The sequence below is a fragment of the Bacillus sp. LJBV19 genome, assembly GCF_017797845.1.
Lineage (GTDB): Bacteria > Bacillota > Bacilli > Bacillales > Bacillaceae > Bacillus > Bacillus velezensis.
The window spans coordinates 1,695,737-1,811,079 of sequence record NZ_CP072563.1 but is presented as its reverse complement, the minus strand read 5'-3'; the positions used below and the strand labels follow the sequence as shown (position 1 = coordinate 1,811,079).

Below are 115,343 nucleotides of genomic sequence, written 5' to 3'. Positions count from 1 at the left end.
GCCTTTATAACCGTGCACTGCGATAACATAATGGTGCTGCTTAATACTTTCGACTGCTGAAGGCTCATCGAACTTGGTGCTCGTAATATGAAGAGTCTGGTTATCATGCGCTTTTAATCCCTCAAACAGGTAGGTTGAATAATCATCCCTGAAAGAGCGGACGATCTCGCTCACCCCGCCCTCAATTCTCCCTCCGTGCGGCGACATGATCAATACGGGGCTCCCCTTTCGCTTATTGTACGATATATGATAATCATCGGGGTCTTCGTGTTCAGCCAGATCTTTAAAATCTGTGTATGTATCAGAAGAATTCGAGGGATCAGGGTCTGACGCATAATGAGCACATCTTATTAGTAAGACCATTGCTACGATAATGATGACATTAAGTAAAATTCTTTTCATCAGCTCTCCTTCTTTGCTCCTTTCTGAAAAATGACATGTTCATTATATGGATTTTTGTCAATAGGTCTTATCTTAACATTCTATTAACATTATCATCAGTGAAAAACTTCCCGGTTTCGAAAAATCAATGGATTGTCACGGTTCAAGCGCTCAAATGCCGGGCATCAGTGAAAAAAGGTTGAGAGAGGGCAAAAAAAAAGGGAGGAACGCCCGAATTTTCAGGGGCGGGAGATTCACTGCCGGAAACGGACGGCATCAAGAATACGCTTTTAAAAATGAATATCCGCCTCCCGAAGCAAATGCGCAGGACAGAATGGAGCCCGTCAAAAAAGTTCTCATCTGCCTTTTTGTACAGCAAAATGCCGTTACAGCCCGCTCATCCCCTTTTTTTACAATAATGGTCCGTTTTGAAATGGAGCCGTCTTTTTTCATATATATAATATCAATCGGAAGCTGTTTTTCCAAGGAATGTCTCAATATTATGTTCATGTATATACCTCCTTCCGCCGGCTTCATTATAAACGAACAAATGTTCCGTTTCAACTCGATTTCTTCTCCTGAAAAAGCCGCAAGTAACCAGCTCTCCTGAAGGACAAACAAACTGACCGAACATACGGCCTGTTCATATGGTATAGAGAGAATCGCCAGAATGGGAGGAAAAGTATATATGTTTGGTTACTCAATGGTACAAATGGTGCGGTCAAATGCTCATAAGCTGGACTGGCCGCTCAGAGAAAACGTCTTACAGTTATATAAACCTTTCAAATGGACACCTTGCTTTTTGCACAATTTTTTCGAAAAAAAGGTGAAAAACAGAAAGAAAATGTCAGTCATCATTGAATTTGAAGAGGGCTGCCATGAATCCGGTTTTCACAGCACAGGACAGGTCTTATCAAAAGAAAAACGCTGCACCATAAAAAAGCAGTTTCAAACAATCAATTGCTGCAGCGCCGAAGTCACTCCGTCCGCTCTTCACATGCTTCTTTCGCAATGCCGGGATATCCGTAAAATCTATTTAAACCGTGAAGTAAAAGCGCTCCTTGATACGGCAGCTGAATCGTCTCATGCAAAAGAGGTGACCCGTAACGGCACCGTATTAACAGGAAAAGGCGTAACTGTCGCCGTTATTGATACCGGAATCTATCAGCATCCCGATTTAGAAGGCAGAGTTATCGGATTTGCGGACTTCGTCAACCAAAAGACAGAACCGTATGACGACAACGGGCACGGCACCCATTGCGCCGGTGATATTGCAAGCAGCGGCGCTTCATCTTCCGGTAAATATCAGGGGCCGGCGCCGGAAGCCGATCTGATCGGAGTCAAGGTTTTAAACAAATCAGGATCAGGAACCTTGGCTGATATCATTGAAGGTGTGGAATGGTGCATACAATATAATAAAGAACACACGAAGAATCCGATCAGAATCATCAGCATGTCACTGGGCGGAGATGCGCTCAGATATGATAAAGAAACGGACGATCCGCTCGTCAAGGCCGTTGAAGAGGCATGGAATGAAGGAATCGTCGTCTGCGTCGCCGCGGGCAACTCCGGTCCGGAAGCTCAAACGATTTCAAGCCCCGGTGTCAGCGAGAAGGTCATCACGGTAGGCGCCTATGATGACAATAATACGGCCGGCAATGAGGACGATACGGTCGCTTCATTCTCAAGCCGCGGCCCGACGGTGTACGGAAAAGAGAAGCCTGACATTCTTGCGCCCGGGGTCGATATCGTATCTCTCCGTTCTCCGCGTTCATATCTTGACAAATTACAGAAATCAAACCGTGTAGGCTCCTTGTATTTCAGTCTGTCGGGCACGTCCATGGCCACTCCGATCTGTGCTGGCATTGCCGCCTTAATCCTTCAGCAGAACCCGCAGCTTTCGCCTGACGAAGTGAAAACACTGATCAAACAAAGTCCGGATCAATGGACAAATGAAGATCCGAACATTTACGGAGCGGGCGCAGTAAACGCTGAAAACGCCGTGCCGAAAGAGTAACCTTTTTATCATGAGAACGGGGTCGTCTAAACCTGCAGATGACTCCGTTTTTCAGGTGAACAGATGAAACATTTATAATGAAGGAACTCGGAATGCTTCAGAACCGGCTGTCAGAAAAAAAGATCAATCAAGGCAGTGTATTTCTAAAAAAATAGGGAATAAGTATGGTGTAGATAAAAGGAGGAATCACAATGGCACTTACAAACACCGAATTGTCTGAATGGCTGCAAAAACAGATTGGACAAACGCTTGATATCAGAAAAGGAGAGCTGACAGACAGCCGAAACGAGATTTCTGATATGGACCAGATCATGCTTCACCTTGATGATGTTCTCGTCCGCCGGACAAACCATCCCGATGACTATGTAGCGGACGAAGAGCTCGTCTTAAAAGGGCACGGCACAACCTATACGGAGGAAGGAAATGTCCCGCTTCCTCAAGATGCGTATGAAATCCCTCTGCTCGGCGATATTACCATCCAAAAGGAGCAAGACGGATTAAAGGTACATACAGATCGGGCCGTGTATACAATCGGGACCCGGAAAGAGCAATAAAAAGAAAAAACGCCCTGAACCAGCGGCGTTTTTTTATTGGTTTTTTTCTTCAGAATATCCGTGGAACATCGTGAATGCGCAAAGCATAATGCCTAAAATAATGATAATCGGAAGCCAGATCACGGCAAACTTATAATCCGGTTCGGCAAAAGCGCCGATGACCGCCCCAAAGCAATACAGAACCAAGGCAAGCGCGCGCAAAACAGCATCTCTCGTAAACTGCTTCCGCTTGTCCGCTTTGTAAAACCTTGCGGTGAGATCTTCAAAAAAATTAGCGAGCGTTCCCGTTAATACGGTCGTGGAAATCCCCGCTACACCAAGTTTTCTCGCGGCTGTCGTCTGCATTCCCATTGCGAAGCTGAGCAGCATAATCAGCACATAAACAGAAATGGCATCTGCAAAAAAGCAGGAGAACAAAGCAAACAGCAGCAAAACAGCTCCTTCAATAGCTAAAGCGGCAGTTACCGCAGGGGGCCAGAATGATTTCTTTTTATTGCCCACAAGCAGAGCCGCGGCAATAACGCCGGCAATAAATCCGATTAACGAGGTTAATGATTTGAGTACGGCAAGGTGCCATGAGTTGCCGATCGCCAGGCCGAACAGAACGATGTTCCCCGTCATATTGGCGGTAAAGATATGTCCCAGGCTTAAATAACCGATCACATCCACAATTCCCGCTGTTAAACAAAGAAGTAAAAGTGCAATATTTCGGTATGTAGTCACTGTCAATGTGATCCAATCCTTTCTCATGCTGATTCCAACATATAAGTTTACTCTTTGCCATTTCATATGTCCAGCCGGCGTGCCGCTTTTTCAGAGCATAAAAAAACTCCGGCGAACCGGAGAAGCTACTGAACGATAAATAGTACTCTCGTGCCGTCGGAGTATCCGCTCATTTGATTTCCAACCCATGAACCGGCCCCGCGGTTATCCGACGGGGTTACATATCTGATATCAGCCCCCGCCCCGCCTTCTGTGCAAACTGCCATGGGCCATTCATCACGGTCAAACCCTGGCTTTGTCGGAATTCCTTTCAATGATTCTTTCCTTCTATTCTCCGCTCCGCCCCGATCAATTGTACAAATCTCAGAATGACCTGCCGAAATGGCGTCTTTTATATGATTTCCCGTCTCCGGATATTTTGACAGCGGGAAATACAGCACCTGATCGTATCGGGATGCGGCACGAGCAGCACTGTCCGAATGGATGCCGGCGCCCGTAAGGCCGATCTGAAGAGAGATCACCAAAAGCAGACTTGCCGCCCATTTCATAAACGCATTCATTCACATCCTCCTTAAGAAGTTGATATGAAGCGTAAATATGTATATTAGCCGGATTTAACACACATGATGAAATGGCAAAAAAAGTTTGCTGTTTTGTTGATAATCAACGAAAATGGCGGCTTTGCGATTTGTCTATTGAACCGGCTTCTGTTTCCTTATATATTTTAGACATACTTATGAGCCGTTGTGATCAGTGTCTTCGGCAGATAAAAGGAGGAATGCCGTCCGGTCGGCAGGCACCGGCTGTTTGTTATGTCTTTTCAAAAACATGAAGGCGGGGAAATCCAGATGGAAAAAACAATGTTTCACCCACACTCACCCGAGTTTCACGAAAACCCTTTTGCGGTTTTAAGCAGATTCAGAGAGCAGGACCCCATACATAAATTCGAACTGCAGCGTTTCGGAGGCACCTTTCCGGCTTGGCTCATCACGCGTTATGATGATTGTATGGCGTTTTTAAAAGACGGCAGAATTACGAGAGATGTAAAACGGGTCATGCCGAAGGAGCTGATCGCGAAGCTGAATGTCAGTGAAGATATCGATTTTGTCTCAGAGCATATGCTGGCAAAAGACCCTCCGGATCATTCACGTCTTCGATCTTTGGTGCATCAGGGGTTCACTCCCCGGATGATTGAGCAGCTTCGCACCGGGATAGAGCAGATCACAGAAGAGCTGCTGGATGAAATGGAAACAAAAGCAGACCCTGATATCATGAGAGATTTCGCCGCACCGCTTCCGTTTATCGTCATTTCCGAACTGCTCGGGATTCCGAAAGAGGACCGCGCCAAATTTCAAGTGTGGACAAACGCAATGGTCGACACGTCAGAAAGCGGACAAGATGCGACCAACCAGGCTCTCAAAGAATTTAAACAATATATGAAAACACTGATCGAAGAAAAAAGAAAACATCCGGCTGAAGATCTGACAAGCAAGCTTATTTACGCTGAAGAGGACGGCCAAAAGCTGAGTGAATCAGAGCTGTATTCCATGCTGTTTTTGTTAGTCGTTGCCGGGCTTGAAACAACGGTTAACCTTCTCGGCTCCGGCACCCTGGCGCTTCTTCTGCACAAAGACCAGATGGAGAAGATAAAGCGGCAGCCGGAAAATATCCAGACGGCGGTCGAAGAGCTTTTGCGTTATACCTCTCCCGTCATCATGATGGCAAATCGATGGGCGATTGAAGATTTCACCTATAAAGATGTTTCTATTAAAAAAGGTGATATGATATTTATCGGCATCGGTTCAGCCAATCGGGACCCGGAATATTTCGATGATCCTGATACATTAAATATAGCGAGAACACCGAACCGTCATATCTCTTTTGGATTCGGCATTCATTTTTGTCTCGGGGCTCCGCTCGCCCGGATGGAAGCATCCATTGCCTTTACCGCGCTTTTAAAACGGTTTCCGAATATAGAGCTGAAAGGCGCGCCCGAGAATGTAACATGGAGAAAAAATGTGTTTTTGAGAGGGCTTGAAACATTGCCTGTCAGATTTTAATATCGCCCCCCCTGTTATCGGGGGTTTTTTTAATGTCTTATAAACAGAAATCAATATGACAATGAAAATTTAGTACATAGTGAATTTAGTTCTATATGGATAAAAAAAGCGGCCGGATTGCTCCGGCCGTTCTCTATTACCGTTTTACCAACTCATTTGTTTCGTCCAGCTTTTTTCTGAAAGATTTAAGGAAATTTGCGCTTATCGTTCCTTTGTTTGCGTACAGTTTTTCGCAGAATGCCTTAATGGCATTTTGCGTCTTTGGTTCCGACAGCATTGTGACATGATTGGAAGAGTGAACGTCCAGCAGGTGAAACTGTTTCATCTGGCGTTCCCATTCTTTCCAATACGCATCATGGTCTAACGGAATTTGTTCTTCCTCTGCTGTCAGATAACGTTCAAGATCTCCGAGGAACAAACCGCTTTTATTACGGAAGTAGTAGCATTGCAGCGCTTCCGGATGAGGCAGCGGCTTCATGTCATACTCTTCCATTCCGTAAGCGAGCTGCGTCTTCATCATTTGCTCCAGCTGCATCCGGATCGCTTCTTCGGATTTTGGCAGACCGCGCTTTTTGGCAAGGCCGATCAATTCTTTCAATACTTCTTCTTCCTCAGCCTGGACGGTAATGTCTTCTCTGCTGATTAATGCCTCTTCAAGGTTTTCAGGCTTAAGATATGCCGTAAGCATCGTATTGATCGTTTGCAGCATGACCGACTTAACAGATGGTTTTCTTTCTTTCCATTTTTCACTGTACGGGGTGTCGATCATGACGGCGCTTTTTACCGTATGACCTTCCTCCTGCAAGAGGCGCGCGGTTTCATATGCAAGCATTCCGCCCAAGGAATATCCGCCGAGGTCATAAGGGCCTTTCGGCTGTACCGCTTGGATGATTCTCATATAAGAAGCGGCCGTCTCTTCGATTCCTTGCAGCGGCTCTTTCCCTGTCAAACCTCTTGCCTGTATGCCGTAAAAAGGTCGCTGACTCTTTTTGGCGAATGGCTGGTATGCTTCAACGCCTCCCGTTCCGCCGTGAAACCAAAAAACAGGACGGCCTTTTTCTCTATCATTCAGCTTGACGAGTTCTGGAAAATTTCGGCCCGCCTCCTGCGATTGGTTCGTTTTTAACAGCATGCTAATCTCCTGAACAGTGCTGCATTTCTGAAGAGCCTCCAGACTGATGCGGCTGTCTCCGTCCTCAAGTTTTTTCAGCAGCTGAATAGAGGAGATTGAATCGAAGCCGTATTCAGTCAGCGGGTTATTTTGATCCATTTCCGCTGGCTCCATCCCCAAAATGTCTGCCACAATGTCAGCCGCGCTCTCGCAGCGGATCTGAGGATTCTGTGATACCGGTGCAAGGCTGATGTCTTCTGACTGACCGCCGTTCCAATACTTATGGTTTTCAAAAGGATATGTCGGAAGCGGCACTCTTTGAACAGATTTGCCTTGGTGGAGTCTGTCCCACGGTATATCCGCACCTTTCACCCAGCAAAATGCAAGTTTTTCCGGATTGTTTTCAGCCAATAGCGTCTCCGTGACGACTGTACCGAGAGTCCCTTCCAGTAAAACGCCGATATCTCCTGATCCAGTCTGCTGACTGCCTGTAAAGAAGCTTTTCATTCCATTGCTTTCTTCGGAAAATGCTCTGTACTCTTTCAGTTTTTCCAGCAATTCATCTTGATTGCGGGCAACGAGTGCCAGGCGGCAGTTCATCGCCTCACGGCCGGTCTGAAGCGTATAAGCAATATCCCGCAATGACGGAGTATCTCCAGTTCGCACAAAATCAGCCAGCTGACCTGCGGCCGCCTTAAGACGTCCTTCGCTCTTAGCAGAAAGCACGATAAGCTGCGGTTCACACGCAGATTCTTTGTCTTTATGGCTCGGGCTGTACTGTTCCAAGACGACATGCGCATTCATGCCGCCGAAGCCATAGCTGTTAATTGCGGCCCGGCGCGGAATCGGTCTGCCTGTATGGTCGGTGAGCTGTGTCCATTCCTGATTGTCTTCGGTGAAACGGAAGCGGCTTTTCTGAATGGCCATTTGCTCATTTGCAGCTGTAAATCCGGGAATGCCCGGGATGGTATGATGCTTCATGGCCATCGCCACTTTTATAAGGGCGGCCAGTCCGGAAGCGAGTTCGCCGTGGCCGATGCAAGGTTTCACGGTGCTGATATAACAAGGCGCGCTTTCCTCTTGATTTGCAGACTCGCCGTAGCCCGCTTTGATTGCATTAAACTCCAGCGCATCTGCCAATTCGGAGGCAATGCCGTGTGCTTCAATATAAGTGACGGTTTGCGGATCAATATCGGTGTCTTCGTACGCTTTTTTCATCGCGGCCTTCATTCCCGCCGGATTCGGTGCGTGAAGCGACATGCCTTTACCGCCGTGAGACGCTCCTGTTCCTTTAATGACCATGTGAATATGATCGCCGTCTTCAATTGCCACCTCAAGCGGTTTGATGATGATCACGCCCGCCCCTTCGCTTCTGACAAAGCCATCGGCATCTTTTTGGAACGATTTCGCCCGGCCGTTTTTGCTTAAATATCCCATTGAATCAAAACCGATAAAGCCCTTCGGCGACTGCAGAATATTGGCGGCCCCCACGACAGCCTGCTCACATTCGTTATGACGGATTGATTGAACCGCCCTGTGCAATGCCACCAGCGTTGACGTGCAGGCAGCCTCGTAATATTCACTCGGTCCTTGTAAATTCAAGGCATATGATATTCTGTTCGGAATGATGGACGGGATGGCTGTTCCATTGTTCGGATCGCTGTTGCCCGCGGCAACGAAAACGCCTGTCGGTCTGCTTGATAACGCCTTATTTGTCAGGCCCGCATCCTCCATTGCCTTCCATGTATGCATCAAAAGCAGAAATTGCTCCGGCCCCATTTGTGATGCCTCTTTAGGGGAAATTCCGAAAAAGAGCGGGTCAAATTCGCCGACACCGTCAATAAAACCGCCCCATCTGAGACTCGTGTCATTCTCATCACCGGCGTAACGGCGCCAGTCCCAGCGGTCCGCCGGAATTTCGGTAATACAGTGATCCCCGTTTACGATGTGCTCCCAAAAAGACTGGATATCCGGGGATTGCGGAAACTGAGCTGACATACCGATAATCGCGATTCCTTGCTTGATATCGGCGTTATCACAAGGCGGATGCTGTTTCTTCGGTAAAGTGCGCTCTTCTGTTTCCGTGACCCTGGCCTCTTCTGAATGCTTATGATCGGCAAGCAGTTGAGAAAACTTGCTCTTATATGCTGACGCGAAGTGGCGGGTCAGCTCCTCCGCGGTCGGATACTCGAAAAACAATGTTGGATTCACATCGATGTCCGCCTCTTGGCCGATCTCTTTTGTCAGCCCGATCAGGCTCGCTGAATCAAGTCCCAATTCCATGATATTCGCGTCAGACGGGAGAGATGGCGCGGGTTCATCCATCATCTTGGCGAGCTTGCCAAGGACGTAGCTGCGGATATCATCTGTCAGACTGCCGGCAGAAATCGGTGCTCCCGCATTCTTAACAGCCGTTCGGGCCGGCTGATTCATCTGTTCGGTTTTCGGGCGGAACCGTTTCAGGGCATAGCCTTCAAAACGCATCACCACTTCCGATCGGCTGCTGATGACATCTGCGTTAATCAGAATCATTTCCCCCGTTTGTTTGGCCAGCTTGATGTGCAGCCAGCAATCGGTAAGATCTTCCGGGCTGCTGAAGGTGACGGAATTAATGCCGAACGGCAGATAGCTTTCCGCCTCCGTTTGGTCCAATAAAGAAAGCGAGGCCAAGTAAGCACTGTTGGCGATTAATGGATTTACGGCATAATGTTGCGCTTGTTGTGAGTCGCTATTGTTCAGGTTCACTTTTGCTAAAACGGCATCAGTGCCTTTGTACAGGCGGGTGATCGTTTTAAATTCTTCTCCCCACACGACGGTTCCCGTTCCGTCTCCGTATAACTCATCTATCCGGCCCACTTCCCGGTAAGAGCGCTGAATGGCCGCCAGATCCGCGTGCTGCTTTTGAAACGGATACGGGCTGCACTCGGCATACGCCGCTATGCTCCAATCAGGAGACGTGCGGCTGCGGTGCATTATGCTCAGTTCAAATCCATCCCCATTTTGTTTCGATTCTGTTTTCAGCTCGATGCGATCGCCTTTTTTTACGGTAATGGGGCTGACGTAATTCAGTTTTTTAATTTGTCCTCCTTCCGATTCAGGAAAAAGATCACAAAAATGATCGACTGCCAGACTGTTATATGTAGCGCCGACGAGTACCGGTTCTCCGCTGAATTGATGCCCTTTCACGTATGGATCGTCATCACTGTATACCGCCTGAACGCCGGCAGCGTTTTCTGATTCACCGAATTGAAAAGAAGTCCCGTGGTCAAAAGCGTAGGCCGGCAGATGAACGGCGTGCTCTTGCTGCAACTGATCAAACGCGATATTCTCTCCTTTTTCCCATTGCCGCGCACGCCGGCCAATATCAGAATCGGAGAAATTGAGATTCCGCTGATCCATGCGGTAAGCGGCCAGCTTTTCCAGCAGTTCCAGAACGGAAGCAGCCGTAAATGCCGCACGATACTCCGAATGATGCGTTCTTTTTTGCAGCGCGGATGCGATGGCGGCCGGATGAAGAGATGGCGTCTTTTCTAAAAAGGCCGCCAGTCTCTCAAGATAGGCTTCAAAACTCCATTTTGTTCTCGCTGACACAGGGAAAATATATTCCTCATCTTCGTGACGGCTCTGATCGGAATTCGGGCTGATATATTCTTCTACGATGAGATTTGCATATGCCCCGCCTGCCCCGAAGGAATTGATCATGCTTCTCCGCGGTATGATGCCCCCTGTCTCGGCATCCTTCAGACGTTCCCAATACTCGGTTTTCTCCTGCAGGTAAAAAGCCGTTTGTTCAAGCGCGATATTCGGATTTTGCGGTTTTGCGTTAATCGTCGGGACTAATGTTTCCCGCTCCATTTGCAGCAGCACTTTCGCGAGCTGGGACATGCCGGAAGCCGCCTCTAAATGGCCGAGATTTGACTTGACGGATCCAAGCGCGCAAAAACGTTTTTTATCAGTATATTGCGCGAACGCGTTTGTCAGGGCAATGACCTCAATCGGATCTCCCAATACAGAGCCGTTTGCCGCTGATTCAACATAACTGATTGTTTCCGGATTGATTCCGGCCTTGTCGATGGAAGCCGCCATGAGCTTCGCCTGCTGTTTAGGATCCGGAGCCGTGTACATCTGCCTTCCGCCGCTATGGCACAACGCGCTGCTTTTAATGACCCCGTAAATATGGTCTTTGTCGGCAACCGCTTTGGAGAGCGGCTTCAAGAGCACCGCCCCGACTCCTTCTCCCGGCATCAGGCCCGTGCCGGTTCCGAAGCTTTTGCTTTCACTTCCCTGTTCAAGCAAATTCGCCCGTTCGAGCGCATCATATTTAGACGGTTCAAGCGTGAGATTGACCCCTCCGGCAATCGCCATGGAACAGCTGTTAAGCTTCAGGCTTTCACAGGCGAGATGAATGGCGCTCAGTGAGCTGGAGCATGCGGTCGTAACGCCCATGCTCGGGCCCGTTAAATTGAAAAAGTGGGAAATGCGGTTGGCGATATGCCAATCCCCTCCGTTAGAGCTGAGCGCAGCTTTTTCCAATGACGGGATATTCCAGAAATATTGATTGTACATACTGCCCATAAATACACCGATGCCGCTGTCTGATTCCTGCCATTCGTTTACTCTTTCTAACGAGTAGCCGCCGTTTTCAAATGTTTCCCATACGGTTTCTAGGCTTAGACGGAGCTCAGGCGTCATCTCCATCACATGGTCTTCCCGGATGTCAAACAAGTGATGGTCAAAAGCGTCAATATGCTGCAGAAATCCGCCGTACCGTGTTTTGCGTTCTTCTTTTCGTGTTTCTTTTGCCATTGTTTTCAGAAGACCGGATTTCCATCTGTTTTCCGGAGCTTCCGTAATACAGCTGTCTCCGGCTTTTAAATGCTCCCACAGCTCATCGAGGGTTTCAGACTCGGGATAGCGGCCGCTGATGCCGATAATGGCAATGTCGTCACGATCAGAACGATTAACGGTGACGGTTTCTGTTTCCGGCTTTGGCGCTTTTGGCTCTTTTTGTTCAGTGATAAACCGCCGCGTTTCCGTGACAAGCGGCACCGGTTCATTCATTACAGGTTCCGGATGCTTTGTTTCAGGAGGCGCTTGTTCGGCTCCGAATGCCTGTTGCAGCTTATCCGGGTAAGTTTCCAGCAAATACTCGGCAAGTTCTTTCGTATTCGTGTGTTCAAATAAGACCGTTTTCGGCAGCTCGCCCGTCAATGTTTCCAGTTCGCGGATAAAATTCACCTGCAAAATGGAGTCGATGCCGTATTTTTCAAAGCTGGTTTCCGGCTGAATGCGCTCGGGAGCAAGCTTTATGGACTTGGCTAACGTTTCTTTTATGAATTGCACAGTCCGGTCTGTGACTGAGAAAGGCGGTTCTGTGAAATCAGCCGGCTCTTCGGAAGCCGCAGTTTCTTCAACCGCCTGCGCGTCCGGCTGCTTTTGCCTGATGACGCCGTCGCTTTCTGCTGCCACGATCTGCTGGCCGAGGTGATGTGACGATTCCGCCATAAATGTAACGTACCGATATCCCTCGCTTTCCAGCGCAGACTGCCACGCTTCAGGATACAGCCCCGGGCATCCGGGAATGCGCAGTTTGGCGTCTTCATACAGCCACCAGCCTTCCAAAAGACCGAATGTCAGATGAGAATAAACCGAATGGCTGCTGATCTCATTTAATAGCAAAATCCCATTCTTTTTAAGCACCGCTTTGGCATTGCGAAGCGTCCGCCGAATATTTTTTGTCGCGTGAAGCACATTTGCCGCAATTACCGCGTCATATGCGCCCGCCTCTATACCCTGCAAAGCCGGGGGCTCTTCCACATTAAACCGCTTATAAGTCAAATACGGATTGTCGGGACCGTATTCTTTTTCAGCATGCATGAAAAAGGCCTTTGACAGATCGGTGTAGCAATATTCTTTCACATGATGTTTGTACTCTTTTAATCTTTTGAAAACGGCTACGCTCGTCCCGCCCGTCCCCGCTCCGATCTCTAATATCCGGATTTCCGCGTTCGGGTCTTCTTTCAGGCGTTCTTCAATGAAAGCTGTCAATGTGTCAGCGAGCACCTCATTAAAGTAGTCTGCCGTTTCATTGTTTTTATAGATTCCTTCCACCAATTCCATTGAGGAATCGGGAAACAGAACATCAGTGGCAGAAACTCTGCCGGATAAAATATCCGGCAAAGCTCTGAGAGCGGTCTCCACTAAGGTGATCATCGCCTGTTTGCTGCTGTCCTTGAGTAAAGGAGCTTTCTTTTCATCCCATTCTTGCCACAGAACGTCCGCACGCTCTATCGGACCCGTTAACACATACGTACTGCCTGACTGTTTCAAAAAGCCTTTTTGCACCAAGATGGAGATGCTTTCTTCCAGCCACCTGCCGTAAAACCCCTGCATGACAGGCTGCGTTTCGTTTTCCGTAAAAAATCCGACAGATTTCAGCTGGCCTGCCAATAGTTTGTAAAGAAGATCTTCAGTGTTTTGCAAAGCCGTCCCCTCCTTAACTCAATTGTTGTACATGTCTTGTTACTTTAGGCTGATAGCTTCGCAGTTTTTGCATCGCCGAGCCGTGATGTTCAGGGTATACTTCTATCATTTCTTCCGGTTTTTCCTCCGGCTCTTCCGCCTGTTTCATCATGACGAACTGATTCAACGGGCCGCCGAGCAATCGTTCAAGCGCCGCCATTGCTTCCGGCGCTTCAATTGATCCGACTCCCGCCTGTTTCATCCGTTCTTGATATTCGGCAGATGATACGATTCCGACACTGCCCCAGTAGCTCCAATTCATCACTGCCGCCGAATACGGCCGAACTTGAGCCAAATGAGCGGCAAAGGCATCTTTGAAACTGCATCCGGCAGCATAATTGCTTTGTCCGGCCGCTCGTGCAAATGATTGAACAGATGAGAAGAACAAAGCAAAGTCCAGCGGCTCATTTTGGAACACGCGGGCCATATTCACGCTGACATTGACTTTTGCAGCGAGCACGCTTTTAAAACGGCTTTCCGGCATATTTTTCAGGCTCTGATCCTCTAAAACAATTGCGGAATGGATGATTCCGTTAATTTGCGGGTGCGTGCGTTTGATCGTTTCATACGCCCGTGTGAGCTCATTCGGATTTGCCGCGTCAGCTTCAATATAAATCGGCGCCGGGCCGAATTGGCTGAGTCTGTCGATTTTTTCCTGGATGGCGCTGTTATGTTTTCGTCTGCCGATCCAAACGACTCGCGCCTGATATGTTTTCACGGCATATTCGCTCCATGCCTCGCCGATGCCCCCCGCGCCGCCGATGACGACATAAACGCCGCCTTGTTGGTAAGCGGGCCGGCTTGACACCGGCTGCTGTACAGGAATAAGGCGCTGTTTGTACCAGTGATTGTTCCGGTACGCCCATGTATTGCCTTGCTCATCAAACGGCGCTGAGAACAGCTCCGCCTTTGAAACATCTTCCGGACATCCGGCATCAATCAGCCTTGTTTGCCAGTTCGGATACTCTTTTGCGAGCGAGCCGACCAAACCGTGAATGCCTGCATGAGCCGGATCAATAATGTCCGCCGGCTGTACGGACTGTGTTTTTATTGTGACTGCAGTCAAGCTGATTCGCTTTCCTCCATATCCTAAAGCAAGCATGGCCTTAATCACTCTGTACATCTGGATGACGCCCGCATCCTGAGCTTTTACCATGTCATCAGCGCTGTGAAAAGGAGCGATCCATACGATATGCCCGAAAGACCCTGTTGCTTTCAGTTCAGCCGCAACAGCCTCTATTTCATCCTCCGGGTTGATATGAAGCCGTTTCGCAGAAGGATGATGCAATTGAAAAGCCGCGCTTTCCTCATCCCCCGCGATAAAGACAACCTCTTCCGTCTTATATGCCGGGCTTTGATCACGGAATTCCGCGAGATCCCACACCGGAGCCAGAAGGTTTGCTCCATTTAATGATGTTTCCGGCGCGGGGCCTTCCATCATTCTGGAAGAAATCCCTTTAATTCTGACACAGACCCGGCCGGTCTCATCGCATAAGTCAATGTCCATACGCTGTATTTTTTCATCCGTTCCCCGGGAGCTGACGTACGCCCACATGCTTGTCGTGCACGGACTGAAAATGTCCAGTTCTTCAAGGGCGAACGGCAGTGACAGCTGGTTATCATCTGCGTGCAGCTTCAGACCGATTGTCGCTTGCAAAGCTGAATCAAGCATACACGGGTGAAGAACGTATTGATCTGCCGTTTCTTCGAGAAAGGAAGGCAGCCGGAGCTCAGCTAATGCTTGATTGCTTCCGATATGAATGTGCTGAATTCCTTGTTGTCCGGGACCGTAGTCAATGCCGATTTTGCTGAATAAGCCGTAACACTGTTCAGAAGTCAGTATACTGAGGCCGCATTGAGCTTTCAGTGCGCCTATATCACGGTGCGGAGCCTCCCCGGCGCTGAGAATGCCGGCAGCACCCTGACAGTGTATCTGCCTGCCGCTTGCTTCTGTTTGTGAATCCGTGTAAATGTCATACACGATTTCACCGTTTTCCCTCGGGTTCAGGCTGATTTGCGCTTCAATCGGGCGGTTTCCCGCTTCGATCGGCCGAACCCAAACGATGTTTTTCAGGCGGGTGACAGACGGACGTTCCTTTTGCCCTTTGACTGCCTGAGCAACCGCCGCCCTAGCCATTTCCAAGTAGGCGACGCCCGGCATAACCGGCTTGCCTTTAATAAGATGATCGGTGAAAATCGTCTCTTGTCCCGTAAATTCGGATCGGTACCGCTGCTCTGTTAAATCTGATACATTTTCGTGAAGCAGCGGGTGCAGCACCCGCGACGTCGGCACAGCTTGCGGTTTCTCTGCTTTCGGCCGATTGTCCGTGATCCAGTACCGCTCTTTCGCAAACGGGTAAGCAGGAAGACTCATCCGTTGGGGCTTGATATCTGAATATAAGCCGTCCCATTTGATATCCGCGCCCTGCACCCATAATTCCGCAAGCTTGACATTTTCTCGGCGGCTTATCAGCTCTTCGATATCCGCTTCGCCGTTTGCGCCTGCCAGAATGGATTTCAGGGAGGTTTTACCCGCTTTTCCTTTATAAATGCCCGCTATATCATAACGTCCTTTCGCACAGCTCTTTAGCTTGTCCCGCAGTTCTTCGGCCGAGGAAGCGATAATGGCCGCTCTTTCTTCCATCGCATCACGTCCCTGCTGAAGCGTGTAAGCAACATCCGCAAGATCCGCATCCGTAAAAGAAGCTTGCGCCAGCTGCTGCGCCTGTTCCTGCAGACGCTCTTCTTCTTTGGCCGACAGCACAAAGATTTGAGGGTGTGTGAAAACAGCTGTTTTTCTTTCTTCCTTCGGGATATATTCTTCAATGACGACATGGGCGTTTACGCCGCCGATGCCGAAAGAACTGATTCCCGCACGGCGCGGCAGATGATTCCCGTTTTCGTCTTTCAATGCCGTCCATTCTCTTTTTTCCTGTACGATGTAAAACGGACTGTCTTTCAGCTTGATATACGGGTTGATGACCTCGCTGTGGAGGCTTTTTGCAAGTGTTTTATGCTTCATCTGCATCAGCACTTTGATCACACCCGCGACACCGGCTGCCAGTGACAGGTGGCCGATATTGGTTTTAGCCGATCCCAGACCGCAGTGACTCGCGTAAACGGCGGAATCGCCTGTTTTTTCGTACAGCTTTTGAAAGGCGGATTTCAGGCCGTTGATTTCGACCGGATCGCCAAGCTCCGTTCCGGTTCCGTGCGCTTCTATATAAGTGACTGTTCTCGGATCAATGCCTGCTTTGTCATAAGCCGTTCTGACGACTTCCGCCTGGGCTTTCGGGTTCGGTGTCGTCAAGGAGTTCGCGCGTCCGCCGTGGTTGACCGCGCTGCCTTTGATGACACCGTAGATATGATCGCCTGCTTTTTCCGCTTCTGACAGCTTTTTCAAAAACAGAATTCCGGCACCTTCACTGACGGCAAATCCGTCCGCCCTGTCGGAGAATGTTTTACATTTCCCTTCTTTGCTCAGCGCACCCGCTTTGTCATAAGCGATGTGGCCTTGCGGTGTGACGACGGTATTCACGCCGCCGGCGATCGCCATATCGCAGTTCCCGTTTTCAATGGCGCATACGGCGTGATGAATCGCGACCAGCGAGCTGGAACAAGCCGTGTCGATCGGTTCACTCGGCCCGTGCAGATTAAGCATATAGCTGACGCGGTTCGGCCCCGCTGACGGACTCATATTTGCGGCTGACGCACCGCCGATATCCAGGTCGGAAAACAGTGAGCCGTATCCGGTATTCCCCGTGCCGATATACAGGCCTGTTTTCGTGCCGGAAAGGCTTTTAGCGGAATATCCCGCATCTTCTATCGCTTTCCACGCATACATCATTAACAAGCGCTGCTGGGGATCCATCTGTTCGGCTTCCAGCGGTGAAATTCCGAAGAACAGCGGATCAAAATCCGCAACTCCGTCAATAAATCCGCCCCACTTTACATTTGTTTTGTTGGCTTCATTAAGCGGGTCACCGTAATACTCACGCCAGTCCCAGCGATCCGCCGGAACCTCTGTTATACAATCTTTTCCCTCTTCTAAGTTGCGCCAATACTCATCAATATTTGCGGCCTTCGGAAACACTCCGCTCATGCCGACAATAGCGATCCGTTCCGGTTTATGTTCAGCCGCAGTCTGAACAGGCTGTACGGCAGTTTTTGCAAATCGTTTGTTCCCTGCCAGTCTGATGCCGCCATCATCAGTTACGCCGCTTTGTTTTTCTTCTTTCGGCTGTGTGCTGCCGGCAAATTGTGTTTGATAGTCTTCTGCTAAATGATGCGCCAGGGCTTGAATCGTCGCATATTCAAAAAATACGGTCGGTGTCAGATCAAGCTGATAAGTGTCATTCAGCTTGTTGGCGAATTCCGTCAGCGTAATGGAATCAAATCCGTATTGATTAAACTCCAATTCGATATCGATTTCTTCAATGTTTATTTTCAGAAGCCCGGAAACCTCTTTTGCCAGCAATTCCTGAAGTTTTGCCGTCAGGTCTTTCGGCGCAGGCGTTTCATCCGTTTTCTTAACCGGTGCAAAAGCGGCTGCAGGAGTCTTTTGAAGCAGCTTTTCCCGCATTACGGCGCGGTTTCCTTCCATGACGAGCACGCTTGTTTTCCCCGTGCTCCATGCTTTGTAAAGAGCTTCTATTCCGGTTTCAGTGCGCATCGGCGTTACGCCGGTTCTTTTTTCGGTGAGCTTCGCCATTTCTTCATTGACTTGCATTCCGCCGTCTTTCCAAAGCGGCCAATTGACCGACAATGTATGTCCGTGGCGGTACATTGCCGTAACCAGCGCGTTGCGGTATGCCGCATAGCTGTCCATAAATGCGTTTGCCGCCGCATAATCCGCCTGTCCCGCATTCCCGGTGACGCTGGAAATGGATGAGAAAACAATGAAAAAGTCCAGCGCTAAATGCTCGGTTGCTTCATCAAGGTTGACAAATCCGTCCGTTTTAGGAGCCAATACACTGTAAAACTCTTCGGTTGTTTTCTTTGCGATATACTGATCTTTCATCACACCCGCGCTATGAATGATGCCGTGAAGGCCGCCATATTCCGTCTCAATTGTTTTGACCAGGTCTGCCGCAGTTTGAGCGTTTGTTACGTCAGCCTGCTTGTATTCCGCTTTTGCTCCGAGTGATTCAAGCGATTGCAGCTGCATCCGCTGATTCTCGCTTAAAGCGGAACGGCCTGTCAAAACCAGTGTCGGCTCTTTGACTTTGCGGGCGATTTCTTTCGCGAAAATAAAGCCTAAGCCCCCGGCTCCTCCGGTAATGAGATAAATGCCTCCGTCGTTCCACGGAATGCGTATTTTGCCGCCGGACACAGCCGTTTCTTTGACATCTGCGCTGTATCGGATGCCGTTTTCATATTTGATATGGCTGTCATCAGCCCGTGTTTTATTTTCTCTGATGATGTCTGTGATTTTTCCGTTTTCCGCCGGTTCTATTTCAATCAGCTGGGTTTTCAGTTTTTTATGTTCCAGGCCGGCTGTTTTTAACAGAGCTGAAATCCCTGAGAGCAGCTGATGCTTATCTGTTTTAGAGAGAACCGTCTGGATGAGGACGTCTCCATCCGTCTCTTCCTTCAGCAGTTTTTGCAGCGTCTCCAATATCCGTCCTGTATAATCACGGAAGCGCGCCGCCGCTTTCCCATGCTGGGAGGTCATTTCAATACATTCAGCTCCCGCGGCTTCAACGGCTTGTTTCAATCCGGCGTCTGTGTCACAAAGCATCACGATATGCCGGGCAAAAACCGGTTCCGTTTGAACGGCGGTTTCATCGCTTCGGGTCCATACCGGCTCAAGCATGAGCGTTCTCGGAGCTTTTTCTTTTTTCTCAGGTTCTTTTTCAGCCGTTCTGAATGACAAACCTTTCAGCCTTACGCAAACCTTGCCGTTTTCATCACAAATATCAAGATCGCGTTTTTCAATCTGGCCGGCTTTGTGGTCTTCAGAAAGTCTGGCGTAAACCCACATCTCGGCAGCGCATGCGCTGAATACTTCAAGCTCCTGAACCGCAAACGGAAGCATCAGTTTTTCATCATTTGTTCCGGTTAATATGCTTGATGCCTGCAATGCAGAGTCCATTAAGCCCGGATGCATGACATACTCCTGTACCGTGTCCGCACAAGCCGCATCAAGTGACAGTCTGCCCAATACGAAATCATCACCTGTATAAATCGCTTTGACACCCCGGAAAGCCGGGCCGTAATCAAAACCGATTTTGCGGTACATATCGTACACTTCATCTGCAGAAAACGGTGTCTCGGCGGATTGTGATCTCAGCTTTTGGAGATCAATGACCGGAGCCTCGGCGTCAGGGCGGACTGATACTGCCCCTTGGCTGTAAACGGACGGCTGATCTGTGTCCCGGCCGCTGTAAATGTCGAATTGAACGTCATTTGCCGTTTCAGGAATGAGACGGATGTTGACATGAACCGGCTCGTCTTCAATGGTGATCGGCCGCACCCAAACCGTATTCTTAAGCTTGACGCTTCCTTGTCCGGCCGGAACTTCAGATGCCTGTTCCATTGCTGCGCGCGCCATTTCAAGATGTGCCACTCCCGGTAAAATCGGCACGCCTTTTACAACATGGTCCGCAAGGTAAAATTCTTCTCCTGTATAGATTGAACTGAACCGCTGTTCTGCAAGGTTTGAAGTATTTCTGTGCAGAAGCGGATGAAGCGCGTCTTGTTTTCCGGCAGATATAGTGCTTGTTTTTTCGTGTTTTCCGGTATGTTTCGCCGCCCAATAGCGGTCTTTTGCAAAAGGATACGACGGCAGGCTCATGCGTTTAGGCGGCCGGTCTCCATACAGCTTCGCCCAATCGACGTTCAGCCCTTTGACCCACAATTCAAGCAGCTTCGCGTATTTGCCGCGGGCCATCCATTTTTCAACGGCTTCTTGAATTTCTTCATCTTCCGTCAGCATTTGCAGCGTGCCTTTGTCTATTCTTCCTCTGTACAAGTCCGCGTGCTTATCTCCAGTGATAAACTGTGACAGTTTTTCCTGCAGTTCTTCTGCGGATCCGGCAATAACCGCCAGGCGTTCTTCCATGGCGTCCCTTCCGATTTGGAGGGTATATGCCATAGAAACGAGGGAGGATTGATCGTACCGTTTTTCAGTAAGCGCACGTTTCAGCTGTTTTGCCTGTTCTTTCAGGCGTTTTTCATTTTTGGCGGACAGAACGAAAAGACATGGATCGATTTGAGAATCATCTGCTTCCTCTCTGTCTTCTGGAATGTATTCTTCGATGACGACGTGGGCATTTACGCCTCCGATGCCGAATGAGCTGATGCCCGCGCGGCGCGGCTGTTCGTTTCCGCGTTCGTCCGTCTGCGTCTTCCATTCCATCGTCTCCCGCACCAGATAAAACGGGCTGTCTTCAAGCTGAATGTACGGATTTACCGTCTCACAGTGGAGACTTTTTACTAGTGTCCGATGCTTCATCTGCAGCAAAATTTTAATAATGCCCGCTGCTCCCGCGGCAAGGGATAAATGGCCGATATTCGTTTTGACCGACCCTAAGCCGCAATAGCCGGCCGTTTTCTCTTTTCCGTCTGCAAACGAGCTGAACGCTTGTTTCAGGCCGTTAATTTCAACGGGATCTCCCAGTTCTGTTCCGGTGCCGTGCGCTTCGATATAAGAGACTGTTTTCGGATCAATGCCCGCTTTTTTGTATGCGGCTTTAATGACTTCCGCCTGTTGTTTCGGGTTAGGCGTTGTTAAAGATGCCGCGCGGCCGCCGTGATTCACCGCGCTTCCTTTAATGACGCCGTAAATGTGGTCCCCATCCGCCTCAGCGGCTTTCAGCTTTTTGAGGAAAAAGAGACCGGCTCCTTCACCATGGGCAAAACCGTCAGCCTGATCAGAGAACGTTTTGCATCTTCCTTCTTTACTCAGCGCGCCCGCTTTATCAAAACTGATATACACATCCGGAAGAACAATCGTATTGATTCCTCCCGCCAAAGCCATGTCGCACGTCCCTTCTTCAATTGAAGAAACGGCATGGTGTATGGCAACGAGCGAGCTTGAGCAGGCGGTATCAATCGGTTCGCTCGGCCCGTGCAGATTGAGCGTATAGCTGACACGGTTCGGTCCGACAGACGGACTTGTATTCGCCGCGGATGACCCTTCAATCTCCGCATCGGCATTGGCTAAAAGAGAACCGTAGCCGGTATTTCCGGTCCCGATAAACACACCTGTTTTTGTGCCCGAGAGACTCTTTGACGCATATCCGGCATCTTCAATCGCTTTCCACGCGTGCGTCAGCAAGAGTCGCTGCTGAGGGTCCATTTGCTCCGCTTCCCGCGGTGAAATCCCGAAAAACAATGGATCAAATTCAGCAATTCCGTCAATAAACCCGCCTTGGTTGACGTTTGTTTTATTGGCTTCTTTTGCGGGATCCCCGTAATAGTCCCGCCAGTCCCAGCGGTCTTTCGGAATCTCGGTCATGCAGTCTTTGCCTTCTTTCAGGTTCTGCCAGTAAGCTTCAATGTCTTCTGCCATCGGGAAAATCCCGCTGATGCCTACGATTGCGATCGGTTCCGGCCCTTGGTCCCGCTGCACTGTCTGCGGAAGTGTCTCAGGCAGAGTGCGGCGTCGCTTAACGGCCGGGCGCGTGATTTGAGTCTCTTTTACCGGTCTTGCCGATTGAACCGTTTTTGTATTTACCGCAAACCGTCCGGCAAATTCCTCTTCGTATTCACTGATTAAATGAACGGCAAATTCATGGATTGTCGGATGATCAAAGAAAATCGTCGGCGTTAATGTAAGCCGGTACGTTTTGTTTAACTGGTTCGTAAACTCAGTCATCGAGATAGAATCCAGCCCGTATTTTGTCATTTCTTCATGAGGATCAATTTTGTCAATGTTTACTTTTAACAGTGAGGCCGTCTGCTGTTTTAACAGATGCTTCACTTTTTCAAGCAGGCTGTCAGCATCAATGTCATGACGTACGCCGGTCTCTGTTTCCGGATGATCATTCTCTTTGCGGAACAGTTTTGCTATCATGTGTTTCACATCTCCTTCAAGAACCGTCATCCGGGCTGTCCCGCTCATCAAGCCTTGATATAAAGCCTTGATGCCGGCATCTGTGCCGAGCGGTGCGATTCCCGCCTCCTGCATCAGCATATCTTCCGTCTGCTTTCCTGCCTGCATTCCGCCTTCTTTCCATAACGGCCAGCTGACAGAAAGCGTCTTTCCGTATCTTTGTCCTGCGGCTTGTAAAGAACGGCGGTACTCGGCATACATCTCCATAAAGACATTTGCAGACGCATAATCAGCCTGGCCGACGCTTCCAAGCACACCTGATAAGGATGAAAAGACAATAAAGACATCTAATTTCTCATGTTGTGACGCTTCATCAAGATACACAAGGCCCTTCACTTTCGGAGCGAGAACGTGTTGGTATTCCTCTGCCGTCTTCTTCACCATGTAGTTGTCTTTTATAATGCCGGCACTGTGAACAATCCCGTCCAGCTTGCCGTGCCGTTTGCGTATATTGCGGATCAATCGGTATACTTCTGCTTCGTCCGTGACATCGGTCTGCTCGTAGAAAACAGAAGCGCCGGCAGCACGTACTGTTTCCAGCATGTCTTTCTGCTTTTCTCTGAGAGCGGACCGGCCGGTTAGTATGATGACGGGGTCTTTTGTACGGTTTGCGATCTCTTTTGCAAAAATCAGGCCTAAACCTCCCGCACCTCCTGTAATGAGATAAACGCCTTCGTCTTTCCATGGAATATCCGGCTCCGCTTGAGGTATATCCATTTCTCCCCAATCAGCGGCAAAGCGCTTGCCGTTTTCATATTTCACATGGACGCTTTCGGCATGCATACGGTTTTCGGACGCTTTTTCCGCTATGCCTTCAGCACTTTCTTCCTCCTCGGCTTCGATCATTTGACAGATCAGCTTGGAATGTTCAAGGCATGCGGTTTTGAAGAGGCCGCTAATGCCTGAGAACACCTGCTGTAAGCCTGCTGACCGCGTAACAGCCTGAAATAGAACGCGGCCCTTCGGCTTGCTTTTCATTATGGTTTTGATATGGTCAAACAGCTGGCCCGCATAAGAATGATACCGCTCTGCAATAGATGCGGGACGAGCGTCCAAGATAATGACGCTTGCATGTTCAAGCTTTGCTTCCACGGCCTGTTTTACAGCTTCATCGTACTCACAAAGGAAAATGATATGCTCTTCATACGAAGGCTCGTGGGCCGCCGGTTCCGGCTGCTCTTTCCAGACCGGTTCAGCGAGCAATGTGTCCGTACGGCTGACCGAAATGCCGGCACCCGCGTTTTCTTCCATGATCCGCGTTGAGAAACCTCTCATCCGCACACAAAGCCCGCCGTTATTGTCATATAGATCAATATCGGCTTTTTGGATAGGATCGCCGGCTTTATTGTTCGCACTGAATGTGACGTGCACCCACATATCATCAGCGCACGGATTCAGAACGTCCAGCTCCTCTAAAGCAAACGGCAATGCGGCTTTGAATGGTTCCCCGCTTTCTGTAAGCAGCGCTCTCGTCACGTTTTGCAAATATTCGGCGGCCTGAAGCGCACCGTCCATCATACTCGGATGAAGGATATAATCAGCTTTTGTATGAGAGACGGATTCAGGAAGCTTCAATTTAGCAAGCAGCCGGTCTTCGCCTTTGTATACAAGCTGCACCCCTTTGTATCCGGGCCCGTAATCAGCACCGATCATTCCTTTGTAAAACGCTTGAGATTCGATTGTTCCCTGTGTGCACCGGCGCTTCAGCTGCTCAATATCCGCCGCTTCCTCCGGTTCCTTCCGGATGATTTCAGCGATGCCCTGATTATAAAGAGGAGCTTCTTCACCGATAGAATCGTTACCCCCGTACATTCTGTATTGAATCTGTCCGTCCTCTTCTTCATAAAGTCCGATATGGACACGGACAGCGTCCTGATCGGCTATCACCGGGCGGACCCATACAATATTCTTTAAGCGCAGGCCCAGAGATTCCTCTGTTGCCCCGCCGATGCTTTTCTCCGCCGCGGCCCGTGCCATCTCAAGAGTAACGGCAGCCGGCACGATCGCCATTCCTTTAATGATATGCTCGGCAATAAAATACTCTTTTCCCGTGAATTCCGAACTGAACCGCTGCTCCTGCAAGACGGATGTATTCTGATGTACCAGCGGATGCAAAAGTTTGGTATCTGTTTGCTTCACAGTTTCCTCCGGCCAGAAGCGCTCCTCTGCGAACGGGTAGGTCGGCGCACTGATTCTTTGCGGCGCGGAATCCTGATACAATAAGCCCCAATCAACACGCGCTCCTTCAACCCAGAGCGCCGCGAGTGCTTTCAGCTTTTCATCCCGTGTCTGACATGACGCAAGCTCTTCCATCTCCTGAGCTGACACTTCTCTGCTTCTCACTTTTTCGCCCCGTAAGATGTTTTGGTCATTGCCGTTGATAAAATCCTGCAGCTGACGCTTCAAATCGTGACGATCATGACTGATAAAAACGGCTCTCTCTTCCATCGCTTCACGTCCGGTCTGATACGTAAATGCCAGATCATGCAAGGAAACATCGTTTTCGGCTTCATCCAGAAAGCCGGATAAACAAGATGCATAGGCAGTAAGACGCTGCTTATTTCTCGCTGACAGCGGAACGATAAAAGGCGGCTGTCCGTCCTTTGATCCGCTGATCGTTTTGTTTTCGTACTGTTCAAAAATGGCGTGTGCGTTTGTTCCTCCGAGTCCGAATGAGCTTAACGCTGCGCGGTGCGGCGTCTCTCTCTCCGGAAGCGGTTTTCGCTTATCCGCCACATAAAACGGCGAACCGCTGAATTTGATATTCGGATTCGGTGACGTGTAATTAATGGTAGGCGCCAGCTCCCGGTGATATAAACTCATGGCGACTTTGATGCACCCGGCCAGACCTGCTGCTGTATCCAAATGTCCGATATTCGTTTTTACGGAGCCGATCCCGCAATACTGCTCCCGGTCCGTGTAACGTTTATACACTTGCTGCAGCGCGGACATTTCAATCGGATCACCCAATGTCGTTCCTGTGCCGTGCGCTTCGATATAGGAAATCGTCTCCGGGTGAATATTCGTGCTGTCTAAAACATGCTGGATGACGTCAGTCTGGCCTTTTACACTCGGTGCGTAAAAACCGACTTTATCCGCTCCGTCATTGTTCAGACCGATGCCTCTGAGCATGGCGTATATGTGATCTCCGTCCTGAACGGCTTGTGACGCCTTTTTCAGCAGAATGACGGCCGCTCCTTCTCCGCCCGCCATACCGTCGGCTGAAGCGTCAAATGCCTTGACATGCCCGTCGCTTGAAAAATTCAATCCGTTTTGGTGCACATAGCCGATGCCGGTCGCTGCATGCAGAGTTGCTCCGCCGACGAGCGCGTATTCCGATTCTCCGCTCGTTATGCTTTTGTAGGCTGAATAAAGACCGACTAATGATGATGAGCAATTGGAATGAACGAAATAGCTTGGCCCTTTTAATCCGAGCTTATGGGAAACCATCGTCGGAATCGTACCGCTCTGTGCTAACACCCATGACACATAGCCGTCGGGAGAATCATGGCCTTCTGTCGTTTTTTCCGGCAAAAGCGACCGATACGAATTATTGCTTGCCGACATATATACGCTTGTCTTCGGAATCTCTTTCGATACATATCCCGCGTCCTCGACGGCTTTCCAAGAATGAAGCAGCAGAAGCCGAAGCTGAGGATCCATAAATTCTGCGTCTTTCGGAGAAATGTGAAAGAACTCAGGGTCAAAGAGATCTTTTCCTTCTATCGTCGATAATGCCGGCACATAGTCGGGATTTTCGATCAAATCCTCAGGCACGCCGGCTTCCCGAAGTTCTTCTTCCGAGTAGAAACGGACGCTTTCCTTTCCTTCTCTTAACTGCTTCCAAAACTCATGATGATTGTTCGCGCCGGGGAACTGGCAGGAAATCCCCACTATCGCCACACTGTCTTCAAAGTAAGACGGCATCCCGTTTTGCGGTGTATGTTCTTTTTCTCTTTCATCTTGGCCGGACACCTCTGATTCAGCTGCCTGTTTTGTTTCAACAATAAATCCGCTGATCGCCTGAATGGTAGAGTGTTCGAATAAATCCGTGACGGTAAAATCGCATTCCAGCTCCTGTTTAATGCGTTCTGCCGCTGCAACAGCCAGAAGCGAGTCGCCTCCCACATCGAAAAAGCCGTCTTCGGTTTTGATGCCCGCCGTATTCAGCAGGTCTTCCCATATTGCGGTCACTTTCGCTTCCGCTTCTGATAACGGCAGTCTGCCTGTCTTTTCAGACCGGTGAACGATTACCTTGCGCTGTTTTAGGTCTTTGCGGTTCACTTTTCCGCTCGGTGTTAACGGCAGCGCATCCAGACGGATAAAATGGGCAGGCGCCATATAATCCGGCAGACTCGATAAAAGATGGTTGCGGAGCGCTTTTTCATCTGCCGTATGACCGGAGCGGGCCGTATAATAAGCAATCAGCTTTTTATGTCCGTTCTTTTCCTGAACAACTACCGCCTGATCAAGGATATCCGGATGTTCGCTCAATTTCGTTTCAATCGCTCCCAATTCGATGCGGAAGCCGCGGATTTTCACCTGACTGTCAATCCGGCCGGCATATTCTATATTTCCGTCAGGCAGCCATCTGGCCAAATCACCTGTCTTGTAAAGTTTTTCTCCTTCACTAAACGGATTATCAATAAATGATGCCGCCGTCAGCTCAGGCTGATTGTAATAGCCTCTGGCCAGACCGGCGCCGGCCACGCAAAGCTCCCCGGCCACACCGTCAGGGACGGGGCTGAGCTTTTCATCGACGATATAAAGCCGCGTATTGTGAATCGGTTTCCCGATCGGCGTATTCCTGCTTGTGATTTCCTTTTGGCCGCAGCTGTAGTAAGCGGCATAAATGGATGTTTCCGTCGGGCCGTATATGTTTTCAATTCTGGCATGTTTGAAGATGGAAACTGACTTTTTGACTAAATCTTTCGGAAACGCCTCACCGGCCACCATCACATATTTCACAGGGCCATCTTCTGTAAATGCCGTATGCCGCTTTACCGTTTCCAGAAATACATTAAACACGGCGGGCGCAAAATTCAGATGCGTGACCTGGTGGGTTTGGATGTATTCCATGCAAAGCTGCGGATTTTTTTCTGCACCAGGCGGCAAAATGACAAGCCGTCCGTTTCCGATAAACCAGCCGAATAATTCAGAAATCGAAACGTCAAATACGTAATTCGTTTTTAACAAATAGGCATCCTCTTGAGCGACCGGGTACTCAGCTTCCAAAAACTGCAGCGTATTCATGATGGCTCTGTGCTCAACCATGACGCCTTTCGGTTTTCCCGTGCTTCCGGACGTATATAGAATATAAGCGAGATGATGCGGTTTTGAACGCGGCGTCAGTTGTGCCCCGCTGACAGAACGTCCGCTGTTTTCAATTTCCACCGTGCTCACACCGCCGATGGCCAACTGTTCAATTATGCCGCGCGTCTTTGCTTGCGTTAATACGATTGACACGCCGCTGTCAGTCAACACGTGGGCCATCCGTTCGTTTGGAAAAGCCGGGTCCAGCGGCACATACGCGCCTCCCGCTTTTAAAATGGCGAGGATGCCGATGACCATCTCAAAAGAACGCTCCGTACAAATGCCGACCGGGCATTCCGGTGTGACGCCCTTTTCTTGCAGGTACACAGCGAGCGCCGTGCTTCGTTCATCTAATTCGCGATATGTAAGACTGTTTTCACCGAATGTGACGGCTTCTCTGTCAGGGTGGCGTCCGGCTTTTTCCGCAAACACTTCATGAATGCAGCGCTCATTCGGCTGATGGGATGAACGGCTTGCTTCACGTTTTTGATTAAGCAGGCCGGAACATGCTTCAAAAGCGATCTCCGGATCAGAAAGCACCTTTTCTGCCAGTTTCATATAATGCTCCGCCATTCGTTCGATGAAAGAAGGGCTGTAGACATCCGGGTTGTACAGAAATTGCAGGACGGTTCCCGTTTCTTTTTTATAGACTTCAAGCGCAAGCTCAAATTCGCCTTCCTGATGAATGTCTTCTATCATTTCAATGCCGAGTGATTGATATAGTTCCGCCAGCTTTTCCGCTCCTTCTGTCCGGAAGAAGTTTTGATAGAAAAACGCGGTCTGAAAAACAGGCGACACCGCAGGCGAGCGTTCCGTCTTCAATTCTTTTACAAGCGCGGGAAACGGATACGCGGCATGGTCCAGCCCTTCTGCCAGTGTCAGCTGCAGCTCCTTCAAAAACGACGTAAAAGATTTGGCGCCCGTCTCCCTGCTTCTGACCGCGATCATATTAATAAAGTATCCGATGACAGACTCAAATTGAGCCTCAGAACGCCCCATCGTCGGCATGCCGACGATGACATCTTCCTGATTCGTATATTGATAGAGCAGTCCTTTGAAAATAGCGAGATACACAACGGATTCATTGACATTATTTTTTTGGGCACAAACTTTAATCTGCCGGTTCAGTTCATCAGGAAGCAAGCGCTGATACGCCTGCCCCCTGCAAGTTTGAACCGATGATCTCGGATAATCCGACGGAAGCTCAAGCACCGGCAGCGGTCCTTTCAGCTGCTTTTTCCAATAAGACAGATGCGTTTTTCCCGCCTCACTTTCAAGCAGCTCTTTTTCCCATTTCACAAAGTCATGATAATCTGCGGCCTGCTGAAGCATGACAGGTTCTTTGCCTTCACTTGCTTTTACATAAGCGTCCAGCAGCGCCGACATAAACGTCATAAGAGAGACGCCGTCAAAAATGATATGGTGAATGGTAATTAACACAATCGGCTCCCGCTTCGCCCGCCGGAATACTTGAACACGCAGGAGCGGCCCGGTTTCAAGCGCGAACGGTTCTTTTGCTTTTTCTTTAATAAACGAAAGAGCGTCACGCCCGCTTAATTCGGAAAGATCCATTTCTTCAATCGGAAAATGCCGATCCGTATCTTCTATCTGATACGGAAGGCCGTTTTCCTCTTTTATCACACTGGTCAAAATAGGGTGCTGGCGCTGCACGGACAAAAGGGCGTTTTTGAATGTCTCGACATCCAGCTTTTGAAAACGAAAGCATAACGGAATGTTATATGCGCTCATCTCCGGAAACATTTTCTGAAGCATCCACAAACCTTTCTGGCCTTCAGAAAGCGGACGTTTTGCAGTTGTCCGCTTGAAAGCCTGAAGCTTTTGTTCTACTTCAGCGATGGTGAGCGTTCCTGATCTGTAGGCATCGAGAAGTTCTTTATGATTCATAGGTCTTACTCCCTTCTATGATGTCTTGCACTCTTTTAAAATCTAATGTCCCCTCAGAGACCTGTTTCATCATGGCGATGATCTCCTGATCCGTATACTCCTTGTTATCCGGAGCGGCGGCTTCTGTTTCGGTTTCTTCCGTTCGGTAAAACGTTTCGATCGCTTCTTTATGTTCTGTCAGGTAATAGCTGATGACGTCTCCGAGCGTGGCATAGCTGTAAAATAACGCCGGAGTGACTTCAATGCCGTAATGACTCGACAAAAGAGCGGCAAATTTGGCTAAATAGATGGAATCAAATCCGAATTCCGCCCAGTTTTTATGCAGGACGAGTTTATCTTTGGATATTTTCAGCAGACTGTGTATCAGCTCTTTCAAATCCGCTTCGAGCCGTTTTTCCGCGCTTTCTTCCGGGATGCGGCGGCTCACGGTTTCCAAAAGCGCATCCGTTTTTAATGAATCGTCCCGCCGTATGCCTAAAAATCGTTCGGCACGGCTTCTTTTGCCGGCAATGACAAGGCACTGGGTGTTGTCTTGAGAAATGATGCGCTCAAAAAGCTCAATGCCTTCATCTGTTTCTAACAGGCGCTGACCGCTTGATTTCAGGTACATGCCCGTCGTCTCTTCACCGCCGACGGCCATTCCGCCGTTTTTCCAGACCGGCCAGTTTATGACAAAAGCGTTTCCGCTTTCGGATTGTTCGTTTTTATAGCGGGCATACGCCATTTGGAACCTGTTCGCGACCGCGTAATCACAGCAGCCGAAATCCCCTAAAACAGCCGATGTGGATGAAAAGTAGCAGATGAAATCAGGCGTTTCGTTTTTCAGCCACTCGTCAAGAAGCAGGCTTCCGTTTATTTTCGGTTCAAGCGTACTGCGGAAATTCCCGATTTCATTTTCAAAGACGGATGTTCTGCTTTCGATGCCCGCCGCATGAATGACGCCGTGAATGGCTCCGAATCGTTCTTTCGCGCGCTTGATGCAGTCGCCCATTCCGATCGGATCACAAACATCGGCTTCGGCGTAAAGAACACCCGCGCCGAGATTTTCCAGGTCTTTCATTTTTTCTTTCTTTTCTTCATTGATCGGCGACCGCCCCGTGAGAATGACATTTGCCTGGTAGTTCCGGGCGAGATGGCGGGCAAATAAGTAGCCGAGCCCTCCTAATCCGCCGGTAATGAGATATGTTCCGCCGGTTCTGATCCTGCCGTTTTCTTTCGTTAGTCCGGTTGGTTCGGTGTGATAGACATATCGTTTTCCCTCTTCCAAGAAAACGGTATGGTCTGTTTCAGCTTTCAGCTCGTCCCAAATCGTTCTCACCCAGTCCGTTATGGCCGCACTGGCTTTTCTGAAGTGGCCGGTAACACTTGTTTTCGGGAGAACAATGCCGAGCGAACGCTCAAAGCCGATCCATGATTCCAAGTAGCACCTTTCCAGACCGGATGCATATTCCCCCGCCAATAACAGCCTTTCCGGCTGCAGACCGGTCTCAGCCATTGCTTTAAGAATATGAACGATACATGAATAATCTTCGATGCAGCTTTTATCTTCAAGCGCCCATAAATACAAAATGGCAGAAGCCTCACCGTACTCTTTTTGAATATCCGCAAAAGCGTTCACATATGATTGCGGATCTTCCCGCACCACTTGGCAGCGGCCGGCGGACAGAGCCTCATACCGGTCTCCCTGAGCGATAAAAATAACGTCAATGTCACTGTCATACGATTTGACCACAGAGACGGCTTCCTGCTGCTTCTTCTGATCAGATAAGAAAGAAATCACCGTTTTGACTTGCTTTGCTCCGGCAGCCGGCAGAGCCTGTTCTTTAAGAACTTCTCTAAAAGCCATTACTTCAAATTGTTCCGCCGGATCACTTTCATCAGCCGGCGCGTTAACGGGTGCGGCCTTGCTTTGTACAGGCTGCTGATGCCAGAAGCGTTCTTTCGCAAACGGATAAGCAGGCAGGCTGATGCGGGCCGGAGGACGGTCTCCGTATAATTTCGCCCAATCGATGTCCAATCCTTTTACCCAAAGCTCAAGCAGCTTAGAATATTTCCGTTTGCTGATCCAAGCGTCTATGATTGTTTCCATATCATCATCCGCCGAAAATACGGCAAGCATCCGTTTGTTTTCTTCCGTGCCGTCACGGTGCAGTCCGGCGCTGTTTTGTCCGGCGATAAATCCATTCAGTTTTTCCTCAAGTTCATGAAGTGAATGGACGATAAAACCGAGACGCTCTTCCATCGGCACCCGGCCAGTCTGGAGAGTAAAGGCTATGCTCATAAGGTCGCTGCCGCTGTATCTTTTTTCACGGATGGCGTCTCTGAGCTGTTTTGCTTTTTCAGTGAGCCGTTCGCTGTTTTTCGCGGACAGGACGATGATGGCGGACTGATCTGCCGGCGTTTCATCAGGCTCTTTGTCTGCCGTATATTCTTCTATGACGAGGTGGGCGTTTGCTCCTCCCGCGCCGAAGCTGCTTAACCCCGCCCTTCTCGGAAGCTCTTTGCCGCCGATGACGGGACGTTTCCACTCACCGAGCTCCTGCTGAACGGCAAACGGCGTATACGCGAAATCAATATTCGGATTCAGCTGTTCCGCGTGCAGGGACGGCGCAATTTGGCGGTCTTTGAGCTGGAATAGTATTTTTGTCAGACCCGCAATGCCCGCGGCGCTTTCACAATGACCGATATTTGATTTTGCGGAGCCGATGGCGCAAAACTGTTTGTCTGTTGTATCCTCTTCAAATGCTTTCGTTAATCCGGCGATTTCAATCGGATCTCCTAATGCGGTGCCCGTACCGTGGGCTTCAATATAACTGACGGTGCGCGCCGGAACGTTTGCCCTTTCGAAAGCTTCTTTTATTAAGGCGGCCTGCGCATTCGGATTCGGAACGGTGTATCCGTTCGTTTTGCCTCCGCTGTTAATGGTGCTTCCTTTAATCACACCGTAAATGTGATCATTATCGGCAATCGCTCGGTCTAACGGCTTTAACACGACCGCGCCTACCCCTTCTCCGTCGACAAAACCATCCGCTCGGTCTCCGAACGATTTGCACGTGTCGCCTGCGGAAAGCATGTTCATGACTGACAGATTCATATAATGGATCGGGTCGGTCACTATGTTTACACCCCCGGCAATCGCGCATTCGCTTGAACCGCTGTATATGCTCTCAAGCGCCAGATGAATGGCCGTCAAAGAAGAAGAGCAGGCTGTATCAACGGCAATGCTCGGCCCTTGGAAATCAAAAAGGTAAGATACCCTGTTGGCAATGGACCAGTAGCCGTAGCCTGTCGGGTAGTTTTTGTTCATCGCGCCGGCAAAAACACCGATTTTTCTGCTTTGGCACAGGTTGTCAGGCGTATAGCCGGCATCCTCGATACTCGCATACGCCGTTTCTAAAAATAATCGCTCCTGCGGGTCCATTCGCTCTGCTTCCAAAGGAGAAATCTGAAAGAACAGCGGATCAAACTTGTCCATATCCTCAATGAAGCCGCCCCATTTCGTATAAATAGAGCCTTCTTTACCTTTCTCTTCATCGTAGTAATCCTGCCAGTTCCAGCGTTCCCGCGGGATTTCTTCTATGCAGTTTTTTCCTTTTTTAATATTAGCCCAAAGCTCAGCCGCTGTTTTTGCCTGCGGGTAGCGTCCTGAAACACCGATGATGGCCACGTCGCGAACCGAACTTTGCCGGACCGTCTCTTTGGCTGCCCGTTTTTCCCTCCGCCGCCAGTCAGTGCGAAGCGGCTTAGCCGGCTGTACAGCCTGCGGTTCTGGTGATGCCTTCCGTTCTTCCTGAACAGGCGTTTGTCCCGTCAGTTTGATCATCGCGTCTTTTTTCGTTTTGATTAAGTGAGCGACGAGCGCCTCAATCGTCTGATATTCAAAAAATAAAGTGCTGCTGACTTGGTCCAATACATTTCGTAACGCGTTTGTCAGCTGTACGACGACGATAGAATCAATTCCGTATTTTTCAAGCGGCGCTTTCGGATCAATTTGAGCCGGCGGAATTTTTAATGTTTCTCCGATTAACGTTTTCAAGTACTCGGTGCTTTTTTCTGTTAAAGACGTGTCGCCTTTTTGCACCGTTGTTTGCGCCTGAAGTTCCGGCGCTTGCGCTGCTTTTGGCGGTGCGGTCCGTTTTCCGGCCCCTGCTTGAAGCGTTTTTTGGCGAACAATGCCGTTGCTTGTTGCCGCTATAATCTGATGGCTTAATTCATGTGCCGCCTCTGCCGGGAAGAAGACAGAATGCCAGCCTTCACTTTCTAACACGCGCTTCCAGCTTTCCGGATACAAGCCCGGGCACCCCGGAATACGAAGGGCGGAATCTTCATGCAGCCACCAGCCTTCAAGCAGTCCGAAAGTAATATGCGGGAACAGGCTGTTTCCCGCCATTTCATTTAAGAGCAGCAAACCGTTGTCTTTTAAAACGGCTTTGGCGTTTCTCAGCGTCTGGCGGATGTCTTTCGTCGCGTGGAGCACATTGGCCGCAACGACGATGTCGTATGCGCCCGGCTCTATGTCCTGGCCGGCAAGCGGCGCTTCTGCGTTAAAAAGCTGATACGTCAGATAAGGATTCCGTTTGCCGTATTCCGTCTCCGCATGCACGAGAAAAGCTTTCGATACATCGGTGTAACAGTATTCTTTTATATGGTTTTGATACGGCCTAAGCTTTTCAAATATGCCTGCGCTTGTGCCGCCTGTGCCCGCTCCGATTTCCAGGATGCGGATCTCGGCTTTTGAATGTTTGCTGATGTTTTCTTTCACATAAGCCATTAATGTCTCTGACAGGGCGCTGTTAAAGTAATCCGCGACTTGATTGTGCTTATAAATTCCTTCAACAAGTTCCATTGAAGAGTGCGGGAACATGATGTCTGTCGCCGGCACTTCTTCCCGCAGAATGTCCGGCAGTGCTTTAAGCATCGTCTCGGCTAAAACAGTCATCGCTTTTGTATCGGCGTTATTGAGCCATTCCTCTTTTTCCCGCTCCCATTTTTGCCATAGCGAGGCGGTTGTGTTTTCGGCTCGCGCCGACAGTTTATATGAATCCGCATTCCCTTCCAGATAGCCATGTTCCAGAAGGAAAGCGATCGTTTGATTGAGCCATTTTTTAAAGTATTCGTGTTCGGGCTCATACGCTTTAAGGCTTTGCGGCGTCAGCAAGTCTGCTTCTTTAAGCTGGGCGATCAAAAGCTGATACAGAAAATCATCGAGCTCCTGATGGTCAGCCTCTCTAACAAGACGTGCGCCGGGCGGAGCGACCTTCGGCTGTTGTGAAAAGACAAGCGGCTGAGGCGGATAAACGGAAATCTTTTCTCTTTCATTCATCCCTTCGACTGCGACCGGTTTGGTCGTATGAATGAAGGCCGCCTGATCAATCGGCAGCGTCATAAGGGTTTCAAGCGCCTCCATTGCAGCGTCCGGTTCGATCAATCCCAATCCGATCTGATCCATCAGCTGAATAAAATCACCGTCTTCAGCCGCTTCGCTGTTGCCCCAATAGCCCCAGTTCATCACTTTGACCGGACAATTCCATGTCTGATCAAGTTCTTTCGCAAATGCGTCACTGAAAGCGCATCCTGCGGCATAATGGCTTTGTTTCACATTATGGATAAATGCCACAAGCGAGGAGAAGAAGAGCGCAAAGTCAAGCGGCTCCCGTCCAAATACCTCCGCCATGGACACACTTACATCGGCTTTTGCCCGCAGCACCGATTTGAACTCTTCTGTCTTCATATTATTTAAGCTTTGCTCAGACAGATCCATTGCCGAGTGGATGATTCCGTTCATTTTTGTGTGGCGCTCTTTTATGAACTGATAAGCCATCTCTAAGGAAGCACTGTCGGCGGCATCGGCGGAAACATATTCAGGCGCCGGGCCGAATGCGCTGAGCCGGTCGAGTTTCGCCTGTATGGAATCATTCAGTGTGCTTCTTCCGATCCAAATGATGCGTGCTTTGTAGCGGCGGATCATGTATTCACTCCATGCCTCGCCAAGATACCCCGCGCCTCCGATCACGGCATAAACCCCGCCTGTTTGGTACAGCGTGCCGTTCTTCGGCATATTGTCAAGCGGTATCAGCTGCCGCTCAAACAGCTGCTGATTGCGGTACGCCCAAATTTGACCGTTTTTTCCGGCAGAAAGACTGAGCGCCTCTTCGATCGGCCAGCTGCCGTCCGTTTCTGTGTCAATCATGCGGATATGCCAATGCGGATATTCTTTCGCCATTGTTCCGGCAAGTCCGCTGACTGCGGCTTGTGACGGGTCGGCGCTGTCTTGATCCGAAAACGGCTGGGCATTTGCTGTGACGATGCACCAGTCCAAACGTTTTTCTCCGTACCCTAAGGCAAGTAATGCTTTCATCAGCTTGAACACATGAAGAACGTTCCTTTCCTGTTCCTTGAGGCTGTCAGCACTCTCAGCCTGCGGAGCAAGCCAAATGATTTGCTCCAGTTCTTTTTGTCCTTCAAGCATGTGCGTAAGAGATGCGATATCATCCGTGCTTCTGATCGGATAATAGGAAGCGTTCGGCAGATGTTCTTTTATGCGCGTATGTCTCGAATCCGTTCCGCTGAATACTGCCGTCTGCCTATCCACCGCTGCTTCCCCGGCTTTTTCAAGCGCAACAGGCTCCCATGCCGGAATCAGCATCGTATGGCCGACAGGCGCCTCCGAGGTTTCTCCGCCCGCTGTTTGGCCTGTGTCAAGGGCCCGAACGGACGCGCCTTTCATCCGGACATAAACCGTACCGGCATCATCACACATATCAATGTCAAATTTTCTTACGTTGTCATCTGCTTTGCTTCCTTCTGTGTACCGGATATATGACCAGATATGTTCAGGACACGGTCTGAACACTTCCACTTCCTGCATCGCAAACGGCAAAGAAAGCTCGTGGCTGTCTGCATCGTCATGTATCGAGCGGACAAGCAGACCGACGGAAGCGTGAAAAGCGGCGTCCATCATACTCGGGTGAAGCGTATACTGTTCTTTTTTGTCATGTACGGCAGCTGGGAGTGAAATACGGGCCAATAATCGGTCTTCTCCAAGCAGCAACTGCTGTACGCCCCTGTATGCCTCTCCGTAATCCAGACCGATCTTCTCAAAAGCACCGTAACATTCTTCCGCAGTCACGATTCCTAAATTGCAGGAAGCTTTGACAGACTCGATATCTATCTGGGCGCTGCCCTGTTCGGTAATGACCGCTTCACCCTGGCTGTGAATAACCGGTTCCTCGCCGTTTTCTGCCTCACTGTATATTTCATAGGTAATCTCACCATTATCTTCTGGGTAAAGGACAATATGTATTTCTTTCGGTTTATCTTCAATCATGACCGGACGGACCCAAACAACCTGTCTGAGTGTGACGCTATGGCCTTTTTCCGTCACGGCAGCGGCCTTTTTGACCGCCTCTGCGGCCATTTCCAAATAGGCGACACCCGGCAGTATTTTTTGTCCGTTGACGACATGGTCAGATAGGAAAAATTCATCTCCCGTAAAAAGAGACGTGAAGCGCTGCTGCGAAAAATCTGACGTATTTTCTTGTAAAAGCGGATGCAGCACTGTGCCTGACGGGCTTTTCTCCTGTTTTTTCTGCTGCGGAATCCAATAGCGTTCTTTTGCAAACGGATAAGTCGGAACGCTTGTTTTACGCGGTTTATATGAACCGTACAGCTTATTCCAATCTACTGTTTTCCCTTCTGCCCATAACTCGGCAAGCCGTATCGGATCATCCGTCTCAGGAGCGGGTTCGCTCAGTTCCGGCAGCTCGGCTTGTCCGCGCCAAAGACCGGGGATGTTTTCGTTTCCTTTTACGAAATCATTCAGCTTTTCTTTCAAGTCGCGGGTGTCATTTACAAGGAAGACAGCTCTCTCCTCCATTGCTTCACGTCCTGTCTGAAGAGTATAAGCCAGTTCAGACAGCACCGTCTTTTCTGAAAGCGATCGGGCTAGTTTTTCCGCATAGGCCAGAAGCCTGTCTTTATTTCTTGCTGACAGCGGGATGAGTTTTGCTGCATCGTTCTCAGGTGCAGGCGCTTTTTGTTCAGGCTGAATGTATTCTTCTAAAATGATATGGGCATTCGAACCTGATGCACCGAAGGAACTGAGTCCGGCCCGGCGCGGATAATGTGTGACTTTACCGTTCTCTTCGGCTGCCGGCTGCTTCCACGGAGCAGTCTGCTGCTGTACGTAAAAAGGAGATCCCTCAAATTTCAGGTAAGGATTTAATTCCGCAGAATGCAGTGATTTGACAAGCGTTTTGTGATGAAGCTGCAGCGCCGCTTTTGTTAACCCGCTGATCCCCGCCGCTGATTCTGCGTGACCGATATTTGATTTGACCGAACCGATGGAACAAAATTGCTGATCCTGCGTCCCTTGGCTGAACGCTTTTGACAGACCTTCAATTTCAATCGGGTCTCCTAACGAGGTACCCGTGCCATGGGCTTCCACATAACTGACGGTCCGCGGGCTGATACCTGCTTTTTTCAGACAGGCCTTAATGACTTCTGCCTGTGCAGCAGGACTCGGGACGGTAATTCCGCTTACTTTCCCTACGTGGTTAACGGCGCTTCCTTTAATGACCGCGTAAATGCGGTCGCCGTCTTGTTCGGCTTTTTCCAGCGGCTTGAGCAATACCGCACCGACTCCTTCTCCGGAAACGTAGCCGTCCCCGCCCTCGCCGAATGTACGGCAGCGGCCGTCACTTGAGTGCATGCCCACGCTTCCGTAGCTGAGATATTTCGCCGGGTGCAGCGACAAGTTCACCCCTCCCGCAAGCGCGGCTTCACATTCGCCGCGGCGGATGCTTTCAATGGCCAGATGGACGGCGGTCAATGATGAGGAACAAACGGTATCCACCGCGATGCTCGGCCCGTGGAAGTCACAATAATAGGACACTCTGTTGGCGATCTGCGCATAATTCAGTGAAACCGGAAAAGGATCAGTTTCAGATAATTGTTCTGCGCCGATTAAGGAATAATCTTTATGCATCACCCCTGCAAATACGCCGATCGGATGCTGTTTCTCCCCTTTATTTCCCAGCGTTTCAGGCGTATACCCCGCATCTTCAATCGTTTCCCAGCATGTTTCTAAAAACAGGCGCTCCTGCGGGTCCATCGTTTCCGCCTCACGCGGTGAGATTCTGAAAAACTGCGGATCAAAGCAGTCGGCATCGTCAATGAAACCGCCCCATTTTGATACTGTTTTTCCTGACGGGGACGTTACGTTTTTATATGTTTGCCAATCCCATCGGGACTTCGGAACTTCAGTGATACAATCCGTGCCTGCCTTCAGGTTTTCCCAAAACTCCTCCACACTTTTCGCTTTCGGATAGCGGCCGGCCATTCCGATAATCGCGATGTCTCCGGTGTTTTTATGATGTTCTGGCGCGTCCGGTGCTTCAGCTTCAGACCGTGATGGTTCGGCTGCACGTTCCGCACATTCAAATGAACCAGTCTTTTTCAAAAAGGCTGCGAGTTCTTTTATATTTGTATATTCAAAGAGAAGAGTGGGCGCGAGGTCCGCACCCGTCTTTTTACTGATATCCTGTACAATCTCAAGCAAAGAAGATGAATCCAGCCCAAGCTCATAGTAGCCTGCAAGAACGTCCAGCGTCTCCCAAGGCTGACCAAGCTTATCAGCCAAAAGCTTCTTTAAAAACAGAATGATGTCTTTTTCATCTGTGCTTTCCGGCTCAGCTGCAGCCTGTTGATTCTGTTCGGCTGTATTCGCGTCTTCTTCGAGCCGAACCGCTTTTCCCGTAATGTTTTTAAGCTCCGCCACCTTTTGTCCGGATCGGCTGAAGTACTCGATCGTCATCGTTGTGAGTTCTTTTTCCTGACGGACGCCGGAAGCGGCGATACGCGCCGTGCACTCTGATTGCAGCCTGTCGGCGGCCGTGAACGATTCATAATATAAAGGCAGGTGAAGCCGGTTTGTTTCAGAAAGCAAACCGCTCGCCCCGATTCCGCTCGCATCCAAAAGGGCCGGATGGAATAAAAAGAAATCTTTTCCTTCTTCGCAAGAAAGCTCAGCCAGCATGCCGCCTTCTGTTTCGTACAATCGTCCGTTCGATTTCATCATGCCGGAATGAACCAAGTCATGATCCAGGCAGCGGTTATACATGTCATCAAGATTCAGAGATCTGCCTGACTGCTTCACATCGCCGAAATCAATGGTTTCGTCAAATGTCACAGCGTCCCTTTTCACCATTTCAGCCGTCGCATATTGTATATTGTCTGACAGCTCGTCACCTTGCTGTTTCTGCCCTGAAAGGGAGATGAGCCACTTTCCATCTCCGCTATCAGAACATTGAATGGTCAGAATGATTGCAGCCGTTTCACTGACGGTTAAAGGCTGATAAATCGTAACGTGCTTCAATTCGAGCTCATTGTATACATAACCGTGTTCCTGAAAAACCTGATAAATCAAATCGATATAAGCAAGACCGGGCAATACCGCTTCACCAAAGACCATATGGCCCTTCATGATGGGATGATCCAGTGAGATATTGATTTTTTCCGATATCATTCCTTCCCACTCCTCTCTCATTTAAATGCTTTCCAGAACATTTTTTTCGCAGGAAGCTCTTGTTTCTCCGCTCGTACGTCAGGTTCTTTTACCAGAGCCTTACGTCTTAATGACGGTACCGGCAGCGGCTTTCTTTTCAATCGGGTATCTTTTTCTTCCCAAGCTTCCAGAATAACGTGGGCGTTCGTTCCGCCGTCGGCAAAGCAGTTGATGGCTGCTGACGGTCTGGCTGCATCCCATTCGCCGGCTGTTTTATGAAAGTGAAAATCTGTCTTTGTTATATCAAAATGCGGCATCGGTTCGTCTCCTGAGAGAAACGGAACCGTTTGTTTATGCTTCAGCATTAATACGACTTTAATGAAGCTTGCGATGCCTTCTGCGCAAAGCGGATGCCCGATGTTCGGCTTGATTGACCCGATGCCGAGCGGAACATGCTGACCTGAGCGGTATACGGATTGAATCGCCTTCAGCTCAAGCAAATCAGTCACCGCGGAACCCGATCCGTTTGCTTCGATATAAGTGATGTCTTCCGGCTTTTTGCCGCTTTTGAAAAGCGCGCTTTGCATGACATCTTTTTGCGCCTGCATATTAGGAGCTGACGGGCCTGCCGTTCTGCCGTCATTGTTCATGGCGGCGGCCTTAATGACTGCGTGTATCGTGTCGCCGTCTTTTTGCGCCTGGCTTACTGTTTTTAACAGAACCATGCCGACGCCTTCACCGAGGACAACTCCGCCTGAACGCTTGTCAAATACGTGAAATGCCGGTTTTTCGTTTAACAGCCCGCGCTCTTGGAACATCCGGTGCGCCGCATCCGTGTTCAGCAGGCTGACGCCGCCAACTACCGCCGCTTTGATATCGCCGCTTCTCAGTGCCTGAACGGCCATGTTCATTCCTGTCAAAGCCGATGAACAAGCCGTATCAAGCACGATGCTCGGCCCGCGCAGATCAAAAAATTGCGAAACGTTTGCCGCTAAATAATTCTGCCCGCCCGCAACGATCGGGTTGCGGGTATTCGCAAGACTTTCAGGATCAGGCTGATGCTGGCTGCGGCCTCCGATATACACACCAGCTTCTATGCCCTTGATTTCTTCACGGGTATAGCCCGCATGGCACCAAAGTTTCAAGCTCTCTTCCAACACCGCCAACGCCTGAGGGTCCATCGCTTTCGCGTCGTTTTCCGGAATGAAAAAGAATTCGGAATCAAAGTGATCCATATTATCAATCAATCCCGCAACGTATTGATTTGCATATCCGAAACGTTCCGCCGGGACGGGGCCGATTGCGGACCTGCCGCTTCTCAGCAAGTCCCAATATTGGTCTAACGATTCCGCCCCCGGAAAACGGCAGCTCATTCCGACGACGGCAATGTCTTCAGTTACGGCATCACGCTTTTGTTCAGTGTGAACCGTTTGTACGGCAGCCGGAACCAAGATTTCTGTATCAGGTTCTTCCCTTTCTGCAAGCAGCGGCTGCCCATTGGATACAAGCCATTCGGCAAACGCGTCAATCGTCGGATGTTCATATAAAACAGACGGATCTAAGTCCTCTTTGAGCGCTTGATTCATTTGCTGTAAAAGCTGCGCTAAAATGATCGAATCAACCCCGTAATCCTGAAACGGTTCGTCTGTTTCCAGTTCTTCCGGAGCGATTTTCAGCTCATCGGAAAACAATTTCACAAGCCACGCCTTCGTATCAAGAAGCAGTTCTCTGTCTGAATGTTTTTCCGCGGCTTTGCCGGTTATTACGGCTTCAGTCTCTTTTTGTGTTTTCTCTTGACAGAGCAGCCTGTCAGGATGCCATTCGCTCCGATCAATGATAGCCGGCAGAACGGACGGGCGGATGTTTTCAGATAAAATGCGGTCCAGCAAGTCAAGGCCTTCCGCGTTGGACAGTCCCAGCAGCCCGGTCTGCTTCAGGCTTTCTGTGCGGACTTCACCCAATCCGGTTTCCTTCCAGTTCGGCCATTGAATGCTGACCAGCGGATATTGATGCTGATGAGCCGCCGCGAAATAATCCATGTACGCATTTGCCATCGCATAATCCGACTGTCCCGCCGCGAGCGCCGGAACGACTGCAGATACTGAAGAAAATAAGACAAAAAATTGCAAAGGGTCATTTGTGAAAAGGCTGCTTAATGTTTGAAGCCCTGCGACTTTCGGTTCCAGCACTTCTTGTATATCGTCGGCAGTCTTTCTGATAAACGCCGGATTTACTGAATTAACCGATCCCGCACAGTGAATGACGCCGCCGATCGGTCCCATCGTGCGCCGGATCGTTTCAATTTCCGCTGCCGCCGCATCATGATCAGACAATTTCAGACTGATCACCGCCACTTGCACTCCTTTTGCTTCAAGCTCTTCAATCCCCCGTATCTTCTCTTTCAGCCTCGTATTAACGGCTGACCGTTCATGGCGGGGAGGAATCGGCTCCCTGCCTGTCAGCACTACTTTTTTCACGCCGTGTTTTTCTGTGAAATGGCGGGCGCATAAGAGACCCAGTCCCCTCGTGCCTCCGGTAATGAAAAGCACATGGTCTTCAGGAAACGGTGCGGGCTTATGTTCTGCTCGCTTCCCGCTTGGAATCTCCCTGAATAAAGCACGGTATCTCTGTCCGTTTCGGCGGCAGATTTCCGGTTCTGTGCTGTCCGCCGAAAATTCATCTGCAATCTGTTTGGCAAGCGTCTGCTGATCCGTATCTGTATCGGCATCCATGTGTCTTGACGTCACGTTTTGATACTCATTTTGAAGCATTCTGTACAGGCCGCTTTTTGCCGCTCCTGCAAGATGAATCGTTTTCTGCTGAAATGGCTCCAATCCTTTTGTTACATATAGCAGCGTCAGCGGCCGCGCTTGCCGGCGGCTTGTATCAATCAGAGTCTGGAGCCGGCTGATCCCTTTCAGTGAAGGGGCTTCGTCTCCGCATCCCGTCAGATCGATTGCGCCATCTATGTGATTCCAATCGCCAGCTGCAGTGTCAGCGGAATCGACCGGGAGAATGAACGAGTCAGTGAAATGCTTCGCAGTCTCTTCGGCTAGCTCCGCTGTTCTTTCATCAGCCAGAATCATGACCGTCCTGCCGCTTTTCTCACCGGCCGAATCGATCTCACACGGAACCCATTGCTTATCTAAAAGCACAGCCTTGCGCCGGTCTTCTGTTTCCTGCGGTACGGCTTTCGGCTCAGGCAGCCAGTACGGCTCCTTCGCAAATGGGTAAGCCGGCAGACTGATTCTGCGGGGTTTTTCGCCTTGATAGAGTCTTTCCCAGTCCATCTGAAGCCCTTTGGCCCACAATTCCGCTATTTTGGCGTATTTTTTCTTATCGAACCATGACCTCACAAGCTGCTTCAGGTCATCGTCCGTTTCAAATGCTTTGATTTCTTTTTTAGCCGTTTTGATATGGGCTTCATATATCCCTTCACCCGTATTTCCGTTTACAAAATCGGTTAAACGGCTGATCAGTTCTTCTCTCGAACCGGCTGTAACCGCAAGACGGTAATCCATCGCATCACGCCCGGTTTGAAGCGTGTACGCCATATCTGAAAGATTGATATTCTGATTGGCTTTTGCAAATTCGATCACAGACTCGGCATAGGTTTTTACCTGCGGCGCTTTTTTCGCCGACAGCACAAAAATGTTTGTCTCATCAGGCTTACGGCTTCCCCGGTCTTTCGGCTGATACTCTTCGATAACGAGATGAGCGTTTGTGCCGCTGTAGCCGAATGAGCTGACACAGGCCCGCCGCGGTGCTCCGCCTGTTTCCCAAGGTTTGAGTTCGGTATTGACAAATAAAGGCGAGTCATTGAAATCAAAATGTTCATTCGGCGTGCTGAAATGAAGGGTCGGCACAAGCTGCTGATGCTTCATCGACAGCAGAACCTTCTGGACGCTTGCTACACCTGCCGCCGCCGACGTATGCCCGATATTCGATTTAACCGAACCGATGGCGCAAAATTGTTTGCGATCCGTTTTTTCCTTGAATACAGAAGACAGGGCTTCTAATTCAATCGGATCCCCCTGCTTTGTGCCGGTGCCGTGCATTTCCGCATAGGTGATGCTCTCAGGGTGGATGTTGTGCGCTTCATACACTTGGCGCTCTAAATCCATTTGGCTTTTCGCGCTTGGTGCGGTAATGCCGTTGGTTTTTCCGTCCTGGTTAATTCCAGATCCGATAATGACTCCGTAAATATGGTCTTGATCGGCTTCCGCATCTTTCAGCCTCTTCAAAACGAGCGCCCCCGCGCCTTCGCCGGGCACAAATCCGTTCGCACTGTTATCAAATGCTTTACATTGGCCGTCAGGAGACAGCATTCCGGCTTCACACATGCTGATGTATGATTCAGGCGTTAAATACAAGGTCACGCCGCCGACAAGCGCCATGTCAATTTCATGATTCAACAGCGCCTGACGCGCCAAATGAGTCCCGACGAGAGATGAAGAGCATGCCGTATCAATCGGAATGGCCGGCCCTTTCAAATTGAGATAATAAGGCAGGCGGGCCGCCGCGATGCTGAAACTGTTGCCCGTCGCGCTTCCTCCTGTCTGATGTTTGTTTAACATCATGCCGTATTCATTGTTCATAATCCCCAAATAAACGCCGCAATTTTTCCCGTTTAATTCTTTTGAACTGTAACCCGCATCTTCAAAGGCTTTAAAACCTTCCTGTAAAAATATCCGGTGCTGCGGGTCCATAAGTTCCGCTTCAGACGGAGAAATATTAAAGAACAGCGGATCAAATTCTTCAATGCCGTCAAGCATACCGATTGATCTGCAGTATACTTTGCCCTTCTTGTTTAAGGCCGGATCATAGTATTTGTCTACATCCCAGCGGGAAAGCGGGATGTCGCGAATGGCATTTTTCGCACGGGCTAAGTTGTCCCAATACGTCTTTAGGTCCGGCGCATCCGGGTACTTGCCCGACATGCCGACGATGGCTATCGCGTCCGCTATCTCGTCTTTAGGCTCCCGTTTGGCCTGCACCGGTTCAGGTTCCTTTTGAACCGTTAATCTCTCAGGCTCGGCAGGTGTTTTCTCCTGCAGGGCGTGTTGCTTAAGCGGCTTTGGACGTACGGGAACCGCCTGTTTTTTTCTGCCGCGGACGGACGGCTGCGCACGCAGAAAATCGGCAAATTGGCGGATTGTCGGATAATCATACACTTTCGTTACGTTACAGTCCGTGCCGTACCGTTTATTGACGGCCTTTATCCATTCAAGACCGGTAATCGAATCCATACCCAAGTCAATAAAGGCCTCATCAATATCTACCTCATGCCGATCCATGTACAATACATCAGCCAGTGCTTTTGATAACTCGTCATGCACCGCTTCAATCGGTTCTTCCGGTTCGGCGGAAGCTGCCGTTTCAGACATCGCCTCCAGAATATCCGCTTCTGCTTGTATCACATGCTGCTTATGAGCGTTTAAAGGCTGCAGCAGTATGTTTGACGGTTTTTTCACGGCCTCTGTTTTCTGCGGTTCGGTTGCTTCCTCAAGGATCGGTTCTGTCCCGAGCTCTTTTTGCAAGAAGGCCGCAAACTGGCGGATTGTCGGATAATCATATACTTTCGTCACCGTAAGGGACGTGCCGTATGCTTTATTAACAGCCTTTATCCATTCAAGACCGGTAATTGAATCCATGCCGATATCAATAAATGTGTCGTCTGCGTCGATATCGTCGGCATCCATATATAAAACGTCTGCCAAACTTTCGGTCAATACGGCACTTACTTTTTCAGCGGAAACCGCCGGACGGGAAACAGACTGTACGGTTCTTTTCGGTTTCGCGCCGCTCAAAGGCTGCAATGAAATGTTTGACGGTTTTTCTTTGGCAGTCTCCTCGTGAAGAGTTGTTACTTCAATGACCGGTTCCGGGACGGCCGCCGATGCGATCGGCGCAGACTGTGTTTCGGCCGGTTTTTTGACAGCTGCATCTGCTGATATGTCGATCCAATAACGGTCTTTTGCAAACGGGTAGGCCGGGAGACTGATTTTTTGCGGTCTGCCCATTTGATACAACTTATCCCAATTCAGCGGAAGGCCCTTCACCCAAAGCTCTAATACCTTTGCGGCTTTGCCTTTTTCAAGCCATGCCTCAATGGTTTTTTCCATGTCCTCATCAGCCGCAAACAGCGCCATCGTGTCTTTATTCTGTTTGACTTGTCCGCGGTAGAGTTGGTCAATTGACTCCTTGCCGCCCGTAAATTCGTCAAGCTTCTCTTCAAGCTCGCGCAAATTGCTGACAATCATTCCGAGACGCTCTTCCATCGGTTCACGGCCGATTTGAAGCGTATATGCGATCCGGCTCAGATCCGCTTCCCGGTAACGCCCGCTCCGCAGCGCATCAAGAAGACGTTCCGCCCGTTTTTGAAGCCGTTTCTCATTTTTCGCGGAAAGGACGATCATCGACGGATGAGGCGCGGCAAAAGCCGTCTCCTTATCCTCATCAGCGGAATATTCTTCGATGACGATATGAACGTTGACGCCGCCGGCTCCGAATGAGGAAAGCCCCGCGGTTCTCGGCAATTCATTATTTATTCCGTTTTCATTTATGACCGGTCTTTTCCACTCTTCAAGCGTCTGCTGCACTTTAAACGGCGTAGCGAGAAAATCAATATTCGGGTTAAGCGTCCGGGAATGCAGTGACGGTGCGAGCTTCTTATGTTTCATTTGCAGGAGCACCTTCGTCAGACCCGCGATGCCCGCCGCGCTTTCACAGTGCCCGATATTGGATTTCGCTGAGCCGATGGCACAAAACTGTTTATCTTGTGTTTGTTCTGAAAAGGCTTTTGTCAGACCCGTGATTTCAATCGGATCGCCGAGTGAAGTTCCGGTGCCGTGGGCTTCGATGTAGCTGACCGCCCTCGGATCGGTTCCCGCGTCTTTTAACGCCTGTTTGATCACCGCGGCTTGGGCGTTCGGATTCGGTACGGAATACCCGTTTGTTTTTCCATCATGGTTCACGGCCGTTCCTTTGATCAGGCCGTAAATATGATCACCGTCCGCTTTCGCTTTAGAAAGCGGCTTAAGGAGTACGGCGCCCACTCCTTCACCGGGCACATAACCGTCCCCGCCTTCTCCGAAACTTTCACATCTGCCTTTGCTTGATAAAAATCTGTTCTGGCCGAGCATCAAATATTTATTCGGATGAACGGATACATTGACGCCCCCGGCAAATGCTGCTTCGCATTCCCCGTTCCGCAAGCTTTGGCATGCCAGATGAATGGCTGTTAAAGAAGAAGAGCACATCGTATCCAGAGCCATGCTCGGACCGTTAAAACCGAATACATAGGAAGCCCTGTTCGCAATTGATGACGGATTTCCGGTCAGCGCAAGCGATTTTCCGCGCGCCTGTTCTTCTGCTCCGTAAAGCTGATATTCCTCATACATGACGCCGACGTAAACACCGACATTGGCGCCAAGCAAATCACCCGATTTTTCCGTGAGCTTTTTGCGCGTGTAACCGGCATCTTCCATCGTTTCGTAGACACACTGCAGGAATAACCGCTCCTGCGGGTCCATCAATTTTGCATCCCGGGGCGAAATAGAGAAGAACTGCGGATCAAATTTGTCCACGTCTTTCAAAAATCCTCCCCATTTTCCGTACGTCTTGCCTTCTTTATCTTTATCAGCGTCGTAATAAAGACTGTGATCCCAGCGATCGTTTGGAATTTCGGTTATGCAGTCAGTGCCTTCACTCAAGTTCTTCCAAAATTCCTGAAGATTTTCGGCCTGCGGATATCGTCCTGACATACCGATAATCGCGATATCTTCACGCTCCGTCAGCTGCTGATTTTTCCGCGTGTCTGGACGGACATGCGCAAAGCCTTTTTTGCCTTCATTCCGTTTGGAAACGGGCTTTACTTTCGCTTTCTCAGACAGCGCCGATTTGGCTGCAGGGGTTTCTTCTGTTTTCATCCCGGTCACTTCCAGCAGCGTGTCCCGGTGTGCTTTCATAAAATACTGCGCCAGCGATTCGATATTCTGATATTCGAAAAACAAAGTTTTTGACAATGAGCCGAAGCTCTTTTCCAGCCGGCCCGTCAAATGCATAATCATAATCGAATCAATACCGTAATCTTCCATAGGCGCCTTGGCGTCAATTTTGCCGACAGGAAGTTTGGTCACTTCCGAAAGCACTTGTTTCAAGAAATGCTCCGTTTTTTCTGCAAGCATGTTCTCTCCGCCCGCTGTAAGACCTGCCGTTTCTTCGGTTTCGCTGCCCTTATCCGGCTGATCCGCTGATTTTTTCAGAAACGCCCGGATTTTTGCGGCGTAGCCTTCCGTCACCATGACTTGGGATGTGTTTGCCGCCCACCCGCGGTACAAAGCCTGAATGCCGTTTTCTGTTTGCATAGGGACCATGCCGCTTTCTTTTGTCAGCATGGCTTCCGTTTCAGCATCAACCGTCATGCCGCCGTCTTTCCAAAGCGGCCAGCAGATTGAAAGGGTGTGTCCATAGCGTTCATTTCGGGCTTTTTTACGGTTTCTTTTTTCACTGAAGACGTTCATAAACGCATTGGCCATCGCATAATCAGCCTGACCCGCGCTTCCGGCGCTTCCGGCTCCGGAAGAGAAAAGAATCAGAAAATCCAGCTCAATGTCCTTTGCCGCTTCATCCAGATGAACCAGTCCGGAGACTTTCGGCGCCAGTACATCACGGATTTCATCTTTGTGCTTTTTCAGAATATAGTTGTCTTTTATCGTTCCGGCGCTGTGTATGATACCGTTTAATCCGCCGTACTGCCGACAGATGTCCGCTGTGAGCGATTGAACTTCTTGTTTTTCCGTCATGTCCGTTTGTTTGTACACGGCTTGCGCGCCGAGATCGGACAGTTCTTGAAGCTGGGCTTTTTTACGGTTATCCAACAGAGAACGCCCCGTTAAAATAAGAACGGCGTCTTTTGCATGCCGGGCGATTTCTTTGGCGAACAAAAATCCGAGACCGCCTGCACCGCCTGTGATCAGATAAACACCTTTATCCTTCCACGGCTTTTCGGCGCCGAACTGTTCCAGCCCTGTTTCCTGCCATTGTGCCGTATAGCGCCTGCCGTTTTCATAGCGAATATGCTTGTCATCAGGATGAGCGCTGCATTCTTTTACATATCGGGACAGCGTGTCTGCCTTGACGTCCGGCTCCGCTTCAATCAGCTGGCCGGTCAGGTTCGGGTTTTCAAGCGCCGCTGTTTTCAAAAGCCCCGTTAAGCCGCAAAGGAGCTGCGTATCCGCTTCTTGAGGCACGACAATCTGAATGAGCTCGCGCCCGCCGGAATTTGAAGCGAGGATTTTCTTCACTTCTTCGAACGCCTGAAGCGCACAAGCTTCAAACCGTTCGTCTTCACTCTTATGCTGATCACGGAGCACATGACAGCTGAAGTCTGTCTGTATGCTGTTCATTTGATCCGTAAACCGGTCAGATATCATCACGTGACGGGCTTTGAAATGGATCGGCGCTTTTTCATGTACAGCGGCCTTCTCTTCCCATACGTGTTCAAAAAATAGTGTATCTGTTTTATCCGTTTCAATTTCCCGTGCGGAATAACCAGTCATTTTCACACATACATTGCCTTGTTCGTCACACAAATCAATATCCAGCTTCTGCACGGCATCTTCAGGCTTGCTTTCGCCGCTGTACGCAATGGATACCCACATATCACTTTTACAGCTTTTCAACACATCAATCTGTTCGAGAGCAAACGGCAGCATCGGCCGTATGTCAGTCCCGTCTCTGTCAAGCATTAACCCGATTGTCGCGTGGAAGGCCGCATCCAAAAAGCTCGGATGGAGGACAAACTGATCTTTTGTATGAGAAATAGATGACGGGAGTGAGAGCTTCGCGAGCACTTTGCTGTCTTTTGCATAGATTTCCGTGACCGCTTTGTGAGCATCCCCGTATTCAATCCCCATCTGTTTGTATGCCTGATAGCAAGCGTCAGGTGTGATCAGACGGCGTGACTCTCTTAATTTGTCAATCTCGATTTTGGCCGGTTCGCCCGCTCGGACAAATGCCGCGCTTCCTTGCGCATAGAGAACGGGCTCTTGTTCCGAGGAAGCCGATTCACTGTAAACCGTAAATCCCATCTCCCCATTTTCTTCGTCATAAAGACGGAGATACAGTTCTGCGGACTCATCCGCCGCTGTAAACGGACGTATCCATACGACATGTTTCAGACGGACTGTTCCTTCTTCCTTCGTTTCTGCCGCATGTTCCACGGCCGCCCGAACCATTTCCAGATAAGCCGCGCCCGGTAACGTCCGCTCGTTTTTGACGACGTGATCTTTCAGGAAAAATTCTCCGCCGCTAAAAGAGGACCGAAAACGGACGCCTGACATGTTTGATACATTTTCATGAAGGAGCGGATGCAGCATGCCTGCATTTTTTTGCGGCAGCGATTCTCTTTTCTCCGCCTTCGGCACCCAATATCGGATTTTTTCAAACGGATATGTCGGCAGGCTGATCCGGTTCGGTTTGTTTTCACCGTACAAGAGATTCCAATCCATCGTTCCTCCGCCGGCCCACTTTTCGGCAATCATCCCCAGACTCCCGGAGGAAAGCCATTTATGTATCAAGTCCGGAGCAAGCTCTGCCTGTTTGCTTTTATCGGCTCGGTTCCGCCAGCACCCGCTGACCGTTTTACCCGCCAGAAAGCCCTCCAGCCGCTCTTTGAGCTGTGTCATATTCTGAGCGGTAAACGCAACCCGCTCCTCCATCTGTTCACGGCCGATCTGAAGTGTATACGCCGCATCCTCAAGCGGCAGGCCGGGATGAATAAATGCAGACAGCTTCGCAACATACTCTTTTAGCCGTTCTTCATTCCGGGCTGAAACCGGAAAAATGAATGTCTGTTCTCCTGCCGGTTCAGCATTTGTTCCGTGTGATTCTTCAGGGATAAATTCCTCCAGAATGAGATGCACGTTTGAACCTGTCGCCCCAAAAGAACTGATGCCCGCACGCCGGGGATATACGGTCTCATTTCCGTTTTCCGTCACTGAAGGCTGATGCCATTCTTCGGTATGATGCTGGACGTAAAACGGTGATTGTTCAAAATCTAAATACGGATTCAGCTCCTCGGAATGAAGAGACGGCACCAAAGTTTTATGGTGAAGCTGCAGGGCAACCTTGCTTAAGCCGCTGATGCCCGCCGCCGATTCCGCATGGCCGATATTGGACTTCACTGATCCGATCGAACAGAACTGTTTGTCCTGTGTGTACTGGCGGAACGCCTTGACAAGGCCTTGAACCTCAATCGGATCGCCGAGAGAAGTTCCCGTCCCGTGCGCCTCAATATAACTGACCGTGCGCGGATCGATGCCCGCTTTGTCCAGGCATTCTTCAATCAAATCGGCCTGCGCGACAGGGCTCGGCACGGAAATTCCGCTCACTGTCCCCACGTGATTGACGGCACTGCCCTTTATCACCGCATAAATCCGGTCTCCGTCTTTTACCGCCTCTCGCAGCGGTTTTAATAAAACGGCACCGATTCCTTCAGCCGGTACATAGCCGTCTCCGTCTTTCCCGAATGTATGACAAACTCCGTCTGTTGAAAACATGTCCCATAAACCGTATGTCAGATATTTATTCGGATGCAGCGACAAGTTGACCCCTCCGGCAACCGCCGATTCACATTCCCCGCGCCGAATGCTTTCCGCAGCAAGGTGAACCGCAGTCAGCGAAGATGAACAGACCGTATCGACCGCCATGCTCGGCCCGTGAAAATTGCAAAAATATGAAACTCTGTTTGCGATTTGCGCATAATTAAGAGAAAGCGGGAATACATGATCTTCGGAAGAAGCTTCAGCCCCGACCAACGTATAATCCTTATGCATCACCCCTGCGAAGACGCCGACGCGCTGTCTCTTATTCCGTCCGCGCGCCTCTGCGAGCGACTTTGGCGTATATCCGGCATCCTCAATCGTTTCCCAGCATGTTTGTAAAAACAGCCGTTCCTGAGGGTCCATTGTTTCAGCTTCCCGCGGCGTAATTCGGAAAAATTGGGGATCAAAGCAATCCGGATCATCAATAAATCCGCCCCATTTTGAAATGCTCTTCCCGGAAGGCGACTTTACATTTTCAAACCGGCGCCAGTCCCAGCGAGACTCCGGAATTTCGGCGACACAGTTTTTTCCTTCTTTCAGGTTTTCCCAGAATTCATGAATATTTTCGGCCTGCGGGTAGCGGCCGGCCATGCCGATAATGGCGATATCTTCATCTTGCGGAACATTGCTTTTCCGTCTTCTCTCTGTTTGCGGCTCAACCGGCTTCTCCATTTTTGCCGGAGGCGCGCTGAAATGGCTCCCGTACTGCTCAGTCAGGAAAGCGGCCAGCTCTGCTGCCGTCGTATATTCAAACAGCAAAGTCGGAGAAAGGGTTTCGCCGATTTTTTCGCTGATCGTTTCGACAACGTCAAGCAGTCCGGACGATGTCAGCCCCATTTCATAGTAGCCGACTTGAGAATCAATCTGTTCAAGCGGCTTGCCGATTTTTTCAGCCATCAGATTCATGACATACCGTTCTGCTTCCTCATGCGGGTGTCCGCCTTCAAGCGATGCCGCAACTTCCGGTAAACCGGCTTTTTCAGGAGACTTCTCAGCAGGCTTACGGTCTGTATTGATCAGCTCGGCATCCCGCACGAGCTTGCTTGTGAAATCTTTCAGCTCGGCTACTTTCCGGCCGGATGCGTTAAAAAACTCCAGTGTAATGTAAATGAGCTCCTTTTCCTGCCGAAGCGACGAACGTTTGATTCTCGTGATGCAGCCGCTCTGCAAAGGTTCGGATGCTGTAAAAGATTCGTAGAAAAGAGGCAGAAACAGCCTCTTTTCCCCATTTAACAGCGATGAGATCAATAGGTTTGCGCCGACGCCGCTTCCGTCAAGAAGAGTCGGATGGAACAAAAACCCCCCGGCCTGTCCCATCGCGTCTTTTCCGAGCGATACATCAAAGGTGACGCCGTCCCGCTCCTCAAACACTTCTCCTTCTGCTTTCATATATCCGCTGTGAACCAATTCCTGGCTTCTGCATTGTGCATACAGCTCATTTAAATCGATGGTGCGTTCCGCCTCGCGTTTGACAGAGTCAAGATCAAGCGTGTCACTGAAAACTGCGGGTCCCGTCTCGTGCATTTCCGCTTTGACGTAAATGCGTTCTTCCGGCTGGACTCGTCCGCCGCTGACCTCAGCCCCTTTTGCGGTAAGTTTCCATCGCCCTTCTTTTACCTTTGTACATTCAACCGTAAGCTTGACGGCGCTGTCTTCTTTCGCAATAAGCGGCTGATATATGGATAAATGGCGCAGCTGAAGCCCGTCGTATGAATAGCCGCGCTCTTTGAAAATCTGATAAAACATATCAATATAAGCCAATCCCGGAAGGACTTTTTGTCCGTAAACGTCATGATGTAAAATAAACGGATTTTTCAGCGATAAAGTGATTTGCTTATTGAAGTTCTTCACGTTAAACCTCCACTTCATAGGTATCCCAGATGTTTGCCGCAGCTTTTTCGTTCGTTTCTTCTTTGCTGTCCGGCGAAATCAGCCGCTTATTTAATGCAGGCGGTGTTAAAGGATGGCGCTTGATTGGGCGCCCTTCGTCTTCCTGCCACGCTTCCACAATAACGTGGGCGTTTGTTCCGCCGTCGGCAAAGCAGTTAATTCCTGCCGCCGGTATTGGTGACGGCCAGTCTGCCAGAGTGCGGCTGAACTGAATATTGGCCTTTTCTCTATCAAAATGTGTATTTTCATGCTCGCCTGATAAAAACGGGATAAAGCTCTTTTCTTTCAGCATGAGAACAACTTTTATGAAACTTGCAATTCCTTCCGCGCAAAGCGGGTGCCCGATGTTCGGTTTCACAGATCCGATTCCGAGCGGGCCGGCGTCTTTTGAACGGTAGACGGATTGAATGGCCTTCAGTTCTAACAGATCCGTCACGACCGTGCCTGAACCGTTCGCTTCAATATGAGTAATGTCTTCCGGCTGTTTTCCGCTTTTTTCAAGAGCCTTCTTCATGACGGATTTTTGCGCTTCCAGACTCGGCGTAGCCGGGCCTGCCGTTCTTCCGTCATTATTGACGGATGCCGCCTTCACTACGGCATAAATAGAATCTCCGTCTTCAATGGCCTGAGACACGGTTTTTAATAGAACCATTCCGACACCCTCGCCCAGCACGACTCCATCGGCGCGTTCGTCAAATACATGGAACGACTGCGCTTTACTTAATATGCCGCGCTGTTCAAATAATTTATGGGTTTCTTCTGATTCAAATAGGCTCACGCCGCCGACGACGGCCGCTTTTATTTCTCCTGTTACAAGAGCCTGCACGGCCATATTCATGCCGACTAAAGCAGAAGAACAAGCCGTATCGAGGACAACACTCGGTCCGCGCATATCAAAATATTGAGAGAGATTTGCGGCCAAATAATTCTGGCCCAGCGCGACGATCGGGTTTTTCGCATCCAGCAGTTTCTCTTCACCCGGTTTGTGACGGCTGCGTCCGCCGAGATACACACCTATTGCTTCTCCCTTTATCTCATCCGGCGTATAGCCAGCGTGATACCACAGGTTAAGGCATTCTTCCAGAGCGGCCAAAGCTTGAGGGTCCATTGCCTTTACATCTTCTTCTGCCAGTAAAAAGAAGTCCGGATCAAATTGATGAATTCCATCAAGCATTCCCGCGTAATAAGGCGTCTTCAAACCCCATCGCTCAGCCGGAACAGGACCGATAGCCGAACGGCCTTCAGCCAAAAGCGACCAGTACGCCTCTAAGGAAGCCGCCCCCGGAAACCGGCAGGACATGCCGACGACCGCGATATCTTCCCGGTGAATCTGTTTTCCGGCCGGCTCTTCTTGCACCTTAACGGCTTGTGTTTCAATCACCGGCTCAGCCGGCTTGTTCATAACAGGCTCCGCCGCCAAATCAAACCGTTCTGACAAAACTTCTGTATATCCTTCGAGAAGCCAATTTGCGAAAGATTGAATCGTCGGATATTCATACAGAATGGACGGGTCAAGCGATGCCGAGAGATTCCGGTTGATCCGCTGCAGAAGCTGAGCAAGGATAATGGAGTCCACTCCGTAATCTTGGAATAATACGTCTGTCTCAAGCTGATCCTGGTCAATCCGCAGCTCTTCAGAAAATAATTCTTTCAGCCATTCTTCTGTTTTCCTTGTTAATTGAGCGTTGTCTGCGGCAGTATAAGCGGTTTTTTCCGCCGGTTTTACCATAGCCGGACTCATTGGCTGATCCTGCCTGCTCCGCCGCAGGAATCGCTCCGGCTTCCACAGCTTAGGATTCAGAACGGCCGGCAGCACCGGGCCCCTTGCTGATTCAAGAAGTATGCCGTCAAGGAGCTGTAATCCTTCTGCATTCGTGATGCTGTATAGCCCGCTCTCTTTATAAGCTTTGTTCGTTACTTCGCCCATTCCGGTTTCTTTCCAGTTCGGCCACTGAATGCTTACGATCGGCAGCTGCTCTTTGTATGAGTTTGCAAAATAGTCCATATACGCATTGGCCATGGCATAGTCGGCCTGTCCTGCCGAAAGCGCCGGTATCGCAGCTGACACGGAAGAGAACAAGACGAAAAACTTCAGCGGCTCTTCGCTGAGCACACTGTATAACGCCTGAAGCCCGTCTACTTTCGGCTCGAGCACGCGCTGTATGTCTTCATCGGTTTTTCTGATGAATGCGAGCGTCTCTTTATCGGTCACACCCGCGCAGTGAATCACGCCGCCGATAGGTCCGAGCGTCTGTTTTATCTGACTCAGTTCCTGTCTCAGCCCGGCTTCATCAGCTAACGGGACTGACAATACCTTCACTTGTACACCTTTGGATTCCAAGTCGAGAACAGCTTCAATTTTCGCTTTTACAGAAGCCGTCACCCCATTCAGTCCGCCCGTCCAATCACTTCGCGGCGGAAGGGTCTCACGGCCTGTGAGCACCAGTTTTTTCACTCCGTAATGTTCGGCAAAATGGCGTGCGCATAAAAGGCCGATCCCCCTCGTACCCCCGGTGATCAGAAGCACATGGTTGTCCGGAAAATCAATTCTCTCGCCTTGCATATTCATATTTTCTGAGCCGCTTAATACAGCGCGGTAACGCAAGCCATCCCTCCGGCAAACTTCCGCGTCATCAGTACGGGCATGAAACTCATCGGCAATCTGCTTCGCCAGTTTGTCAACAGAAAGCCCTCCTTCAAGGTCGAGATGCCTTGAAGACAGATGACCGTACTCGTATGCCAGCATTCTGTACAGACCGGCCCGTTTTGCTCCTGTTGTTTGATTGGCTTCTTTATCTAGTGACTCAAGGTCTTTCGTGACACAAAGCAGTGTCATCCCTTCTTTATGCCCATGCTCAATCAATTGCTGAAGCCATTTGATACCGGCCATGTCTTGAGAATCTTCTTTCGCTGCGCCGAGGAGGTCGATGACTCCGCCAAACGCCTGCCAGTCATATTCACCGGTAAGGTCTGATGCTGTGATGATACGGTGATTCGGCATATGGGCTGCGATCTCTTCTGCGAGATTGATCGTGTCCCCGCCTGTCAAAATCGCAACGGAACGTGCGCACGGTTCACCCAGTTCGAGCGGGCTCGGTTCCCATTGTTTCGTCAGAATACGTTTCATCCGTTCCTCTGTATGGACCTTCTTTTTGTCAGGATTCTCAGGCACCCAATACGTGTCTTTTGCGAACGGATAAGACGGAAGACTGAGTAAACGCGGCGTACCCTTTTCATACAGCCGGTTCCAATTCAATACGCCGCCTTTCACCCATACCTCTGCCAGCTTGGCGAATTTGCCTTTTCTGATCCAGGCGTCAATGACGATGTCCATATCTTCATCTGCCGTGAACAAGGCAAACGTATCTTTATTGCGGTGAGACTGGCCGGTATACAGCCCGGCGATGTTTTTCTCATTTTTCGTAAATGCTTCCAGCTTTGTTTCCAATTCCGCCATCGTCGCTGCAAGAATGGCTAAGCGCTCTTCCATTTCGTCCCTTCCGGTTTGCAGCGTATAAGCGACGCCCGCCAAGTCTTGATCTGTATAAGGCGTTTGACGGATCGCTTTTTGCAGCTGCTGCGCCTGTTCAAACAATTTTTCTTTTGATTTGGCGGACAAAACGATGATTGCCGGATTTTCCGGGCTGTGCTCAGGCTGAGCGGCTGCTTTCGGGACATACTCTTCAATGACGATATGAGCGTTGACCCCGCCGATGCCAAATGAGCTGACCCCGGCCCGGCGCGGAATGGCATTTCCGTTTCTATCTTTTACTGCCGTCCATTCCTGATTTTCCCGCACGATGTAGAAAGGACTGTCATCAAGCTGAATGTACGGATTGATCGTCTCGCAATGCAGGCTTTTCACCAGCGTTTTGTGCTTCATTTGCAAAAGCACTTTCATGACGCCTGATACTCCCGCGGCAAGCTCTAAATGGCCGATATTGCTTTTGACCGAACCGATGCCGCAGCGGTGACCGGAGACTTCAGGCTCTTGATTTGTTTTCGCCAGCTCGTGAAACGCCGCTTTCAAACCGTTTATTTCAATCGGGTCGCCCAATTCCGTTCCTGTACCGTGCGCTTCAATATACGTAACGGTGCTCGGGTCCACTCCCGCTTTCCGGTATGCTTTCACCAATAAATCAGCCTGCAGTTTCGGATTCGGCGAGGTTAACGTATTCGCCCGGCCGCCGTGGTTTTCAGCCGTACCGCGGATCACGCCGTAAATCGGATTGCCGTCACGTTCTGCATCTGTCAGTTTCTTCAGCATCAGAATTCCCGCGCCTTCTCCTCTGACATACCCGTTGGCATCTTTGGAGAAGGTTTTGCATTTTCCGTCTTTGCTGAGCATGCCTGCTTTGCTGTAGCTGATATGCGCTTCTTCCGTCAGAATCGTGTTGATTCCTCCGGCAATCGCCATGTCGCATTCTCCGTTTTCTATAGCGGATACCGCCCGGTGAATCGCCACAAGCGAGCTTGAGCATGCCGTTTCAATCGGCTCACTTGGCCCGTGAAGATTTAACAAATAGCTCAAACGGTTCGGACCTATGGAAGGAATCATGCTGCCTGTCGCCGCATGTCCTTCCGGCGCAAGACCTGCCCTTGTGAACAAATCTTTATAACCGGTATTTCCGGTGCCGATAAAGACGCCCGTATTTGTGCCGGAAAGGCTTTCCGGCTTACAGCCCGCATCTTCTATCGCCCGCCATGCATAAGTCAATAACAGCCGCTGCTGCGGATCTAAATATTGGGCTTCCCGCGGTGAAATCCCAAAGAACAGCGGATCAAATTCAGCTATTCCGTCGATAAAGCCGCCCCACTTGATATTCGTTTTGTTCCCTTCAAGATTCGGGTCGCCATCAAACGCTTGCCAATCCCAGCGTTCTTTCGGAATGGTTGTGATCGAATCCTTTCCTTCTTTCAAATTGCGCCAAAATTCCTCTATATCCTTCGCGCCCGGGAATCGGCCGCTGATTCCGACAATGGCAACCGTATCCAAGCGGCGCGGCTCTTGTGTCGCTGCCGCAGCGTTCATTACCGTTGCGAAGCGCTTTTTCCGCTGCATTTTCGATTTTTGGGCTTTTGGCTGCTCTTTTTTCGGAGACTCTTTCTTCTTTTCGCCGAAACGGCCCGGATGCTCTTTTGCCAAATATCCGGCGAGACCGCTGATCGTTCCGTACTCAAAGAAAATCGTCGGCGCCAGCTCCAGCTGATACGCTTCATTTAATTGATTCGTAAAGACGGTAAAGGATACGGAATCAAAACCGTATTCACTCAATTCCGTATCTGTCTCAATGTCCTCACGGTCTACTTTTAAAATGCCGCTTACCATGTCTGTCAAAGCGGTCTGAAGCGTTTGAAGAGATTCTTCTGCATCGTGTTTTTCTTCCGGCTGAGAAGGAAGGCCGGCTTCTGCCTCATCCGTCAAATACTCTGCTAAACTGCGGATCGTCCCGTGTTCGAAGAAGATCGTCGGCGCCAGTTCCAGCTGATACGCTTCATTTAATTGATTCGTAAAGACGGTAAACGATACGGAATCAAAACCGTATTCACTCAGTTCCGTATCAATATCAATCTCGTCTTGGCCGACTTTTAAAATTGAACTGACCAATCGGATAAGCGCACCGTGCCATTTGTCTCCCGAAACGGCGGATACAGGCTCTATTTTCTCCACCTGCGGCTTTTCAGTTTCAGAAACGGATAGGAACGACTGTTTTAATTTTGCAGCGTGTCCTTCAGCTGCCAAAAGCTGCGGCTTTTCCTGAGCCATTCCTTCATAAAATGCAGCCAGGCCTGACGACTTTTGAAGCGGAACCATGCCGAAAGCTTTTTTCATCATTCTCTCCGTCTCGTCTCCCGCCTGCATACCGCCATCTTTCCACAGCGTCCAGTTAAAGGCGACCGTTTTTCCGTGCCGCAGGCCATTCTCCGTAAGGGATTGCCTGTAAGCGGCGTACGCATCCATAAACGCGTTGCCTGCGGCATAATCAGCCTGCCCGATATTGCCGAGAATGCCGGAAACACTGGAGAACAATACGAAAAAGTCAAGATTGCAGTCTTTGCTGGCTTCATCTAAATAAGCGGTTCCGATCACTTTCGGATCAAGCACTTCCCTGAACTCTTCCTTCGTTTTTTGCAGCAGGAAGCGGTCTTGTATCACTCCCGCAGCGTGAATAATTCCGTTAAGCTTTCCGAAATCCGCCGTAATCTCTTTTATCAGCGCTTCATTTTCCCGCCGGTCTGCCGCATTCAGCTTTTTGTAGACGACATTTGCGCCTGAGTGCTGAAGCATAGCAAGCTCACGCTGTTTGGCTTCTGTCAGATTTGAGCGGCCGGTCAGAATGATTTTCGGGTGTTTAACGCGACCTGCGATTTCTTTTGCGAACATCAACCCCAGGCTTCCTGTCCCTCCGGTAATCAGATATACGCCTTCGTCCTTCCAGACGGCGCCGCCCCCTGCGGGATGCATTTCTTCCCAAGCCTTCACATACCGTTTGTCTCCTTTATAACGGATATGTTTATCATGCGGCCGATGACTGTCGTTTTTCAGTTTTTGAGCGACAGCCGGCATTTCACCAATTGATTCCATTTCGATGAGCTGACAGTCAAGTTTTCCGTATTCCAGCTCGGCTGTTTTTAACAAACCTGTTAACCCCGCAAACAATTGCTGGCTGCCGTCTGCTGAAATAACGGTCTGAATCAGAATGCGGCCCTGCCTTTTTTCGCTGATGATCCGCCGGATGTGTTCGGCGATTGTCTGCGCGTAGCTTTGGAAGCGTTCAGCGGCTGTTTCACCCTCACCTTCTGCAATCAGCAGTTCGGCGTCTTTCAGGCCGGATGCCGCTTCATCTTTTATACGGCAGGCATCTTCACAAAGTATGATCAAATGCTCATCACCATGGACAGAAGCTTTCTCGGATGCGGCGGCTTCTTTCCAGACCGGTGCAAACAAGACCTTTTCCGAGCCTGATAGCCGCTGAGCCGATTCTGCATCGCCTTCAAGCACTCTCGTAGAAAATCCTCTCACCTTCACGCAAAGCGCTCCTGTTTCGTCGAACAGGTCAATGTCGGCTTTCTGCACGGAATCACCGATTTGATATCCTTCACTGAAGCGTGCATGCGCCCGCATAATCGGCGTGCATGCTTTGACGACTTCAAGATATTCCAGCGCAAACGGCAGAATCAGTTTTTGTCCGGAAAACTCCTGCATAATGCAGATCGTCGCCGTCTGAACAGCCGAATCAATGATGCTCGGATGAAGCGTAAATTGTCCGTTCGTATGAGAAACAGAATCCGGAAGCTGTATGTCCGAAAGCACTTCTTTCTCGCCGATAAAGGCGGACTTAATGCCTTGGAAGGCTTTTCCGTGGAACATCCCCCTGCTCCGGCCTTCCCGATAAAAGACCGCCGGATCAAGAATGTCCGCTGTGCATCTGTTTTGTATGGCAGAAAGGTCTGTCTCAGGATCTTGTTCAGCCTTTATGATTTCGGCCCGTCCTTGGCTGTGCAGCACTTCTTCACCGTCAGCGTTTATGCTGTAAATGTCATATGAGATGATGCCGTCCTCTTCAGGGAACAGCGCAATATGGACCTGGCGCTCTTGTTCGTGAACGACGATCGGTTTCATCCAGACGGTATGATGGAGCGTTATTCTGTCTTGGTCTTTTAATAAGCCGCCAAGCGCCCGTTTTACCGCTTCATAAGACATTTCCAAATATGCCGCTCCCGGCAGCACAGCTTTTTCCCTGACCACATGATCCTTCAGGAAAAATTCTGAGCCTGTAAACCGTGAGCTGAACCGCTGAACGGCCAAATCTGACGTATTTTGCTGCACGAGCGGGTGTAAAACTGAGACTCCGGTGTGTGCGGCAGATGTGTTCTTTTCTGCTTTTTTCGGCCAGTACGGCTCCTTTGCAAACGGGTAGACCGGCACGCTGATTCGTTTCGGATGCTTGTCTTTGTAAAGCTTGTGCCAATTAATGGCGACACCTTTACTCCACATTTCACAGAGCTTCGTTCCTTTTCCTTTCGCAAGCCATTTCTCAATGAGTTCAGCGCTGTCATCATCATCAGAAAGCCAGGCAATATCTTTCGCCTGCTGTTTTTCTCCCCTGAAGCAGCCTGTTACAGCCGGCTTATCATTGATAAAATCGGCAAGCTGCCGCTTCAGCTCCGCAATGCCGCTTGTGATAAAGGCCGCGCGCTCTTCCATCGCTTCCCTTCCGACTTGGAACGTGTAGGCAAGATCAGCGAGGTCGGCGTCCGTTTTTCTTTCCAGAAAAGCCAGCAGCTGTTTTGCGTACTCCTTCAGACGATCTTTTTTTCTGGCAGACAACGGAATGATGAACGGACCGGCAGCGTCTGCTGCCTCAGATGCATCCGGATATTGTTCAAAAATCGCGTGTGTGTTTGTTCCGCCAAGACCGAAAGAGCTTAAAGCCATGCGGTGCGCTGTGTTCTCACGGGTTAACTCTTTCTTTTCTTCCGCTACGTAAAACGGAGAGTCTTCTAAATGAAGATTCGGGTTCGGCTCTTTGTAATTGATGCTCGGCGCGATTTCCTGATGATATAAGCTCATGACAACCTTGATGCAGCCCGCCATTCCGGCCGCTGTATCCAAATGCCCGAGATTTGTTTTGACTGAACCGATGCCGCAGTATTGTTTTTTATCTGTATATCGGCCGTACACCGATTGAAGTGCGGACAGTTCGATCGGATCGCCGAGTTTTGTTCCTGTGCCGTGAGCTTCGACGTACGCGATCGTTTCGGGATGGATGCCCGTCTGATCAATGACCTTCTGAATGACCTCAGCCTGTCCTTTGACGCTCGGCGCATAAAATCCGACCTTATCCGCTCCGTCGTTATTGACGCCGATTCCGCGCAGCAGCGCATAAATATGGTCGCCGTCCTTAACGGCATCAGACGCTTTTTTCAAGAGCACGGCGCCGGCCCCTTCACCGCCGATCATTCCGTCAGCAGCCGCGTCAAACGCTTTAATATGCCCGTCGCTCGAAAAATTCAGCCCCGGCTGATGAACATATCCGGCGCTTGATTCCGTATGAAGGGTCGCACCGCCGACAAGGGCGTACTTGGCTTCGCCGGACTGCAGGCTTTGAAAAGCCGAATGCAGGCCGATTAACGAAGATGAGCAGTTGGCATGGACAAAATAGCTCGGCCCTTTCAACCCGAGTTTATGAGAAATCATCGTCGGAATCGTACCGCTTTGGGCAAGCACCCATGACACGTAGCCATCCGGCGTTTCCAGCTGTGCTGTCGTCTCCTCCGGCAGCAGGCTGCGGTAAGAGTTCGTGCTGGCAGACATATACACGCTTGTTTCCGGAATTTCTTTGGAGATATATCCCGCATCCTCGATTGCCTTCCATGAATGGAGCAAAAGCATTCTCAGCTGAGGGTCCATATATTCCGCATCTTTCGGTGAAAAGCCGAAGAAACCGGGATCAAACATTTCTTTCCCCTCTAAAACTGATTTAGCCGGAACGAAGCCGGGATGATCAGCCAGTTCTTCAGAAATACCGGATCGGCGGAGCTCTTCTTTTGAAAAGAAGGTGATGCTTTCTTTGCCTTCTTTGATGTTATTCCAAAATTCATAATGATCTTTCGCTCCCGGAAATTCACAGGATATACCGATAACCGCGACACTGTCCTCGTAATAACCGGGAATTTCTCCCGCTGGATGTTCCCGGTCTTCTGTATTCACTTTCTTTTGCGGCACAGGAGCCAAAACGGTTTCTTTCGGTTTTTGTTCTGTGATGTACCGGCTGATGTCTTTTACCGTCGCGTATTCAAAGAGCTCTGTTACACTGAATTCACAATCCAGTTCCTGCGTCATCCGGTCAGTGACAGTCACGGCAAGAAGCGAATCTCCCCCCGCATCAAAAAAGCGGTCATCAAGCTCTATATCTTTGCTTTTCAATACATCCTGCCAAATCGCCAGCACCGCCTGCTGGATATGAGATGATGAAAATGTTTGTGTGTCCGGCTGCTTTTCCGTCAGATCGCGGGCAGCAAGAAGCTTGCGGTCCACTTTTCCGTTCGGTGTGAGCGGCAGCTCTTCAAGACGGATAAAAGAAGCTGGCGTCATATAGGCCGGCAGCGCTTGTTTCAAATGATTGCGCAATTCCTTTGCAGATGGAAGCGGCTCTCCGTTTTTCAGGATATAAAACGCGCAAAGCTTCTCATTTCCGGAGTGATTGTTCACAACCACTACGCTTTCCTGTACGGCCGGATGGGCATTCAGCCGGCTCTCAATATCTCCGGGTTCAATCCGGTAGCCGCGGATTTTGACTTGGGTGTCCATCCGTCCCATGTATTCAATGCGGCCGCCGGGAAGAAAACGCGCCATATCGCCTGTTTTATAAAGCTTTGATCCCAGTTCGAGCCGGTGGCTGACGAAAGCTTTATCTGTCAGCTCAGGCTTGTTGAAATACCCTCTTGCCAATCCGTCTCCCGCAATACAAAGTTCTCCCGGCACCCCTTCTAAAACAGGGTTGAGACCGGAATCCATAATATACACGCGGGTATTGGCGATAGGGCGTCCGATCGTAAGCGCACTCTCATTTTCCGTTATACGCTGCACCGCGGACCAGATTGTCGTCTCTGTCGGCCCGAACATATTCCAAGCCTCACTTTTCGTATCGAGAAACTGCTGCTTCAATTGTTCGCTGAGCGCCTCTCCGCCGCAAAGGATTTTCACTTTTTCTTCATTTGACCATCCGGAATGAAAGAGCATTTTCCATGTAAACGGCGTCGCCTGCATGATCGTCGGTTTGTACTCTTGAATCAGCTCTTTCAGCTTCCGTGCGTCTTTGGTGACTTCTGTCTTACAGATGTTGCACTCCGCTCCTTTGATTAAAGGAAGGTACAGCTCCAGTGCCGCGATGTCAAAGCAATATGTCGTGACGGCAAGCAGTTTGTCTTCGGACGAAAGCCCCGGTTCATTCGCCATCGAGAGTAAGAAGTTGGTCAGCGCCCGGTGCGGAATCATGACACCTTTTGGTTTGCCCGTGCTGCCCGACGTGTAAATGACATACGCCAGGTCGTCAGGTGTCACTAACCGCTTCAGCGACGTTCTTTCCGCGGCTGTACTTTCAATATGAGACCAATCGCGGTCAATGGCAGTTGTCTGCACGCCTCCCCAGTTCAAAGAGTGCTCTAAATCAGCCGTCGTCAGGCACATTGAAATCCTGCTGTCGGCGATCATATATTCCAATCTGTCAGCGGGATAAGAAGGATCAAGCGGCACATACGCTCCCCCGGCTTTTAAAATGCCGAGAAGGCCGACAGCCATATGCAATGAACGGTCTGTATAAATGCCGATGAGATCATCAGGGCCTGCACCGTGCGCCTGCAAATAGAGCGCCAGCTTCGTGCTTTTTTCATCAAGCTCACGGTACGTCAGCTTTTGCTCTTCATACACGACCGCACAAGCGTCCGGCGTTTCTGCCGCCTGACGTTCGAATAATTCATGGAAGCAGGCATCCGGATATTCACGGCTTGTCTCATTCCAAGTCTTAAGAATCATGTGCTCCTCTCTTTTTGTCATGAGAGGAACGTTCTCAAGCGGCATATCCGGATTCGCCGTCAAAACTTCAGCAGCCTGTACAAATTGGCTGAAAAGCCTGGCCGCCCCTGCTTCGTCGAATAATTCGGTGCTGTATTTAATCGTAAGATCCATGCCTGATGCTTCTTCCCACATTTCAAATACAAGATCATATTCCCCCTCCTGATGAATGTCTTTTACAAACTCACAGGAGAATTCCTTGTATTCATCAAGCATCGATTGATAGCTCGAATGCTGCAGAAAGTTCTGATAGAAAAAGGCATTGCTGAAAACAGGCGAACCGTTCTGCCGGGGTTTCGCATGCACATCACGCACCATTTTCGGGAACGGATAAAATGAGTGATCCAGTCCGTCCAGAACGGCATCCTGCACCTTTTGAACAAAGTCAGCAAATGTTTCTTTTCGTCCGGCTCTGCTCCGTATGGGAAGCATGTTAAGGAAATGGCCGACCACTCCGTCAAAGCGTTCTTCGGGTCTGACCATTGCAGGCATGCCTGTCACAATATCTTCCTTATCCGTATATTTGCTTAAAAGCACCATGTAACAGCTCAGCATGACGGTAGACAAATGAATCGAACGGGATGCGGCAAACGCCGTTATATTATTCAGCAGCCGTTCGGGAAGACGGCGTGTCAGCGTATCTTCTGTAAACTCCGGAACACTGCTGTCCGTGCGCATCGGCGGAAGCTGAAGGTCAGGCAGATCGCCCCCGAGCTGTTTCATCCAGTAAGCGCGGTCAGTTTTGCTTTCTTCCCCCGCTAAATACCGCTTTTCCCAAGTTGCGAAATCGGGATGAATCCCGGGAGCGGCGGCCGTAAACTCTTCTTTTCCCTCCAGCAGCGCCTGATAATGATCCAGCAGACTGTGAATAAATGTAATGGATGAAATGCCGTCAAACACGATGTGGTGAATGACCGTCAAAAGATAATGTTCCTCGGCGGATTTTGAAAGCAGCTGCACGCGCAGCAAAGGCCCGCCTTCTTTGACAAACGGCTCTTTCACTTTTTTCCGTATCAGAGCGGATATTTGTGATTCATTGACGTCAGAAATATCTTCTTCCGAGAATACAAAAGGATCTGCCGCTTCTATGAAATATAACCCGCCGTCTGTTTCATTCACCGCGCTTTTGAGCATCGGATGCTGCTTTAATACGAACTGAAACGCCTGTTTCAGTTTCTCTTTGTCGATTCCGGATGTGAATCGGAAACAGAGCGGGACATGGTATGCAGTCGTTTCAGGCGACAATTTTTGCAATGTCCACAGCCCTTTTTGGACTTCTGAAAGCGCTGGCGCCGTTTGCCGTCTATCCCGTTTTGCCGGCGGTTCGGCTTTTTGGGAATGATGCTCCGCTGACATGTTTGCCGCTTTTTCAGCAGTATAAGCCGCTAAAGCGCCAATCGTCGGGTTTTTGTGCAGCTCTCTTGCCGTCAGCCGGATGTGATACGTTTTTTCAATTGATCTGGCGAGTTTCATCATCTTGATGGAATTGACGCCAAGACTTTGAAACGGCGTATTTGGATCAACGAGCTCATCCGCGATGGAAAGTTCCTCTTTCAGAAAACGGATAAAATCCCGTTCAATTTCTTTCTCTGCAGAAGCCGTGTCTGAATTGCCGCCTTCTTGTCTGTTATTATGTAATGAATCAAATTGCCCTTGTTCAAATGAATGTTTCAGCTGAGTGCGCTGGATTTTCCCGATCGCCGTCTTAGGAATGTCTTCTTTTGCGACCGGAAGCAGATAATCAGGGGTAACGCCGATTCTCTGTGTCACGTGCTGGTGAATGTGATGAAGAAGCTTCGTCATGCGGCTCTTATCCAACGGAACAGATGTCACAAAGAAAATCGCCAGCTCATCTGTCGTGCTTTGATTCGGCCGGACGGCGCATGCCGCTGTATAAGATGTTTCAATTTCCGGCAATTCCTCAACGGCTGATTCAATGGCGTGGCTGTAATAATTCACACCGTTGATAATGATGGCATCTTTCGTGCGCCCCGTTATCGTCAGGCGGCCTTCACGCAGAAATCCGAGATCTCCCGTTTCAAACCAGCCGTCTTCTGTAAAGACACTGTCATTTAAGTCCGGGCGCTCATAATATCCGCTCGTTACAGTCAGACCAGACACTTGGAAGCGGCCGATTTCTCCTTCTTCCACCACTTGATTGCGGTCATCGGTAATTCTCATATTAAATCCCGGAATCGGCAGACCGATCTCGACGAAACGATCGTCGTCACTCGTGTTTTCCAGTGTAAACTCATCTGAGAAAATAACGCCCGAAGACGTTTCGGACATTCCCCATGCGGGACGGATGGCATTAGCCGGCAGACCGTGCGGCTCTAAAAGCTCCATAATTCTGCGTCCGACTTTCGCAACCGCGGCCTCCCCGCCGTTCAGCATGTAACGCATGGAAGATAAGTCCCATTTCCGCGTTTGAATCTCTTCTGCAAAATCGGCAAGCAGTCCAAAGGCAAAATTGGGGGCCCACGTGACCGAAGCGCGGTAATGATCAATCAGGTCGAGCCATTTTAAAGGGTCCATCAAAATGGATTCGCTCGGTATGTTGATTTCCTCACATCCGAGATAAACATCACGCAGATGAAGCATTCCGATGCCGCCGACATGGTCAAAAGGCATCCAGTTAAACGTGACATCCTCACTTGTATAGCCCTGCATCTGAATATTTCCTTTGACCATGCAGACGATGTTTTCATGGCTGAGCATCACGGCTTTCGGCATGCCCGTGCTTCCCGAGGTCAAAAGCAGCATCGCCAAATCTTCCGGACGGGGATGATGACAGTCCGTGTCCATTTCATGCGCACTGAGATCTTCTGCCGCCAAAGCGCAAAACCCGGAAAGCTCCTGCTCCTCCGCCCATTCAGTCATCTCCGGCAGCACGTCACGGCTTGTGATGACATACGGCTGATTCAACAGCATCCAGGCGTCTTTTAGTTTTTGCGTCCCGCTGTTCATTTCTGTATAAGCCGGAGCGGCCGCAAGCGGAACCGGGATCGCTCCTAAAAAAACACAGCCCCAAAAAGCAGGAATCAGCTGGGAATTGTCACTGAGCTGTAATATGACTTCATCCTGAGCCTTCACTCCTGACTGGCGGAGCCCTTTCACAATCGAAAGAGCGATCTTTTTCAGGCCGCTGTAAGTCTGGTACACTTTGGTGCCGTCAGGCTGTATATATGTGATGCCCTTTTGATCTCCCGCTGCCGCGGCGGTTTTGTGCAGGACTTCAGGAATCGTCATCGGCTGATCCGCTGAAAGCCGCAATGATTTTCCATAGCTGACAGATGGCTTGAGTAACCCGCTTGCCTTCATATCACTTTTCATAGAGCTGCCTCCATTTCATCTGTATGTAAGATGTATGTCTTATACTCCGTACATCGTCGTGATTCGTTTTTTCACTTCATCATCATGAAACGTCTCATCGTGCATGATTAACTCCTTCTCAATGACGGCCGGAAGCTGCTCGCGAAACGGCGTCACCAAGTGCCTTTTCAATGTAATTAAAGAGTTTCTCGGTTTTTCCGCAAGCTCACGGGCCAATTCCTGCGCATAGTCTAGTACTTCCTGCCGCGGAAGCACCGGAAAAGGCACCCCTCTTTTCTCCAGGTCACCGCCGCGGTAGTGGCCGCCGTTTAACAGCATTTCATGGCCGAGGCTTGCCCCAAGCTTCTCCGGAACGATAAAGGTAGCGCCCATTCCGGGGGTGAAACCGTATTTCATAAAGTTTGCGGTATACACGCTTTCTTTGCTTAAAATGACAAAATCACTGAAAAGCCCCATGACAAACCCGCCTCCGATTCCGTGGCCCTGCATGGCGGAAATGACGGGGATATCACATTCCAGCGCCAAAGAGTACATGCGGTCTTCCGTAAACTTCGTGATGCCCTGCTGAATCCTGAGCAGGCCTTCCTGTGTGCCTCCGGAAGCAAAGTAATGGCCATATCCTGTTAAAATCACAGCTTTATAGACTGACGATTTTTTTATACGGGTGAATGCTTCCATCAATCCATCCGTCAGTTCTTTGGAGAAGGCGTTTTTATGGGCTTTATCCTGCATTGTCACTTGGATAATATCCGGTTCAATTTCGAGCAGTTCAACTGCGGCGTTCGGCATGATATCCTCCTAACTGTTCTCCGTTTCCCAAGGAAGCCGTCCCGTTTCTGCATAACGGGTGATGGCTGATTGGTTATCCGGATCTGAAAACATCGCTTGATTTTCGGCTAAAGCAATGGATTTCGAACGATGAACAAGGTCGTTTAAGGAATCCATGTATTTTTTATAGCGGATGACTGCTTTTTTCGACAGCGGGCGAAGACGCAGCAAATGCTTTCTCAGCTCTGTTGCTGAGTCCGGGACGCATACGTCACAAAGTCCCCATTCAAGCGCCTGGCGTGCCGGCACGGGCTTTGTCATGATCGTCATATAATGCGCCTTTTGAAATCCGATTCTTTGAATTAAAAACGGCAGAACGCAGGCCGGATAAAGTCCGAATAACAGTTCAGATAAACTGAACGAAGCACTCTCCTCTGCAATGACGATATCGCACGCGGCGGCAAAACCGACACCTCCCGCATTTACTTTTCCGCGGACGCGGGCGATTGTGATGTACGGCCCGGATTTTAATGCCAGCCACAAACGGTAAAGCGGCTCCTGCGATTCCGCATGCTGCATTCCCTGCCTCATTTTCCGGTACATCTCATCAAAATCCGCCCCGAAACAAAATACCTCCGGCTGCCCTTCAAGCACTACGGAGGTCACGGAGTCTTCACATTCAGAAAGAACGTGCAGGCATTCCTCCACTAAACGCTCATTAATCGTATTGTTGGCTTCAGGCCGATCAAAGGTGATGAAGCAGACATTTTGCTGAAAACGGACGTTTATCGTTTCATAGGTCACGATATCCACCTGTATTTCCGATGAAATTCCGTGATTTCTTCCAAATACAAACGAGGGCTTCCTGTATGATGGTCTAAAATGTTCGGCACCATATTCATATCCAATTTGACATTCCTGGTTCCGAACTTCACCAGACCGCTGCCTTTAAACAGTTCTTCATACTCTTCCATGGACAGCCTGTATCTGTTGTTCAGGTGCTCTTCTATTTTGAAAGAGTGCTGCCGCGTTTGTCCTTCAGGCGTCACAACGCCGCTGTAAAATTCTGAACAGCACCCGGAGCCGTACGAAAAACAGCCGATCCGCTTAGAAGTGTCGAATGCCCCTTGGTCAATCGTGCTTGCCAGAGCCAGTAAAGAGGCTGCCCCCATAATATTTCCGACTCTTTGGCAATAGCGGAGCCCCGGCTCTACTCTGGTTTGAAAATCCTGTTCGATTTCAGCGTTTTTCGCTTTTGCAAGCTTGCGCATCATCGTCCGATGGGCTCCTTTTACCATGCCGCCAAACGGTGTATGGAAGGCAAGATAGTGAAACGTCTCTTTGTAGTCAGCGCCCGGCACACGGTTTTTGTACTCGCGAAATGTCTGTTCACAGCAATCGAGGTAAGACATCAATGACAAATCGGCGTCACCGGCTTCACTGTCCGGGATCGGACGGCATGTATCCATCACCTCATAGCCGTAGTAGCCGTTGGCGCCCGCATCCGCCTGAAATACGATGGGATTTTCACCGATCAATAAGGCGACGGCACCCGCTCCGGCGCTCGGTTCAGCGTAAGACCAATCCTCGCTTAACGCATCGCCGCCTTCGGCAATTAAAAACCGGGAAATATCCGTCGCGACGACAAGCGCCTTCGCTCCGGGGGATGTCTGCGACAAAATAAAATTAAGCGCCATCTGCAAGCCCGCCGTTCCTGAATAACAGGCTTGCTTCAGTTCAAATAAACGGCAGTTCCGGTTGAGGCCTAAGTAATCATGAATATATGTACTGAGTGATTTTCCGAAATCGATGCCGGACTCCGAGCAGGTAATCAGCAGCTCGATTCTGTCTTTTTCAGCCTCTGTCAATCGGTCGATAATCGGCTTTGCCGCGTTAACGCCGAATGTGACGGGGTCTTCGTACGGAAGCGCCACCGCTTTTTCTTTCATCAGTAAATTCTCAAATCTGGCAGGGTCTAAGTTTCTGTACTCCGCCAGCTGCATGACATCAAGGTATGCTGTCCCGCCAAACACATTTATCGCTTCTATTCCGGCAGCCGCCATGAACTTCGCCTCCAATATGAATTTTGAGTTTCCGATTATTTCACCGTTTTATCAGACAGCCTGTACCTTTTCATAAAGCTTTGCCGCCAATTCGCCGATGTTTGACACTCCCGTCAGCTCAACACGCGGGATCTGCAATGATAATTCTTCAAGCATCATCGTGATAATTTCGGCGCGGTCCACTGAATCCGCCCCCAGATCAACTAACCGGTCTTCCTGTGAAAGCTGTTCGCCTTCTCCTTCTAAATCAGGCAAAACCTCGTAGATTGTGTTCTGCAGCAATTCAAAGATTTTTTCTTTACTCATTGTCAGTTCCTCCCTGTTTCATCTTTTATGAATATTCCATGTTTTCAATCTATCATTTCGTCTTGTCAACACGTTTGCAAAAATGAACCTAACTTCTGATTCAAAAGCGAGGCCGTCTCTTCCATAAGCCGCATGCCGATATCATCGGCATGGCGGTTTTTCCAGGACTCCAGCTCCGTACCTTTCACCCATTGATTAAAGGCGCCTAATGCCGGGCCGCAATGAATCTGGAAGTCTACCTTGGCATCCGGGTCTCCTTTAATCGCCGAAGCAGAACTTTGCCTGAAATACCATTTGAATATGAGCGCCATTTTCTGTTTCGGATTCCGTTCGGCTTTTGAAATGTCTTCATTCGAATAATGAGCCTTCACTTTGTCATAAATACTGCTTACACTTGCCTTAAAATACTTCTCTTCTATTTGTCTGAGTGTCTTTTCATCAATTTCTTCAATTGAGCGGTGACGCTGATACAGTTCATGCAGCTTAGAGGCGCGGGTCGGAAAGAACAGCCCTTTCTTTAATACCTGCACCTTGCTGCCTGATTCAAACATATCGCCGGCCGGCGCGTAGGCCGTATCCTGTACATTCATCTGCTGCAGGAGGTCCTTTACGAGGCCGCTCGTCGCTGCCTCAACGGTGCATTGGTTAATAGATCCGGTCACAATAAAATCAGCGCCGAGCATAAATGCGGCCATGGCAGCCTCGGGCGTTCCGATTCCCCCTGCGGCTCCGACGCGGACGGTTTTGCCGTATCGGTATTTTTTCATCATGTCATCTCGTAAACGGATGATCGCCGGCATGAGGCTGTAAGCAACTCCGCCGTCAGTGTGGCCGCCTGAGTCAGCCTCTACGCAGATGTCGTGCGCAACGGGTATTTCTCTCATCAGACTTGCTTCTTCAGCGGTAATTTTGTTTTCGGCTGCAAGTTTCTGCAGAATGTGATCAGGCGCCGGGCTGAGAAACGCTTCCGCTACTTCCGGACGGGAAAGCTTGGCGATAATCCGCTGACGCGCTATTATTTGTCCTCCGGCACCGCGTTTTAACCCCTTAGCGCGAAACCTTACTAAAGCGGGAGTAACCGTTAAAAACGCTGATGCTTCCAAGTTCTGAACCCCATGCTTCAATAAAAGATCAATCATTTTTTCTTCTGAATCTGTATGTTTCATGTTATGTACAACATTTATGCCGAAGGAACCGCCGTCACGAAGCTCATGCTGAATTGACAAAATGGCGTCCTCAACGTGCGCGATGTTCAAACCACCCGTTCCGAAAAAGCCCATCATTCCTTTTTCGGCCAGTTTGACGACCATTTCCTTCGAAGAAATTCCGCGGTACATGCCGCCGGCCAAGTAGGCGTATTTCAATTGATAATCGCGCTTAAACTCTTCATTTCCTAAAGACGCCGCCGTAATTGAGCTTTTTCCAGTCTCAGCCGGGACTTTGATTTCATCTGTTATCGGCTCCGCTTCAGCCGTAATTCTTTGAATCAGCCCCGTCAGCACTTTTCCGGGACCGATTTCCTCAAAGCTCATGTTCTTTCTTCCCATTAAGAAACGGATACTGTCAGTCCAGTTCACCGATCCCGTTATTTGTCCGGTGAGTGTCTCTTTCAGCTCTCTCTGCTCATAGGGTCTTGCCGTCACATTTGAAATGACCGGAATGGACAGCGGCTTAAAATGGAAAGACTCGATAAACCGTGAAAATTCCTCCTTCGCTTCCAGCATGTATCTGGAATGAAAGGCGCCGCTGACATTTAAGCGGTGAACCATTTTTACGCCGTTTACGGCTTCAAAAACGGATGCGGCTTTTTCAATATCTTCTTTATAGCCGGAAATGACAATTTGCTGCGGTGTGTTCATGTTGGCGATATCAATCATATCCAAGTGATTTTCTCTTAAAACATCCGTCACCTGCTCATGAGTCAGGCCGATCACCGCTGCCATGCCGCCTCCTTTTGCGCGGCTCATCAGATCGCCCCTTTTTTTGACCAGCTGTAAGCCTTCTTCGAAATCAAAGGCGCCCGAAGCGTATAACGCGTTATATTCGCCTAAACTGTGTCCGGCGGTAAAATCCGGTTTCAAGCCGGTTTCTTCTGTTTTTTTCAAATAACTGAGGGCATTGACGACATAGAGCGCCGGCTGAGTGAATTGAGTCTGATTGAGACGTTCTCCGTCCCGGCACAGCTCCTGAATGGAATATCCGAGAATGTGATCGGCCTTTGCGGTTAATTCAGGATAGCGGCCGAACAGGTCCTCTCCCATCCCGATTTTTTGCGAGCCTTGGCCTGGAAAAACAAAGCTGATCATCTTACAGTCTCCTTCCGGGCGGTGATAAAATGCTGTCTTCTATTTGCTGCAAATGTGTTTGTTCTTTATGAAACGGCGTCATAATGGCACGAATGCGTTCAGCCGATCCCGCGGGAAGAATCTGTTTGGCAAATGCGGCCAATGTTCCGGAAGGCCCGGCATCAATATACAATCCTTTTTGGCGGCTGTCTGCGAATTGAAGCGCTTCGCGGAATCGAATCGGCTTTCTTACGATATCCCAGAAAAAGTCCGCTTGTATATCGGTCTCAGCCTCTCCTGTCGCACTGGAGATGTACGGTATAAATGGAGTCCGGATTGATTTCTGAGCTAAAAAGCGCTTGTACGGCTGTTCCGCCTGATCAACCAGCGCTGAGTGAAACCCGTAAGATACCGGCAATAGCTGATGAGGAATCTGCTTTTCTCTCAGATCGTCCATGATCCTTTTGATATGCTCCCGCTCTCCTGAGATGACAAAGTGAGAATGATAGTTTACAGATGCCAATTCACTATGTTCGCCGAGCAGCGGATCATCTTGATATAAAGCCGGATCACCCAGTATCGCAAGCATGCTGCCGTTACGGCAAGTTTCCGTAACGATTCGGGCCTGTTCCAGCACGCAATCTAAAGCATCCTCGGCGCTCAGCACGCCCGACACAGCGGCCGCTGCATACTCTCCGAGGCTTGCTCCGATCACATAATCGGGACGTATGCCTCTTTGCTCCAAAGCATATGCAAGTGCGTACTCAGCCATAAAAATGGCAGGATGGCTGAAAAGAAGGCGGTCAAATGGATCAGACAGACGATTGCCTGTATGATACATCTCTTTAAGGACAGAGTAACCGAAACGGCTGACTGCAAAATCGTCCAAGTCAAGCATTTTCTGCCGAAAAGCGGCGTTATGTGCAAACAGCTCTTTCCCCATTTGATAGTATTGGGAACCCTGTCCAGAAAACATGAAAACAATTGGCTGGTTCATTTGTTCTCCTTTTTGCTGCTTATTTTTTTAAAATATTGATTTGTGAGTTTTTCGTGATGTCGTGTGCAGGTGAAGTGGTCGTGATGTTGTATGGCTGGCACTATTGTGTGAGATAAGAATTTTGACTTGCGTTCCGCTACATGGCGGGTGAAGCTTCAGTTTCTTTTTTGATGCGGTGAATAAGCCCTGTCAGCACATGGCCCGGGCCGACTTCTTCAAATTCCATCCGCCCTTTGTCCAGCAGATAGCGGATGCTGTCGTTCCATCGCACTGAATGGTCGATCTGATCGGCCAGAACGGAGTGGATTCCGTCTTGCTCATAAGGTCTGGCATGCACATTAGAAATGACGGGAATTGATATAGCAGAAAAATGAAATGACTGTAAAAATTTTTCGAACTCTTGTTTTGCTTCACTCATATATCTCGAGTGAAAAGCGCCGCTTACGTTTAACGGATGAAACATCGTAACGTCTTTTAATCCTTCGAATACGCTTTTGGCTCTTTCAATGTCTTCTTTGCGTCCGGATATGACAACTTGGTGAGGAGAATTCATATTGGCAATATCAATCGTATGTAATCCGTGCGTTTGAAGGGCGTCTGACACTTGAGCTGCAGTTAACCCCATAACAGCGGCCATTTTTCCGTCAGTGGCCATACTCATTAATTCGCCTCTTTTACGGACAAGCTGCAGGCCGGTAATAAAATCAAAAGCACCTGCTGCAAACAGTGCATTATATTCTCCCAAACTGTGGCCGGCCACATAATCCGGCTTTATGTCATTGTCTTGGATTTTTTTCAAATAGCTTAACGCGTTTACAACATATAAAGCAGGCTGGGTGAACTGCGTCTTATGAAGATTGGAATACGGATTCTCAAGACAAAGCCGTTTCATGGAATATCCGAGTGTTTCATCAGCCTGCTCCGTTAAGTCTTTAAATTCATCAAACAATGAGCTCCCCATTCCCTGCTTTTGAGAACCTTGTCCGGGGAATAAGTATGTGATCATTTTCTCAGCCATCCTTTCTCGGATTCAGATAAGAAGCATGTTCAAGTTGATAGTAACTTCACAAAAATACCATGTCAAGTTAATTTATCCTATGCGAACTCCTGAATAATGCCTATTTTTCCCTGTCAGAAGGCGGACTCAGGGCTTTCGGAACAGGCGTAAGCAGAATGTCCCATCCGGCCTGCCCGGCGTTCTCTTCCGCAAACTCCCGTTACTCAGCCATTCATCACCAGAAATCTAGTAATAACTACCATTCCATTTCAGAAGTTCCTTGCCTCAAAAGGAAAGCTAGTTAGATAGAACTAAATTACACATTACTTAAAATGAAACAGCCCTTTTTGATTTTTTCTGTTGCGAAAATTCACGAAATGTTCTTTTTTTTCAATCTGAAAGTAAATATTGTTTTTCAAAAGACTCTCCATTTTTTGACCCGGCTTCTCCCCGAAGGAGTGCCCCGGATACACACGCACATGCGGCGGAATGGAGGCTTTGATCCTCTGTATACTGTGAAACATATCTTCAGCTGAGCTGCCCCTGTCCTCACATATACCGCACCCTTCTGTAAACACGGTGTCACCGGTAAAAAGATGATCAGATAGCAAATAGCACATTCCCCCGGCCGTATGTCCCGGGGTCAGTATACTTCTGATGATAAACCCTCCGGCCGCAAAGGTTTGGCCGTCTTCAAGCGCTATTAAGTTTCTGCACCGGAATTGATAGAAATCGATTTCCGCCGACGACATGTATATATCAGAATGATAGATTTGCTGAAGCGGCTCCGCCAAGTTTACATGGTCATAATGCGAATGTGTTAATAAAATAGCTGATAAATCAACATCCAATTCATGCAGTTTATCGGTTATTTTATCGATTTCCCAGGACGGGTCCACCGCTATCGCAGATTTTTTTGAGCGGTCTGCGATAATATAACAATAGTTGGACCACATCTGGTGATAAGTTTTGATTTGATGCACTTCATATGTATGATCCATTGTCACCATTCCCATTTAAAAGATCCGGGCAGACTGCTGCCGCCGCCCAGCCGACTGTAACCACTTTACCAGATGACACCACGTTTTTCCATGGATTTTCCGGTAAAGATAAAAAACTGTTCAAATCAACCAAAAGAACCAGCCTCCGGTTTTTAAAATTTGTTATCGTAATATATAAGGAAATAAGAATATTCATTTACATGAATACTTTAGGAGATTTTATTCAGAAAATGAAGGATGAATATGGGTTTCGGATAAAAAGAAAACAAATTGAGCTTTTGTTTTGAAAAGCAATTGTCGAAGCGGCCGAAGGGGATAATCAGTTTTTAGAAATGACCCGCAATCAAGATTATTATTTCAATCCTTTTCTTCAAGATAACCTAAACCCATACGGCTTCCCCAAAATATATCAGAATACCTTAGTTCTTACACCGAATTCAACATTATGTTGACATTAACATAATTGAACTTAGAAAAGCACGGCGTAATTTACACTCTTTTCAAATCAGCCCTAGCTGCAACAATTCACGAAAGCGTCGCGCAGCTTTTTACTGTGCAAAAACAAAACTAACATAAAATCATTAAGTGTAAAAAGTAAATATTAAACATTAGACAAATAGACTATGTTATATGGGTCGGAGTTTACTGCTCAAGGTAAATTGCCCTGGGATGCAAAAGCACTAAGAGCAGATCGGGATGCAATACCTGCTAAAGTTAAAGCTGCTATGGGTGGAATCGGCGTTTTGAAATAATTCTTAATACGATCGACAATTTTACTGGTGCAGTTGAAGATGCGTGCTATGCGGGTGCTCTAAAGAACTGGCAACCCAACAGCCGCTTGGTGGATTACTAAAACTCTTAGGCTTTTCATTTAAACGGGGCTATTGTTGGTGTTTAACAAATTTATCCTGTGTTAAGCTTTAAAGTGATTATTTTCTAAAGTGTTAAGATCGGAGGTAACTATGGAAGATAAAAGCAATGCTGAACCGAGCCCAAAAGCTATAAAAATTCTAACTTGCATCATTCCTATAGTTTTAATAGGACTTATCCTTGTTCTTAAGAATATTAATACCACAGCAGCAGAAATTTCATTTTATATTGTTGCTATCGGTGTGGTTCTCTTAGTGATTTTCAGTTTGATCAAAAATAGAAAAAACCGCAGGAAGAACTAAATGTAAGGGGGGCTAATTACTAGTCCCCCTTGACTAACTTGCGGATAGTATAACCCGCCAAATTCCAATTTCATTTAAATTCTTCACAAATAACATGAGATTTTTCAGGAACCGTTTTCTCCAATTATTTCACTATTAATGCAGTCAATTGACGATATAGACGGTTACACCAAACCCAGGATACTACAACGCCAACCCCAAATACTCTCCAAAAACAATTTTTATATGACAGAAAAGCAGCTGGATGTTAAACAAATTATTTTCATGATTGACGGCATACCGATGCAACAATTATGCCAGAAATTAAAAAACTCAAAAGTTATCTCTGAAAGGCTGGGTCATTCAAACTAGTAAGGCTACTTGTGGGCAAATAACGGTTTAGTCTCACATAAACGTTGTTATTACATCACACGCTTAAACATCTTCTCCATCTCATACGTGCTGTGGTGGATAATGATCGGCCGGCCGTGCGGGCATGTGAACGGGTCTGTCGTTCGGCGCAGGTCGTCCAAGAGCGCTTTGATTTCATCGTTTCGCAAATGGCGGTTCGCTTTGATTGAGCCTTTGCAGCTCATCATAATGGCCGCTTCCTCCCGCAGTTTCTTAATATCGATCTGTTTGGCGTCAAGCACCTGCTGAATGATTTCTTCAATCAGTTCAGCTTCTTCCCCTTTTGGAAACCAGGCCGGATGGCAGCGGACGATGTAGCTGTTCGTGCCGAATGCTTCTAAAAACACTCCGACACTTTCAAGCTCATGCTGATGCTGGTCAATGATCAGCGCTTCATTTGCCGCGTAATGAAAGGTGAGCGGCACGATCATGTCCTGTACTTCAGGCTCGACCTGCCCGACTTTTTCCCGGAAATATTCGTATTTAATCCGTTCTTGTGCCGCATGCTGGTCAATGATATACAAGCCGTTTTCGTTTTGGGCTAAAATATATGTCCCGTGCATTTGGCCGATCGGATACATCACCGGAACTCTTTCTTCACGTATTTCTTCAGAGACAGCTTCCGGTTCCGGAGTATCGGAAACAGGCGCTTCCGTTACCGGCATGCCGAGCTCCGGCGGCACTCCGTGATCCGCTTCCTTCGGGAGGATCTCTTCTTCTATTATTACCGGCTCAGGCTCTTTTACGACCGAACTCAGCTTCATTGGTGAGTAAGACGGCTCCGGCGTTTTTTCAGGAAGTTTCCGCTCAGGCGCGCTTTCCTCGAATGTCATAAATTGCTGTTCGTTTTTGGCCGGTGCCGGCGCTGATTTTTTCGGGAGCTGGGCGCTCGGAATAAGCCGCTGCTTTTGAAACACTTCCTTTATCCCGTCACGGATCAGCTCATGCAGCTCCGTCTCTTTGCTGAGGCGGACTTCAAGCTTTGAGGGATGTACATTGACATCGACCAAAATCGGGTCCATCGTAATTTCGATAAACGTAATCGGATGGCGGCCGATCGGCAGAAGTGTGTGATAGCCCTCATGCACCGCTTTTACAAGCGGGAAATTCTTAATGTATCTTCCATTAATGACAGATGACATGTAGTTTCTGGATGCACGCGTGATTTCCGGAAGCGCAATGTAGCCCTTGACTTCAAAATCAAGCGAGCTGACATGGAGCGGTATCATTTTTTTCGCAACCGCCGTCCCGTAAATTGCGGCCAGCACATGGCGCACGTCCCCGTTACCGTTTGTCTGCAGCAGATTTTTCCCCTGATGACGGAGACGGATCGATACTTCCGGATGCGCAAGAGCGATCCGGTTGACAACATCCGTAATATTGCCGAGCTCCGTATGCACGGTTTTCATATATTTCAATCTGGCGGGTGTATTGAAAAACAGGTTGGTAACGATAATCTCCGTTCCTTTTCTGCTGGAGGATTTCTGTTCAGAAATGATATTCCCGCCCTGAAGAATGAGATGGGTGCCCGCTCCCTCGCCGATGCTCGTTTTAATTTCCAGATGAGAAACAGACGCGATACTTGGCAAAGCTTCTCCGCGGAAACCGAGTGTTCTCACCCGGAACAGGTCGTTTTCATCTTTGATTTTACTGGTCGCGTGGCGGCGGAAAGCCCGCTTGCAATCATCGGTTTCCATCCCTTCGCCGTTATCGAGCACCCGAATCGACGAAAGCCCCGCTTCCTCTATGTCGATTTCAATGACTGTACTGTTTGCGTCGATGGCGTTTTCCACCAATTCTTTAACGACTGAGGCAGGCCGTTCGACCACCTCGCCGGCCGCTATTTTATTTGAAAGTTCATCTGACAGCTGGATGACTTTTGCCAAGTCCGTCACCTCTTTCTATTTTAATTTTTTTTGCAGCTTGTACATTTCGTTCATCGCTTCAAGCGGCGTCATATCGAGAATATTGATTGACTTAAAGGCTTCAAGCACTTGTTTTTCTTTATTAGAAACAGCCGGTGCCTTCTGTTCTTTTTCACCGTCAGCAAAAAAGGACAGCTGTGCCGGTTCTTCTCTGACGGCGGACTTTTTCTCAGATACCGCCGGAAGCTCCGGTTTATCTCCCGTCTGCTCAAGCTGTTTTAAGATCTCCTGCGCGCGGCTGATCAGATCATCCGGGAGCTCGGCAAGCTGGGCGACATGAATGCCGTAACTTTTATCTGCGGCTCCTTCTTTGATTTGATGGAGAAACACGACCGTTCCGTTATATTCCTCTGCGCGCACATGAACGTTTTTCAGCTGAGGAAGCTTATCTTCAAGCACCGTCAGCTCATGATAATGCGTGCTGAACAGTGTTTTAGCGCCGATATGATCGTGAACATATTCAATAATCGCCTGTGCCAGCGCCATTCCGTCGTACGTTGATGTCCCGCGGCCGATTTCATCAAACAGGATCAGGCTGTCTTTTGTGGCGTTCACAATCGCGTTTTTCGCTTCCAGCATTTCCACCATAAAGGTGCTTTGTCCGGAAATCAAATCATCCGCTGCCCCGATTCTCGTGAAGATTTGATCAAAAATCGGCAGAACCGCTTCTTTTGCGGGCACAAAACAGCCGATCTGGGCCATGATCGATAAAAGTGCGATCTGTCTCATGTACGTGCTTTTACCTGACATATTCGGACCCGTAATCAGGAGCATTTCCCGCGAATCGCCCATCAGGCAGTTGTTCGGCACGTATTCTTGACTGTCCATCACCTTTTCAACGACGGGGTGTCTCCCTTCAATGACTTTTACTTCATTATCAGAAAAGACGGGCTTTGTGTAATGCCTGTTTTCACTGATCGTAGCAAAGCATTGCAGTGCGTCCAGCTCACTCATTTGTTTGGCAAGACGCTGCAGACGCGGAATAAATTGTTTCACCTTTTCACGCAGTCCGGCAAAAAGCTCATATTCCAGCTCGCAGATGTTGTTTTCCGCTTCTAAAATAAGCGCTTCTTTTTCCTTCAATTCCGGCGTAATATACCGTTCGGCGTTTGTGAGGGTCTGCTTCCGCTCATACCGTCCGTCTTCAAGCAGATGAAGGTTTGCTTTTGTGACTTCAATATAATAGCCGAACACTTTATTGAAACCGACCTTTAATGAACGGATGCCCGTATAAGCGCGTTCCTGCTGCTCCAGTCTGGCAATCCAGTCTTTACCGTTTTTGCTGGCGTCACGGTACTCATCGAGCTTCTGATGATAGCCGTCTTTAATTAAGTTGCCTTCTTTTAACGATAACGGCGGGTTTTCATGAAGGGCTTCTTCTAACAGGTCAAGCAAATCTCCGCACGGATCAATCAAGCCGGCGCGTTCTTTTGCTTTTTTATGGTTAAGAGACCCTACAAGCTCTTTGATGCTCGGCACTTGTTTTAAAGATTCTTTCAGCTGGATTAAATCCCTTGCGTTGACGTTTCCGAATGCGACCCGGCCCGCCAGACGTTCTAAATCGTATACTTCCTTCAGGCGCTCGCGCAGATCTTCACGCTCAAACAGATGATTGATCAGCGTCTCGACCATTTCCTGACGTTCTTCGATTTGGGATGCCCTGATCAGCGGGCGGTCAATCCATTGTTTGAGAAGCCGGCCGCCCATCGCTGTTTTCGTCTCGTCTAAAAGCCAAAGCAATGACCCTTTTTTGCTTTTCGAACGGATCGTTTCCGTCAGCTCAAGATTCCGTTTTGAATACAGGTCAATTTTCATCGCTTCTTCCAATTCATATACTTGAACCGGCTGCAGATGATCCAGGCTCCGTTTTTGCGTTTTCTGCAAATACGTATATAAACGCATAAACGTCTCTGTCAGCTCTTCGCCCGGCAAGTGCTTTGCGATTTCAATGCGTTCTGTTATTTCCCCGTCTTCGATGGAAATCGTGGCGCCGCACCGTTCTTTCAGCTGAGCAGCTGTATGTTCGTTAAACTTGCTTGATACGACAATTTCCTTTGCGCCGACTGAGTAAATTTCTGACATGACATCTTCAATCCGCTCAATAAATACGGCCAGGTTTTCTCCGGTCGTTAAGTCCGATAAAGCGAGACCGTATCCGTTACGAAATTCGGAAACGGAAGCGATAAAGTTGTTTTCCGATTCATGGATGCCTTTTCCATCCATCACGGTTCCCGGTGTGATCAGCTGGACGACTTCTCTTTTCACAACGCCTTTAGCCGCCTTCGGATCTTCCGTCTGTTCACAGATCGCCACTTTATAGCCCTTTTTAATCAGCTGTTCAATATAAGCCGCCGCGGAATGATACGGCACGCCGCACATCGGAATTTTATCAGCCGAACCTCCGTCTCTGCTTGTCAGTGTAATTTCAAGCTCTTGTGACGCTTTTTTTGCATCTTCAAAAAACATTTCATAAAAGTCACCAAGCCGAAAAAATAAAAAGGCATCTTGGTGCTCTGCCTTTATCTTCAAGTATTGCTGTATCATAGGCGTGTAACTAGCCATCATTTAATCCCTCACTATGTATCTTCTCTTATCCGAATCCCATTATAACATAAACAAAAGAGTGATATCTTTATATATAAAAAAGAGACTTGGGGTGTTAAACTCCCCTAGCCTCAACTTATTCTTCAGGATCTCCGACTAAAAATTCAGGGTTAATGTCCTCTAATTCTTCATCAAGATCGTCTTCCCAATCATCATCATCGTCTTCTTCCCAGTCAGGATTGACTTCGACGACGACTTTCGTTTCACCGACCACTTCTGCTAAAAATTCTCTCTCTGCCTGAACCACGATTTTATTTCCGTTAGGAGAAATGGTGACTTCAAGACAATTCGGCTGCTGCAGCACTTTGGCAATGACTTCGTGTTCGTCATCTAAGTAATTTGTGTCTCTGTATCTGAGTTTAATCACATCGACATACTTTACTCTCTCGGTTACAACTTCCGTTTTTGTATTATCGGCGTAAGAGTACCAGACGTTTATATCATAATACCCTTCAATTTCTACAGTCTTCCCGATCTTTTCGGCATCGTACTTGTGGTTGATAATCCAGCCGCCCAATATACTTGACGGTTTTTCTCCAGGTGAGATCGTGTTGGTGCATTGGGTGAATTTTCTTCCTTTCGCAACTACCGCTTTCGTAATAATTTCCCTGTATTCAGACATTCCGGCAGGCCTCCTTGTTCTTCTTCGTGTTATCTTATGCTGGGCATTTGTCTCATGTGCATTTTTATAATAAAAATATAAAAATACAAAGTTTCTGTTTCATTGTATGCAGCCCTGCCCAGAAACTTTACTTTTAAGTATGATAAAACTTTCCAGTAAAATGGGACAAAACGGTGATCTAATGAAAATTTAGTACACATTACAATTAGTTCTCAAACAGCAAAAAAACACGGGCCGATGAAGGCCCCGTGTTTAAATAGAACAGCTGTTATTCGAATGTTTTACTTTTGAACCGGTTTCTCCCGTCAGCAGGTTGCCTCCGGTAGATGTAATGATTTCGTTTGTCACCTGATTTGAGATCGTATGTGCGACAAGCTGAAGAAGGTCATTGACCTCAATCTGGGAATCTCTGAATTCCTGAATGATCGGAATCCCTTCAAGCTCTTCCTGCAGGGCGTCAATTTTACTTTCCACTTGTTTCAGCGCTTCAAGCTTTTCGTAGTGCTTCAGGTTAACGGCTTGCTTTTGCAGGGTTTTAATCTGATTAATAATCGCAGAGACTTTTTCATTTTCGTTAATCTGCGCCTCAGCGCGTTTGAAAAAATCAACTTCTTCTGTTTCAGAAATCATTTTCGCAAGGTTCCTAGCCTGCTGTACAATGTCTTTCTTAGAGTAAAGCGTCATTATTATTTCACCTCGATTGCTTCTCCTGCCATCACACCGTCAAGCGACCATGTTTTCGCCTGTTCGATTTTGACGCGTACAATCTTGCCGATGGCGTCTTTCGGCCCTTTGAAGTTGACGAGCTTGCTTTTTTCCGTATAGCCGGCAAGAATGTCAGGGTTATTTTTGCTTTCTCCCTCAACTAATACTTCGACAGTCCTGCCTTCATATTCCTTCATTTTTTTGGCTGAAATTTCTTTCACCAAATCATTGAGGCGCTGAAGACGTTCTTTCTTGACCCTCATCGGAACATTGTCTTTCATCTTCGCTGCCGGCGTGCCTTCACGCGGAGAGTAAATAAACGTATATGCGCTGTCAAATTCCACTTCGCGATATAACGAAAGCGTTTCTTCAAATTGTTCATCGGTTTCATTCGGGAAACCGACAATAATATCGGTCGTCAGTGAAGCGTTCGGCATCGCCGCTTTAATTTTTCCGACAAGCTCCAGATAGCGTTCTCTGTCATATTTGCGCGCCATCATTTTTAACATCGCTGAGCTTCCTGATTGAACCGGAAGATGGATATGATCAAGAAGGTTGCCGCCTTTGGCGAGCACTTCGATCAGATGATCATCAAAGTCACGCGGATGACTCGTCGTGAATCGGATTCTCGGAATATCAATTTTACGCAGTTCGTCCATTAAATCACCGAGACCGTACGTCATATCCTCAAAATCTTTTCCGTACGCATTCACGTTTTGACCGAGCAGCGTGATTTCTTTATAGCCTTCGCTTGCAAGTCTTCTGACTTCCTGGATAATTTCCTCAGGACGGCGGCTTCGTTCTTTTCCGCGGGTATACGGTACGATGCAGTATGTGCAGAACTTGTCACAGCCGTACATAATGTTGACCCAGCCTTTAATTTTTCCGTTGCGGACTTTCGGAAGGTTTTCAATGACATCCCCTTCCTTCGACCACACTTCAATGACCATCTCTTTTGATAAATATGCCTCTGATAAAAGTTCCGGCAGACGGTGGATGTTGTGCGTGCCGAAAATCATATCGACAAACGGGTGCTTCTTAAGGATGCGGTTTACGACTGATTCTTCCTGTGACATGCAGCCGCAGACGCCGAGAATCAGGTCCGGGTTATTTTTTTTGAGCGCCTTTAAATGGCCGAGCTCTCCGAACACTTTGTTTTCAGCGTTTTCCCGGATAGCGCAAGTGTTTAATAAAATAACGTTCGCGTCATCAACCGAATTTGTCGCTTCATAACCGAGCGCCATAAAAATACCCGCCATGACTTCCGTATCATGCTCGTTCATTTGGCACCCGTACGTGCGGATATAAAATTTCCTGCCTTCACCGAGGCCTTTAAATTCTTCTGAGATTTTAAAATCGTTATGATATTGAACGGATTCTTTGCCCCGTTTTTTCGCATCTTTTAAAGAAGGCGGAATATATACGGCTTCAAAATACTTGCTGTAATCCTTTTCGGATTTTTTGTCCGCCGGATTCACTTGTCCGCTTTCCTGCTTTTGCTTTTCATTCATGTTCGAATGTCTCCCTTCAACCGAAACTTCCACCCTCAAGTATACTGGTTAAAAGCGTTTGGCACAACCGCCAGCCTATTATTGTACACCTTATTGAGAATAAGAATCAATAAGAAATAAAAAAGAGGGAATCATTTCCCCCTTACACAAGCTGAAGCTCTTTTGCGGCTGAACGGATAACTTCCAAGGCCCGGTCAAGCTCCTCTTTTGTATGCTCCGCCGTAATAATGGTGCGGATTCTCGCTTTTCCTTGGGCGACCGTCGGATACACGATGCTTTGTGCAAAGACGCCGCGGGTCAATAAAAGGTCTGATAATGCCTGGGCTTTTTCTTCCTCCCCTATTAATATCGGCACGATCGGTGTTTCGCTTTTTGTGAGGGTCAGCCCCATTTGAACCAGTTTGTCTTTGAAATACGCCGTGTTCTCCCATAGCTTTTCCATATGCTCCGGCTCTTCCAGCAGGACGTCAATGGCTTCTATGCATGCGGCCGTTACCGCAGGCGGATGAGAAGTGCTGAATAAGAAAGGACGCCCTTTATGGCGCAGGTAATCGATCAGAACCTGCGACCCTGCGGCGTAACCGCCAAGCACTCCGATGGCTTTGCTTAATGTGCCCACCTGTATGTGGACTCTTCCGTCAAGCCCGAAGTGATTAACCGTTCCCCTTCCGTTTTTTCCGAGTACGCCGGAAGCATGCGCGTCGTCGACCATCACAAAGGCATCGTACGCCTCTGCAAGTTTGACGATGTCAGGCAAAGGAGCGATGTTGCCGTCCATTGAGAATACGCCGTCGGTGACGATCAGGCGCATGCGGTAATTCATTGATTTTTTCAGCACCCTTTCCAAATCGTCCATATCAACATGGCGGTACACCTTTTTATCTGCTTTTGTGAGCCTGATCCCGTCAATGATGGAAGCATGGTTCAGTTCGTCAGAGATCACGATATCCTCTTTTGTAAGAATGCTTGATAGGACGCCCTGATTCGTTGTGAACCCCGATTGAAAAACAAGTGCCGCTTCTGTTTTTTTAAAGTTTGCCAATTTCTTCTCCAGCTCATTGTGCATTGTGAATGTTCCGGCGATTGTCCGGACGGACCCCGTACCCGCTCCGAATTCCTCCGCGGCGCGTTTGGCCGCTTCGACAAGCCTTGGATGCGACGTCAAACCGAGATAATTGTTCGATGAAAGCTGTATCACGTTTTCCCCTTTGACTTCCACCGACGGACCCTGCTTCGTTTCAATTTGTTTCATTTGCTGCCACGTTTTATTTTCTTTCATTTTATCAAGCTCGGCTTTTAGAAATTCAAATTCTTTCATTATAGAACCCTCCCCTTATGGAATCAAAATGACTTTGCCGCACTGGCCCTTTCTCATCAGGTCAAACCCTTTTTCAAAGTCTTCAAGCGGAAACTGATGCGTGATCACCGGCGTCAGATCAACAAGGCCGGATTCAAGCAGGTGCGATACCTTCCGCCATGTTTCAAACATTTTTCTGCCTGTGATGCCTTGGACGGTAAGTCCTTTAAACACCACGTCATTTGTCAGGTCAACCGTCACCGGACGTTCCGGCAGACTCAGCATGTGGAACCTTCCCCCGTTGGCCGCCATCTTTAATCCTTGTGTTATGGCTGTCGGGTGGCCGGACATTTCACAGACAAGGTCGATTCCTTCTCCGCCTGTTAAGGTGTCGATCACCTCAAGCGGATCTTCCTCGTCAGCTGGAATGGTGATCGCGGCTCCCAATTTCTTCGCAAGAGCCAGCCTGTAATCATTTTTATCAATGGCCGCAATACGGGACGCACCGGCCGCTTTAGCCACCGCCACCGCCATCAGTCCGATCGGTCCGCAACCGATAATTGCAGCGGAACCGCCCGCAAGCTGGCTGTTTTCCAGCACCGTATGCACCGCGTTGCCAAGCGGCTCTTGAACAGAAGCGACGGCGGGGTCCATATCAGCGGGATTTTTCCAAACATTTCGAGCCGGCACTTTGACATATTCAGCGAAGGAACCGGCTGTATCTACGCCGAGGATCTTTGTATGGGTGCACACATGATGTTTTCCTGTTAAACAAGGGACACAAGTACCGCAGACGAAGTGGGTTTCAGCCGAAACGTAGTCACCTATTTTGACATTTGTGACGTGCTTGCCCGTTTCCGCTACGATACCGCTGAATTCATGTCCGAATACTTGAGGTGTTTTGATTCGTTTCTGCGCCCATTGATCCCAATTATAAATATGCACATCTGTACCGCATATAGATGCGGCCTGTACTTTAATGAGAACTTCATTCTCATTAATGGAAGGTATGGGAATTTCTTTCAGAGTTGCTCCGAAAGCGTTTTCATTTTTGACGATAGCTTTCATCTTTCCTCCCAACATGTACACTCCTCCTCGAAAAAACACTGTAATAACTGGATTGTAACATGAGATAAAAAGGAGGTAAATACCAGTGTCCACTCCAAGAAAACAACTGCTTCCGTCCGGAAAAATGGGCGGGATTTTTTTTGAATATTATATGAATAAAGCCATTTATCATCTCTTCGTACTATCAATATAATATTGTGAGAAAATATGACAACAATAAAAACAACCCGCTCGCCTTACGCAAGCAGGTTGAGAATGTCATGTTTTTGTTTTTAACGGGGTTCGACGATTAACTTAATCGCCGTTCTTTCTTCTCCGTCAATCTGTATATCTGTAAAAGCCGGAATACAAATCAAATCTACGCCGCTTGGCGCGACAAAGCCTCTGGCAATCGCAACCGCTTTAACAGCCTGGTTTAAGGCACCCGCCCCAATTGCTTGAATTTCGGCGGCTCCGCGTTCCCTCAATACACCGGCAAGCGCGCCTGCTACTGAATTTGGACTTGATTTTGCTGAAACTTTTAAGATTTCCATTTCTGCTCCCCCTTAGTTTTACAATGGATAAGTGAGTGTTCATTAGAACAATCATTATTAGATGTTGCTATCCAAAAAGCCATCCCCACAATGCTTTTCAAAAATAGCGGGCTACCTTCCATTTCTACTATATTCACTAAGAAGTTGCTATATTCCTGCTTTTCCTTTTAATATTTTTATAAAATAAACACATGATCACCTATTCAAAGAACATATGGTCATCATTGATTAATATCCGTTCGATATTTACGGCCTTTTTCGTTTGATCGTCGATGTCAATGAGCACTCCGCTCAGCGTAGTTTTACCTTCCGCCACCGTAAACCGGACGGGAAGATTGGTTTTAAACCGCTTGATGACCGTTTCTCTGTCCATACCGAGAATTCCGTCGTACGGACCCGTCATGCCTACATCAGTAATATATGCCGTTCCTTTCGGTAAAATGCGGTTATCTGCCGTTTGCACGTGTGTATGGGTGCCTACCACGGCAGAGGCTCTTCCGTCTGTGTACCAGCCGATCGCAATTTTTTCGCTTGTCGCTTCGGCGTGAAAATCAATAAAAATGTACGGCGTGCGCTTTTTCGCTTCTTCTATTAATTCATCCGCTTTAGCAAACGGATCATCAAGCGGCGGAAGAAACGTCCGCCCCTGTAAATTAATGACGGCAAGCTCTTTTCCGTTCGATTTAATATAGGTAATGCCTTTGCCCGGTGTACCTTCCGGGAAGTTCGCCGGGCGGACAAGATGCGGCACATCATCAATAAAGTCGAAGATCTCTCTTTTATCCCACGTATGGTTTCCCATTGTAATGGCATCGGCTCCCGCTTCCATCAGGCTGTGGTAGATCTTTTCTGTCAGTCCTTTTCCGTGTGCTGCATTTTCTCCGTTAATAATTGTAAAATGCGGTTTATGTTTCGCTTTCAGTTTCGGGACATATTCTTTTACCATGTCGCGGCCCGGGGAACCGACAACATCTCCGATAAATAAAATTCTCATACATTCCATTCCTTCCTTTTCAGGGACTCAAAAAAATAAAGTGATGCGCTAAGCATCACTTTATTTTGCATACTCTACGGCTCGAGTTTCTCTGATTACGGTCACTTTAATGTGGCCCGGATAATCAAGCTCGTCCTCAATTCGTTTACGGATATCACGTGCCAAACGATGGGCTTCTAAATCATTAATGGAGTCCGGCTTCACCATGATGCGAACTTCACGGCCGGCCTGAATCGCAAATGATTTTTCAACACCTTCGTAAGACTCGGAGATTTCTTCAAGCTTTTCAAGTCTGCGGATATAGTTTTCGAGCGTTTCACTTCTCGCGCCCGGTCTTGCGGCTGACAGTGCATCAGCGGCAGCGACCAGAACGGCGATAATGGAAGTCGGCTCTTCGTCTCCGTGGTGTGACGCAATACTGTTAATGACGACTGGATGCTCTTTATATTTGGTCGCAAGCTCCACTCCGATTTCCACGTGGCTTCCTTCCACTTCATGGTCAATTGCTTTTCCGATGTCATGCAGAAGACCGGCCCGCTTGGCAAGCTTTGCATCTTCTCCAAGCTCGGAAGCCATTAAACCGGCTAAAAACGCAACTTCCATAGAATGTTTCAGTACGTTCTGCCCGTAGCTTGTACGGAATTTCAACCGGCCGAGGATCTTGATCAGATCCGGGTGGAGTCCGTGAACGCCAACTTCAAACGTCGTCTGCTCACCCATTTCCCGGATATAGTCATCAACCTCACGGCGGGATTTTTCAACCATTTCTTCAATGCGCGCCGGGTGAATACGGCCATCCTGAACGAGTTTATCAAGAGCGATTCTTGCCGTCTCCCGTCTGATCGGATCAAATCCGGAAAGAATGACTGCTTCAGGTGTGTCATCAATAATCAGGTCAATACCTGTAAGCGTTTCAAGCGTACGAATGTTACGCCCTTCACGGCCGATGATACGTCCTTTCATCTCATCATTCGGAAGATTGACGACCGATACCGTCGTTTCGGCAACATGATCTGCTGCACAGCGCTGCAAAGCAAGCGACAGAATGTTTTTCGCCTTTTTATCTGCCTCTTCTTTCGCACGGTTTTCGGTTTCTTTTGTCATGATGGCGATGTCATGTGAAAGCTCATTTTCAACCCGGTCAAGAATGATTTGTTTCGCTTCATCCCGTGTCAGGCTCGAAATGCGTTCGAGTTCTGACTGCTGCATACGAATCATCTCATCCACTTTGCTTTCCATCTCTTCAATATGTTGTTGTCGTTCATTCAGAGAATGATCTTTCTTCTCCAACATCGCTTCCCGTTTATCAATTCCTTCATGTTTACGGTCAAGATTTTCTTCTTTTTGAAGTAAACGGTTTTCTTGTTTTTGAAGCTCATTTCGTCTTTCACGAACTTCCTGTTCAGCATCTATTCGAAGTGTATGGATTTCGTCCTTTGCTTCAAGCAGAGCTTCTTTTTTCAGTGCTTCAGCATCACGCTTTGCATCTTCAAGGATTTGCTCGGCAGCACCGCGTGCGCCCGCAATCTTTGCTTCGGCAATGGTTTTACGAACATAGTAGCCAACAACTAAACCGAGCAGAGTCAGCAAAATGGAGATGAGAACCGTCATTGGGGTCATACTTTCACCTCCTCTTGCTATGAACTTGGTTTTTGCTTAAATAAGTGCCGGCATGTACATTGTTTGATTTTCTCAACATACAGAACCTTCACAGGGAATGAGTCTCTCATGCCCTTGTCAAGTTTAAATGGTTTAACAATCATGTTAAAAAAACAAATGTTACAACTTCATTGTAATTGTGTCGGAAATACTTGTCAAGCTTGCCAGCTTAACGATTCGCCTTCAGCTCGGAATCTTCGCCATGTATATATCATACCATACCTAGATCCGCTTTTCGTGAATGACGGCTCTGTCAGTCCGCCTGGTTAAGCAATTGGTAAATTCTATTGTTTACCTGTCCTAATTTGGCGTTATTCTGAATATTTGACAGTAATATGACATATTTGCTTGCCGAATGGCTGAAGCTGTTCAAAATGTTGTAACCGGGCATAACACCGTGATTGGAATAGCTTCCCGGATCAATGTAAAACCCCATGCCGTAAGCGGCACTGCTTCCTGCTGTAAACATTTTTGTGAAGCTTGCTTTTGAAAGGAGCGTGTTGTTTACGATCGCTTTATCAAATTTATAGAGATCTTCAGCGCTCATATACATGTCGCCCGCCCCGTACAGCTGCGATAAGTCCAAAAGGTGCGGCGTTACAAGACTGCCGCTCTCATCGACTTTGTAGCCGACGGCAGGATATTTGGCTTTGGCAAATGTTTTGTAAAATCCGGCATGCTTCATTCCGGCCGGTTTGAACACGTGTTCTTTTATATATTGTTCATAAGACTCCCCGCTGACCTGAGATACGATATAAGCAAGCACTGAATAGTTGGAATCCCTGTAATCCCAAACCCCGGGCTGCCGTTTAATTCCGCGGTATTCTATATCCTTGATTAAATCAATTGGAGAAATCGGTCCCTGCCCCTCAATATGCCCGTTTATGCCGGACGTATGATTGAGCAGGTTTTTCAGTGTAATGCGCGTGCCGTTAGGAAAATTCGGCAAATATGTACTGACGGGGTCACTCGTCTGCAGCAGCCCTTTTTCTTCAAGCTGCAGGACAGCCGTCGCGATTAACGCTTTTTGTGAAGAACCGATATAATATGATGTCTCCGGATTGTTTTTAATTTTTTGTTTTCGGTCCGCATAGCCAAAGCCTTTTTTCAGCACAACTTTTCCATCTTTTACGATCATTGCTGTGCCGCTGAACCCGATCTGTTGCAAGTAATTGCTGATCTGTTTATTGTGATCGATTGATTTAGGTGTTTTCTCTTTTTGCGTCTTTTCTTTTTTCTGGTGAGTCTGGTCTTTTGAAGTATCAGATTGAGCGGCGGGAGCGCTTTTAACGGATTCCTTCTCCCGGTGATGCGCTGTGACGGTCCAGATCATAATAAAAACAGTGACAAGCAGCAGAAAAAGAAACAGCCCTCCCGTTTTCATCAGCTTCTTCTTTCTTTTTTTATTTATTCTTGTGCGGCGGGGGCTCGTCATCTTTTTTCCTCCTCAGATATAATTTCAACTTTCGCCATGATGTTAGACGAGTGAAGGGTGAAAAAAGTTGTAACATTCCAGATAAAATTTTCCGAAACAGCCAGTGTTTTTTGAAACACACAAAAAAAAGAGCGGAAATTGCTTATTCCGCTCTTTTGATCGTGTTTTTATTCTTCTAATTCCATCTCTTCCTGAACTTCTTCCGCTTTGTCCGTTACACCGTTATTGTCTAAACCGTAATATTCACGGATTTGCTCCTGAATCATCAGCATGATGTCTTTATTTTCTTTTAAGAACTGCTTGGCGTTTTCACGGCCCTGGCCAAGGCGTTCTTCTTCATAAGAATACCATGAACCGCTTTTTTGCACGATATCCAGTTCAGTTCCAAGGTCGATGATTTCCCCTTCTTTGGAGATTCCTTCACCGTACATAATGTCCACTTCAGCCGTACGGAACGGAGGAGCGACTTTGTTTTTTACGACTTTAATTCTCGTTTTATTCCCCATGACGTCGTTGCCCTGCTTTAATTGCTCGGCACGGCGCACTTCAAGGCGCACGGAAGAATAGAATTTCAGCGCGCGGCCGCCCGGTGTCGTCTCCGGATTTCCGAACATAACGCCGACTTTTTCACGAATCTGGTTAATAAAGATTGCGATTGTTTTAGATTTATTGATGGCGCCGGAAAGCTTACGGAGCGCCTGAGACATGAGACGCGCCTGTAAACCGACGTGTGAATCACCCATGTCACCTTCAATTTCAGCTTTTGGAACAAGCGCCGCAACAGAGTCAACGACTACGATATCAACAGCTCCGCTTCGCACCAGCGCTTCAGCAATCTCTAGCGCCTGCTCTCCCGTATCCGGCTGAGAAAGCAGAAGCTCTTCGATATTGACACCGAGCTTTTGCGCGTAAACAGGATCAAGAGCATGCTCAGCATCAATAAATGCTGCCTGTCCGCCTTTTTCCTGAACCTCAGCGATTGCGTGAAGCGCTACAGTCGTTTTACCTGAGCTTTCAGGTCCGTATACTTCAATAATCCGTCCGCGCGGGTATCCGCCTATTCCGAGAGCGGTATCAAGTGCAAGGGAACCGCTTGGCACCGTTGAAATTCTTGTATCTGTTTTTTCTCCGAGCTTCATGATGGAACCTTTGCCGAATTGTTTTTCTATTTGCTTAAGAGCCATATCTAAGGCTGCCTGACGATCACTCATTTATTTTTTCCTCCTTTATCTTGCCACTACATATACTATACCTTGTTTACTGGCATTTGCCAAGAAAAAAGCGAACGCACATTCGGATTTTTTCCGCGTTCGCTTTTCTGCAAAAGAGCATAATTTCCCTTGTGAAACTTAAAAATCAGAGAAAACGGCTCTTTAAAACTTTATTTTTGATCCAGCATTTTTAAAATGAGATGGCAGCCGTATCTAGCGGCGCGCTTTCTGATTCCGGTTCTTGAGCCGGCAAAGTTAAATTCGTGCACCTCTTCTTTTCCTTCCGCCGAAATGCCGATAAAGACGCGGCCCGGAGCATGCCCTTCCTGCGGGTCGGGACCCGCAACCCCGGTAAAGCTGATGCCGATATCGCTTCCGGTCAGCTTTCTCACACCGGCTGCAAGCTCTTTCGCACACTCTTTGCTGACCGCTCCGCTTTCTGCGAGCGTCTCAGCTTTCACGCCGAGCACATGCTGTTTCACGCTGTCGGAATAACAGACAACGCCCCCTGCGAATAGTTGAGACGCACCGCTTAAATCAGTCACCCACTCAGAAAACAGGCCGCCTGTAAAGCTTTCGGCAGAGGAAATCGTGATTTTGTTTTGTCTGCATGCTTTTGAAAGCTCCTTCACCAGAGACGTATCATCATATCCGTAGAAAAATTCACCGACACGTTCTAAAATGGCGGCTTCCGTTTCTTTTAAAAGCCGTTCTGTTTCTTTTTCGTCAGCATGTTTCGCCGTTAAACGCAGCGTGACCTCGCCGTCAGCAGCAAGCGGCGCAATCGTCGGGTTCGTCTGCGCATCAATGATATCTTCTAAATCAGCTTCAAGCTGGGATTCACCGATTCCGAAAAACCGCAGCACGGTTGAAACGATTTTCTCATTAGAACCGAGCTTTTTAAGAAGCAGCGGCTTCGCTTCATTTTCAAACATCGGACGCAGCTCGCTCGGCGGCCCGGGAAGCAGCATATAAAGCCTTGAGCCGTGCTCTGCAAGCATTCCCGGCGCCATGCCGAAATGATTCGCCAAAACGTCTGAGCCCTCAATGACGAGCGCCTGTTTGCGGTTATTCGGCGACATGGTCCGTTTTGTTTTCACGAAATATTCTTCGATCGACCGGAATGCTTCGTCATTCAGAACGAGCGGGCGCCCCAGTGTGTTTGCAATGGTTTCTTTCGTTAAATCGTCCTTGGTCGGCCCGAGGCCGCCTGAAAAAATAATCAGGTCTGAGCGCTCTTCGGCAATGCGGATGACTTGCTTAAGCCGCTCCGGATTGTCACCGACAGCGGTATGATAAAACACGTTTACACCGATTTCCGCCAGCTCTTTACTGATAAACTGCGCGTTCGTATTGGCGATCTGGCCGAGCAGAAGCTCCGAGCCGACTGCAATGATCTCTGCTTTTTTTGCTATTTCCATCTTTAAGTCCTTCTTTCTTAGTTAGATGTTTTTAACGCATCCCAGTTCTTCGCAAAATAATCCCAGCCGGAAATGACTGTGAAGAGCACAGCCACCCATAAAGCGATATCGCCGAACGGGAAAGAAACGAGCTCAAACGGAAGATTATGCAGCAAAAGCGCGGCAACAGCGATGATCTGAGCCCATGTTTTAATTTTCCCCAGCATATTGGCGGCTACAACTTCCCCCGTTCCCGCCAGCACAAGTCTTAATCCCGTTACGGCAAATTCGCGGCTGATGATGATGATGACCATCCACGCCGGCGCAAGGTCAAACTGCACAAGCGTAATTAATGCCGCGGATACCAGCAGTTTGTCAGCCAGCGGATCTAAAAATTTCCCGAAGTTTGTCACGAGGTTCAGTTTTCTGGCGTAGTAGCCATCCACCCAGTCAGTCGTTGATGCGATAATGAATAAAACAGCTCCCGTAAGATGCGCTACCGGAATCGATTCATCCCCTATATGAACGCTGCCCCACTGAAAAGGAACAAGCATGATAATCATAAATACAGGAATTAAAGCGATTCTTGCCAGTGTGATTTTATTCGGTAAGTTAAACATAAAGCCCCTCCAATAATATGTACTCGGACGTGAAGAAAAAGTCATCTTAATCGTTCAGATGACTTTTCCCCTTTTATTTTTTCATCTTGATTGTGATGGTCTGCGCCATCACATCATGCGGATTGAGTTCATAGGACAGAACCTCTCCGTTGATTTTAATTTTCAGGTTAGGGGCATAGCCCGTGCGGATTTCAATCTGCTTTTGATCCGTGACGTCTTTTTTAAAGGTTTCGCCTTTTTGCAGCGTTCCTTCTTTTAAAGAACCGCCGCTGTCATCACGGACGCGGATCCATGCGCTGTCAGAAGCAATCAGTTCAAGCTTATACTTATCTGCCCCGGAGACGTTGTATGAAGAAGCTGAGCCTTCCGTTCCGGCCGCTTTGATCTCCGTCTTTTCACTGCTTTTTTCTTTCTTTTTCTGCTCTGATGCTTTTGTGTCCTTTTTATCTTTCTTGCTGTCAGATTGCGCTTCGTCATTTGTATTGCCGTCGTTTTTCAGCGCAGAATCCTTAGGAATCTCATACTTGCTCTCACTTTGGGTGACGGCTTTGTCTCCGTCTGTCTGCCCGGATTTACTCATTCCGAGCTGAATAATCGCATAAATGATCGCGATGACGATAATGACACCGATGACGACAAGGACGGTCGGAAGCCATTCCGCCGCCTTTGAAGCGGACTTAGGAAGCTCCCTTTGCATGGCAAGACCGGAGATTTTTTCCGACACATCGTCATGGTACGTGTTAGGGATGTCTTTTTTGTATTCTTCAAATAACTGATCTGAATCAAGCCCGACAGCTTCAGCGTATTGCTTGATAAACGCCCGCACATAAAAATTGCCGGGAATGACGTCATAATTGCCTTCTTCCAGAGCGGTTAAGTATCTTTTCTGAATTTTCGTCGCCGCCTGGAGTTCATCCAATGACATCCCTTTTTCCTCTCTGGCTTCTTTAAGCCGGATTGCTAATTCTGTCACAACAAACACCTTCCAATATTAAAAATCAAAGCTTGAAAAACCGGTCTGATCAAACATTTGCGGTTCTTCTGCATGTTCATATGTAATGACTTCGTCAGGATCATTTCTGAGTTCGATAATATAATCGAAATCATCGAGCGTATACTCCGAATTTTGAACAAAAATATCGGGGTGCTCCACGACCTTTGTCGCCGGAAGCCGCATAATTTCACTGACGAGCTGAAGATGGCGCTCAGATCCCCGTCTTGTCGAAACGATGCCGTCGAGGATAAACACGTTTTCCGTGCTGTATTCATCGGCAACCAGCTGGCTCCGGATCGTTTGTTTTAGCAGCGTTGATGATACGAAAAGCCATCTTTTGCTGGCACAAACGCTTGACGCAACGATGGACTCCGTTTTTCCGACCCTCGGCATTCCCCGGATTCCGATCAGTTTGTGCCCTTCTTTTTTAAACAGCTCGGCCATAAAGTCAACCAGAAGACCGAGCTCGTCCCTTTCAAAACGGAAGGTTTTTTTGTCATCGGCATCACGCTGAATGTATCTTCCGTGGCGGACTGCGAGACGGTCGCGAAGCCTCGGTTCTCTCAGCTTCGTTACTTTAATGGTCTCCATTGTTTTTAAAATTGATTCCAATCGTTTAATTTGATCTATATGCCGGCATCTGAGCAGCATTCCCCTTCTGGAAAGGTCGACACCGTTAATTGTGACAATATTAATTGACAGCATCCCGAGAAGAGATGAAATATCCCCGAGCAGGCCGGGGCGGTTCACTTGAATTTCATATTCAAAATACCATTCGAGCTTTGCCAAATGATATACCCCCTCCATTGTGGCAAATTTTTACCTTCCTTTATCATAAAACATTTTTCTCTAATTAGAAAGAAGAATGTTGCTCTATAGAGGAAAACATAAAAAAAGAGAGGAGAAATCCCCCCCTCTTAATGAGTGCTGTTATTTTCAACAAGCTTCACCATCATATTTGCGATGGCGCGCTGTTCATCTTCAGAAGCAACGCTCCAAAGATCAGCAAGCACTTTTTCCTGATGGTTTTTCGAGTCGACTTCGTTCGCAAGGTAACCGCCGATTTCTGTAGCGAGGTCAGTGATCGTTTCATCACTCATCCCTTTTTCCTGCGCATAGTTCAATCTGTCGCCAAGGAAATTCTTCCAATTATCCCAGTTTTCTAATACTGACATGTTGGGTTCCTCCATTTCATCTGTTGTTACAAAATTATTTTGTCCGTGCAGATGCAAACTATACACACATTTTTTTCAGCAGTGCCAGCCGCCGTTTACGGATAATATATGCCCCGTAATATAGGAAGCCTTGTCCGATAATAAAAAGGCCGCCGCTTCGGCGATTTCCTCCGGCTTTGCCAGCCGGCCCGCGGGAATTTCCTCTGCCAACGCTTCTTTTTCATCAGACGTGAACTGATCAAGCATATTTGTATCAACGGCACCCGGCGAGACTGCATTCACGCGGACGCCGCTCGGAGCAAGCTCTTTGGCAAGCGCTTTGACGAACGAATGCTGCGCTCCCTTGACCATGCTGTATAATACCTCGCACGATGCTCCTGTTTCTCCCCAGACGGAACCGATCGCGACGATGCCCCCGCTTTTTTCCCGGATCATGCCGGGCACCAGATTACGCGCCAAAAGAAACGGACTCGTCACATGCAGCTGCACCATCTCCCGCGCCATGTCATCCGTAACGTCCGTAATCAGGCCGAAATGACTTTTGCCGCTGTTTAGTATCAGAGCGTCCACAGGCTGCTTAACGGAACGGCTGAGTGTCTCCGCGCCATCCGGTGAGGACAGATCCGCCTGAATAACGGAGGCTTTTACGCCGAATGATGCGCTCAGCCTTTCCGCAAGCCTGTGTGCGGCTTCCTTATTAGAATGATAATGCAAAAGGACGTCATATCCGTTTTTTGCGAGGACTTCACTTATACTTTGTCCGATTCCGCCGCTTGCTCCGGTTACGAGCGCTGTCTGTTTCATCAATCAATACTCCTTCTTTCCCCAGAAAAACATCCCTCAGGGCGTGAGGGATGTTTTTTGTTATGATTTTGGCACGACTTTGCAGACTGTCAGCCTGTCTTCTGATATTTCTTCTTTAATGACCCGCTTTACGTCTTCCAGCGTAATCTGCTCCAGTACGGTTACGACATCAAACAGACTCATATCTAAAAAGGCGTAGCGTGTAAATTGGTTGGCGATATATTCAGGCGAATTGAGCGCTTTTAAGAATGACCCGATCTTCTTTTTTCTCGCAAGATCAAGTTTTTCCGCAGTCACGGCTGATTCCGCATCAAGCAGCATGTGTTTTAATTCGTCAGCGAGCTTATCCGGCTCCGGTGTATCTCCTCCGACAGAGGCAAAACCGAATCCGTATTCAGCCGTGTAATCAAAGCTGAAGGTTTCATCAATGTAGCCTTTGTCGTACAAGTCACCGTAATGCGGTGAGCTTTTTCCGAAGAGACATTCAAGCATGAGGTTCATGCTGAGCTCGTGCTTCAACAGCTCCCGCCCCGTTTTATAAGGGTCTTTCGCCTTTAAGCCGACAAGACATTTTGAGCCTTGCACGTTCATTTTTAACTCCTGCTCCCGGCGGAAAACCGCTTCCTGCTCCTGAACTTCTTCACGTTTGATTTCGGGCTGGTCTGTAAACGGCTTTTTCTCCTGGTTTTTCCGCACCTGGCTGATGACCGCTTCAGGATCTGCGGGACCGACGATAAAGAGCAGCATATTGCTCGGGTGATAAAACGTTTCGTAGCACTCATACAGCAGATCTTTCGTAATATGAGAGATGCTCTCCACCGTTCCGGCAATGTCAATTTTCACGGGGTGGTCTTTATACATATTTTCGATAAGGCCGAAAAACAGCCGCCAATCCGGATTATCATCATACATATTAATTTCCTGGCCGATGATGCCTTTTTCTTTTTCAACTGATTTTTCCGTGAAATACGGGTCCTGAACAAAATCCACGAGTGTCTCCAGGTTTTTCTCCACATTAGAAGTGCTGGAGAACAGATAAGCGGTTCGTGTAAATGATGTAAAGGCATTTGCCGACGCCCCCTGCTTACTGAAGTCCTGAAACACGTCGCCGTCCGCTTTTTCAAACAGTTTATGCTCCAGAAAATGCGCGATTCCGTCAGGGACGTGTACCATTTCTTCCTTATTTAAAGGAACGAATTGATTGTCAATGGAACCGTACTTTGTCGTAAACACGGCGTATGTTTTATTAAAGCCCTGTTTCGGCAGCACATAGACATCAAGGCCGTTTGCCATTTTTTCATGATACAGCGTTTCCTGAAGCTGTTCGAAGTTTATCGGTTTAGTCAAGATGCTCCCCCCGTCCCTTTTAAGAAATAAGTCGTATCCAGCTTAATGTTCTTTCCGACATTGATAATGTCCTCTTTTGTCACTTTCTCGATATTGTCAAGGAATCTTTCGATCGGTATCTCTACTTGGGCCGAGGCCTGCTGATACAGAAATTCCGCTAAACCGTATGCCGTATCAATGGTTTCTAATACTTGATTTTTAATAACGGCTTTCGTTTGGGCGATATCATCTTCTGAAAAGTCACCGTTTTGCATAGCCTGAAACTGTTCTTCAATGATGGTGACGGCCTGCTTGTAATTTTTCACCTCAATGCCCGACATGACCATCAAAAGCCCTTTGAAGCTTTCCACCCTTGAGGCTGCATAATAGGCGAGGCTCGCTTTTTCACGGACATTTATAAACAGCTTTGAATGAGAGAAACCTCCAAACAGCCCGTTAAACACCTGCAATGCAGGATAATCCGGATCTGTATATGTCGTATTGGTCCGGAATCCGATATTCAGCTTGCCCTGCTTGACGTCCTCTTCATCAATGACTTCCTTCGGATCGGGCTGTTCATTCGCCGCGCTTCTTTCAAAAGGCTGCAGCTCCCGTTCTTCCGTTTTAAAATACGTATCAACGGCCGTTTTCACTTGATCTGTATCAACATCGCCGATGACGTACAGGTCCAGCTGATCTTCGCGTATGGCTTTTTGATAGGCTTCATACAAATCTTGCGGTGTAATGTGTTCAACATCATCGAACTCGCCGTTGACGTGAAGCGCATACGGTTCGCTTTTGCACATTTCCTGAACGAGACGCAGATTAGAATATCTCATCTTATCATCATATACGGCTTGAATCCGCTGTTTCAGCGTCCGTTTTTCCTGCGTGACATAAAGGGGCAGGAAGGCGCCGTTTTCCAAAGCGGGCGAAAAGACAAGCTCTGATAAAAGCTGAAGACCTTTTTCCAATAACGGTGTGCGGTCCTTCAGATACTTTTCATTAGGAATCTCAAGTCTGAACGTAATGACATGACGTTCTCCCTTTTTTGTCAGATCAGCTGAAACGGATGTGCCGTACAGCTCATCAAAATAAGACCGCAGATCAGCGGTTTTCGGGCGGCTTTCTGTTCCGCGCAGAAGCACATGCGGAAACAGCGCCCTTTTTGTTACGAGCTCTTTCGTTAAAGGAGCCAGCATTTTAAACGTCAGCGAAACGGTTTTAAATTTCTCGGTCTTTACGATGTGGGCGGTGATCCCGCCGTGCTTTGACTTCATTTCATTTACGTAAGTCATGTGAAACCTCCTTCGTTCATTCTTTCATAGTATGTATTATGACCAAATTTCAGCATTCGCAAAAAAGAGTACGCAGATGTAATTATATCAACTGGAGGATTTATAAGGAAACAAAAAACCTCTGCCCGAAAACAGGCAGAGGCATTGAACGTTATTTTTTCAAATTGAAAGGCCACCAGTTGGCTCTTCCGAATATTTTCACCATGACCGGTACAAAAAACGGAAGGACGACAATTGCGTACATGAGAAGGCCTGTTAATACCACGGTTGCAATCTGTAATAAGGAAAGAACGCCTGACGGCAGCATGGCCGCAAAGGTTCCCGCTAAAATAATGGCCGCAGAAATGATGACGGAACCCATATTTTTCATACTGCTGATCATTGCGGGTTCCGTTCCTTCTTTTTTCAGCTCATTAAAGCGGTCCATTAAAAAGATGGAATAATCCACGCCAAGAGCCATCAAAATGACAAAGCCGAAGAACGGCACGGCCCAGTTTACGCCCGGATATCCGAAGAAGTGTGTAAAGATGTATTCCGTTACGCCGATGGATGCGAAATACGTCAGTACGAGCGACGCCACTAAATAAACAGGCATAATGAGGGAGCGCATCATCACGATGAGAATCAGAAAAATTCCCGCCAGCATAAACATTGCCGTCCGTTTGAAGTCTGAATCCGATACTTCCTTCAGATCGGCATTCATGCTGGAGACTCCCGAAACGCCGAAGGAAGCATTCTTCAGATCCGTGTTCGGAATGGCCCTTTTTACGCTCGCTTTGATCGCTTGAATATCTTGAATGGCCGTATTTGAGTAAGGATTGTTATCAAGAACGACAGTCAATTCTGTCGTTTTTCTGTCATCTGACATGTACGTATTAAACACGCTTGTGAAATCACTGTTTTTCAAGGCGTCTTTCGGCACAAACCAGCCTGTCATTTCTTTGTCTGACGCCTTGTGAAGCTCACCCAGGTAATCATTCGCCCCCATCATGCCGCTTGATACTTTCTTAAGCCCTTTTACACTGTCGTTAAGGCCTGAAGAAAGATCGCTGAGCCGGGAAGAAAAATCACCGAGACCGCTCTTCATTTTTTTCTGGCCCTCCGCGAGCTGTCCTGCCGCCGATTCAAGGCGCGGCATTTGTCCTGCGAGAGCCCCCTGTCCGTCTGACACTTGCTGCAGACCGTTTTCAATACTGGTCAAACCGTTGATCATTGCGTTAATTTGAGTGTCAATCTTCTTCTGAGCGGCTGCCAGTCGGGCAAATTGTTTTTCCGCTTGCTGCAGATGATCCTTTTGACTGTCGACCTGTTTAGAAAAAGCTTCTGCATCCGCGTTTGCCTTGGAAACGGCTGACTGTACACCCGTAAAGGCCGATTTGATTTCTTGGTAAGAGGGATCGGTTTTGACTGACGGTATTGACGCCTCCAATTTTGCAAACGGCAGCCGGGCAAGCTGCTTGTTCAAATCGGCAAGCTGTCTGCTGGCTTCATCTTTCATCGGCAGGACGGTTTTTACCAATTTTAAAGCGTTTTGCGTTTCTGAAGCGAGACCGCTGTTTTGGCTGAGCTGTGAAGTCAGCATTTGTTTTTGCTCTTCAATCTGCTTTCTCATCTGGGCGACGCCGGCTTTATTCTCGTTCACGCCAGCCTGCAGTTTATTCAGGTTTTCTCCTATATCAGAAAGCCCGGATTTCAGAGACAATGTTCCGTCAATAAGCTGATTGACGCTTTTCCCCGACTCTTCGATCTGCGGCTGTGAATCAGCTAACGACTTTGCGGCATGCCCTAATCCGTCCGTGATTTTTTCAAGTCCTGTATTGCCTTTATCAAGCCCTTCTTGAAGCTGCTTTGCCTGATTTGTGACAAATAATTGATTCAATCCGTTTCCAGCAGGGCGCGTGGCGCTTCTGACCGTTTTTACACTCTCTGTTTTTTCAAGTTCTCTGCTGATTTTTTCGATATCAATCAGGTGTTTTTCGGTATTTAATGTCTCATCATTTTTGATGACGACTGTGGCCGGAAGAAGTTCTCCCGGGCCGAATGCGTCTGAAATCGTATTAAACGCGCGGACGGATTCATATTTATCCCCGATTTCGTCAAGACTGTTGTAAGATAGCGCCCCTTTGTAAAGAAGGATAGGCGGGACGGTGAATACCGCAACGATTGCAAGACTGATGAGCGGCCTTTTAAATGAAAACCGCCCTGACGTTTCCCATGCTTTGCTTTGAGGATGGGAAATATCGCCCTTAACAGGCCAAAACAGTCTTTTTCCTAAAACAGCCATAAAAAACGGCACGATCGTCATGAGCGCAAGCAGCAGCACCGCGACACCGACCGCAACGGCGGCTGCCGACTGATACAGCTTAAATGTCGCAAATCCGATGCAGGCAAATCCGATCAGCACCGCACCGCCGCTGTACAAAACCGTCTTTCCGGCCGTTTTGTAGGTGACGACGATCGCTTCTCTTATATCAGCGCCATGCGACAGTTCTTCTTTAAATCTGCTGAGAAGCAGAATGCAGTAGTCTGTGCCGATCCCGAACATAATCGCAACCATAAAAATCTGAGTAAAAGTTGAGAGCGGAAAATTCAGCTGATCGACTAAAAATGCGACAATCGACTGGCTGACTAAATAAGATATCAATACTGATAAAAGCGGCACAAACGGAGCGACCACTGACCGAAATACAAGGATCAGCACGATCAGGATAAAAGCGACCGTTATATATTCAGTCTTTTTCAAGCCGTCCTGTGAGCTTTTTAACACATCTTCGTCGATCAGCGATTGGCCTGTAATGCCGTATGATACTCCGTACGGTTTCAGCTCTTTATCAATTTTATTTTTTATTTCGATGATATCGTTTTTGGATGTATCAAGCTGCAGCTGAACGAGCATCGTTTGTCTGTCTTTTGACAGCAGCTGTTTTTTGATGTCGTCATTTTTCTCCCCGAAGTATGAAGTCACCGTTTTAATCTGAAGCGCTTTTTTATGTTCAGACAAAGTGCTGACGGCTTCTTCCAGACGATCTTTTTTGTCTGTCATTAAGCCTTTTTCGTGAAATACGATGACGGCAGAAGAAGACGGTGCATCTGAATCAGACATTTCATCAAGCAATTCATGGGCGTAAGAAGAGGAATATCCGTCCGGTACGGAAATCTGCCCTTTCTCCCGTGTCAATTCAGCCATATCAGGCGCTGTAAGCATAAATATCACCGTTGCGGCGACCCATACCGCGGCGATGATCCAGCGGGCTCGGATAATGTTTTTCATTATGTCTGCTGATCCTCCTCTGTCATCATCAATCGATATAATTTTTCATATGTATTAACGAACATCTCCGCCTCGTCTTCATCAAAATACATAATATATGAACGGACGAGTTCCTCAATCCGCCGCTCCACACGGTGAAATACTTCCGTCCCCTTTTCCGTGACATTTAAAAGTATGCTCCGGCGGTCGCTTTGGCTGCGTTCTCTATTGATGTAGCCTTTTTCATACAGGCGGTTCGTCATAGATGTAATGGCGCTTTTATTGACGTGGCACACCGCGGCCAGTTCAATTGATTTGCAATCGGGATTGAGCATAATATAGCGGAGTATGTAATATTGGTCCAATGTCAGCTCTTTGTTCACTTTTTCAGCGATAATGCTGTCAATTTTTTTTAAGACGTGCAGGTATACATCGGAATAACGCTGAATCAGCTGCTTTACTTTTTCTTCATGCACCTTTTCCCCCTCCTTCCGATAGTTAATATGTTTAACTATTAAAAAGAATAACGACTTGACGGTATCATGTCAATCTTCAAAATAAAATAAAAAAAGACAGTGCAGATTACACCGTCTTTAATGATTCCTTCTTTTCTTTTGCTTGTGATGAGATATTTAACAGCGCTAAAAATACAGATACAATGCCGCAAAAAGCGGCTAAAATAAAAATCAGCCAGCCTGCATTTGACATCAGGGCAGCAAAGATCGGCGGTCCCGCCGCTACTCCGATAAACCGCATGCTGTTATAAAATGAGGTGATGGTTCCCGATTCCTCGTTGTCTACGCCTTCTGTGATGACAGCGTCTAAAGCCGGCAATGCCATTCCGATACCGATACCGCTGACACACAAAAAGATAAATAATAAATAAAAACTGTGATTCCACCATAGGCCGATAAACGACAGTGTCACGGCACTCATTCCGAAAACGATGCAAAACTTCATTTTGCCTTGGTCTTTTCCGATTTTTCGGCCTGATATATATGAACTGACGGATAGAAATAAAAGCGGGATTGCCAAGAGCGCTCCTTTAGCCACACCGTCAATTCCGTATTTCTTCTCCAGTGAGTCTGATAAATAAAAAAGAACCCCGAACAGCAAAAACATAATCACGCAGCCGATGATAAAAACCGTAAAGAGCCAGCGTCCGTCACGCTTAAATATGCGGCCGACATTTTTCACAAATTCGGAAATAGAAGGCGCTTCTTTTTGTTCCTCCGGCTTTGCCACCAAAAACAATACGAGAAAAAAACTGATGAGCGAAAAAAACGGAATGAACCAAAACGGCATAAACCAAAACCATGCAGCCAAGAGCGACCCGAGAATCGGGCTTATTACTTTCCCGGCAGTGTTAGACGTCTCAATATCGCCGAGCCCCGCGGTAATCCGCTCATCATCCCCTTTGAATAAATCACCGATAAACGGCATCACTACAGGAGCCGCCCCTGCCGAACCGATTCCCTGCAGCACCCGCCCCGCCAAGATAATGGGATAAGGATGCTTGAACGCGGTGGAAGCTATCGCGGCAAGCGCTCCGCCCGCACCGGCTATGAGAAGACAAGGCAGAAGAACCTTTTTTCTTCCGAATTTATCGGACAGATATCCGGCAATCGGAATACAAATAATCGCCACAATCGAATAGACCGTTATAATTAACGATACTTGAAAAGACGATATGGACAGCTTCTTTTCAATCATCGGAAGCACAGGAATCAGCATGGAATTCCCGAGTGTCATCACGAGCGGTACAGAAGCCAGAGCAATGATATTTTTCGTTCCATTTTTCTTCTTACTCAACTTATTCACCCATTCACTATACTTGGTTGTTTCCTGTTTTATTGTGCCTTGCAGAAAACAAAGTATGTACTGAAACGGCAAATAAAAAAACAGACACATGACGCGTCTGTCTTAAAAACGTTTTCTTACAACATGAAAACTGAACTTATCAGCCCGGAAATAATTTAATGAATACAGCACAGGTTCATCATTCTGATTATAGTGGGTTTGCTTCAGCAATAAAAGCGCCGTCTCCGGCTCGCATTCCAAAACCGGCGAAATCGTATCGTGATATCCGATCGGTTCGATATCAGCAACGGCATAGCTGATCACAGACCCGGAGTTTTTTTCCAAAAGATCAAAAATAGACTCCTGTTCATGACAGAAAGAATTCGGCAGAATGTGCATCGGAATCGTATCTAAACAGTAAACGACCGGAGTGCCGCTTGCCGTTCTCACGCGTTCCAAATAAAAAAGCTCCTGCTCAGGCTCAAGCCGGAATCTAGCGATATCTTCATCAGACGGCGTGATGACCTGAGACGACAAAAAAATCGTACCCGGCACCATGTTCGCCTGCTGAATCGTTTTCGTCACGCTGTTGAGCTGTTCAATACCTGAAAGAAACAGCGGTTTTGTATGGACGAAAGTGCCCACACCGTGCCTTCTGATAATCACATGCTCCTCTTCAAGGATACGCAAAGCTTCACGCAGAGTTGCCCGGCTGACACCCATTGATTTTGAAAGCTCAAATTCAGAAGGAAGCTTTTCCTTTTCGGTGTAAATTCCGTTTTGTATATCCTCTTTGATTCGCTCAATCACTTTTAGATACAAGTGACGATTGTCAGCTTTTGTAGACATGTTTCCCCTCCGTAAACCACTTTCATAAATTATTGAACAATTGGGACAACTATATCATGTTTTGATAAAAAAATAAATAGGAATGATTTTGGTGATATCATTTTCAGTGAAAACTCTCTCCTTTTTAAGAAGAGAGCTCATCATATTGTTCCTTAGATAATAGTACTTCCCTCGGTTTGCTTCCTTCATACGGCCCGACGACGCCCCGTTCCTCCATTGCGTCAATCAGACGGGCAGCTCTCGTATATCCGATTCTGAACCGCCTTTGAAGCATGGAAACTGATGCCGTCTGCATGCCGATAATCAAATCGACCGCTTCGTCATAGAGATCATCCGTTACTTCACTGTGTGTTTCCGAAACTTCTTCCGGAATCATCTCTTCTTGATACTGCGCTTTTTGCTGCGTAATGACATGATCGACGACATGCTCAACCTCTTCATCGGATAAGAATGCCCCTTGCACACGCACCGGCTTATTTGCGCCTACAGGCAGAAACAGCATGTCTCCGCGCCCCAGAAGCTTTTCAGCGCCGCCCATGTCTAAAATCGTCCGTGAATCGGTCTGAGATGAGACACTGAAAGCGATTCTTGACGGGATGTTGGCTTTAATAACACCGGTAATAACGTCGACTGAAGGCCGCTGTGTCGCGATAATCAAATGAATTCCCGCTGCCCGCGCCATCTGTGAAAGTCTCGTAATTGAATCTTCCACGTCGGAAGAAGCGACCATCATCAGATCGGCAAGCTCGTCAACGATGACGACGATGTATGGCAGCTCAGGCTGCTTGACTTCTTCTTCGGCATTTGACCGCTTAATATGGTCGTTATAGCCTTCTATATTTCTCGTACCCGTATGGGAGAACAGCTCATAGCGGCGCTCCATCTCATTGACGACCTTTTTCAAAGCCTGCGAGGCCTTTTTCGGATCTGTCACGACCGGCGCAAGCAGATGAGGAATGCCGTTATACACATTCAGTTCAACCATTTTCGGGTCAATCATCATCATCTTCACTTCATGCGGTTTGGCCCTCATCAGAATGCTCGTAATAATACCGTTGACACAGACGCTTTTTCCGCTTCCCGTTGCCCCCGCTACGAGCAGGTGGGGCATTTTGTTCAGTTCGGCAAGCACGGCTTCCCCGGAAATATTTCGTCCCAAGCCGATCAGAAGCTTCGCGTCCGGCTTGTCATTGAGCTTGGATTCAAGTACTTCTTTTAACGAAACCATCGCCACTTCAGCATTGGGCACCTCGATGCCGATTGCCGATTTGCCCGGAATCGGCGCTTCGATCCGGATATCCTTCGCGGCAAGCGCGAGCGCGAGGTCATCGCTCAGATTCACGATTTTACTTACTTTGACCCCGACGTCCGGATACACCTCATATTTTGTGACCGCCGGACCGAGATGAACTTGGGTCACTTTCGCCTTTACGCCGAAGCTTTGAAAAGTCCGTTCGAGTTTTCTTGCATTCTCGTAAATGTTTTTCTTATCGGTCTGCTGGCCTGTATGTTTCGGGTCAGCCAGTATGTCCAATGAAGGCATTTGATAATCTTTATTTTCAAGCTCTGTAAACGTCATCGGCGGAGCCGCAGCCGTTTCGCCACTGTCTTGAGCGCCGCCGGAAGGCTCATCTTTTACCGCTTGTGCAGCCTCCTGCGTTTTTTCCGGAATCAGCGGTTCGGCGGGCTCTTCCTGACGGTCTGAAAAGCTTGAAATAATCGGCTCTGAATGGATGATCGGCGAAATGATTTCCTCATCCTCTTCCTCCGGTTCAGGCTCTTCTTTTTTCTTTTGAACCCGTTTTTGTTTTTTGCCCGATTTTGTTTTTGTTTTCGGCGAAGACATATTCGTTCTGACCGTCTTCATATCCTCAAGAAATGCCTGCCACTGGCCGCGGATAAACCGGCCGACGGGGCTCGTCCACTTTTTGAGCGTTTCCTGCAGTGAACGGCCCGTTACAAGAATCAGCCCCATTAAGATCAGCACGATCGCCATGATTTGTGAACCCGTTGATGCAAATAGAAAGTGGGAAGCTGCAAACAGTACCGCGCCGATCATGCCGCCGCCCAAATCAGGGGAAGCAGCCTGCTGTTTCATGTCAATCATAAACAGCTCCCACGTGTTGCCGATGACACTTGCCGACCGAATCGACCCGTGATGAGACAGATTTTTAAAGAGCTGCACGTGAGACAGCAGCAATATACTGGCGATAATACAATACAACCCTGCCTTTCTTCTCGTTAAAAGGCTTGGACTCTTCTTTTTCCAAAACAGCGAAATTCCGAGAAGGAAGAGCGCAATTAAGCATAAAATAAACCACTCTCCGGCAAAAAAACGGAACAAGTACACAAATGTCTGTCCCACAACGCCGAGCTGCAAAACAGCAATAATTGAGATTGCAACACAGAGCAGTCCGCTTAGTTCGTATTTTAGATTGAGCTTACTCTCTTGTTTCTTTTTAGATTTCCGTTTTTTCTTTGCCACACTCATCACCTTACTGCGTTAAAAAATGTAAAATCATACATCATGAAGAAAAGCAGCCTTTTGCCGGCTGCATTTTTCTGTAGGATTCCCCTATTATAGCATATTTTGCCCCCGAGAAACGGACTGAATGCCGGTTAGATTTTCAGCTTGATTTTTTGTCCCGGAGCGATGTCCGGATTCAGAAAATCCATCGGGTTCGTACTTAAAATTTGTACGACTTCAGCTTCATTTCCCTTCATCTCAACTAGCAGCGGCACGCCGGCGTAATCTACCTGTTCATGCACGCTTTGCTCTATATCCTGACCGTAAACGACTTCTTGAGGCATGACGGTATAAAGGATCATTGAATCATCCTTCCTTCCTCGCCCTTTCGTTCCTCAATCAGCTGATTCAGCTTTTTTATCGCCTGTCCGACGCCGCCCACGGCATCAATTAATCCGTAATCAGCCGCATCTTTCCCGACTACGTTCGTCCCGATGTCCCTGGTTAAGTTTCCTTTTGAAAACATCAGCTCTTTGAATTTTTCTTCGGAAATATTTGAATGATGGGTCACAAAGTTGACGACCCGCTCCTGCATTTTATCCAAGTATTCAAACGTTTGCGGAACCCCGATAACCAGACCTGTAAGCCGAACGGGGTGAATGGTCATAGTCGCTGTTTCCGCGATAAAACTATGATCACATGACACGGCGATCGGCACACCTATGGAGTGGCCCCCGCCGAGTACGATTGAAACGGTCGGTTTTGATAAGGATGCGAGCATTTCCGCAATCGCAAGCCCCGCTTCCACATCGCCTCCGACGGTGTTTAAGATGATCAGAAGTCCTTCGATTTTCGGATTTTGCTCAATCGCGACGATTTGCGGAATGACGTGTTCATATTTGGTTGTTTTATTTTGCGGCGGGAGCTGGACGTGCCCCTCAATTTGGCCGATGATCGTCAGGCAGTGAATATTGGTATCTTGGGACATTTGCGGCAGAGATGTCTCTCCCAGCTGCTGAATTTTGCTCATAATGCTGTCTTTCGCATCTGATTTTTCGGGCTGCTGTTCTTCGGTGTTTTCCATACGATGATCCATTTTATCTTTCACCCTTTCCGAATGTCTCTTTGTATTATGAACAAAGATGATGATTTCCATCCGGGACATGAACAAAAACAAAGCCGGAGCATCATGCGCTCCGGCTTTGTATACATTATACTTCCATAATGATCGGAATGATCATCGGCTTGCGTTTTGTTTTTTCATAAAGGAATTGATTCAGCGCATCACGCATTGCTTGTTTCAGCGTGGACCATTCTACGGCAGATGTTTCCGTCGCTTCAGTCACGATAGAGCGGACGAGCTCAGTAGCTTGTACAATTAAACCTTCTGATTCTCTGACATACACGAAACCGCGCGTAATGATCTCAGGACCTGATACGAGGTTCTTTTTCTGCTTATCGAGTGAAATCACGACGATGAGAATGCCGTCTTGTGATAATAAGCGGCGGTCTCTCAGCACGATGTTGCCGATGTCGCCGACACCGAGGCCGTCAATCAGAACGTTTCCGTACGTGACTTTATCCCCGATTTTTACATTCTGTCCGCGGAATTCAACGACGTCACCTTTTTCAATCAAGAAAATGTCGCTGCGTTTCATGCCGATCTCTTCTGCGATTTTGGAATGCGCTTTTTGCATTCTGAATTCACCGTTAACCGGAATTAAATATTTCGGTTTCAGCAAATTAAGCATGAGTTTCAATTCTTCCTGCGAACCGTGACCGGACACATGCACGCGTTTTTGGGCGAAAATGACTTGAGCGCCGGCGCGGGCAAGCAGGTTGACGGTTTTGGAATATATCAATTCATGCCCCGGAATCGGTGTTGATGCAATGACAACGGTGTCTCCTTCTTCAATGTTAAGCTGCTTGTGCGCCTGCTTGGCCATCCGCGTAAGAGCGGCCAGCGGCTCACCATGGCTTCCGGCTGTAACAATTGCCACTTCCCGCTTCGGATATTTTTTCACATCCTGCACAGGAATAAACATTTCATCTTCGGCTTCAATATAGCCGAGCTTGCGCCCAAGCTGAAGCACGTTTTGCAGATTTTTTCCGGCGATTGCAAGTTTGCGGCCGTTCTGGACGGCAGCCTGTATCACTTGCTGGATCCGGTTGATATTAGACGCGAATACAGCAATGATGACACGGTTTTCTGAACTGTTCATCGCATCGGAAATTTCACCGCTTACATATGCTTCTGACGGAGTATACCCCGGGCGCTCCGCATTGGCGCTGTCAGAAAGCAGGGCGAGCACGCCGCTGTTTCCGATTTTGGCAATTTCGCCAATATCACATGATTGGTGATAAGCAGGCGTCTGGTCAAATTTAAAGTCTCCCGTGCATACAATAGAGCCAAGTGATGTTTTGAAGCTGACTCCCACTGAATCCGGAATACTGTGAATCGTTTTAAAGAACGATACTTTCGTTGATTCAAATGTAATGACTGATTTAGAGTGAACTTCACGCAAATCAGCTTTTCGATTATGCCCGTACTGCTTGAGTTTTTCTCTCAGTAATGCAAGAGTAAGCTTCGTTCCGTATACCGGCACCGACAGCTTGTTCAATAAATAAAAGACGCCTCCGATGTTTTCATCGTGCCCGTGTGTCAGAAAGATGGCCTTCACGCGGTCAGCCCGTTCTACTAAGTAGGAAATATCCGGAATGACGACATCAATACCGAGCATTTCATTTTCAGGGTGCATCAGCCCTGCATCCACTACAAATATGTCTGAGTCAATTTCAATGACATATAGGTTCTTCCCAATTTCTCCGACGCCGCCAAGGGCGATAATTCTGACGTTTTCTGTATTTTTCTTTTTCAAAATCTGTATCCTCCTAGTCTCATACCCGTCCATCATCACTTGTTCCTATTATAACTGATATCAATTTTAGAAAACAAGAAGAAGCGGAAGGTTTAGGGAAAACCAATATGTATACAAAACGGTCAAACTCACGATAAAAATGAGAATGACCGCGTATTTTAACTGTATAAATTTTTTCTTACAGTTCGCTGATGACGCTGCTCAGGCTCAGACGTTCATCTTCATTCAGCGGGATAAGAGGAAGACGCACAGATCCGACATCAAGGCCTTTCAGCTGTAGCGCCGTTTTGACCGGAGCCGGATTAGGCGCTTTAAAGAGCTCCTTCATGATCGGCAGAAGCTTCTGATGAATCAGCGCCGCGGTTGCCGTCTGCCCGTTCGTATAGTTTTTAATCATCTGCTGCATGTCAGAACCTACGATATGGCTGGCCACTGACACGACTCCTCTTCCGCCGACTGCGAGAATAGGAAGCGTTAACCCGTCATCACCTGAATAGACGTAAAAATCTTCCGGTGTTTCGGCAATGATTTTCGTAATGGCATCAAGATCGCCGCTCGCTTCTTTAATCGCAGAGATATTCGGAATCTCCGCAAGTCTGATGGCCGTTTCCGGCGCAAGCGAAGCGACCGTTCTGCCCGGCACGTTGTAAAGCATCACAGGAAGAGACGTTTCTTCCGCAATGGCTTTAAAATGACGGTACATGCCCTCTTGGGAAGGCTTATTATAATACGGCGTGACAAGCATAACGCAATCGACGCCGGCTTCTTCAGCTTTTTTTGTCAGTTTAATGGAATCTTTCGTATTGTTGCTTCCCGTACCCGCAATAACAGGCACGCGTCCGTTCACTTCTTTGACTGTAAATTCAAAGAGTGCAATTTTTTCTTCCGTTGAAAGTGTCGGAGATTCGCCGGTCGTGCCTGCGACGACTAAAGAATCCGTGCCGTTTTTCAACAAATAGTCGATTAATGTAGACAGTTTTTGAAAGTCTACATTCCCTTTACTGTCAAAGGGGGTAATCATCGCTGTAGATATATTTCCGACATTCATTTTTTTCACCTCATCATGATTCAATCACATTTACTTTGAAAGTTCAAACACTTCATGCAGCGCATTTACGGCCGTTACCATATCTTTTTCATGAACGAGCACCCAGATCGTCGTATGGCTGTCGGCAGATTGCAGAATCGGAATGCCTTTATCAGAAAGTGCGGAGACGATTTTTGACGTGACACCCGGAACACCCATTATCCCGGCGCCGACCGCTGACACTTTCGCACAGCTCTCCGTCACTGTCGGCTCATATCCTAATTCAGCCAAAATGCTGCGCGCGGCTTCCGTTTTACTGCCGGCTACGGTATATACGATTTCACTCGGCGTAATGTTAAAGAAATCTACGCTGATTCCGGCATTTGCCATTGCTTTAAAGACTTCAGTCTGAACGTTGTATTGCCCCATTTTGGCGGGAACCTTAAATTGCGTCACATCTTTCACATGGGCGATCCCCGTGATCAGCCGTTCGAATACATCGCTGCCGATGTTAGACGAATGATGGGACGTCACCAAAGTGCCTTTGTCTTTTGAATAAGTGGAGCGCACGCGGATCGGCACCTTTGCCTGCATGGCGATTTCCACCGCGCGCGGATGAATGACTTTCGCGCCTTGATAGGCAAGGTTGCAGATTTCCGTATATGTGACGTTCGGAAGCGGCTTAGCATTTTCCACGATTCTCGGATCGGCTGTCATAACGCCTTCCACGTCCGTAAAAATGTCGATAAACTCAGCATCTACCGCCGCGCCGAGCGCCGCTGCTGAAGTATCGCTTCCTCCTCTGCCGATCGTCGTCGTGTCGCCTTTTTCAGTCGCTCCCTGAAATCCTGCGACAACGACAGCGTCATGGCTGGCGAGTGCAGCGAAAAGCCGCTCTGTTTTCATTTCTATAATTTTGGCGTCAGTATGCTGGGCATTGGTTAAAAAGCCGGCTTGGGCTCCTGTTAAAGCTGCGGCTTTTATGCCGTTTTCCTTCAGCATGCTGGAAAAAACAACGGACGAAATCGTTTCTCCGCAAGACAGAAGCATATCCTGCTCTCTCGGAGAAATGTCGGACTGGCTGCCGTAAAGGAGCCCGATTAAAGAATCTGTCGCGTACGGGTCTCCTTTTCTTCCCATCGCCGATACGACAACGACAACTTTATAACCTTCACTGATGGCATCTTTAATGTGTGCTAGCGCAAGCTTGCGGCCTTTGTCATCTTTTACGGATGTTCCGCCGAATTTTTGAACAATGATCTTCACTATTTTCACTCCAAATTAGTCTGACGTAACAGAAGAGAGCAGGCAGAGCCTTACTCTCTTCTATTCGCCTATAGAAAATACGTTTGT

General features: G+C 48.3%; 51 protein-coding genes (1 of these 51 cut by a window edge). 4 read left to right on the top strand and 47 right to left on the bottom strand.

Translation table 11 applies throughout. The features are described 5' to 3' along the window. Both J6600_RS08735 and J6600_RS08730 read right to left on the bottom strand, forming a co-directional pair. Nucleotides 1-402 carry the 5' portion of a poly-gamma-glutamate hydrolase family protein gene (locus J6600_RS08735; protein WP_014417828.1) on the bottom strand. Its footprint begins 306 nt before the window's first position, so 402 of the gene's 708 nt are visible here — the first part of the coding sequence; the start codon lies at nucleotides 400-402; the stop codon falls past the left edge of the window. A 255-nt stretch (nucleotides 403-657) separates the two neighbouring features. Continuing rightward, complete coding sequence (locus J6600_RS08730) at nucleotides 658-891, bottom strand: hypothetical protein (RefSeq protein ID WP_095272140.1); 234 nt, start codon at nucleotides 889-891, stop codon at nucleotides 658-660. A 178-nt stretch (nucleotides 892-1,069) separates the two neighbouring features. On the opposite strand from J6600_RS08730, the gene J6600_RS08725 reads away from it, so the two are divergent. Then, nucleotides 1,070-2,398, top strand: a complete 1,329-nt coding sequence (locus J6600_RS08725; RefSeq protein WP_022553314.1) for a serine protease AprX — start codon at nucleotides 1,070-1,072, stop codon at nucleotides 2,396-2,398. A gap of 191 nt (nucleotides 2,399-2,589) precedes the next feature. Beyond that, on the top strand, nucleotides 2,590-2,952 hold the full coding sequence (gene ymzB, locus J6600_RS08720) for a protein YmzB (RefSeq protein ID WP_007410383.1): 363 nt from the start codon (nucleotides 2,590-2,592) through the stop codon (nucleotides 2,950-2,952). A gap of 33 nt (nucleotides 2,953-2,985) precedes the next feature. On the opposite strand, the gene J6600_RS08715 is transcribed toward ymzB, so the two are convergent. After that, the gene (locus tag J6600_RS08715) at nucleotides 2,986-3,741 is read right to left on the bottom strand and encodes a YoaK family protein (RefSeq protein WP_003154084.1); all 756 of its coding nucleotides are present in this window, start codon (nucleotides 3,739-3,741) and stop codon (nucleotides 2,986-2,988) included. A gap of 59 nt (nucleotides 3,742-3,800) precedes the next feature. Next, on the bottom strand, nucleotides 3,801-4,235 hold the full coding sequence (locus J6600_RS08710; protein WP_209388260.1) for a NucA/NucB deoxyribonuclease domain-containing protein: 435 nt from the start codon (nucleotides 4,233-4,235) through the stop codon (nucleotides 3,801-3,803). 288 nt (nucleotides 4,236-4,523) lie between these two features. Here J6600_RS08710 and J6600_RS08705 point away from each other — a divergent pair, with 288 nt between their 5' ends. After that, a complete protein-coding gene (locus J6600_RS08705) occupies nucleotides 4,524-5,735 on the top strand; it encodes a cytochrome P450 family protein (protein WP_061862630.1) in 1,212 nt (403 codons plus the stop codon). A 136-nt stretch (nucleotides 5,736-5,871) separates the two neighbouring features. On the opposite strand, the gene J6600_RS08700 is transcribed toward J6600_RS08705, so the two are convergent. The 13 genes from J6600_RS08700 to J6600_RS08640 form a co-directional block, all read right to left on the bottom strand. Continuing rightward, entirely contained in the window at nucleotides 5,872-13,329 is a 7,458-nt protein-coding gene (locus J6600_RS08700; RefSeq protein WP_209388259.1) for a beta-ketoacyl synthase N-terminal-like domain-containing protein, read from the bottom strand. Between the two features lie 13 nt (nucleotides 13,330-13,342). Then, nucleotides 13,343-29,644, bottom strand: a complete 16,302-nt coding sequence (locus J6600_RS08695; protein ID WP_209388258.1) for a non-ribosomal peptide synthetase — start codon at nucleotides 29,642-29,644, stop codon at nucleotides 13,343-13,345. After that, the gene (locus J6600_RS08690; RefSeq protein WP_209388257.1) at nucleotides 29,634-40,169 is read right to left on the bottom strand and encodes a type I polyketide synthase; all 10,536 of its coding nucleotides are present in this window, start codon (nucleotides 40,167-40,169) and stop codon (nucleotides 29,634-29,636) included. The genes J6600_RS08695 and J6600_RS08690 overlap by 11 nt, the downstream gene beginning before the upstream one ends. 17 nt (nucleotides 40,170-40,186) lie before the next feature. Further along, nucleotides 40,187-53,608, bottom strand: coding sequence for a type I polyketide synthase (locus J6600_RS08685; protein ID WP_280879470.1), 13,422 nt, complete (start codon nucleotides 53,606-53,608; stop codon nucleotides 40,187-40,189). Nucleotide 53,609: 1 nt separating this feature from the next. After that, nucleotides 53,610-68,558 carry a non-ribosomal peptide synthetase gene (locus J6600_RS08680; protein WP_209388255.1) on the bottom strand — a complete coding sequence of 4,983 codons (14,949 nt, stop codon included), beginning with the start codon at nucleotides 68,556-68,558 and terminating at the stop codon, nucleotides 53,610-53,612. A gap of 39 nt (nucleotides 68,559-68,597) precedes the next feature. Next, the gene (locus J6600_RS08675) at nucleotides 68,598-69,347 is read right to left on the bottom strand and encodes a polyketide synthase (RefSeq protein WP_003154094.1); all 750 of its coding nucleotides are present in this window, start codon (nucleotides 69,345-69,347) and stop codon (nucleotides 68,598-68,600) included. Between the two features lie 9 nt (nucleotides 69,348-69,356). Further along, the gene (locus J6600_RS08670; RefSeq protein ID WP_061862213.1) at nucleotides 69,357-70,130 is read right to left on the bottom strand and encodes an enoyl-CoA hydratase/isomerase; all 774 of its coding nucleotides are present in this window, start codon (nucleotides 70,128-70,130) and stop codon (nucleotides 69,357-69,359) included. Further along, nucleotides 70,127-71,389 (bottom strand): hydroxymethylglutaryl-CoA synthase family protein, encoded by a 1,263-nt coding sequence (locus tag J6600_RS08665; RefSeq protein ID WP_017417811.1) that lies wholly within the window; start codon nucleotides 71,387-71,389, stop codon nucleotides 70,127-70,129. Before J6600_RS08665 ends, J6600_RS08670 begins: the two co-directional genes overlap by 4 nt. Before the next feature lie 51 nt (nucleotides 71,390-71,440). Continuing rightward, entirely contained in the window at nucleotides 71,441-71,695 is a 255-nt protein-coding gene (locus J6600_RS08660) for an acyl carrier protein (RefSeq protein ID WP_209388254.1), read from the bottom strand. A gap of 65 nt (nucleotides 71,696-71,760) precedes the next feature. Then, nucleotides 71,761-74,001, bottom strand: a complete 2,241-nt coding sequence (fabD, locus tag J6600_RS08655) for an ACP S-malonyltransferase (protein ID WP_209388253.1) — start codon at nucleotides 73,999-74,001, stop codon at nucleotides 71,761-71,763. 1 nt (nucleotide 74,002) lies between these two features. After that, the gene (locus tag J6600_RS08650) at nucleotides 74,003-74,977 is read right to left on the bottom strand and encodes an acyltransferase domain-containing protein (RefSeq protein ID WP_017417808.1); all 975 of its coding nucleotides are present in this window, start codon (nucleotides 74,975-74,977) and stop codon (nucleotides 74,003-74,005) included. 136 nt (nucleotides 74,978-75,113) lie between these two features. Beyond that, complete coding sequence (fabD, locus tag J6600_RS08645; protein WP_015417505.1) at nucleotides 75,114-75,983, bottom strand: ACP S-malonyltransferase; 870 nt, start codon at nucleotides 75,981-75,983, stop codon at nucleotides 75,114-75,116. 314 nt (nucleotides 75,984-76,297) lie between these two features. After that, a complete protein-coding gene (locus J6600_RS08640) occupies nucleotides 76,298-76,975 on the bottom strand; it encodes an MBL fold metallo-hydrolase (RefSeq protein WP_003154103.1) in 678 nt (225 codons plus the stop codon). A gap of 962 nt (nucleotides 76,976-77,937) precedes the next feature. On the opposite strand from J6600_RS08640, the gene J6600_RS08635 reads away from it, so the two are divergent. Then, nucleotides 77,938-78,147: a hypothetical protein gene (locus J6600_RS08635; RefSeq protein WP_209388252.1), complete on the top strand. Its 210-nt coding sequence runs from the start codon at nucleotides 77,938-77,940 to the stop codon at nucleotides 78,145-78,147. Nucleotides 78,148-78,548: 401 nt separating this feature from the next. Here the strand turns inward: J6600_RS08635 and mutL are convergent, their stop codons facing one another. The 30 genes from mutL to dapG form a co-directional block, all read right to left on the bottom strand. Further along, the gene (gene mutL, locus J6600_RS08630; RefSeq protein WP_209388251.1) at nucleotides 78,549-80,423 is read right to left on the bottom strand and encodes a DNA mismatch repair endonuclease MutL; all 1,875 of its coding nucleotides are present in this window, start codon (nucleotides 80,421-80,423) and stop codon (nucleotides 78,549-78,551) included. Nucleotides 80,424-80,438: 15 nt separating this feature from the next. Further along, the gene (gene mutS / locus J6600_RS08625; RefSeq protein ID WP_038461807.1) at nucleotides 80,439-83,024 is read right to left on the bottom strand and encodes a DNA mismatch repair protein MutS; all 2,586 of its coding nucleotides are present in this window, start codon (nucleotides 83,022-83,024) and stop codon (nucleotides 80,439-80,441) included. 118 nt (nucleotides 83,025-83,142) lie between these two features. Next, on the bottom strand, nucleotides 83,143-83,688 hold the full coding sequence (gene cotE / locus J6600_RS08620) for an outer spore coat protein CotE (RefSeq protein ID WP_003154111.1): 546 nt from the start codon (nucleotides 83,686-83,688) through the stop codon (nucleotides 83,143-83,145). 252 nt (nucleotides 83,689-83,940) lie between these two features. Then, complete coding sequence (gene ricA / locus J6600_RS08615; protein WP_003154113.1) at nucleotides 83,941-84,372, bottom strand: regulatory iron-sulfur-containing complex subunit RicA; 432 nt, start codon at nucleotides 84,370-84,372, stop codon at nucleotides 83,941-83,943. 2 nt (nucleotides 84,373-84,374) lie between these two features. Then, a complete protein-coding gene (miaB, locus tag J6600_RS08610) occupies nucleotides 84,375-85,904 on the bottom strand; it encodes a tRNA (N6-isopentenyl adenosine(37)-C2)-methylthiotransferase MiaB (RefSeq protein WP_003154116.1) in 1,530 nt (509 codons plus the stop codon). A gap of 142 nt (nucleotides 85,905-86,046) precedes the next feature. Next, the gene (locus J6600_RS08605) at nucleotides 86,047-87,225 is read right to left on the bottom strand and encodes a glycine C-acetyltransferase (protein WP_029325912.1); all 1,179 of its coding nucleotides are present in this window, start codon (nucleotides 87,223-87,225) and stop codon (nucleotides 86,047-86,049) included. A gap of 12 nt (nucleotides 87,226-87,237) precedes the next feature. Next, nucleotides 87,238-88,284 (bottom strand): L-threonine 3-dehydrogenase, encoded by a 1,047-nt coding sequence (gene tdh / locus J6600_RS08600; protein WP_209388250.1) that lies wholly within the window; start codon nucleotides 88,282-88,284, stop codon nucleotides 87,238-87,240. A 257-nt stretch (nucleotides 88,285-88,541) separates the two neighbouring features. Beyond that, a complete protein-coding gene (spoVS, locus tag J6600_RS08595) occupies nucleotides 88,542-88,802 on the bottom strand; it encodes a stage V sporulation protein SpoVS (protein ID WP_003154135.1) in 261 nt (86 codons plus the stop codon). A gap of 199 nt (nucleotides 88,803-89,001) precedes the next feature. Beyond that, complete coding sequence (locus J6600_RS08590) at nucleotides 89,002-89,796, bottom strand: TIGR00282 family metallophosphoesterase (RefSeq protein WP_003154137.1); 795 nt, start codon at nucleotides 89,794-89,796, stop codon at nucleotides 89,002-89,004. Nucleotides 89,797-89,856: 60 nt separating this feature from the next. Next, complete coding sequence (gene rny / locus J6600_RS08585) at nucleotides 89,857-91,416, bottom strand: ribonuclease Y (protein ID WP_003154140.1); 1,560 nt, start codon at nucleotides 91,414-91,416, stop codon at nucleotides 89,857-89,859. 292 nt (nucleotides 91,417-91,708) lie between these two features. Next, entirely contained in the window at nucleotides 91,709-92,890 is a 1,182-nt protein-coding gene (locus tag J6600_RS08580) for a serine hydrolase domain-containing protein (protein WP_209388249.1), read from the bottom strand. A 167-nt stretch (nucleotides 92,891-93,057) separates the two neighbouring features. Beyond that, nucleotides 93,058-94,101: a recombinase RecA gene (gene recA, locus J6600_RS08575; protein WP_003154145.1), complete on the bottom strand. Its 1,044-nt coding sequence runs from the start codon at nucleotides 94,099-94,101 to the stop codon at nucleotides 93,058-93,060. Between the two features lie 170 nt (nucleotides 94,102-94,271). Next, nucleotides 94,272-95,522, bottom strand: a complete 1,251-nt coding sequence (locus tag J6600_RS08570) for a competence/damage-inducible protein A (protein ID WP_209388248.1) — start codon at nucleotides 95,520-95,522, stop codon at nucleotides 94,272-94,274. A 17-nt stretch (nucleotides 95,523-95,539) separates the two neighbouring features. Beyond that, nucleotides 95,540-96,121 carry a CDP-diacylglycerol--glycerol-3-phosphate 3-phosphatidyltransferase gene (pgsA, locus tag J6600_RS08565; RefSeq protein ID WP_007409821.1) on the bottom strand — a complete coding sequence of 194 codons (582 nt, stop codon included), beginning with the start codon at nucleotides 96,119-96,121 and terminating at the stop codon, nucleotides 95,540-95,542. A 73-nt stretch (nucleotides 96,122-96,194) separates the two neighbouring features. Continuing rightward, nucleotides 96,195-97,094, bottom strand: a complete 900-nt coding sequence (locus tag J6600_RS08560; RefSeq protein WP_014417801.1) for a helix-turn-helix domain-containing protein — start codon at nucleotides 97,092-97,094, stop codon at nucleotides 96,195-96,197. 18 nt (nucleotides 97,095-97,112) lie between these two features. Continuing rightward, on the bottom strand, nucleotides 97,113-97,904 hold the full coding sequence (locus J6600_RS08555; protein ID WP_003154149.1) for a DUF3388 domain-containing protein: 792 nt from the start codon (nucleotides 97,902-97,904) through the stop codon (nucleotides 97,113-97,115). Nucleotides 97,905-98,032: 128 nt separating this feature from the next. Further along, nucleotides 98,033-98,290, bottom strand: a complete 258-nt coding sequence (locus J6600_RS08550; protein ID WP_003154150.1) for a DUF3243 domain-containing protein — start codon at nucleotides 98,288-98,290, stop codon at nucleotides 98,033-98,035. 75 nt (nucleotides 98,291-98,365) lie between these two features. Beyond that, a complete protein-coding gene (gene ymfI / locus J6600_RS08545) occupies nucleotides 98,366-99,094 on the bottom strand; it encodes an elongation factor P 5-aminopentanone reductase (protein WP_014417800.1) in 729 nt (242 codons plus the stop codon). A gap of 60 nt (nucleotides 99,095-99,154) precedes the next feature. Continuing rightward, the gene (gene yfmH / locus J6600_RS08540) at nucleotides 99,155-100,441 is read right to left on the bottom strand and encodes an EF-P 5-aminopentanol modification-associated protein YfmH (protein WP_025649450.1); all 1,287 of its coding nucleotides are present in this window, start codon (nucleotides 100,439-100,441) and stop codon (nucleotides 99,155-99,157) included. Next, nucleotides 100,438-101,718: an EF-P 5-aminopentanol modification-associated protein YfmF gene (gene yfmF, locus J6600_RS08535; RefSeq protein ID WP_012117578.1), complete on the bottom strand. Its 1,281-nt coding sequence runs from the start codon at nucleotides 101,716-101,718 to the stop codon at nucleotides 100,438-100,440. The genes yfmH and yfmF overlap by 4 nt, the downstream gene beginning before the upstream one ends. 151 nt (nucleotides 101,719-101,869) lie before the next feature. After that, nucleotides 101,870-104,989: an MMPL family transporter gene (locus J6600_RS08530; protein ID WP_209388247.1), complete on the bottom strand. Its 3,120-nt coding sequence runs from the start codon at nucleotides 104,987-104,989 to the stop codon at nucleotides 101,870-101,872. Continuing rightward, nucleotides 104,989-105,444: a MarR family winged helix-turn-helix transcriptional regulator gene (locus J6600_RS08525; protein WP_003154157.1), complete on the bottom strand. Its 456-nt coding sequence runs from the start codon at nucleotides 105,442-105,444 to the stop codon at nucleotides 104,989-104,991. Before J6600_RS08525 ends, J6600_RS08530 begins: the two co-directional genes overlap by 1 nt. 106 nt (nucleotides 105,445-105,550) lie before the next feature. Further along, nucleotides 105,551-106,780, bottom strand: a complete 1,230-nt coding sequence (gene bcbE, locus J6600_RS08520) for a bacillibactin exporter BcbE (protein ID WP_061862201.1) — start codon at nucleotides 106,778-106,780, stop codon at nucleotides 105,551-105,553. Nucleotides 106,781-106,891: 111 nt separating this feature from the next. Next, on the bottom strand, nucleotides 106,892-107,617 hold the full coding sequence (locus tag J6600_RS08515) for a GntR family transcriptional regulator (RefSeq protein WP_007409813.1): 726 nt from the start codon (nucleotides 107,615-107,617) through the stop codon (nucleotides 106,892-106,894). A 124-nt stretch (nucleotides 107,618-107,741) separates the two neighbouring features. After that, complete coding sequence (locus J6600_RS08510) at nucleotides 107,742-110,102, bottom strand: FtsK/SpoIIIE family DNA translocase (protein ID WP_029973456.1); 2,361 nt, start codon at nucleotides 110,100-110,102, stop codon at nucleotides 107,742-107,744. 134 nt (nucleotides 110,103-110,236) lie between these two features. Beyond that, nucleotides 110,237-110,446: a YlzJ-like family protein gene (locus tag J6600_RS08505; protein ID WP_003154161.1), complete on the bottom strand. Its 210-nt coding sequence runs from the start codon at nucleotides 110,444-110,446 to the stop codon at nucleotides 110,237-110,239. After that, nucleotides 110,443-111,180, bottom strand: a complete 738-nt coding sequence (locus J6600_RS08500; RefSeq protein WP_003154162.1) for a ClpP family protease — start codon at nucleotides 111,178-111,180, stop codon at nucleotides 110,443-110,445. Before J6600_RS08500 ends, J6600_RS08505 begins: the two co-directional genes overlap by 4 nt. A gap of 115 nt (nucleotides 111,181-111,295) precedes the next feature. Continuing rightward, the gene (gene rnjB / locus J6600_RS08495; protein WP_021493672.1) at nucleotides 111,296-112,963 is read right to left on the bottom strand and encodes a ribonuclease J2; all 1,668 of its coding nucleotides are present in this window, start codon (nucleotides 112,961-112,963) and stop codon (nucleotides 111,296-111,298) included. A 178-nt stretch (nucleotides 112,964-113,141) separates the two neighbouring features. Further along, entirely contained in the window at nucleotides 113,142-114,011 is an 870-nt protein-coding gene (gene dapA / locus J6600_RS08490; protein ID WP_003154166.1) for a 4-hydroxy-tetrahydrodipicolinate synthase, read from the bottom strand. Nucleotides 114,012-114,041: 30 nt separating this feature from the next. After that, nucleotides 114,042-115,256: an aspartate kinase gene (gene dapG / locus J6600_RS08485; protein WP_003154168.1), complete on the bottom strand. Its 1,215-nt coding sequence runs from the start codon at nucleotides 115,254-115,256 to the stop codon at nucleotides 114,042-114,044. Nucleotides 115,257-115,343 lie beyond the last annotated feature (87 nt).

Excerpts from the sequence above, each read along its gene's own strand:
- J6600_RS08730 (WP_095272140.1), bottom strand. The coding sequence starts at position 891 with ATGAACATAATATTGAGACATTCCTTGGAAAAACAGCTTCCGATTGAT.
- J6600_RS08725 (WP_022553314.1), top strand. The coding sequence starts at position 1,070 with ATGTTTGGTTACTCAATGGTACAAATGGTGCGGTCAAATGCTCATAAG.
- ymzB (WP_007410383.1), top strand. The coding sequence starts at position 2,590 with ATGGCACTTACAAACACCGAATTGTCTGAATGGCTGCAAAAACAGATT.
- J6600_RS08715 (WP_003154084.1), bottom strand. The coding sequence starts at position 3,741 with ATGAAATGGCAAAGAGTAAACTTATATGTTGGAATCAGCATGAGAAAG.
- J6600_RS08710 (WP_209388260.1), bottom strand. The coding sequence starts at position 4,235 with ATGAATGCGTTTATGAAATGGGCGGCAAGTCTGCTTTTGGTGATCTCT.
- J6600_RS08705 (WP_061862630.1), top strand. The coding sequence starts at position 4,524 with ATGGAAAAAACAATGTTTCACCCACACTCACCCGAGTTTCACGAAAAC.
- J6600_RS08695 (WP_209388258.1), bottom strand. The coding sequence starts at position 29,644 with ATGAATCATAAAGAACTTCTCGATGCCTACAGATCAGGAACGCTCACC.
- J6600_RS08690 (WP_209388257.1), bottom strand. The coding sequence starts at position 40,169 with ATGATATCGGAAAAAATCAATATCTCACTGGATCATCCCATCATGAAG.
- J6600_RS08680 (WP_209388255.1), bottom strand. The coding sequence starts at position 68,558 with ATGAAAAGTGATATGAAGGCAAGCGGGTTACTCAAGCCATCTGTCAGC.
- J6600_RS08675 (WP_003154094.1), bottom strand. The coding sequence starts at position 69,347 with ATGCCGAACGCCGCAGTTGAACTGCTCGAAATTGAACCGGATATTATC.
- J6600_RS08665 (WP_017417811.1), bottom strand. The coding sequence starts at position 71,389 with ATGGCGGCTGCCGGAATAGAAGCGATAAATGTGTTTGGCGGGACAGCA.
- J6600_RS08660 (WP_209388254.1), bottom strand. The coding sequence starts at position 71,695 with ATGAGTAAAGAAAAAATCTTTGAATTGCTGCAGAACACAATCTACGAG.
- fabD (WP_209388253.1), bottom strand. The coding sequence starts at position 74,001 with ATGATCAGCTTTGTTTTTCCAGGCCAAGGCTCGCAAAAAATCGGGATG.
- J6600_RS08650 (WP_017417808.1), bottom strand. The coding sequence starts at position 74,977 with ATGAACCAGCCAATTGTTTTCATGTTTTCTGGACAGGGTTCCCAATAC.
- fabD (WP_015417505.1), bottom strand. The coding sequence starts at position 75,983 with ATGATCACATACTTATTCCCCGGACAAGGTTCTCAAAAGCAGGGAATG.
- J6600_RS08640 (WP_003154103.1), bottom strand. The coding sequence starts at position 76,975 with ATGGATCATACATATGAAGTGCATCAAATCAAAACTTATCACCAGATG.
- J6600_RS08635 (WP_209388252.1), top strand. The coding sequence starts at position 77,938 with ATGGAAGATAAAAGCAATGCTGAACCGAGCCCAAAAGCTATAAAAATT.
- mutS (WP_038461807.1), bottom strand. The coding sequence starts at position 83,024 with ATGGCTAGTTACACGCCTATGATACAGCAATACTTGAAGATAAAGGCA.
- cotE (WP_003154111.1), bottom strand. The coding sequence starts at position 83,688 with ATGTCTGAATACAGGGAAATTATTACGAAAGCGGTAGTTGCGAAAGGA.
- ricA (WP_003154113.1), bottom strand. The coding sequence starts at position 84,372 with ATGACGCTTTACTCTAAGAAAGACATTGTACAGCAGGCTAGGAACCTT.
- miaB (WP_003154116.1), bottom strand. The coding sequence starts at position 85,904 with ATGAATGAAAAGCAAAAGCAGGAAAGCGGACAAGTGAATCCGGCGGAC.
- tdh (WP_209388250.1), bottom strand. The coding sequence starts at position 88,284 with ATGTTGGGAGGAAAGATGAAAGCTATCGTCAAAAATGAAAACGCTTTC.
- spoVS (WP_003154135.1), bottom strand. The coding sequence starts at position 88,802 with ATGGAAATCTTAAAAGTTTCAGCAAAATCAAGTCCAAATTCAGTAGCA.
- J6600_RS08590 (WP_003154137.1), bottom strand. The coding sequence starts at position 89,796 with ATGAGAATTTTATTTATCGGAGATGTTGTCGGTTCCCCGGGCCGCGAC.
- rny (WP_003154140.1), bottom strand. The coding sequence starts at position 91,416 with ATGACCCCAATGACGGTTCTCATCTCCATTTTGCTGACTCTGCTCGGT.
- J6600_RS08580 (WP_209388249.1), bottom strand. The coding sequence starts at position 92,890 with ATGACGAGCCCCCGCCGCACAAGAATAAATAAAAAAAGAAAGAAGAAG.
- recA (WP_003154145.1), bottom strand. The coding sequence starts at position 94,101 with ATGAGTGATCGTCAGGCAGCCTTAGATATGGCTCTTAAGCAAATAGAA.
- J6600_RS08570 (WP_209388248.1), bottom strand. The coding sequence starts at position 95,522 with ATGGAAATAGCAAAAAAAGCAGAGATCATTGCAGTCGGCTCGGAGCTT.
- pgsA (WP_007409821.1), bottom strand. The coding sequence starts at position 96,121 with ATGTTTAACTTACCGAATAAAATCACACTGGCAAGAATCGCTTTAATT.
- J6600_RS08550 (WP_003154150.1), bottom strand. The coding sequence starts at position 98,290 with ATGTCAGTATTAGAAAACTGGGATAATTGGAAGAATTTCCTTGGCGAC.
- ymfI (WP_014417800.1), bottom strand. The coding sequence starts at position 99,094 with ATGAAACAGACAGCGCTCGTAACCGGAGCAAGCGGCGGAATCGGACAA.
- yfmF (WP_012117578.1), bottom strand. The coding sequence starts at position 101,718 with ATGACTTACGTAAATGAAATGAAGTCAAAGCACGGCGGGATCACCGCC.
- J6600_RS08530 (WP_209388247.1), bottom strand. The coding sequence starts at position 104,989 with ATGAAAAACATTATCCGAGCCCGCTGGATCATCGCCGCGGTATGGGTC.
- J6600_RS08515 (WP_007409813.1), bottom strand. The coding sequence starts at position 107,617 with ATGTCTACAAAAGCTGACAATCGTCACTTGTATCTAAAAGTGATTGAG.
- J6600_RS08505 (WP_003154161.1), bottom strand. The coding sequence starts at position 110,446 with ATGATCCTTTATACCGTCATGCCTCAAGAAGTCGTTTACGGTCAGGAT.
- J6600_RS08500 (WP_003154162.1), bottom strand. The coding sequence starts at position 111,180 with ATGGATCATCGTATGGAAAACACCGAAGAACAGCAGCCCGAAAAATCA.
- dapA (WP_003154166.1), bottom strand. The coding sequence starts at position 114,011 with ATGAATGTCGGAAATATATCTACAGCGATGATTACCCCCTTTGACAGT.